We start from the raw sequence: 111,806 nt of genomic DNA on the forward strand, positions 1-111,806 counted from the left end.
GACCATCACCTCGCCGTCGGGCCGCAGCGCTTCCGCCACCTCGTCGATGGTATCGACAATGCCGTAAGCGACATTGGGATTGACGATGACATCCTCGAGATAGACTCGGTCGCCGAACACCAGGATCTGACCGATCAGGTCCTGGTCATGCGCACCGCCGTTGCCCATCATCTGTTGCGAATAGACACTCAGGACAGTGTCCATCACCCCATCGTCGTTCAGGTCGCGATAGTTAAGCCGGACATTCGCCGTATGCCCAACCACGGCAATCGTGTCCTCATGACGGTTGTAGTCTGCAATGACGTCAATGCCGAAACTGTCGATCCAATGGTCATGCAATTCGTCGTTTTCGCCGGCCACACCGGCCCAGTTGATCGTGCCGTCGCTGCGTACGTGGCGCTCGATGATTTCCAGTTTGGCATTGATCTGGGGGGAAAACAGGAAGGTATCGTTGCCCTCTCCACCGACAAGGATGTCATGCGCCACAAGTGGCTGATCTTCGTATCCGCGCAGGAACTGGCGGTAGAAATTGACCTCACCATCCGGATCGGGGCGCGTCTGGTTGCCTGTGGCAAGTTGGCCGATCCGGGTGATCCCGGCGTCCGACCGGCTGATGAGCAGGTCGTCGCCCGCACCTCCGACCAGCATGTCGGACCCACGCCCGCCGTCCAACGTATCGTTGCCGTCATCGCCTTCGAGTAGATCGTCTCCGTATCCGCCGTTGATGTGGTCGTTGCCGTTACCCCCGGAAAGCTCGTCGTCACCACCAAGGCCTTCGATGGTGTCAGCCCGCCATGTCCCGTTTACGACATCGTCACCGTCCAGCGTATCCTCGCCGAGGAAGAAAGACGGGTGGTATTCGTCCACCGGCACGATCTCCGTGCCCTCCGGCGGATTGTTGAACTCCCAGACGGAGCGGAAATAGGCGCTCGAATCCACAGTAACTCCGTCGATCCGCAACTGAAGCTGCTGGCCACCGCCGGAATCGAAGTACAGCATGTCGAGCGAGTAGAGCCCGCCCTGGAAGTCCGCCACCCGCGCCGTGCCGTCCGGAGCCCGTCCGCCCTCGAACCGCGAAAACTCGACGCCGCCCAGTTCCAGCAGGAAACCATCATCGGAGACGACTTCGATTTCATGTACACCGGGCGGAATGTAGATATACCCCGAAAGCTGAAAACCCGCGTCGTCCATCAGGGTCTGGTTGCCCGGCCCGGAGATGCTGCCAGCATCATCACCGACGAAATCCGCAATCGTCGTTTCGCTGCCGTGGCCGCGGTAATTCAGCTCGGTCGCATTGAAGAGAATCTGCGGGTCGGGTGACTGGTCGATAACTTCCTGAAGCCGGGTGATAGAATAAACTCCGGTTCCCGGCGAGTATACCGCGCCCTGTAGGCCGGAACCATGCAGCGGCACGCCACCATCCGGCGCATTCGTCGCCCGTACTGCCGTTCTCATCCCCGAAGGTGTATCAACCGCCGTTTCGTCGAAAAAAATCGAATAGTCATCCATCACATCTCTCCAGTCGCAGCCCGCAGCATCAATACGGCTTTCGCTACAATAACGAGAGGCAGCCAATGTCCCTGCCCTCAGAAATTTCACTCTGAACTACACCCGGCACAGTCCCCCCGAACCGCACATGGCCACCGTAGGGCGACTTTATGGCAGCTTTCGGTCGGAAGGCCTTATTTTTTACATGAAATTTTAAATGAGCGGGTCTCCGCCGAATTCATATTTCGACCCGATTCCCGCCACATTTCGCCTCAATTCAGATGGGGATGTGCCACCCATACTCAGCCGCTATTTGCAGCCTCGTCACGCAACTTCTGCGCGAGAAAGTGGCGCAGGTCCGAAAGCTGCTTTGACCGCAACGACACGTAGACGAACTCAAGGTTTGTCCGCTCCGTCACCATCTCGCCCGGATATGGCAGATAACTCAGTTCGCGGGACCCAAAGGACGGCGAGGCAGTGCCCACTTGCCACTCGGTCGTCAGCCGCACGTCCACCAGTTTCATCGCGGTTCCGTGGGCCACATCCGGCACTTCCAGAGGCACACCGGCCAGACGAAGATAGGACATCTTGTCCTTCGCCTGCTGGAACCCGTCGATGAACTGATCCGTCAGAACCTGGATTTCCGCCGCTTCATCAACGTCTTGCATGTGGCTGTGGTGGTCTACCCCGGGCTGGTTATGCCCGTGGTGGTGATGGTCGTGATGATGGTCATGGTCTACGGGGTGATCGTGCGGCATCACTTGCTCCCTGCCCGAGTGGTCCAGCGCTTCCCGTGGGTCGCTTCGGAATACTCGCCCATCGGCAGGCTCACCGGCTTGTCGATGTGCCGCTTGTGCGCGCCCATCTTGCCATTGGACACCAGCGCTCCCAGCACATCGACGATAACGCGGGTGCCCATCAGTGCCGTGATTTCGGATTGATCGTACGGCGGTGATACTTCTACCAACTCCATTCCGCAAATCCCCTCCGCCGCCACCTTGGAGGCCAAGGCCAACGCCTCGCGCGGCAGAAAGCCGCCCGGCTCCGGCCAGCCCGTTCCCGGCACGAAACCACAGTCGATGCTGTCTATGTCAAAAGACATATAGACCATATCCACCCCATCCCACGCCATCTCCAGCGCCATCTCGGCAGTCTTGTCGATGCCCATCTTCTCCATGTCGCCCATGGTAATGATGTTTGTCTCCCGCTCGCGGGCAACCTTCACCGCCTCGCGCGGCACCTGCCAGCCACCGATGCCGACCTGTACGAGGTTCTTGGCAGGTACGTTCGGCAGGTTCGTGGAGTGGAACCACGGCGTCGTGTGCATCCGCTCGTCCAGATCCTTTTCCTGAATGTCGGCATGCCGGTCGAAATGCACGATCCCGATTTTCTTGGAGGTGCACTCAGCGATCCCACGCACACACGGAAACCCGATGGAATGATCGCCGCCGATGATGATCGGCATCGACCCGGAACTGAACACATGCGATACCGCCCGGCTGATCTGGTCGAACGTTTTCTCGATGTTGCCAGGAATGGTAAAGATATCCCCCGCATCGCACAGGCTCATCTGTTCGCGCAGATCCACCCCGATCTCATAGTTGTAGGGCGTATAAAGCGCCGATATCTTCCGCACCCCCTGCGGCCCGAACCGCGTGCCCGGCCGGTAGGTCGTCCCCCCGTCGAACGGCGCGCCGAGCACGGTGGCATCGTAATTGCCCACTTCCGTCACATCCTCGGTATAGGGCGCCTTCAGAAAGGTGTTGATCCCCGCGTAATGCGGCAACTCCCCCCGCGCGAAGGTTGGGATGGAGCGGTCCTCGATACTGTCCGCCGCCGTCAGCCCCATACGCAGCGCCCAGGCCTTCTCCTTCTCCCACTCCTCGCCCGGAATCTCCTCTTCCTTCCGCGCCGCCTTCCAGCCCATCAGCTTGGAAAGATCCGGGTGATGCGCTCGGCGATCCTGCGCTCCCCTGTCCACCGGGTGGTGAGAGCGTGTCTTATGAAGCGGGGGTAGCATGTGTTGCCTCCTCAAGGGTCTGGAAAGGGATGCCGTCGTTCCGGGCATCGAAGTCGTAAGTGATCGTCGCGCCATAGGCTTCCGGGTCGTCCGGGTCCCAGCGCGGCTTGTCGAACACGAGCACACGGTCGCCGAGTTTGAAACCCTCCTCGAGGTCGTGCGTCACCATGAATACGGTCATTTCCGTCTCGGCCCGAAGCTCCGTCAGAAATTCGTGCATCGAAACCCGCGTTCCGGGGTCGAGCGCGCCGAAGGGTTCATCCAGCAGCAGTACCCGCGGTTTGCAGGCCAATGCCTGCCCGATCGCCAGCCGTTGCTGCATGCCGCCCGAAAGCGAACTTGGATACTGGTCCGCCACGTGGCTCAGCCCGATCCGCTCCAGCATCGCACCCGCTGCCGCCCGTGCGGCCGTCCGCTCCGCCCCGAATAGCCGCCCGAAACGCCGCGAAAGTCCCGTGGCCGCCACGATATTCTCGCGCACTGTCATGTGCGGAAACACCGAGTAGCGCTGGAACACCACGCCCCGGTCCGGCCCCGGCTCCCGCGCCGGCTCCGCGCCGTCGATCCGGACCTCGCCGCGCGTCGGCTGCTCCTGCGCCAGCAATAGCCGCAGGAAGGTCGATTTCCCGCATCCCGACGCGCCGACGATGGAGATGAACTCCCCCTTCTCCACCGAAAGGTTCACCCGCTCCAGGATCGGCCGTTTGCCGTAGCTCAGGAAAATGTTTTGCGCCGTCACGTAACTCATGCACGCCCCCCAGCCCACGGATAGGCCTTGCGCGTAATCGCGCCGAGGCACCAGTCGATCATGAAGGCCAGCAGCGTGATCCAGACGACATAGGTCAGGATCACATCCATCGCGAGATATCGCCGAACGAGGAAGATCCGATAGCCCAGCCCGTTCTCCGCCGCAATGGCTTCCGCCGCGATCAGGAACAGCCACGCCGGCCCGAGCGACAGGCGAACGGATTGCAGAAGCCGCGGCATCACCTGCGGCAGTGCCACCTGCAACGCGATGGCAAGTGAGCTTGCCCCCAGCGTCTCCGCCTTGATGATCTGTTCCTCCGGCACCTCCCGCGTGCGCTCGGCCATATCGCGGATCAGGAACGGCGTGATCCCGATGACGATCAGCGCCACCTTGGAAAGCTCGCCGAGGCCGAACACGATGAAGAGGATCGGCAAAACCGCCAGCGGCGGCACGAGGGAGATTGCTGCCACGAACCCCGCCAGCGTCGCCCGCACATAGGGCAAGAGTCCGATCAGCAGCCCCATCACCAGCCCGGTGACGGCGGCGATTGCAACCCCGATCCCGAGCCGCACGAGGCTGGCAATCGTATCCTTCCAGAACAGGATCTCGCCAGAGCGCTTGTCCGGCTCACTCACCAGCCGCACCGCCGTTGCCGCGATCTTGGAAGGCGCGGGCAAAAGCTTGTCGGACGGGTTTTCGGCGAGGCGGATTTCCGAGCCGATGGAATAGGCGAGGAAGGCGAGCAGGAAGGGCACGGCGACAAGCGCCGCGGTAAGCACCCTGCCCGGCCTGCGATTGATCCAGCGCATCAGCAGAAACCCTCGACCACAAGCGCAACGCCCGCAAGAGCCGCGCCAGCGCCGTCCCGCGGGGTGGCGCTGATCACGTCGACAGTCGGAACTTTATGCCCGCCAGATGTCTCCAACCTTGCCGCCCCGAACCGACGCCAGCAAAAGCGCCGCCCCGGTGGGGCGGGACGGCGCTGGCACGGCGGCCCCGTACCGGGGCCTTGATTCCGTGCCGGAAGCACCGCCAGCATCACTCCGAAGTCAGCCACGCACGGCACCGACAGTCCCGCCTTCACAGCGCCCCGTCCGCCGCCATCTGCATGTAGGTCACGTCATAGCGGAACTGCACGTTCGCATCGTCCCCGGTGGTGGAGCCATCCGGGTAGGCTACGCCAACGAAATCCGCCGAAGGCGCGCCTTCACCAAGGATTCCCTTGTCGAACAGGAACTCCGCCACGCTCACCATCGTCGTCTTCAGCTCGTCACTCCCCACGAAGGCGACCGCATCCGCGGGATCATAGAACATCTCGGTGGCGGCAAGCTGCGCCTCGTAGCCCGAAAGATCCGTGCCAGCGGCCTCGCCCATCGCCGTTCGCGCCGCCGCACCCTCGTCGGTATCCGAGGCCATCAGCGCCATCGTCTCGTACCACGCGCCCGCGATCGCCTTGCCGAAATCGGGATTCGCGGCCAGCGTGTCCGTGTTCACCACCAGCATGTCGATGATCTCGCCCGGAATGCCCGAACTGTCGAACAGCTTTTGCGCCCCCGGCTCCTCCATGATGGTGGAGACAAGCGGGTTCCACGTCACCACCACCTCCACGTCATCCGTGGCAAAGGCCGCCACCATGTCGGCATCCGAGGTGTTGATCACGCTCGCCAGATCCCGCTCCGCCAGCCCGACCGTATCCAGCGCCCGTGCCAGCAGGTAATGCGAAACCGAAAGCTCGACGAGGTTAACAGGCTTGCCCGCAAGGCTCGCCAGATCGCCCTCGCCCTTCATGATGATCGCATCGTTGCCGTTGGAATAATCGCCCACGATCAGCGCCGTCGTATCCACACCGCCGCCCGAGGGGATGGAAAGCGTGTCCATGTTCGTCGCAGTCACGCCGTCGAAGGCCCCGGCCGTGTACTGGTTGATGGATTCGATGTAGTCGTTGATCTGCACGATATCGACATCGATGCCGTATTTTTCGGCCCATTTGTCCATGATGCCGCTGTCTTCCATATAGCCCCACGGCATCCAGCCGGCATAGATCGACCATGCAATCCGGAACTCGGATTTTTCTTGCGCCGTAGCGATGGAACCGAGGGTCGATGCGACTGCGGCAATCAGGATGAGATGCTTTCTCATGAGTTTCCCCGTCTGTCGTCCCGCCGGGTGAAAAGACTGGAAACCGGGTGGCAGAACGGAAAGAGAGCCCGGGCATCCAACGCAGTACTCTCCCGGGATTTTGCCCCGCCGTGTACCGGGCGCATGTGGGCGCCGGCGGCATCTCTCGGACCGGTCCTTTCAAATCGAAAGCGGAACCCTAGACACCCTGCGCATTCACCCTAACGGCAAGCTCGTCAAAGGCGTCGACTGAAACGGAACATTTCATTCCAAATCCGCAGCTCTGCCCCCAAAATGGGCAGTTTTCTCGAAAACGCTGAACTTCAGAGCAACATTCTGCCGAGTCAGCACGTCAGCGCGTGCGCCAACCGGCAAGCGGAAGCCACCGGATCAATGAAATGGGCATCGATCCCGGAAAGATGCGCCTCCAGCCCCGTCATGCCCGCACACCCAAGAACAATGGCTGTAACATCATCTTCCCGACGGGCCGCTTCGGCTTCCCGCGCAATGGCCGCGCAGGCCGCCGCCGGGTCGGCCTCCAGTTCAAGCACCGGAATGTCCGAGGCGCGCACCCGACCGCAGATATCGGCAAAGCCACCGGCCCGAATGTTTTCCTCGATGATCGGGATGGAGACCGGCAGTGTTGTCACCACAGAGAAACGGTGCCCCAGCAGGCGTGCCATGTGGAACGAGGCCTCGCCGATGCCCACGACCGGAATTGGCGATTTGGCTTTCGCCTCGGCCAGCCCGGTATCATCGAAACAGCCGATGACGACAGCCATACCAAACCCATACGCTTTCCATACCAAATCCAGCATTGGTGGAATGGCCCTTTCACCGTCCTCGCGCCCCTGAATGGCAGGCGGCCCATCGACCGAGGTCCAGCCCTCGAACACCACGCCGGGCAGCACCTTGCGCGCCGTGGCCAGCATGCTGTCCGTCATCGCCTGTGTCGAATTCGGGTTGATCAGCGTGATCGCACTCACACGTCACCCTTACCCGCATCGGAGCCCATGGCCTTGCGTCTGCGGCCGCTGATTGCTGCAAGAAAAAGAAATATCCCAATGATAATAAGGGAAAAAATCGTAGTCAGCGTACCGAGTGCATAAAGAACCGGTGTGGTGACATTGGTCGTCATCCCGTAGATTTCCAGCGGCAGTGTGTTGTAGCTCCCAGATGTCAGCAGCGTGCGGGCAAATTCGTCATAGCTCAGGGTAAAGCCGAACAACGCCACGCCGATCAGCGATGGCGCGATAATCGGCAACACAACGTAACCTATTGTTTGCAAGGGAGAAGCTCCCTGATCGCGCGCCGCCTCCTCAAAGGAAGAATCGAACCTGTTGAATACCGCGAACATGATTAGCAGCCCGAACGGCAGTGTCCAGGTAAGCTGCGAGCCAAAGCCAGATGTTGACCAATGCACCTCCAGATCGGCCTGGTTGAAGATCAGTCCAACCCCCAGTGAGACAAGGATCGAAGGGATGACCAGACTGGTAATTATCAAATAAAACAACAGGCTGGACCCAGCGAAGCGCCGCCGGAACGCCAAGCCGCCCATTACTGAAATAACCACTGTCGTTAACATCACCATGAGGCCCAGGGTGATGCTGCGCGCAAAAGACCCCCAGATATCACCAACCGCCTGCTGTTCAAACAAATCCCTGAACCAATACAGCGACGTACCCCGCATGGGAAACGTCAGACCGCCACCCGGCCCCTGAAACGAAAGAATTCCGATAGTCAGTGTCGGCCCATAGAGAAAGAGTAGAAACATCGCAAACAAGATACTGAGAAAATAGAAAGATTTCGGCCTAGGCTCCATCTCAAAGCTCCTTGCGAATATCGACGAACCGCAGCAGGATCCCGATGACAATCAACACGGTCACAAGCAGAACGACCGCCGTAGCTGCTGCCGAAGGATACTGCAGCAGCGCGATGTCATTGGAAATCAATCGCCCCACGTTTGCGGACTGGCTACCGGACATGAAACGGACCGTAATGAAGTCGCCCATCACCAACGTCACTACGAAGATTGTCCCGATCATGATCCCCGGCTTCGTCAGAGGAATGATCACGTTCCATAGGATCTGGGCCCCCGACGCACCTGCGTCTCGTGCTGCCTCGATCAGGGATTTATCTATTCGCACCATGGTGTTGAAGATCGGCACAACCATGAAAAGTGTGTAGAGATGGACAAAGGCAAGGATTACCGCGAAGTCTGAAAACAGTAGCCATTCCAGAGGTTCGTCGATGACTCCCCAGGAAATCAGCGTCGAATTGGCAATACCGTTACGTCCCAGAAACGGTATCCAAGAGATCATGCGAATAATGTTCGATGTCCAGAATGGAATGGTGCAGAGCAGAAACAGCGCGATCTGCCATGTCAGACTTCTGATATGAAACGCCAGATAGTAGGCAACCGTGAAGCCGATGACTAAGGTCACAGCCCAAGTTATCAACGCGTATTTGAACGTGTTTAAGAAAACCCTGTAGGTGACTGAGGAACCAAATAGAAATTCGTAGTTTTCAAGTGAGAATGCGGGAATTATCGAGAACTCGGTCGCCTGCCAGAAGCTGACGATAACGATCATGACGATCGGCATTACCAGGAAGAATAGCAGGATCACGGCAAGCGGCGAGACCATCAGCCATCCGGCAACCGTATTTCTGGCGAAAAATTTCTGCATGTGATCTCCGATTGGGGCGCGCACCGGCGCGCCCCAAATGCTTCAGGATGCGATGAACTCGTTCCACTTGCGAACCATGTACTGATTTTCGTCCATGACCGCGTTCCAGCAGGCGACACGCCCCATGCGTTCCTCGAACGCACCACCGTCGCGGGTTTCGCCCGCTTCAGCCAGTTTGTCGCCGGTGGGGCTGGTGATGACATCAGTGGCTTCCTTGCCCTCAAACCAGTAGCCCCACTCGTTCTCGGTCATGAAATCCTTGGAGGTTTCCGGAACGGCGGAGTAGTACCCCTGACGCATCAGGTACCCGCCAACCCAGCCGGAAAGATACCAGTTGATGTATTCATAGGCGGCATCCAGTTCGAGACCGGACAGCGACTTTGACAAGCCGATACCGCCACCCCAACTGCGATACCCCTCTTCAAGAGGCTGATACACGCAGGGAATTCCCTTTGATTTCACAGCGGTAATTGCCGGCGACCACATCGACTGGATGACCACTTCACCGGAAGCCATGAGGTTGACGCTCTCGTCGAAACTCTTCCAGAAGGCCCGGAACTGGCCGTTTTGCTTGGCCTCGGTGAAAATGCCGATAGTCATATCGATCTCTTCACGCGTCATGTTGCCCTTGTCGGGATAGGTGTACTCGCCCATGGATTCCACGACCATGGCCATATCCATTATCCCGATTGACGAGATATCGAGGATCGACGCCTTGCCCTTGAACTCCGGGTTCAGAAGTTCTGACCAGTTGCTGATTGGGCGACCGATCAGATCGGGGCGAATGCCCAGCGTATCGGCGTTATAGATCGTCGGGATAAGCGTCATCCATCCGCTTTGCTCCTGTACGAACTCCTTGCCATCCGGGCCATCAACGAAACCGACGGTGTGCGGGGCGGTGCCTTGCGCAATTTCGCTTTCCGGTGTCAATTTGCCGTCACGAAAGATGCCCACGATCTTGTCGTAGTTTGCGATCCTGCTGGTATCCATGGCCTGAAGGTTGCCTGTCGGCCAAACTTTCTTGCAGATCCAATACTCGATATCGGCGATATCGAAACTGTTGGGCTGCGTCGCCGCACGTTGTGTAACACTGTCAGAATCCAGAGCAGTCATTTCCAGCGTAAAGCCGAGATCTTCCTTAACCTTGTCGGCCACGTCGTTGAGGTTAGAGACGCCGGTACCAAACTGGCGAAGCGTAATGTCCTTGATGTTCTGTGCCCAGATTGTCGGTGCGCCGATTGTCGTGGCACCAACGGCGGTCACCGCTGCGGCACCGGACTTCAGAAGGCCACGCCTAGTGATCTTGCTATTTTCCATTCCTGTTGTCTCCTTTTTGGAAGATTTATCCCGCCAATGCGTGCTGGCGTTTTTCTTGCCAATCAAATGCGACCGACTGGCCGACATCGACTGGCGCGGCAAAAAAATCGGCTTCGGGCAGAACCGCAGCGATCTCTGTGTCGCCCTGCCCCATGGCCGTGATGGCAACGTGTGTGCCCTGATATTCGATGCCCGTGATCGTTCCACTGAAACGGCCATTGCCATCGGACGCGAGTTCAATTTCGTCGGAGCGGATGGCAATCTTGCCGTTGCCCGTGGCAATTACATTATGCCCACCGAGGAAACGGGCGACGAACTCGGTGCGCGGAGCGTTGAAGACGTCTCTAGGATGGCCTGATTGCTCAATGACCGAATTGTTCATGACCACGATCTCGTCGGCGAGGGCCATAGCCTCATCCTGGCCGTGGGTTACGTGAATGAATGCGATGCCAAGTTCACGTTGCAGACGCTTCAATTCCGCCCGCATACGTATTCGAAGGAAGGGATCGAGCGCCGAAAGAGGCTCGTCCAACAGCAGCACCTTTGGACGGGTAATCAGAGCCCGCGCCAGGGCGACACGTTGCTGCTGTCCTCCGGAGAGCTGATCGGGGAAGCGGTTGGCCATGGCCTCCATTTCCACGAGTTCGAGGAGCTTCTGTGCTTCCCTGCGCCGCTCTTCCTTGGCAACTCCGGACATGCGAAGCGAAAAGGCGACATTGTCCACCACCGACAAGTGCGGAAACAATGCGTAGCTCTGAAACATCATCGCGGTGCCACGCTTGGCAGGTGGAAGGCGCGAAATATCAGTGCCGCCAAGAACGATCGCCCCGTCGGTTACAGTCTCATGGCCCGCGATCATCCGCAGCGTCGAAGACTTGCCACAGCCGGACGGCCCGAGGAGACAGGTATAGCCGGTTGACGGAAAGAGATGATTGATCGCATCGACGGCGGTAAAGTCGCCGTAGCGTTTGGTTACACTCACCAGTTCGAGGTCGGATTGTTGTCGCATCGCGTTCTCCTTGCCTCCACCACCAATGCAAACCGGCAATTTGGCAAACGATTGCGTTCGATATCGCCGCAAAAAAAGGACCCGCCGTGAAAATAGGCAGGTCCTTTCGCAGAGTGCGCAAGTTTTAAACAATCATTGTATACAATTTTTCTAGCGGGGTTGTGCCAACCATGCCCGCTTGAGTCGGGATGCACCGGACCCTATCGCTGTCCTTATGACCATAACAGGCACCCACGCCACGAAACGGAAGACCAGCGACGACGTCGTGGATGGCCTTTCCCATGCCATTCATGAACATCGAATAAGCCCCGGCACGAAGCTTGGTGAAGATGAAGTGGCCGATATATTTGGTGTAAGTAGAACGATTGTCCGATCGGCCCTTCAGCAACTGGCTCATCAGCAACTGGTGACACTGGAACGTCATCGTGGCGCTTTCGTCGCCCGCCCTGACCCGGCTGAAGCCCGCGAAGTCATGGAGGCTCGGTCACTCCTGGAGCCACGAACCGCCCGGTCGGCTGCCGACAGAATTACCGATGCCGACATCGCTTTGCTGCACGACAGGATTACGGCTGAACACTCCGCACTGGCATCCGGGAACTATGGGCAGGCGCTGCACCTTTCTGGACGATTTCATACTGATGTCGCCAGGATCGCAGATCAGAAGACAATAGCGGCCTTCATTGAAACACTTGTCGCCCGCTCGTCCCTTGTCATTGCACTGTATTGGCGGCGAAAGAGCGCCATTTGCGAAAGTCATGCACATAACGCACTGATTACAGCTCTTGAAGCGGGCGATGGTCTGCAGGCAGAGGAGATTATGCACGGCCATATTGTCGACCTCGCTCACTCACTCGATTTCTCTAGATCGCCGAAATCGACTTTTTCGCTGCGCGAAGCTATCGAGGGCCGAAGATGATCCGGGTGATGACACTTGCCGACATGGAGACAGTCCTAGGCTGGGCGCAAGACGAGGGATGGAATCCCGGCCTTGAAGACGCAGCCGCATACCTCGCTGCCGATCCCAGCGGTTTTCTTGTTAACGAGCAAGCAGGCAGGCCGGTTGCCGCTGTTTCTGTCGTAAACCATACCGACAATTTTGCCTTTCTCGGTCTTTACCTATGCCACCCAGAGTATCGGGGCCGGGGATTTGGCTATGAAACGTGGCTGGCCGGACTCGAGCACGCGGGAGACCGGACGATCGGACTTGATGGCGTCCCAGCGCAGCAGGCTAACTACAGGAAATCCGGCTTCGACATGTCGGGGAAGACATTTCGATACGAAGGCCGCATACCGCCTATCCGGTGCGATGCGATCACGCCACCCAGAGACAAAGAATCGAACTTACTGGTGCACCGGTATGAAGAAGCTTTTGGCTACTCCATGCCAACATTTCTCACCCACTGGTTCAGCGATACAAAAAACCGTCGCACTTTCATCCTACGTGATGGTTCACTTCTTCGCGGAGCAGTTACGATCAGGCGCTGCGCCGAAGGCTGCAAGGCGGGACCGTTGTTTGCAACAACGGCGGAAGAGGCCAAGCTCTTACTGGCGCACGGCGCATCCGTTTTCGGCGTTGACCAGATAACGATTGATATTCCCGACACCCAATCCCTTCCCTCGGAATTTGAGCGCATTAGTGGCTTGGCGTGCAGCTTCACGACCGCAAGAATGTATCGCGGCACTCCACCGTCGCCTGAAACGAGCTTCGCAGGTCTCGTAAGCACCGCGACACTCGAGTTGGGTTGATTATAGCCCTCCTGTGATCCTTTGCTCTTCTCTCACGGAAAAAATAATTCCCGACCAAAGAACTCGGATTGACAATCCCGACTAATTCAATCAGATTTAATCCAGCGTGTTCCAGCCACTTTTGAAAGGAAGAAGCCCGACGCCGCTTATCAGTCGCAAACTGGAGTGAACCGCGAATGCCGGAAGGACAGGGGGAGACCGAGGATGAGGGCGGCAAGCCATTGGCTAGTCACCGCGTCGATCTCTGTTCCGAAGAAATTCTGGTTCGGTGCTGCGAGATGGAATGGCTGAGCGACCAGATCGCTGCGAACCGTCGGAGGGAAGACAAATGAATATGAATGTCGATCGTAACAGTACTGCGCAGGCTCGCCCCGCGCACCGCGCCGAAGACCTGACCGAAGGATTCGGTCAGGCATCCATTACCTTGGGAGACCAAGTATACACCCTTAGGATCACTAAAGCCGGAAAGTTGATTCTGACCAAATGAACCAGATCGCTCCATCGCGCGGGAGCGTTCCAGTCGGTCACATTTCGGAACTCGACTCCATGGAGGCGGCTTCCGTTCTGTACTTCCGTCTGTGGTTCGACGGTCCGGAATCCCGAAAGAACGTCTGGAACGACTTCGCTACGGCTCTTGGGCCAGAAACCGGAAAAAGGGCGGTGTCCGCACTGGAGGAAATCTGCCGTGCCTGTGTGGATCTGTGCCGTCGTCCAATAATGCGACATCAAGTGACCTGCCAATGCATCGGCGCAGATGAGGCATGTCTGGCCAATCTTGTGGGCGCCGCGACGGACGGACAACGGGAGGATGCATTGCTCCTGTCGTTGCTGTTGTTCGAACCCGATTTTGCGCCGCTGCTCGTTGGCCACGCCGAGAGCCTGGGTACAGCGCTGCGCAAGATGAACCTTGGAAACGCTCCAAGACCAACCCACGCCAACTCCTCAAACAGATCATTACATTGAAGGAACCAGCCATGAGAACTCTCGTACTCAGCGCGATCTGCCTCTCTGCAGGGGCCGCCGCCTCGGCCCAGACAAAGACTGAGGTGCTGAACACATATGCCGATATCGCTCAGGCCGGATATGAAGACAGTCTTGAGACTGCTAAATCACTAAAGGCCGCGGTAGGCAATCTGATCACTGATCCATCGGCGGAAGCACTCCAGGCGGCAAAGGCAGCATGGCTGAAATCCCGAGTACCTTACCAGCAAACTGAAGTTTTCCGCTTCGGCAATGCCATTGTCGACGATTGGGAAGGGAAGGTGAATGCGTGGCCATTGGACGAAGGATTGATTGACTACGTCGAAGGGGAGGCATCCAGCGACGAGAACGATCTCGCTATGTTGAACGTCGTCGCGAATGATACCCTTACGATCTCGGGCAACACGGTTGACGCCTCGGAAATCACCCCCGCCCTATTGGAAGAGACCTTACAGGAAGCGGACGGTGTGGAAGCGAATGTTGCCACAGGCTACCACGCGATTGAGTTTTTGCTCTGGGGGCAGGATCTGAACGGCCATGAAAGTGGTGCAGGACAGCGCAAATGGACAGACTACGCCACTGGTGACGACTGTACAAACGACAATTGTGACCGTCGGGGACAGTACCTGCAGGCCGCGACCGATCTTCTGGTAAGTGATCTTGAGTGGATGTCGGCACAATGGATCGAAGGCGGCGCGGCCCGTACAGAACTGCTTGCCAATGAAGATGCAGGCATTGCGGCTATGCTGACTGGCATGGGTTCCCTGTCCTATGGTGAACAGGCTGGGGAGCGGATGCGTCTCGGCCTGATGCTGAACGATCCCGAGGAAGAGCACGACTGCTTTTCAGATAACACACACAACAGCCACTTCTATGACGGTATGGGTGTCCAGAACGTCTACCTCGGCCAGTATGTCCGCGCCGATGGCACGATGGTCGCCGGCGCTTCCCTCTCCGATCTTGTTTCGGCAACCGATGAGGGACTTGACGCAGAAATGAAAAGCAAGCTGGCAACCACAATGATGGCACTTGGCCGGATAAAGACGGCAGCCGAAGCGGGTTATGCCTATGATCAAATGCTTGAGCGGGGAAACACCGCAGGTGAGGCTCTTGTAATGGGGGGCGTCAACGGTTTGATCGACCAGACCGCGACAATCGAGAAAGTCGTAGGCGTTCTAGGGCTCGATACGATCGCCTTCGAAGGCTCAGACAGCCTTGACGACCCGGAGGCAGTGTTCCAGTAAAAAAGTAGTCTGGAGTTCGTTTAGGGGGCTTCCGGTCAACCGGGAGCCCTGCTTTCGTTTCCAACTCACCGAACAGACCTGATACCAGCCAAAAGCAAGGAATGGATTAGCCCTTCGTGACGACTTTCACCGATTCCAGCCTGCCGTTAGCCACGCTCATGATAATTGCGGCATCGGTGACGCATGCCGATGTACTTTTTGAACCCCACCTGCCCATAGTTCCGAGAACGGCCGACGAAATGCAGCGGGTTACTTCTGTTACCCGACCGGCGACCGATTTTAACAGAGCGCAGAAGTTCGAGGAGCGTTCGGCCGGAGCGGCGACTGTCTACACCAAGGCGGACGCGAACGCATTCTCACATCCCTCGGCCAACCTGACTTTCGAACAGGAATTGGACTTCAAGGTAGGTAATGGCCTGTTCAGGAAAATCTGGGTTTCAGCCCCATCATCTACACTTGCGTCGGACGGCCTCGGGCCGCTGTACAATGCTCGTTCGTGTCAGCGCTGCCACATCAAGGATGGTCGTGGTCATCCTCCTGAAGCTGACGACAGCAACGCAATCTCTATGTTGACGAAAGTGGCAGTCCCGATCGTTGGGGACGACGCTATGGCGGAGATCGAGGCTTACATCGCCACGGCACCTGAACCCACGTATGGATCGCAATTGCAGGATCTTTCTATCGCCGGTTTGCCTTCGGAATACCGGTTAAACGTCTCATATGAGGAGCGACCGGTCGAACTCTCAGGCGGTGAAGTGGTTTCTCTACGCGTGCCGAGCTACACCCCAACCGATCTGGCCTATGGCCCACTGGCCACGGAGGCGATGCTAAGCCCGCGCGTCACGCCGCAGATGATCGGGCTTGGCCTGTTGGAGGCCGTTCCGGCCGCCGACATCCTGGCCTGGGAAGACCCACAAGATGCAAATAATGACGGTGTGTCCGGAAGGGCAAACATCGTCTTTTCCCAAGTCTATGGTGCTCCCATGCTGGGGCGCTTCGGATGGAAGGCTGCAGCCCCAACCATACGCGAGCAATCGGCAGCAGCGTTCTCCAACGATATTGGCATTTCCACTCGATTGCATCCTTCAGGTTGGGGCGACTGTACAACCGCTCAAATTGACTGCCAGAGTGCGATCCACGGAGATGGTGACGACAGGATATTCGAAGCCGACGACCTGGCACTTGATCTGGTGAGCTTCTACAGCCGCAATCTTGGCGTGCCCGCGCGCCGGGATGTTGACACCCCTTCTGTCCTGCGCGGCAAGAAGGTTTTTCACGAAGCGCACTGCGCGACCTGCCACCGTCCTTCGTTCGTCACCCATCGCCTGGAAGGTCACTTACCCCAGAGTTTCCAACTAATCTGGCCATATACGGACATGCTGCTTCACGATATGGGCCCAGGGCTGGCTGACGGCTTCGCAGAAGCGCGGGCGATGGGTCAGGAATGGCGAACACCGCCTCTTTGGGGTATCGGTCTGACGGAAGCTGTCAGCGGTCATACTTACTTTCTTCATGACGGCCGTGCTCGAAACCTCGTAGAGGCTATACTCTGGCATGGGGGTGAAGCCCAAGACGCGCGTGACACCTTTGTCTCCTTGCCTAAGGTCGATCGTGACACACTGATCGTCTTTCTGGAGAGCCTGTAATGATGAAAAAGCTTTGCGCCGCACTCGTTCTATTCACAGCCGCTTCACCACTGTGCGCGCAGAACGTGGATATCGATGCAGCAGGGATCGTTTCTGCCCATGTGCTGCCCAGGTTCGAGGCACTGGAGAGCACGACCCTCGCGCTTGAAAATACTGCCAAAGAAAACTGCGCTGCCGGATCGCCTGAACTTAAACGAGCATATCACTCCGCATTCGACGCGTGGATTTCAGCAAGCCATCTGCGCTTCGGGCCAACCGAAGTGCAGGACAGAGCATTCGCTTTAGCATTCTGGCCCGACACCCGAGGTGCTACCCCTCGAAGCCTCCGTAACTTGATCACCGACAAAGATGCAGTTGTCGACGACGCGGGCGGATTTCGCGAAGTATCTGTCGCAGCACGAGGATTCTACGCACTCGAATTTCTGCTTTTCGAACCGGAGTTCGCCAATTCCTCGAATGCTGGCTATCGCTGTCACCTGCTCCGTGCGATTGTTGTGGACATTCATACTAATGCCGCCGCGATCCTCTCGGACTGGCAAGAGTATTCTCAGAACCTGGACGACGAGATAACACAGAAACTTTTCAAATCACTGACGAGCGGGCTTCAATTCGCGATCGATGTGCGTCTGGCACGGCCACTGGGCACGTTCGAGCGTCCAAGACCCGCGCGTGCGGATGCACATCGGTCAGGACGGTCCCTGCACCACATCGAGTTGATCACAGTGTCGCTGCGAGATCTCGCGGTGCGCCTCGCTGAAGGAGACAGTGCGCTACAGGAAAAACTCGATCGTGCCTATCAGAGGACCCTCACACTGGCAGGCCGGGTCGAAGATCCGGTTTTTGCCGACATCGGAAACCCGCAAGAGCGTCTGGCGGTGGAATCCCTGCAGCAGGCCATGCGAAGATTGAGCGAACTGGCACTGGTTGAAATCGGCCCGAAGTTGGGTGTCGTCGCCGGTTTCAATTCTATGGATGGTGACTGAAGTCATGGCGACGCGTCGGACTTTTCTCAAAGGACTTGCCGCTGCGGGGCTAACGCCCCATGCAACCTGGGCGGCTGCCGGCGGACCGGCTTTTTTGACGGCAGGGATGGAAACAGGCGGCAGCTACGTTCTCTGCGGGCTCGACATAAACGGCGAAATCATTTTCAGGCTTCCCCTGCCCGACCGCGGGCATGCCGCTGCGGCCCATCCGCGTAGGCCGGAAGCTGTAGCATTCGCCCGCCGCCCTGGCACCTTCGCAATGGTTTTGGACTGCGGCAACGGCGTTGTGAAAGCGATGCTGGAAGCTCCTTCCGGGCGCCATTTCTACGGTCACGGCGAATTCTCGAAGGATGGAGAGACCCTCTATACGACAGAAAATGGCTTCCAGACCGGTGTTGGATACATTGGCGTCTGGGACGCGCGAGACTACCGGCGTATCGGAGAATTTTCGAGCGGAGGGATCGGTCCACACGATATAAAACGCTTACCCGGGTCAGACATGCTCGTTGTCGCAAATGGCGGCATCGATACTCACCCGGACAGCGGGCGTACCAAACTAAACCTCCCGACCATGAAACCGAACCTGTCCTACGTTTCCGACGGCCAAATACGTGACCAAGTCGAACTTTTGTCTGACTGGCACAAGAATTCCATCCGTCACTTGGCCGTTGCCGAAGACGGAATGGTAGCGTTTGGCATGCAGTGGGAAGGTGAAGGTCTCTCCCCCCCGCTGATCGGATTGCACCAAATCGGATCAGAGCCTCGCTTTCTCTGTGCGGCCGACGAAATACATGAGGAGATGCAGGGATATGTAGGCAGTATTGCACTGTCGAAGAGCGGTGACGCGGTTGCCGCAACGTCACCCAGAGGCGGCGTTGTTCAGATATTCGCAACCAGAACTGGCAATTTGGTAGACAATCTCCGGGAGAAAGATGTTGGTGGTATTGCAACTCTAGAGGAATCGTTTGCCATCACAAGCGGCAACGGCATCTTCAGAAGCTCGAATGAAGACCACAAGACCAATATTTCTCAAGGAGTTGCATGGGATAATCACCTGATTTCCGTTTGAAACGCCGGGGCGTTTGTGGACAAGTCCGGCGACTTGTCATTCCAACAGTACGCTTGGACAAGCAGACTAATCCTTCTGGTTCGGCCTGCGATAACCAATCGTTTTTTCTCTACCCGCATAACGTGTTCCAAGGATTGCATTTACATCAGATTCGTTTATGAGTTTAAACGTATTTTGTAATTAGCATCTGAGTCGCAATGCCCCAGCCAAACATCGTTGAATGGCCGGTTGTAAGTACGTCAGCGTTTCGAGCAGCAGTCGAGCTGGTCGAAAATTCGCCGAAGGTACTGGCCTCCTCCCCAACCCAGAATTCTGAGTCTGCAGTTCTGCAGTCGCGGTTTCTACATGAAATTTTTACAGCTTCGAAGTTGAGTGCGGCTGGCAGCATTCTGCTTGTCAAAGATGCGAGATCCCGCAGCATCTATTATGAACCTGCGAGGATTGCACTACTTGGCGACGGCAACCTGAATGCGGGCTTGGCCATGAGTTCATTGCGCGTGCTCCCGAATTCGGTCGGCGGAACAACGGACTGTGTACAAACCGCCATTCGTTTCTCCGACAGGCGCCTGGCCGCCCTGTGGACACTTGCTCGTCGTGTTAATCTTACTGAACTCCCACGAGTTCTGAACCTGATCGTCGGCAATGAGATGGTACGACTCAATGCCGCTCGCGGCAGAGCGTCAAACGAAAATAACGAAATAGATATCCTGGGTGCAGCAGCGCTTGTGATGGAGGGCGTTGAAACGGGCGTCGATTTCCGGATCGTAAGCAAACCGGCTGAAGATATTCCAACCTCTGACAACGCATTTGACGCATTGGCATTGCTGGATTCCGGCCAAAGCATCGAAATCACGCCTGCCACTGGGAGCGTGCAGGCTATGAGTTTCGACTCAGACCTGTGGCCGTCAACGCTCCAGAGCGGTATCGGTTTTGAGCAAGTCGAAAACGCAATGTTTTTGGCGGCAGCTGTTCGTGATGCTGTCGCCGATGACGTTTTGGCTGGTGCCGTGCAGATTCAAGTTCTGAGCGCTGAGCGGAAACGAGTGCTGGAAGCCAATCGGGATGAGAACGGAGTTTGCCAAATTCAGGTTCTTGATCCGGTAGCGGTCTAACAGGTGTGTTGTAGTCTGTTGGGAAAAGCCCTCAATTGGGGGAAGAGTAGTGAAATAGTAGCGGCAGGGCATTTTCCTGCTTCGGGAAGTTACAGGTCTCGGGAAGTAGAGTAATGAGTTATGACAAGAATGGCGGAAGCCATATCCTCTCGCCTTTGAAAGAAAAAAAATCTGTCCTGCGAGATGTGCTCGAAGGTTTGGCCTTAGTTGACGACGAGCGTCTCAGCCGAAAATCGGCCGAACTGCGCGACAGGCTCGACAATTATTCTGCGAAGGTGACTCTGGTTGGGCAGGTAAAGGCGGGCAAGACGCTTCTTGCAAATACCATGATCGGAGCCCCGGGTCTCCTTCCGTCGGATGTCAATCCTTGGACTTCCGTTGTAACCACGGTCCACATGAACGAAACCTTGCGCCACGATCAGCGCGCCGTTTTCAAGTTTTTCGACAAGGAGGACTGGAAGGAGCTTCGTGAAGGTGGCGGAAGACTCGGCGAAATGGCACGGCGCACGAATTCCGGCGAGGAAATGGAAGAACTCGCCGTCCAATTGGCCACGATGGAAGAAAAGACACGCCGACGGCTGGGGGCGAATTTCGAACTTCTGCTTGGAGGCCGACACAACTTCTCCAGCTTCGATTCGAGTCTGATAGAGCGCTATGTTTGTGTGGGCGAAGAAGATGACGAAGGTGCGCCAACGCAACCAGGCCGGTTTGCTGACATGACCAAGTCTGCCGACCTCTACCTCGAAACCAGTCTCTACGAAGTGCCACTCTCAATTTGTGATACGCCAGGTGTCAACGACCCGTTCCTTGTGCGTGAACAGGTTACGCTCAACAGCTTGGGGGACACCGATATCTGCGTCGTCGTCCTGAGTGCGCACCAGGCACTGACGACCATGGACATCGCCCTGCTGCGGGTTCTCGTTTCGCTGAAGAACGAGCAGATCATCCTCTTCGTCAACCGCATAGACGAGTTGCCAGATCCGAAGAGCGCCGAAGCCGAAATCGAGAAGCATATCCGCGATACTTTGAAGCGTGCGTCGATGCTCGGGGATATCCCGATCATATTCGGCAGTGCCTTGTGGGCCGAAGCTGCTCTGAACGATTCCCTGCAGGACATACCAGAGGAAAGCGCAGCACCTCTGTTGAAAGATTTAAACGAAATTGAAGGCGATGTTCGGGATCTGGCCTTTCGGCGATCCGGATTACCCGAACTGCAGGCCGCCATTGCCGAGCGCATCGAAAACGGCTCTTTCCAGACAATGATGGATGATGTGGTGGCGCAGACGCTGAACTCGGCCCGGCAAGCGCGTATGACGTTTGCGCGCGGCATGTCAGATGGTGCAGGACAGTTGCAAGAAATCGTCGACCCGCATCTTGTCGTCGATCACGTGGACAATCTGGTCCGCAACCTTACTGCCAAGATGGCCGATGTTTTGGACGCCGAAATGCACACATTCACGACCAGTGTCGAGAAGGTCGTCAGCGGGTTCCGTATGAAGGAAACCAGAGCGCTTGCCGCTTCCTTAAACGCAAAGGATGCCGGAGCCATTTGGGCTTCGGATACGGCCCCGTTGCGGCGGGATCTGAAGGACACCTTCGTCGAGTTCAGTGAGCGCGTGCGCCGCAATTTGCACATTGAATACGCGACAGTGGCCAAGGGAGTCGAAGACGCCTATCGCCTGACAACAACCGACGACCAAGTCAGCGTTGATGCTCCCCAGGTACCTTTGGCACCTGTCCCGACTATTGTGTCACGGAAACTGGCCATGGACATGGGGGGCTCATGGTGGTCCCGCTGGCTCGGCGGTGCTCGCAAGGCAGACACAAGAGTTCGCGAATTTGCAGAAATTCTCGACCGGGAGGTCGAGCCTGTGGTCGCGGAGCTTTGCGACAATCAGGCTGAAACGTATCTCATGGCAGGCCGTGCCAAGATCGCCGAGTTCGTTGCACAACACTGCGAAACACTCGAACGCCTGTCCAAGATGGGGCACGAAAGTGCTGACAATGCATCAGAGGCAAGGGAAGCATCGGTCAAGGCGATGAAACTAGCACTGAAGAGGTTGGAAAGCGCGATTCCCAGACTCGAAACGCTTGTTGTTCGTGAGGCTCCAGACTTGCGTCTGGTCGAGAATATGTGATGGACGATATGACCCACGAGCACTTTCGAGAAGTCCCGGCGGATCATTATGCCCGGCTGAAGAGTTGGTCCGAACGCAAACCACGTTTTGCGCTTATGGGCGAATTCAGCGCCGGAAAATCCACTCTGCTCAACTTTCTCGTCGGTCGCGATGTCGTACCGACGAAGACGACTGCCACCCATATCCCGGCAGTTTGGCTCATCCACGGGCACGGCGAAGTCGGTCATGCAATTGGGTACGATGGCTCCGTCAGCGAGGTGCAGGCTCCGGACCTTCTCTCCGAAAGCCTCGCTTCCTCAGCCCTCATCCGAATGCTGATGCCTTCGGACGCGCTGAGGGCATTTGATATCATCGACACTCCCGGTATTTCCGATCCGACGATGTCCACCAACATGCTGCCTATGGTTTCGAAGTTCTGTAACTTCGTACTGTGGTGCACACACGCCACGCAGGCATGGCGGCAGTCCGAAGCCGCTGCATGGAAATCAATGCCAAAGAGAATGCGTGAGAACAGCATCCTGGTGGTAACACGAGCCGATAAGCTCAAATCCGAAAGCGAGCGGAAAAAGGTAGAAAAGCGACTGCGGCGGGAAACGGAGGGCCTGTTCCGGGAAATCGTTTTCATCGCCACGCCGAAAGCCAGTGCCGCAAAGGGGAAGCCTGGCGAAGTTTCTGCCTGGCACTCCAGTGGCGGAGAAAGTTTCGAAGCGGCATTGGCCCGGTCGGTTACTTACGTAAGCGAGAGTCGTGCAGCCCAATTGGCACGCTACCTGCCGGCCGAGCCAAAGCAAGTTTCAGCGCCCGTTTCTGCTGTTGATCCAGATAGAAAGCCGTTGACTGAAGCGCCTGCGGCACAGCTGGAGACTGACCGGCGCGCCATCTCAAGAATGTGGCAAGACGCTGAACAGGAAGCCGGCAAGATAATAACATTTGAACATCTCAATGCCCTCATTCGACTTTTTTTGGCCAAACTTGAAGCTGAGAAGGTCAGTGGATCGAGTGAGGTTTCCAAGATGTTGAAATCAGCAGAAACGGCCGAGGAATTCGGCTTCGATCTTCGCCGGACAGTTCGTCAATTGAGGGAAGAATTTGAAGAACCTTCGCAAGACCCTTGGTTCGATCTTAACCCGCTCAAACCAACATCAAGGCGCTGAGGAAGTTGGCGCCTCTGTACACGATAACGAGTCCCAAACGACATTAATGGAGAACAAGATGTCTACTGATATTTCCGCACTTTCCGATATTAAAGGTTTCATCGGCGCCTGCCTCGTCGACAGCGACACCGGCCTGATGATGGCATCCGAAGGCGGTGCCAACTTCGACCTCGAAACCGCAGGTGCGGCCAATACTGAAGTTGTCAAAGCCAAGAACTCGGCAATGAAGGCGCTGGGTCTCGACGACAAGATCGAAGATATCCTGATCACATTGGGTACGCAGTACCACTTGATCCGCCCGCTGGATTCCAACGCCGCGATCTTTCTTTACGTCGCGCTGAGCAAAAAAGAAGCCAACCTCGGCCTCGCTCGCGTACAGGTTAAGACTGTGGAAAAAACACTGTCCATCTGAGATCGCAGACAAAGGTGTGCTCCGGGAAAGGCCGGTGCACACCTAAATCCTTTCGCCGACGAGCATCCCCTTGAAAACGCCCCAAATCCCCGAAGCTGTTTCAAAAATACTGGAAGAGGCTTCCATTTCCTTGTGCATAAGCGATGCACGCGGGCAGGATATGCCACTCGTTCAGGTCAACGAACCGTTCGTTTCTTTGACCGGATATTCGTATGAAGAAGTGATCGGACACAACTGTCGTTTTCTGCAAGGACAGGTCCGACAAGAAAAAGTCGCTGTTAATGTTGGCCGCAAACTAGAACAGCATGGCGAAATTCAGACTGTCATACGCAACCAGAGAAAAAGCGGTGCGACCTTCGACAATTTTCTTTTCATATTTCCACTGCTTGGCGGAGATGACCGGCCGGTACACTTTCTCGGCTCTCAATTTGAAATACCTGATGAAAACCAGAGTTTCGCGTTCATGGAACACGTGAAGGAACTGCAAAAGGTAATCAACAATTTAAATGCTGTTCGCAAGGAGCGACGAGAACGCCTAATCGAGCAGAAATTGCTTATCCAGACTTCGGCCAGCACTCTTGTAAAAGTGAGGTTGGCGTCCTTCGTCTGAGGAATACATTCATCAGGCCCGGACGGCATCGCGGACTGCAGAATTAACCTTCAACTACCACAACTTTTGACGCAACCCTCTTCTACATTTACGCATGTTTCCATCCGGTGGTGCTCGCACGGTACCGTACGGTAAATGCACGAAGGAGGTCGGGCGGAAGGCAATGGAACCGACCAAAACTTGTACGGCCAACCAATGTATCACCCCAAAGACCGAGAAGAACTGTTCGAAATTCTTTCATCACTTCAGCATTATGCCGAGCTCATTGGCCTGCCTAGGCTAAGCGAAACCCTGAATGACGCACAGATGATTACGGCGATGGATATACTTGGTGCGGATGGCCAGGAAGGAACAGGTCCCTGTCTGAAAAGGTAGTTGTCTAATCGGCCCAGACCCAGGGGCGCTGGAACCTACCCAAGGCACTGTTGACTGCTTCGTCAGTTATAATGACATCATCCGAGCTGAGTACTGCAATCAACCCGAGTGCCTTGTCCTCCCGAACATCATCTATGCGAGCATCAACTCCGGCTTTCGCCAAGGCTTCGCCGTAAACTCGGGAAATTGCTTCCTTGCGAAGATCTGGTTTGAACACTTTGCCGACGGCTGTCTTCGGAAGTTCGGGCAGTATCTTGAGAAACTTAGGATGTGCCGCCCGCTCACCGATATGCGCCACTGCATATTCCATCAGATCCTCTTCAGTAACCGACGCACCGGAAGTCAGTTCCACATAGGCCGCCGGAACTTCACCAGAGTGGGCGTCAGGTTGTCCGATGGCACCAACGACGGCGACGGCCGGATGGGCCGCCAGCGCTTCCTCGATCAGAGCCGGGTCGATGTTGTGTCCTCCGCGAATGATCAAATCCTTGGCTCGCCCCGTTATCCAGAGGTACCCGTCATCGTCGATCCTGCCAAGATCGCCCGTTCGCAAGAACTGGTTTCCTGCATACAGCCCCTTGTTCTTGCGCTCTTCCGTATAAGTGCGCCCTAGCAACACTCCCGGATTGGACACGCAAATTTCACCAATTTCACCTTTTTCACAGTTCTTTGTTATCAGGCCATCGCCATCACACATCAAAATGCGGACGTCGGTATAAGGAAACGGTATACCAACGGACCCGACCTTCCGCTCTCCATGGGGCGGATTTATCGCAACGAGACAGGTTGCCTCGGTCATTCCGTAGCCTTCAAGAATTTTCACCCCGGTAGCATCTTCAAATTTGCGGAACAGTTCCAGTGGCAGAGGCGCGGAGCCACATAAAGCGTAACGCAGCGAAGATACATCGGCATCAACCTTGCGCTGCATCAAGGCGGCTGCGGCTGTCGGCACCATGATCATAAACGTGACCCGATACCGCTCCACCAGTTTCCAAAAATTGTCGAAAACGCCCTCGCCTCGGTATCCTGCAGGCGTCGGCATTACCATTTCGGCTCCGGAACTCAGCACACTCATCAAGACCGGGTACGCCGCAAACACGTGGAACATCGGCAAGGGGCAGAGAAGCACGTCCTCTTCCGTGAACATGTAGGAATGACCGCACCACCCATTGTAGAGGATGCCCGAGTGACGGTGCTGCGCGACCTTCGGCATGCCGGTCGTACCACCGGTATGGAAATAGGTGCAGACCCGGTCGCCGCCCGCTTCCTCAAAATTCAGTTCCGCACTTTCCTTCGCCATTTCCTTGTTCAGGTCCACAATCTTCGCACTGTGCCCGCCAACGCGCTTAGGTCGCAGTAACGGGACAAGCAGTGATGTCGGCGGGGAAAGATACTGTTTGAGGTCGACTTCGAAGATCGTCTTTACAGTCTGGGCAATCGCAACTGCCTTACTGACCTTCTCGCTGATCTCGGTCTTTGGGAATGGTGCAAGCGTTACCACTGCCTTCGCCCCGGTTTCCCGAAGGATGGCGCCGATCTGTTCAGCATCAAGCAGCGGATTGATAGGGTTCACGATACCAGCAGTTGCGCCGGCAAGCAGCACCACAGGCGCTTCCAGACAGTTCGGCAATATATACGCAACGACGTCAGTCTCGCCTATGCCGTAGCGGCGAAACATGTTTGCTGCCTGGCTCACCTGCGCCCGAAAGTCTTTCCAAAGCAGGGTGGCCTTCTTATCTGAAGCACCGGACTTAATCTGAAAACTGATGGCCGGTCTGTCCGGGAAACTGGCAGTAGTGGTCGTCAGCTGCTCGTACAGCGTCCGCGAAGTCACCACTTCTTCGTACTTCATTGATTGCTCGATTTCGAGCTTGTCATCAATGGTTCTGACGACGAGCTTATCACTAGCCAGGGTCACGATCGGCCCCTCCCATTTTTGTATTGTTTGCCGCAGGATGAAACCTGAAAGCTGAATCCGCAAGTGGCAACCATACGTCAGCAAGAGCGCCATTGTGCCAGTAGCTGTCTGGCCGAAATTCGCGGAAAAGGGCGTTCACGCAACCTGCCTCTGTAAAATAGTCAACAAAATGAAAAATTGTTGAAGTCCATTCCCTTTCCGCGCGACGCAGGTTCTGAACCGTTTTTGCCATTAAACTTTGCTCAGGCAAAAATCTTTGGTCGGTCCATGCAATTTTGCCTGCACCATATTTTATAAAACTTTCGACATCGACGGTGCGGCCGCGCATGCCCCCCGCGCATTCTCCTCTTCCCCAATGTGGCTCGGAAACATCCGCCCAAAAGCTGGCTAGCCGGCTTCAATTATGCGTGCAGGTACATTGATATATGTCTGGGGGCGCCAGCAATTTCTGTCAAAAGTTGCGAATAAAGGTGATGCCCCCGAGATTCACCGACCTGCGGGGATTGCGTAAATAAGCCTTCGATGCCACCAATGCTGCAACCAAGAGGCCAATGCATGAATGAGCTTTCCTGTTTCAAGAGTTACGACGTTCGCGGTCAACTCGGCAAAAATTTAGATGAGGACATTGCCTACAGGATAGGTCGTGCCTTTGCACTGGTGTTGGGGGCCAAGACGGTAGTGTGCGGTCGTGATGGCCGAGAGAGCAGCCCCACATTGGTGATGGCATTGGCCAACGGATTGATGGACAGCGGCGCCGATGTACTGGACATTGGACTGTGCGGCACGGAGGAAGTCTACTTTGCCACCGATCATTATGGTGCCGATGGCGGCATCATGGTGACAGCTTCCCATAACCCGATCGACTATAACGGCTTCAAGCTTGTACGAAGTGGCGCCCGCCCGCTTTCAGCCGACAATGGCATGCGCCCGATCCATGACATGGCGGCATCGCAGAAATTCGGTCCCGAGCGCCAGAAAGGCACGCGCAAGGAAGTCTTTTCGAGAGATGCTTACACCGACCGGGTGCTTTCCTTCGTGACGCCACCGCTGATCCGCAACCTCAACGTTGTTGTAAATGCTGGCAACGGCGTTGCAGGACCGACGTTTGATTATATAGCCGAACGACTCGAAGAAAACGGTGCAAACATTGAATTCACAAGGGTCAATCACGTTCCGGATGCGACTTTTCCGAATGGAATTCCCAACCCTCTCTTGCCGGAAAACCAGCCAGTCACCTCGCAGGCTGTCAAAAATGCGGGTGCGGATTTCGGCGTCGCGTGGGACGGAGACTTCGACCGCTGTTTCCTGTTCGATGAATTCGGCAACTTCATCGATGGTGAATACATCGTTGGTTTGCTTGCAGCCGCATTTCTGAAAAAGGCTCCTGGCGCGTCCATTGTGCACGACGCGCGTATAATGTGGAATACTCAAGCCATTGTGGAAGCTGCTGGCGGCCAGGCCGTCACCAGCAAGACCGGCCATCCATTGATGAAGCAAAAAATGCGTGACGTAGATGCGATCTATGGTGGCGAGATGAGTGCGCATCACTATTTCCGCGGGTTCATGTACTGTGACAGCGGCATGATTCCATGGTTGCTGGTCGCGGAGTTTCTCTCTGAGTCCGGCAAAACGCTCTCTGAACTCGTGGCAGACATGAAAGCCAACTTTCCTTCTTCAGGGGAAATTAACTTTCGGGTGTCAGACCCTGTCGAGGTGTCGCGTCAGTTCGAGGAGAAATATCTGCCCGAATGCCAGTCATTGGAACGTCTGGACGGCCTGAGCCTGGACATGGGACGATGGAGGGTAAATCTTCGAAGTTCCAATACGGAACCGCTGTTGAGGCTGAATGTGGAATCCCGTGGGGATAGATCCCTGCTCAATGCCAAGGTTTCAGAGATTCGCGCATTCCTGACACAATTTGGTACGATTTCGGATTAAACTATAGATATTTCTGTATATTTTAGGCGCTAACCTTCTCTTTTCCGCCTTATTTTCGCGCTAGTGTTTTGCGAAAGTGCCGTACTTCGAGTAGCGTGTCCCAGATCTAACATTCAACGTTAACGATTCGTGTCTTAAATGGTTCCGACAGAAATCGAGTGTGTCATGCAAAGCTCCAGAATGAAGAACGCTCTGACTTCAGAGTCAGGTGCTATAATGCCTTTCGTCGTCGTTCTATTCCTTACCATGGTCGTCATGGCTGGGATGGGCGTCGATTTCATGCGACATGAGTCTGCTCGTTCGGACCTGCAGAACGCGCTTGATCGCGGGGTCCTTGCCGCCACCTCTCGAACCCAGACACTCGCTCTGGCGGAAGAGGGGATGTCCGACGAAGAGATCGAGCAAGCCAAACGCGAACTCATCGCGAGTTACATGAAGTCGCGAACCTTCAATATCGCGGTTCCCGACGTCGACGTTTCCATTCCTGATGATCTTGATGAAGATGAAACGGCGGTCTCTGCGACGGCGGACTACGATCTCAGCACCTTCTTCCTGAAGATAGCCGGTTTCCGGAACATGACCGTTCCGGCCGCGAGTTACGCCGAGCAGCGTCGAGTCGATATCGAAGTAGCTGTCGTCCTGGATATCTCCGGATCCATGCAGGACCAGTCTTCAGTTCTGCGCGACGAAACCAATCCCGGGGCAGGTTACTTCAACAAAATGGAAGCTATGCAGGAAGCTGTTGTTTCCTTCGTTGAAGGTCTGCTTCCGGACGAGCAATCAACTCGCCAGACCCTCATCTCGGTTGTGCCCTACTCGGGGCAGACCTCTGCAAATGCCTTCATGGCTGATTTCTATAATTTGCAGCCACCCGAAAACTTCCAGAATCGCCACGGTTACTCTTGGTGCTTCGATTTCAACTCAAACACGGATTACGAGACGGTTGTCATCAGCCCGTCACCGAGCGGTGCGCCCTACCGGCAGTACCAGCACGTTGTCGAAAGCGGACGCTCGGCAGATCAACGACGTTATCCCTGTCCGGCACGAGGCGCCGATGCGGCAAACTTCGTCAATCGCAATGTGATCCTGCCGTATTCCAACGATGTAGACGAAATCACCACTATGGTGCGCAACCTGCGCAGTGAGTTGTATACGTCTACCTATACCGGCATCAAATGGGCAGCCGCGCTGCTTGATCCTTCATCTCGTCCGCTGGTCTCCGCTCTGATCAATCAGTCTGATCCGGACGTAGCCTTGTATGATGGGTTCGAAGGCTGGCCGCAGAACTATTCAGACACCGGTGTTCAAAAATATCTGATCATCTTCTCTGACGGTCGAAACACACTCCAGCGCAAAATCACAAACGCCAACCGTTACTATGTTCCGTCAGACGATTTGACCTCAGACGCAGAGCGGTTTGAAGAAGAGATGCAGCAGTATGAAGCGTGGAACTTCGGTCTCATCGACGGCAACAACAGCCGTTGGAGTTCTTCGCACCCTCCTGCTGGCCAGGCGACCACGTTCCGCCGTGTTTCGAACTATGTCAACGGAAGTATGGGGGACTCGCTATCGCGTTCAATATGTAGTGCCGCCAAGAGTGCAGCATCCGGTGGCCGTTTGACAATCTTTTCGATTGGGTATGAGCTGGACAACAGTGATGCCGGGACGACTGCGCGGGGTGTTCTTCAGGATTGTTCCACAAACCCGGCCACCGATTTCTTCGACATCCGCGGCGGTATGGATCCTTCCGAAGCGTTCGATGAAATTCAGAGCCGGATCAACCGGTTGAAACTGGCGCAGGCACAGGACTGATACCATGAATATGCGATCACTCTGGCGAAGGAAGGGAAAGGCGGAAGACGGCAACGCGACAGTCGAATTTGTCATCGTTTTTCCCGTTTTCATTGCCATTGTGCTGTCCATGTTCGAGTCCGGCTGGCTGATGACCAAGTATATGATGCTGGACCGTGGACTCGACATGGCGATGCGTGAGCTCAAGCTCGGGATTGCACCACTGAACGATCCGACGGAAGAAAATCTCCGCTCACAGATATGCGACTACGCGGCAATCCTGAACAACTGTGAAACGGAACTGCGGATCGAGTTGCGTAATCACGATGACCCTTCTCTTGACGAGAATTTTCCCCACAGTCAGCCGGACTGCTATGACAGGTCGCCAGACGTGACAATTCAACCGCAAATGCAGATCTCTGCAACAGCAGCGCAGCGGACATCGATCATTCTGGTTCGCGCGTGCATGCTGGTGGACCCGATCTTTCCCGGCCTCGGCCTTGGCGCATGGCTGCCGAAAGCGGAGTACGGTGGGCACCAGATGGTTTCTTTCGCAGTCTTCATGAACGAACCGGGCTAAGGACAAAAAATGCTTTTTCTAAAAGGCCAGTTGGAACGAGTGTTTCGCGCGGTGCGCTCAGAAGAGGGTACAGTCACGATCGAGTTCGTGATCCTGTTTCCGCTCTTGGCAGCCTGGTTTCTTGGAAGTTTCATCTATTTTGATGCCTATCGTTCAAAGACAATCACTGCAAAAGTTGCATTCACGATGAGCGATCTCATGGCGCGCCGCGGCGAAATGAATGACGCGGATCTGCGAGACTATTATGAAATTCAGAAGCGGATGATGCCGCGCCGTATGGAAAAATCATGGATGCGTGTTAGCAGTATCTGCTATCGGGAGCGTGAACTGGCCGGCGAAACCGTCGGCGAGTACAGGTTGCATTGGTCTACCACTTTCGATGATTTCTACGATGCTGATGCAGGAGAGTTGCCGAACATCAAGAAATATGAGGATGACGACGAAATTCCAGTCAATCTCATGCCAATGATGGCGGACGGTGATAGCATCATTTTCACAGAGGTTTACGGCACATGGGAGCCAATTGCGAAGCAGTTCTCCGGGTACATGGGTTTGAGTGAACTGACTTGGGCACAGCGTATTACGGAACGTCCGCGCTTTACTCGCGTTATCTCATACGAGTCCGAAGGCGCCACCAATATTTGCAATGCGGCAACTTGGGAACCTTCCTGAACCAGCTGGATCCGCAGTTCGTATTGGTTTACGCCTCTGAGGTGTCTTCCAGCTTCCAGAATATATCTCTCTGCGGATCGAAACCGGCAACCTGTCCGTTCATTGTTTCGTAAACCAATGTCTGCGTCACGGGTTGAGGCGACCGAAGCAGCGTAAGTTTTTCGTTGTTGAGCGCCAAGCCATAATACCTGGCTCCGAATTCGGATGTGAACCCTTCCAATCTATCCAGAGCACCTTCGTCCTCAAATAGTTGGGCAAGGCAGGGCATTGCGTTCCCTGCTGTAAAGCACCCAGCACAGCCGCAGGCACTTTCCTTGTCCGTTGCAAGGTGAGGCGCGCTGTCCGTGCCTAAGAAAAAGCGATCATCCCCCGACGTGGCAGCCTCGACCAAAGCCTTCTGATGGGTATCCCGTTTCAGAATTGGCAGGCAGTAATAGTGAGGCCTGATGCCACCAACCAGCATATGGTTACGGTTGATCATCAGATGATGAACGGTGATCGTCGCAGCAAGATTTTTCTGCCTTTCCCTGACAAAAGAAACGCCTTCACTGGTTGTCAGGTGTTCAAGTACGACCCTCAGATTCGGCAGTCGTGCAACAAGCGGTGACAGCACAGTTTCCAGGAAGACTTTTTCGCGGTCGAAAATATCGACGGCCTTATCCGTCACCTCACCATGGATGCACAGCGGCAATCCGATCTCGGCCAATCGTTCCAATACAGGCATGACCTTGTCGAGATCTCTTACCCCAGACTGGGAGTTGGTCGTCGCGCCAGCCGGATAAAGCTTTACAGCGGCAATCTGTCCACTCGCCGCAGCTCTCGCCACATCTTTTGGATCCGTGTCTTCAGTCAGATAGAGCGTCATGAGGGGCTCGAACCCCTGCCCTTCTCCCACGGCCCCCATGATCCGCTCCCGGTATCTTTCTGCGTCCACCGCAGTCACTACAGGTGGGACAAGGTTTGGCATGACGATCGCACGCGAAAAACTGGCCGCGGATACCGGAACCACTGCCTTCAACATTGCTCCATCACGAAGATGAAGATGCATGTCGTCGGGTTTCCGGATGATCAGTCGGTCAAGAAATGGCTTGCTCATGGCTCGGTTCTAGCGGCACCGCCTGAGGGACGAAAGCAATAACTTTCCTCTCCTTCCTGATTTCAGGCTCCGTCGATCAACGTTGGACAGCGGGAGAATGATCCTAATACGGCCGCTGTCGGCTCACCTCGTTTTCTCCAAGCCACTGCGACAAAGCCGCCATGTCCGCAACTGACATGCAAAGACCGAGCTTGCTTCGTCGCCAAACTATGTCGTCCGCAGTGATGGCGAACTCTTGGCTGCGGAGCCACTCCACCTCCCGCTCCGTCAGATCAGCTCCGAAAACCATCCCCAGGTCACCTGGACCCGAACAGCCTTCCAAGAGGCGACCTGCATCCGTGCCGTAAGCACGCACGAGACGCCTGCAATGTGCCTCGGAGATAAACTCGAACCGCTCTTGTAGACGTGAGACCTGATCGTCGAAACCGTCGACAGGAAAGTCCCCCCCCGGAAGAGCCACGCCTGCCGTCCATTCCTCACTCGGCCTGTCAAGGTGCGGCGACAGTTTAGCCAGCGCGGCCTCGGCCAGTTTCCGGTAGGTCGTTATCTTGCCGCCGAAGACGTTGAGAACGACAGGACCATTAGTATCCAGCGACAGAACATATTCCCGTGTCGCTGCCGTCGCAGACTTCGCGTTGTCATTATAAAGAGGTCGAACACCCGAGTACGACCAGACAACATCTGTGGAAGCGATGGGCTTGGTAAAATATTCGGAAGCCGACTCGCAAAGATACAGCGCTTCTTCAGGGGAACACCGCGCATCAGCCGGATCACCTTCATGATCGACGTCCGTGGTGCCAATCAACGTAAAATCGTCTTCGTATGGAATAGCGAAGACGATACGTCCGTCCTTACCTTGGAAAATGTACGCCCGATCGTGATTGAAGAGTTTACGCGTTACGATATGGCTTCCACGAACGAGCCGGACACTTTCCGTTGTTTCGAGTTCGAGTTGCTTCTCGATAATCGATCCTACCCACGGTCCGCCGGCGTTTACGAGGCATCGGCTCCGCACTGTAAAGCTCTCCCCGGTGATCCGGTCAGTCAGTGAAATTTCCCAGACTTCTCCTGCACGTTTTGCACTCATTACTTCTGTTCGCGTCATGATCTTAGCCCCCCGTTCGGCAGCGTCACGCGCGTTCAGAACCACAAGCCGGGCGTCGTTTACCCAACAGTCAGAGTACTCGAAAGCCTTTGAGAATTCGTCTTTCAGTGGCCGGCCAACGACGGCCTTTCGAAGGTTAAGGGTTTTTGTCGCGGGCAGAAACTTGCGGCCACCCAGATGGTCGTAGATGAACAGGCCGAGGCGTAGCAGCCACGCTGGCCGCAAACCACTATGGTGAGGCAGTACAAACCGAAGGGGCCAGCTGATATGCGGCATGGCTTGCAAAAGGGTCTCCCTCTCTCTGAGCGCCTCCCTTACCAAACGAAACTCGTAATATTCTAGGTATCGCAGGCCGCCATGAAAAAGTTTGGTAGAGGCCGAGGAGGTGGCTTGCGCCAGATCGTCTTTTTCCGCCAGTGCCACAATGAAGTTACGTCCAGCAGCGTCTCTGGCGATGCCGCACCCGTTGATGCCGCCTCCGATAATGAAGATGTCGACAGGTTCATCCATTCTTCAAGCACTTCCCGATTTTCGCGTATGTTCGCTTTGGTTCGCTTATGCGCGCGACCGCCTGCGTTTACCAGAACAAATTGCGATCGTGCAAATGTGTCAGTTTGCCGTCGCTCTTTCGAAAACATCCTGAGCTGCATGTAGGATAGAGTGTACACTGGGCAGCCCTGCCGCGAAGGCCGGTCCCGTCGCGATGAAACAATCGTCTCCGGTCACCCTTGCGATAGGAGACCGATGCGCCTCGGTGAACATGCCAATCAGCGCTTCCGAAAGGCTGCCGGTTTTTCGACACTCATCGACAATGAGGATCGATGCGCAGTCAGCAACGGCGTCAAGCAACTCCTGCTCCGCCAAAGGGGCCAACCACCGCAAGTCGATGACACGAGCCTCGATGCCGCGTTCCAGCAAAGTCTTTGCAGCCTTCCGAGCTAGATAAAATCCATTGCCATAGCTGACGATGGCCACATCCCTCCCCTCGCCGAATATCCCTAGTTCGCCTGGCATCAAGGTTTGATCCGGCTCCGGGTAGGGCGAAAGCCACGCTCCATCACCGTACTCGTGCAGATCCCGCGTCTGATAGAGGGCGATGGGTTCGACAAAGACAACAACTCTCTGCTGTTCGTCCGCAAGTCTGAATGAGCCTCGCAGCATCCGTGCCGCATCAGCGCCATTAGATGGACACGCAATAACGATGCCCGGGATATCCCGCAGGACCGCGAGAGAATTATCGTTATGAAAATGTCCACCGAATCCGCGCTGATAACCCAACCCGGCAATCCGAACCACCATGGGATTGGTAAACTGTCCATCCGAAAAGAATGGCAGCGTAGCAGCCTCGCCGCGAATCTGATCTTGTGCATTGTGAAGATATGCCAGAAACTGAATTTCAGGAACCGGAACATAACCCTGCTGTCCCAAACCGATGCCCAACCCAAGGATCGACTGTTCATCGAGAATGGTATCGATCACCCGCTCGCGGCCGAAACGTTTCTGCAGGCCGCGGGTAACGCCGTAAACTCCGCCTTTGCGCCCGACATCCTCCCCGGCAATGATCACGTGCCGGTAGCGGAGCATCAGATCACCCAACGCCCAATTCAGGAGCCGTGCCATCGGTTGTGGCGAAAACATTGCCTCGATATCTTTGCCAAAGGCTTGTCGCCTCTCTTCTGCATTGCTTGGCGGTGCTTGTGCCGCAGCCCTGGGCGGGGGTATGAGACTGCGCGCAACAGCGCTCGATTGTCCAAGCTTCGGACGAGCCGCGGCCTTGGGCGCCAGATCTTCGCACATTTCACCAAGCTCAAGGTAGGTTCTGATTATCCTTTCCTTGGTAACACCAGCGGTTAGTAGTCGAGACGCCGATGCGAGCAAGGGATCTTGCCCTAGATCCTCGACGATCTCCCAAGGTTCGCGATAGGCCGACTCTACGTCAGAGCCGGCATGGCCGAACAGCCTGACTGTACGCATATGCAGGATTGCCGGCTTGCGGGACCGGCGGACAAAATCTACAGCCGACTGACAGCTGTTTAGCGTCTCGACCAGATCCAGTCCATTGCAGTGGAAATAGGAAACGCCCGGCCTGCTGCTGAGCATCGCCTTTATCCACCCTTCGGGACTGCGAACGGAGATGCCAATTCCGTTATCCTCGCAGACGAACAGGATCGGCATCGGGTTGTTCTTGAAACTGGCCCACCCTGCAGTGTTAAACGCTCCCTGAGCAGTCGAATGGTTCGCCGAAGCATCGCCGAACGAGCAGAGGACGATTGCATCGCGCTCTATGTTGCCGTGCAAGGGCGCTACACGTCTCGACAGTGAAATACCGAAGGCTGTTCCCACTGCCTTTGGCAGATGGCTGGCAATTGTGGAGGTTTGGGGCGCGATATTGAGATCTGCCGCACCTAGCACCTTGTGCCGCCCCCCGGAAATCGGATCTTCCGAGGATGCTGCAAAGCTCAACAGAATCTCATAGGCCGTTTGTTCCCAATGGTCAGGTCCACGCAAGTCGGCGGCCCGCTGGATTTGAAACGCGCAATCCCGATAATGCAAAAAGGCCGGGTCGTTTCCGGTGACACAGGCCGCGACTGCTGACATGCCTTCATGCCCGGATGAGCCAATGGTATAATACCCCTGCCCGATCCTTTGCATTGCCCGCGCGGTTCTGTCGAGATGTCGAGACAGACACTGGGAGCGAAATATCTCCAGCATCGCGTTCGCGGAAACAATGGGGGTTATTGGTGGCAGTTTTGGAAAGGCTGCGCCGTCAACCTTTCGGGCAAAATCAGCATGAACTTCGTCTATTGTATCCATTTACGAAACTTCTGTCCTCATTGCTCCACGCTGTCACGAAGTTCCAGACTTCAGAAACTGATCTATGAGGTTGACCGTTTCTCTGATCGTACAGGCGATATCGATTTCTACATGAACCTCATCATCTCTGGGTGGCTCCAGTGCCTCGAATTGGCTCTCCAGCAGTGACGCTGGCATGAAGTGGTCGGATCGATCCTGCATTCGACGCTCAATAACGCGGCGCTCACCAGACAGAAATACGAATAGCACATCTTCGCCCGCCACATCCCGGATGCAGTCCCGGTATATGCGCCTCAATGCAGAGCAGGCCACAATACACGTGCCTTGGTCCCGCAAAAGGGCGGATCCGACCTTTTCGAGCCAGGGCCAGCGATCCTCGTCCGTTAATGGAGTACCCCCCGACATCTTGACGACGTTGGCCGGAGGGTGCAAATCATCCGCATCGATGAAGCGTGCACCGAGTAGCGAGGCAAGTGCTGACCCGACACTCGACTTGCCGCTTCCCGCCACCCCCATAACCACAATTTTACGCTTCATCTCAGAGGCTTACCGTCAACCCGCCATCTACGTAAAGAACGTGGCCATTAACGAAGCTGGCCTCATCTGATGCCAGATACACACATGCTCCCGCCAGTTCTTCTACCTTGCCCCAGCGTCCAGCAGGCGTGCGCTGCTTTAGCCACGCCGTGAACTCTGCATCAGCGACGAGGGCCGCATTGAGTGGCGTCTCAAAATAGCCGGGTGCAATAGCATTGCATTGCAACCCATACCGAGCCCAATCCGTCGCCATACCCTTGGTCAGATTGGCAACCGCACCCTTGGTGGCCGTGTACGGGGCTATTCCAGTCCTTGCGAGGCGAGACTGCACAGACGCAATATTGATGATCTTACCTCGCCCCCGCGGGATCATATGGTTGGCGACAGCCTGACCCACATTGAAAACCGAAGAGATATTGGTCTGCAATAGTTTCTGGAAAGCCTCCACATCGAAGTTCTCCAACGGCCCGCGATGCTGCATGCCCGCATTGTTGACGAGAATGTCCACCGGTCCGACTTCCGTTTCGAAACTGTCTACGGCGGTTCCTGCTGTTGCGTGGTCTGTTACGTCGAAGGGCAAGAGGTGGACAGTCGCACCATCGCTACGAAGGCTCTCGGCCGTAGCCTCCAGTTTGCCTATATCTCTTCCGTTCAACACAATGGTGGCGCCAGCTTTCGCCAGCCCCCGCGCCAACGCAAGGCCAATGCCCTGAGAAGAGCCCGTCACCAGCGCGTTTCGCCCATTCAGATTGAACATCACGGTCTCCCTACTATTTTTCGGTGTTCGCCACCCGTTGGCAAAGGCGTATAAGAGCCTACAGTCACTGGCAAGAGTTGGGCAGGGACGATCCCGGAACCAACTGGAGGAAATCATGAAATCATTGGTGTTGCACGCCGCGGAAGACCTGCGGATCGAGGAGCATTCGGCTGTCGAGCCAGGGGCGGCCGAAGTCCAGATACGTCTTGCCGCCGGCGGCATATGCGGTTCGGATCTGCATTATTTCAACCACGGTGGATTCGGCAGCGTCCGGCTAAGAGAGCCGATGATTTTGGGCCACGAAGTCGCAGGATATGTTTCTGCGATTGGAACAGGCGTGGCCGGCCTGGAAATCGGCCAGTTGGTCGCCGTGTCTCCCTCCCGACCTTGCGAAAATTGCCGTGAATGCCTGGCCAATCTTCCCAATCACTGCCGGAATATGCGGTTTTATGGGTCAGCAATGCCCTTTCCACACGTGCAGGGAGCCTTTCGTGAGCTATTGACCGTCGATGCCAGCCAATGTGTCGCGGCAGACGGCCTTACACCATCAGAGGCCGCAACCGCGGAGCCATTGTCTGTCTGCCTGCACGGGATTTCCCGAGCCGGTAGCCTGCTGGGCAAATCCGTGCTCATCACAGGCAGCGGTCCAATTGGCGTTCTAACCTGCCTTGCGGCACTGGCAATGGGCGCATCTGAGGTGACTGTTACGGACATTTCCGACACCGCTCTGCGCCACGCTGTGAAGGCAGGCGCAGATCGCGCAATCAACGTCGCGGGGAGTGCGGATGATTTCGAACGGCTAACCCTTGGCAATGGTTCCTTCGACATAATGTTCGAGTGCTCCGGCGCCGCATCAGCGCTTCAGAGTGCAATTCCCGCCATGCGTCCGCGGGGCGTTATCGTGCAGTTGGGACTTGGACCAGATGCACCATTACCGTTGACCAGGATTGCGGCCAAGGAGCTTGACCTTCGCGGATCCTTTCGTTTCCACGAAGAGTTCGCAACCGCGGTGCGTTTGATGCAGAAGCGGGCCATAGATGTCCGGCCACTTGTCACGCACAGCTTTCCTTTGTCCGACGCGGTGGCGGCGTTTCAAACCGCATCCGACAAATCGAAATCCATGAAAACTCAGATACTGTTCTGATCTCTCGGAGTGGTCGGGGCGGCGAGATTCGAACTCACGACCTACGGTACCCAAAACCGTCGCGCTACCAGGCTGCGCCACGCCCCGACTGGGCCACCTTCTAGCCAAGCACTTGGACGAAGGAAAGCGAAAACATCGTGCCGAGACTATGCCACCAGTCCGTCGGTAAACTGAAGCCGCGCGAGCCGGGCATACAGGCCACCGCTCGCCACAAGATCTTCGTGCCTGCCGACTGCAACAATTCGGCCTTTCTCCATCACGATGATCCTGTCCGCCTTCTTTACCGTAGCCAGCCGGTGGGCAATGATGAGCCTGGTACGGCTTCTGGACAGGGACTCAACTGCCTCCTGTACCGCTTTCTCGCTTTCCGCATCCAATGCGGATGTCGCCTCATCCAGCAACAGAACAGGTGAATCACGTAAAATGGCTCTTGCGATGGCAATGCGCTGCTTCTGACCACCAGAAAGCATCACGCCACGCTCACCGACGTAGCAGTCGTAGCCATCAGGAAGTTCGGCCAGAAAATCGTGGGCAGCTGCGGCTCTCGCCGCAGCCTCCACCTCTTCATTCGTCGCCTCCGGTCTGCCGAATCGAATATTCTCGCGGGCAGTGGTAGCGAAAATCACCGGGTCTTGCGGTACCAGTGCAAAGTAACGGCGCAATTCAGACCTCAGCATCGTTTCGATTGGAGTACCGTCAATCCTGATCTCTCCGGCATCCGGATCAAAGAAACGTAGCAACAGTTGAAAAACGGTCGTTTTGCCGGCACCGGAGGCACCGACGATTGCCACGGTTTCCCCCGGTTCTATAGAAAGAGTAACATCATCCAGCGCCGCGATACTCTTTCGCGATGGATAGCTGAACGATACGTCGTCAAAAATGATCTGCCCTCTTGCCGGAGACGGATATGGCACCGGTTGGTCAGGATCAACAATAGCATCCTCGAGGCTCAGCAGTTCAACCAGACGCTCCGTGGCACCAGAAGCGCGCTGAAGTTCACCCCAGATTTCTGACAACGCCGCCACCGCACCGGCGACCATGACGGAATAAATGACAAACTGGACGAGTTCTCCAGCGGTCATGATTTCGCTACGAACATCTCGTGCACCGATCCACAGTACGCCGACAACGCAACTGAAGACCACGAAGATGACAATTGCAGTCATCAGCGCTCGTGTATGGATTCTCCGCCGTGCGGCATCGAAGGATGCCTCGGTCAGACCGTCGAATTCCACCCGACTTGCAGCCTCATGTGAATAGGCCTGTACGGTCTGGGCCGCCAATAGCGTCTCTGATGCCTTGGCCGAACTGTCGGCAATACGTTCCTGCCCTTCTCGACTCAAAACCCGAAGTTTGCGACCGAGAGTTATGATCGGAATCAGGACAAGTGGCACAACGAGCAAGACCATGCCTGTCAGCTTGGCTGAGGTGAAAAGCATAAAAACGACGCCTCCAAACAACATCAGGGCGTTTCGCAGGGCAATGGAGATCGAGGAACCGATAACCGACAGAATCAAGGTCGTATCAGTGGTCAGCCGGGACAGAACCTCGCCGGTCATGATCCTTTCGTAGAAAGACGGGCTCATGCTGATCACCCGCGCATAAACAGCCTTGCGAATGTCAGCGACTACGCGTTCGCCAAGCCGTGTAACAAAGTAATAGCGCAGCGCCGTACCCACCCCGAGAGCCAAGGCAATCAGAATTGCCGCCGCGAAATAGGCGTCCATCTGCGCAAGGGTGCCGCTGGAAAAGCCGTCGACCACCCTTCGAACGGCAATGGGTAGTATCAGAGAAAGCATGGCGGTTAGGACGAGCGCCACCACCGCCAAGAGCACCAATTTGCGATATGGCTTAAGGAAGGGAACGAGCCCGCGTAGTGAGCCGATCGCGCGGGATTTCGGACGGTCCGCCTTGTCACTCATCCTGTCGCCTGCTCCTTGGGTCAACCCAAGTCTTTTAAGCCGGGTGGCGACGGCAAGTTCAAGCGTTTAACGGCCGAAGAGGCGAGAATGCCGCAGACAGAACAATCAGTGCAGCCGGACCGATGGACCCTTGTACGCATCTTCGCTGGAAAAGTCCTGCGACCGCAAAAGAAGATTTGCACCGACGGAAATCACCACGATGGCCAGAAACGCAATCAACATGACTTTCATTCAGAGGGATCTCCCGTATATGTCCGCAGATAGTTGACCAGATCATGCCGGTCCCTTGCGTTTACAATACGCTGCATCGGCATCTTGGTTCCCGGAATATAGTGCTCCGGACCTTTGTCGAAAAGGCCGTCAATGGTTGTCTCATCCCAAGTGATTTCCGATTTTTTCAAGGCATCCGAATAATGGTAGCCGGAGACCGAACCCGCCAGCCTGCCGAACAGGCCATTTAACGTCGGCCCGGCCTTTCGCCCGGCACTGCCGCGCAATTCGTGGCAAATGGAGCATTTGCGCATGAACTGTCGCTCACCATTGCTCATTTCCGAAGGATCGCGAAGAAAAGAGCGTTGATTGCTTGCCATGAGCGGTCGGTCCACCGCATCCAGCGGAAAATAATGCGCTACATCCGAAATGCCGCCAGCATAAATGCCATCACCACTCTCATCAAAAGCCAATGCCCAAATTGGTCCGTTTGCGGCAGCGCGAAAATCATACCTCACCGTCCAATCCTGAGTATCGATTACCATGATATACCCTTCACCGTCACCGACGGCGACCAACGCGTCGTCGTTGCTGACGGACAGTGCTAGGATCGGCCGCCTGTCTGCACTGAGGTCGGCCAGAACCTCTCCGGATTCCAGATCGATTGCCCGCGTCCCTCCATCAAGGGCGCCATAGAGTAGCCACGAACCGTTGTGCGCCATCGACAGAACATTGATGCCGAAACCGTGGCGCGCCAGAACACGCAATTCTTCTCCGGTTTTGCGGTCCCACTCCCGAATCGTCCCATCATTGGAAGCGCTAAAAAGCCGGGAACCATCAGTGGAAAATGAAACATCATTGACCTGACCCTCGTGGCTGTCGATCCACATTATCTGTTCGCCGGTCTCGGAGTTCCAGACGCCCACCACCCCATCCCAGCCAGCGGTGGCAACCAGGTTTTCTTTAACGGCCAGGCTGATGATCTTGCCTTTGTGGCCACTCAAAACATTCAACTCGGTTCCATCGGAGTTCCATATGCGCAACTGCATGTCGTCACCGACCGATGCAAATCGTCCATCACTGAGAATTTTCGCTGCATTTACCGCCGCAGAATGACCCTCCAGCCAAATCGGATTTCTGTCAGGCAGTGACCATACGCCCACGGAATTATCGAAACTCGACGTCAAGATCACGTCTTCGGTTACCGCGATGCCTTTCACCGGCCCGCCGTGACCGACTAGGTCGTTCTCTTCAGCAAAGGATTTCGCACCCGTCAGACCGCAAAGTAGACCAAGTGCGATTATCAACCGGAGCATGGCAAGTGGCTACTCCGCCGCGCTGACCGAGGCCTTCGGTACCTTTCCCTTTGCCTCCATCTCCTCCACCCAGAGGTTGTGGTGCTCCTTCGCCCACTGGAGGTCTACATTGCCAGAGCCCATCGCATCGTACGCGCCTTCCATTCCAAGGGTTCCGATGTAGATGTGCGCAATGATCACTGCCATCATCAAGAACGAAACGATGGCGTGCCAGAGTTGCGCGTATTGCATCTCCACATGGGGCTCCAGCACGGTCGGCAGCGGGTTCAGACCGACCAGGCCCGGAATGCCGAGCATGTTGATTTTCTCAAAGGTCGCGGCGAAGAGCGGCATCTGGAATGGGAACAACAGCGACAGGCCTGACACGGAAACCGAGACGCCAAGAATGATAACCGCCCAGAAAATCAACTTCTGACCCGCATTGAACTTCCAAGCAGGCGGATGGGAATTCTTGGAGAACAAACCTCCGCCTTTCATCAACCACACGACGTCGGCCCGTGCCGGAATGTTGTGAATGACCCAGAAAACGAAGACCAATATCAGCGCCAGCATGAACGCCCAGGACACGTTGTTGTGGATCCACTTTGACCCAATCGCAAGGATGGAGTTCACCTCATGTCCAAACAGAGGGATGATCGCAACTCGACCAAAGAGAGATATGAGACCTGTCAGCGCCAATAGGATGAACGATCCTGCCAGAACCCAGTGCGCCAGCCGCTCAACCGGCTTGAAACGCTCGATCCGGATGCCGGACAAGCCACCGCTGACACGGATGCGGCCCCGCAGAAGATAAAAAAGACCAAGTACGGCAATCGTGCCAAGAAGCAGATAGCCACCATAGGTTCTTAAGGGGCCAGCCCGCCAGGAAAGCCATTTCATGCCACCGTCCTGCATCAAGACGTTCGTGGCAGGTCCGTTGGCCTGCGTTGTAATATTTGCTGTGTTGAAACGCATGTCCTCCCACATCAGGCTATCGGAGGTTCCCCCAAGCGTGCCAAGGATACCCTGTGCCTGTGCAGAAGCATCGTAATCGGACGTCCGGTTCGTACGTTCGACCGCTTCACCTCGCTGTCGTGCCAGGATATCTTCGAGCGTCGTCGTGTTTGTGTGCGGTGCCTCGGGCACGTCGACACTGTCGTCGGTTTGCGCAAACGCTGGTTGGACGCCCGCTATAGCTAGCAACGCCAAGACCAGCAAAGCTCGAAGATTCCAAAACATATTGCACCCCCGGTATCATCGAAGGAGGGACGCGCATGCCAGCCCGCCCCTCCCGGAAACTCTCAGTCCACAGCGCGATAGAACGTCAACCGCCCTTCTGGTCGTAAGCCGTACCCCAGCCCCAAGCACCGGAACCGAAGCCGCGTGCCACAACCCGCTCACGGTAAATTGCGGACACATCATCGCCATCTCCCGCGAGCAGTGCCTTAGTGGAACACATTTCGGCGCAGATCGGCAACTTTCCTTCGGCAATGCGGTTCCGACCGTACTTCTGGAATTCGGACTCGGAAAAGTTCTCTTCCGGACCGCCGTTGCAGAACGTGCACTTGTCCATCTTGCCACGGCTGCCGAAGTTCCCGGCTTGTGGATATTGCGGTGCACCGAACGGGCACGCGTAGAAGCAATAGCCGCACCCAATACACAGATCCTTGGAATGGAGAACCACGCCGTCGTCGGTCTGGTAGAAGCAGTCTACAGGGCAGACCGCCATGCACGGCGCATCGGAACAGTGCATGCACGCCACAGAGATCGAACGTTCACCCGGCTTGCCGTCATTGATCGTCACCACGCGGCGACGGTTGATACCCCATGGCACCTCATGTTCGTTCTTGCAGGCGGTGACGCAGGCGTTGCACTCGATGCAGCGTTCGGCGTCGCACAGAAACTTTGCTCTTGCCATCTCTCTATCCCCTTACGCTGTGTAGATCTTGCAGAGAGTCGCCTTGGTCTCCTGCATCTGCGTTACGCTATCATACCCGTAGGTTTGGGCCGTGTTGGTACTCTCACCCAATACATACGGATCGGCACCATCTGGATACTTCGACCTCAGGTCGTCGCCCTGAAAGTGCCCACCAAAGTGGAACGGCATGAAGGCAACGCCGGAGCCCACACGATCCGTCAGCATCGCCTTTACCCTCACCTTGCCACCTTCCGGACCTTCTACCCAGACCATCTGGCCATCACGCACACCCAGGTTGTTGGCATCCCGTGGGTTCACCTCGATGAACATATCCTGCTGAAGTTCCGCCAACCAGGGGTTGGAACGGGTCTCATCGCCGCCACCTTCGTATTCCACGAGGCGACCAGACGTCAGGATGATCGGATATTCCTCAGAGAAATCGTTCTGCTGGATCGACGCATACATCGTTGGAAGACGGTAGAACTGACGATCTTCGTATGTCGGGTAGTCCGCAACAAGGTCTCGACGGTTGGTATAGAGCGGTTCGCGATGCAACGGCACGGGGTCCGGGAACGTCCACACAACGGCGCGGGCGCGTGCATTGCCAAAAGGTGCACACTCATGTGCAATAGCGACGCGCTGGATGCCGCCGGAAAGATCGGTCTTCCAGTTTATACCGCCAACGCGATCATTGTAGTCGGTCGGGAAGGCCATGCCTTCCGCTTCGCCGATCTCTTCGTCCGACTTCTGGAAATCCTCCAGTCCTGCGACCCTGCCAATGATGGCTTTCTCTCGCGCTGTAAGGTCACCGTCCCAACCAAGGTCGACCAACATCTGGTAAGTGAATTCAGGATACCCATCCTGAATTTCGGACCCTGCCGAATAAACGCCGTCCGCAAGCAGGTTGTCACCTTCGTACTCCACTCCGAAGCGGGCACGGAATGTCAGGCCACCTTGGGAGACCGGTTTAGACATGTCATAGAGGTTCGGAGTGCCGGGATGCTTCATTTCGGCCGTACCCCAGCACGGCCATGGCATACCATAATAGTCACCATCCGCCGGACCGCCAACAGCCTGTAGCGTAGTGCGATCGAACGTATGCTGGTTGGCCATGTGCAACTTCAAACGCTCCGGGCTCTGGCCCGTGTAACCGATCGTCCACATGCCGCGGTTGAATTCGCGGGTGATATCCTCGACGTTTGGCTCGTCTTCGGAATCCATCGAAATGTTGCGCAGCAACCGGTCGGCAAATCCGAATTTCTTGGCGAATTTTGCAATTATCGTATGATCGGGCAGACTCTCGAAAAGTGGATCGACCACCTTGTCACGCCATTGCAACGAACGGTTCGAAGCCGTCACTGACCCACGCGTCTCGAACTGAGTACAGGCCGGCAGTAGATAGACATTGTCTGTACGGTCGGACAAGACGGCGGACACGGTTGGATACGGGTCGACAACGACCAGCATATCCAGTTTTTCCATTGCTGCCTTCATCTCCACCATGCGCGTCTGCGAGTTGGGTGCATGGCCCCACAGGACCATGGCGCGCACGTTGTCTTCCTGACCGACAATGTTGTCCGGCTCTTCCAGCACGCCGTCTATCCAGCGCGAAACCGGGATGCCGATCTCGTTCATCATGGACTTTTCGGCATCATCCTTCGTCGGCGAAAACTGGCCCTTGAGCCAATCCAGATCTTCACCCCAGACACGAGACCAGTGCGCCCATGCGCCTTCTGAAAGACCATAGTAGCCCGGCAGGTCATGCGACAGCACACCAAGATCCGTTGCGCCCTGAACATTGTCATGCCCGCGGAAGATGTTGGTTCCACCGCCGGCGACACCCATGTTGCCCAGCGCAAGCTGGAGGACGCAATAGGCGCGGGTATTGTTGTTCCCGTTGGTGTGCTGCGTGCCTCCCATGCACCAGATCACCGTGCCGGGCCGATTGTTGGCCAGTGTTTGTGCTACCCGACGCATCTGCGAGCCGGGAACTCCCGTCACGCGCTCCGTTTCTTCGGGCGTCCACTTCGCCACCTCTTCCCTGATCTGGTCCATGCCCCAGACCCGGGTGCGAATGAATTCCTTGTCTTCCCATCCGTTGTCGAAAATGTGCCACAGAAGGCCCCAGATCAACGCCACATCGGAACCGGGCCGGAAGCGAACGTATTCGTCGGCATGGGCCGCTGTGCGCGTGAAACGAGGATCGCAAACGATCAGCGGCGCATTGTTCTCCTCCTTGGCCTTCAGGACATGCAGCAAAGACACCGGATGCGCCTCGGCGGGGTTGCCTCCGATGATGAAGATTGCCTTGGAGTTATGAATGTCATTGTAGGAGTTGGTCATGGCGCCGTAGCCCCATGTGTTCGCAACCCCGGCCACGGTGGTGGAGTGACAGATACGCGCCTGGTGGTCGACGTTGTTTGTGCCCCAGTATCCCGCGAACTTGCGGAAAAGATATGCCTGTTCGTTGTTGTGCTTGGCTGATCCCAACCAGTAAACCGAGTCCGGCCCGCTCTCCTCGCGAATGGACAACATCTTGTCGCCAATCTCGTTGATCGCCTCTTCCCAAGAGACACGCACCCATTCGCCGTTTACCAGTTTGGTAGGATATTTCAGACGACGCTCGCCATGAGCGTGCTCACGAACAGACGCGCCTTTCGCGCAGTGGGCACCGAGGTTGAACGGGCTGTCCCATCCGGGCTCCTGCCCGATCCAGACACCGTCGGAGACTTCAGCAATCACCGTGCAGCCGACTGAGCAGTGAGTACAGACGGACTTTACCGTTTCTACTGCCCGCGCAACGGTTGACTGTGCGCTTGCTTTCGTAACCGACCCGGCGCTTCCGAAAGCCGCCAGTCCGCCAACTGCAAGCCCCGAAGAACGAAGGAATGAGCGACGATCAAGAGACGTCTGCGCTGCCTTTTCCAGAAGCGATGCTGTTGACGATCTTTGAGCGACGCCATTGATTTTCTTTCTGAGCATTTCAATCTCCCGATGAGGCTTGACGCCTCTGACAATTCACTGCGCCCTCGCGGTGTTCGCGTCGGGCATGGCTAGTCCGTCCGGCTACGCTCTCAGAAACGTGCCGACTCCAGATACGCTTTGACATGTGCCGTCTTTCGAAGGCCGTCGCCGGTTGTCTCCGGTTCGGCCGCCTCTGCGCTTTCCGTTCCTGCCGCAAGGGCAGCTGTGGCTGGGGCCGCGACGGCGGCAAGCTTCAGAAAGCCTCTTCTCGCCACATCCGGTTTATCCTGGCTCATTGTCTTCTCCTCGTTATCTACCAAACGCTCGGCACTTACGCCTTCGCGCCCTGCGTCATACGAAACGCCTCTTTCTCGATATCCATGAATGCCGCACCGATCGCACCTACCGGCGCATAGAAAACCGAATTTTTCGCACTCTCCAGATCATTGAAGAAGTGCCGTGCCCACGGGCCGATGTGCACATTGAAGAATGACTTTTGTGTCTCAAGGTCGGCCACATCGCCGAACCGCCCCCGGATCAGCCCCGCCATCATCTCGCACAAGCTGGCGATATTGTCCTCCGGCTCGAACACATTGTCAGCCCGTTCGATGCCGAGACGCGCCATATCGCGCCGCAGCACCGCCAGCGGTCGCTCGTTCAGGAAACCAGTCAGATAAAAGCTGGCATAGGGCAAAAGTTCACCTCGCCCCAGACCGATAAACAGCGCATTGAACTCACGCTCCGCAGTTCTCGGCTTGAATTTCGTACTGACCCGGGCGAGCGTTCCGAAAGCCTTGCCGATCGCAGTATCGTCGCCGGCTAGTCCTTCACACCGGCTGAGAAGCCTCCCATCGGGCGGAGCAGCCAGCAGCGCACCAAGAAAATCGTAGAGGTCCGCCCGCAAGCATTCCTCTTCAGCGATTTCCGGCTCCAGGGCCCTCTCGTTCACGATCTCTCCCAGTGTGGCATTGTTGGTAGTCTTTCCCGCAACTCTACGCCTAGCTACCCGAACGTCAACTCATTTTCCGACGCCTAAGCCTTTCGCAGTGCAGCATTATTCGTCGAATGTGAACTGCATTCGACGGCGCACACCAGCGGCGGTGGCGACTTCGGGCTTAGTCTTTTCTTCTTCACAGGAGATGGCAGGTGTCAAATCCTCACCCTGATCAACGACATCCTGTCCGTCATCCTTTTCGGTATTTTCGCTTTCATCGAGTTCAGCCAGTGCCGCAGCTTTCTCAACGGCATGCTGCGTCGCACTGAACATGCCCTTGCCTACCTCGTAGAGTGTGCGCATGTCGGACTTGACCGTCGCCGCATCCGTATAGTCCTCACCATGGTCGACCAAGCCGTCGAGGTTGGCGAGCACCGGGTTTGACTTCCAAAGTTGCCGGAGCGCCCGATTTCGTATCCTGGAAGGGATGCCAGATTGCATGAAGCCCGAAAAATCGTCGCCTTTGCGCAGAGTATCAGGATCGGGCAGGCCCATGTCTTCGAGCAGCCTGCTGTCTGCTATTGTTTCGTCTTCGCCGGCAACGTCTTCCTCTCGCGTTTCGTCCAGTGCAGGTTCTGGTGTCTCGTCTTCCGGAGGATCCTTCAGTTTCCGCTCCGACCACCTGCTCAAAAATGGTTTTTCGTCTTCTTTCATGATGAGGTGCCGCCTTTCCGATGCGACGGCGCACGATAGACGTCTGCTGCCTGGCGAATTCGCGCATCTCCCTTGCCGTCCTCCACCACATCCGTTCGTATTCGGTCACGCTTTCGTTTCACGAATTCGGCTTCACTGTGATGCGCTTCCACGAAATTCTCGATCATGTGTCTCAGGGCAATCGGCATCGGAACCTTTTCTACTATGTCTTCACCGCTGTCGAGGTAGTCCTGCGCCTCGTAAGGAGATGCGGTGACCCGGTGCAAATCAAGCCCCGGTTCGCCCGTCGTTTTGCGCAAAACGACATAGACAGATGGCACTTCTGCGTTCAGAGCCACAAGGTAGGCCTCTGTGTCTGTCCGGAACAACTTCATAGGCAGAGTACCGGCGTGATACTCTACGGCCTCACCCTCGTGCCGCATGACCTTCCAGGAGGCCGTTGCCGCACCGGGCAATACCGCCACTGCCCGCCAGTTCCACTGCGCCCAGCGTGTCACGCCAGGCTCCCGACGCACAACGACACCGATAGGTATGGAGATCATCTTCTGAGCGTCCGGAGACATGGCTAACCTCACTTGCGCTTTACGATACCACAATGCATTGCCTATGGTTCAGGAAACTAACAGGCGCTGCGGCAACGTAAAGGCCGCGGGAGGAACCCATAATGTCACCACGGCTCATGCTATGCACTTGCGAAGGCTCGCAGGCAATCGACGCGGACGCCCTCGGCGAGGCAACGGGCCTGTCGACCGGACGGGTGTACACGAACCTTTGTGGGCGCGAAGCACCTGAGTTCCGAAAGGCAGCGGCAGAGCAAGATGTCGTGATCGCCTGCGGTCAGATGGCCGAAACCTTCGCCATGATTGCTGACGAATTGGGTTTGTCGGCGCCCCGAACCTTCGACTTGCGCGACAGCGCCGGCTGGTCCGACGAAACGGCTGCCGCCACCCCGAAGATGGCCGCTCTCGCCGCTGCAGCACTGATTGATATACCAGCCGCCCCTTCTTACGATCTGCACTCCGGTGGAACCTGTCTCATTCTTGGGCCCGAAAAAACCGCCGTCGCCGCTGCGGAGCGTCTGGCCGAACATTTGGCTGTTACCGTGGCAGTCACTGACGGCGCACCTGAGGTGTTGGTACCCGACCCGGGCTATGACCTCATTACTGGCAAGCTGCGGCGCGCGGAAGGCAGTTTCACCAAGTTCAATGTCACGTTTGATGCCTTCAGCACCGTCCTTCCTTCCGGACGTGGCACGCCGGCAATGACGAGTCCGCGGGACGGAGCGAAAGCCAGCTGTGACATTCTTCTGGATCTCACCGGTCGACCCTCGCTATTTCCGGCAGCGGAAAAGCGCGATGGCTACCTTCGCGCCGCTCCTACAGACCAGCCCGCGATAGAGAAAGCCGTTTTCGAAGCCGCCCAAATGGTCGGCACCTTTGAGAAGCCTCTCTACATCCGATTCGAGCCCACGCTATGTGCACATTCCCGCGCCTCCAAGCCTGCCTGTTCCCGTTGCCAGACCGTCTGCCCGACGGGCGCAATCACGTCTGCGGGCGAAACGGTAGCCATTAACTCCGACATTTGTGCCGGGTGCGGCGCCTGCGCCTCCGTTTGTCCCACCGGTGCCGCCAGTTACGAGGCACCGACGGTTTCCAACATCTTCCGGCAGATAAGCACCCTCGCCCGGGCCTTCCGCTCCGCCGGTGGAAAAGCACCGCGACTGCTGGTCCATGAAACCCTTTTCGGAGCCGAGGCTATATCGCTCGCCGCCCGCTACGGCAGGGGGCTCCCCGCCGACACGATACCGCTGGAAGTCAACTCACTGGCAATCTTCGGCCATGCTGAACAACTCGCCGCCCTTTCCGCCGGCTTCGTGTCGGTTGATCTGATGGCCGGACCGAAAACGGAAGTTGACAGTGTTGAACCCGAATTGGAGCTCGCAAACGCAATAGCAGGACGATTGCTTGTCCGCCTGATCGAGCCTCGTACACCAGATGAGCTGGAACATATGGTTCGCGATCGCCAAGGAGTGGACACAAACCCGGTCTCGCAGATTGTGCTGCCAATCGACGGACGACGTCAGACCGTGCGACTGGCCGCCAAGTCGCTCCATGGAGAATCAAGGGGGACTATCCCCCTGCCCGAAGGCGCTCCGTACGGCGCTGTGGTCGTAGACACAGAGGCCTGCACCCTGTGCCTGGCGTGCGCCAGCCTGTGTCCGACGGCGGCCTTGTCTGACGATCCCGATTATCCCCGCCTGATGTTCCAGCAGGATGCCTGCATTCAGTGCGGCCTTTGCACCAACGTCTGCCCCGAGAACGCCATTACGCTGCGCCCGGAAATGGATCTCTCCGATGACGCGCTGCGCCAGACGGTCCTGAAAGAGGAAGAACCGGCGGAATGCATTTCCTGCGGAACTCCTTTTGGCGTGCAATCGACAATAGACAGGATCATTGCTCAACTCGCTGGAAAGCACCCCATGTTCTCCGGCTCGGACAACATGCGCCTTATCCAGATGTGTGACGACTGCCGCATACGGGCACAGTATCATGCAGATGCGCAGCCTTTCGCTTCGGCACAGCGCCCCCTGCCCCGCACGACCGACGATTACAAGACAACAAAAAACTGATCTTCAGTTGGCGATTATAGCACCGCCCAAATCCTTGACTGGAATACTGGAAACATACGCCAGTATGGCGTTGTACTCCTCCTCCGTCAGGAGAATTGGTGCGATTGCCGGCGGCAATCCCTCGGGAAACGGCTCTGTGAAACCTTCTATCTGCGTAAAGGAGGGATGCGGATTCAGTGTGAAAAAGCCGGCAAACTTGCCCTCCCAGTCGGAGAAGTTTTTCATCGCACCAAAGGAAGGCGTGGAACTGATTCCGCCCATGCGGTTGCGCTCGCTTACTACGTGACACCTGCCGCAGTGTTGGTGGGCAAGACGGTCCCCGGCCATTTCATCGCCCTCGAAAACCACTTCATCCTCAGAAATTGCATCGATCTCAGGCGCGAAGAAAATTTGCGTTCCATCTGGCTGAAATGCTGTCAGCGTGTTCTGACCAACCTCCGAGCGCAGCCACTCGGCGAACACGGCCGCACTGTCGGTCTCGGCGGTGCCCAGCAAGCCCCAGGATCGACCGTCCCATTCGAACACACCACCGTTTGCCCTCTCGGCAACTGAAATGTCTCCATCACCCGCAATTGCCACCGGAATTTGGGTCTTCAATCGAAATCGCGGAAGGATGTAGTCAAATACTCCTGTTGCCACCAGCTCGTCAGGTGCCGAGATTGTCAGGCCGTGCCCGTCGCCGAAAGCAGAATGCGTCAGCCCCAACGCCAGTGTCGCTGCCGCGATCAATCGATACATCGTTCCTCCCCGTTGTTCTGGCTGGACCGGTTTGCACCAATTTGTGTGGTGCAGGCCTTGCTACCGGAGGTCTTTTGGCCAACATAAGGCGGTAGGGCACAACCGATCAAGGTGGCCGAATTACAGCAGGATACGGGTGGACCATGGAACAAGAAATCAACATGTCGCTGCGCAAGTTTTTAAAACAGGTGGGTGTGACGTCCCAACAGGCGATAGAGGAGGCGGTTCGCGCGGCTGGTGGGCTGGACGGTGAGGTTCAGGCGAAGGTCGTTCTGACAATCGAGGAACTTGGTCTTACCCACACGGTTGATGGCACAATCGGGCCGGACAAGAAATCGTGAGTATCAGCCGGGAAACCGTTCTTGCCGAGCTTCGAAAATTTGAAGATCCGTTTTCCAAAAAGGATCTGGTTTCGGCCGATCTCGTCCGGGCACTGACGATCGAGGACGGTTCTATCCGCTTCGTCATGGAAGTGGCAGAACAATCGCAGGGCGCAGCGCTCGAACCCGTTCGCGCCGCGGCCGTGGAAGCACTTGAAAAGTTGGAAGGCGTTGAAAAAGTCACGGCTTTGCTGACTGCCCATTCAGCACCAAAGCCTCCACCAGATCTGAAGATCGGCCGACATCCGACGCAGTCCGCCGGACCGGCGAAAGTTCCGGGTGTAGACAGAATTGTAGCCATCGCGTCTGGCAAAGGTGGTGTCGGCAAATCTACCGTATCGGCCAATCTGGCGGTCGCGCTGGCAGCCGAAGGTCGCCGAGTCGGATTATTGGATGCGGATGTCTACGGCCCCTCGCAGCCGCGGATGATGGGTATATCGGGCCGGCCGGCTTCGCCGGACGGCAAAACGATCCTGCCGTTGCGCAATCACGGCGTGACGATGATGTCGATTGGGCTGATGACCAAGGAGGACGAGGCGGTGGTCTGGCGCGGGCCGATGCTGATGGGCGCGCTGCAACAGATGCTGGGCCAGGTGCAGTGGGGCCAACTGGACGTGCTGCTTGTGGACCTGCCACCGGGCACCGGTGACGTACAGATGACGTTGGCGCAGAAGGCGGAAGTGACCGGGGCGATCGTCGTATCGACTCCTCAGGACATTGCTTTGCTAGACGCCCGCAAGGCGCTGAACATGTTCAAAAAAATGAACGTTCCTGTCATTGGCATGATCGAAAACATGTCAACGCACATATGTACCAACTGCGGGCACGAGGAACACATCTTTGGGCACGGCGGCGCAAAGGCGGAAGCGGAGAAGCAGGGCCTTGAACTGCTTGGAGAAATACCGCTGCATCTCGATATCCGGCTGGCAGCCGACGGCGGCGCGCCCATTGTCACATCCAAGCCGGACAGCCGTGAGGCCCAGACCTATCGGGAGATTGCCCGCCGCCTGATCGCTGACGGCAAGGCGTGAGCGAAACTCCGGTCTTCCCCCCGCTTATCACTGGCATCGCAGCCGGTGACAGCGCCTCGCCCATGGAAGCGGCTTGCGCGGCGGCTGTTGAGGATGGGGAAGCCGGACATCTTTTTTATAGATTCCAAACGGATACGCTGAGTGCTGCGATCTTGCTGGCACCGGAAGTTCCGTTGGAGGATGCCATGACGGCACTGCTGCTCGCCGGCATTGGTTTTGGTGATGCGCTCGGGGCACTGGCACCGCCGGAGGTGGGGGTACATTTTGAGTGGCCGGCAGGTTTCCGTGTGAATGGCGGACGGTGCGGGGAATTGTCGGTAGCGGCGTCGGCCACGACGTCCGATGAGGTTCCCGATTGGTTGATCGTCGGGTTGATGGTACCGCTGTGGGCGGCGGAGGATCAGGGGTATGATCCTGAAACGACAGTGCTTTTTGCCGAGGGTTGCGCCGAAGTCTCGCCGGTATCGCTGTTGGAAAGCTGGTCGCGGCACTTTCTTGTCTGGCTGGACAGGTGGCAGGAGGAGGGTGCGGGACCGATCCATCGCGAGTGGCTTTCCCGCGCGTGGAAGCGTAACGAGGATGTGACGGTTCGACTTGCCGGAAAGGACTACCGTGGCAGATTTAGTGGTCTGGACGAAAAAGGCAGTATGATCTTGCGGTCCGACTCCGATATGGTGTTGCTGCCGCTGACAGGAATGCTGGAAGAAAAATGCTGAAACTTGCCCGCACGATCCGGTTTGACGAGAGCGATGAGAACGTGTTTTCGCGGCCGGCGGAGCCGGGGGAATGGGCCATTCCGGGTGGGTTCGAATTCTCCAACTGGGGCGAAGCGGATCTTGTTGGCAAGGCGCGGCAGGCGTTTGCGAATGGCTGGCTGGGGCTGGGCAGCTTTGGCAGATCGACATTCGTGGCTGTCGCAAAAATCGAGCAAAATGAACTGGATAGCCTGAAAAATAAGTTGTCGGAGCACTTTGTGCGGGTCTATGGGGCGCCTTCGGTGGAGGTTGCGCGGGAGGTTGCGGCGGGCGAAATTGCCTTCATGACAGAGCTCGCGGAAGACCATGCGCCGAACACGCTTCTGACGGTTTCGCGCAGTTTGACTGAGGCCGGGGTGAGCGAGGCTTTCCGGGCGATCAGCCCGGCGGAAGCGGATATCGACATCGTCGCCGTTCACGGAACACTGGACTGAAAATTATTACAGTCCAATATCTTACGCCACATTGCTAACGTTGATTGTTTGCGCCGGAAGGCTTGGAGCGGGTAGCGGGAATCGAACCCGCACCTTAAGCTTGGAAGGCTCTTATGATACCATTTCACCATACCCGCGATCCGGTTTTACCTATGACAAGGCCGCAGGAGCGTCAAGCGCCGTTCAGCGGATTCGTGGCCCATCGGGCGCAGGTTTTGCGATATGGGTTTGGTATGGTTTCGGTATGGGTTTGGTATGGCTGATATCGCAGTTTCAGGGCCCGATCCGGCAGTGTGGCGGGCAGGTAATGACTGCATTACCTGTCAGGTAATGAATTTGATTACCCCCTTACAAACGCAGCGGATCGAAGCGTGACGGGCGGAGTTCCCACTCCGCGGGATGGCGCGGTTTCCGGACGTGGAAATGTGCGCGGGCCGTGACCCTGCCCGACGGCGTTGGCGCCGGACAGGGTGGAGTTCAGAAGGTGAAGGTGCCGCGGATGGCGATGTTGCGACCAGGCTCATAGAGCGGGGTGAGGCCATCGTCGCGGAACTCCTGCCCGTAGGTGGCCCGGTCGGCGTAGACCTCGTCGAAGATATTGTTGATTTCACCCCGGATGGTGAAGTTCGGCACCGCACGGGGCGTGTACTCCACGAAGGCGTTGACGACCTCATAGGCCGGCAGTGGCACCGTGGGATCGCCGAAATTGTAGGTCTCCTCCTTTTCCAGAGCGATCTGGGCATCTACACCAACCATCAGGTCCATGTCGGAGAGCTTGTGCGCGATCTCGACAGTGATGAGTTCTCCGATGGGCGTGGTCAGGTAGCGGCCGGTGTAGGAATCGGCCTGGGTGCCGTCGATTTCACTGTCGATGTTGGCATAGCCCACACGGAAGAAGCCGTTCTGCCAGTTGTAGGTCGCGCCGAGTTCAAAACCCTGCGCCTCGACGTCGGAGGTGGCATCTGGACCGCCGCCGTAGCTGGGCACGCGGGCATCGTTGATATTGGTGCGAAACACCTTGCCCCGGAAATCGAAGCGGCCGAAGGAGGCGTCGGCGGCAAGGAAGAGGTTGTCGGCGCTGACCGGCTCGATGCTGTCGCCGGGGTAGACCCACGCCGGGTTCATGATGAAGTTTTCGGCAAGCACGACACCGCCCCAGACACGGGATACACCGGCGCTAACGGTGATGGCTTCGGTGAGGTCGTACTCGCCGGAAATATTGCCGGACAGGCCCTGATTGGTGTAGGTCGTCCCGTCCGTGCCCTCGAACTCCTGAAAATCAACACGGCCGCCGAAGGACAGGCGGGCGCTTTGGGTCACGTCCAGCCTTGCCTGGGCAAAGATGCCAACGTTGCGAGCCTCTTCGCTGGCCGCCTCGTCAAAGCTTGAATCCGGCAGGTAGCGGTAATCCGTCTCGGCGGTTTCCACGTAGAAGTCGGCCCCTGCGGTAACCGAACCGTAAGCGACGGGAAAGCGGTTCTGGAAAACGCCGCTGATGCTGTCGGTCGAGCCGCGGCTTTCCTGATCCGCTTCTGGCAACAACAGATCGGTGACGCTGTAGGCGAGCGAGAATTTCGGATCCCACCAGCCGGTGGGCGCCTCGTCGGTGTAGGTAAAGACAAGGTTCTGGCGCCGGAGATCATAGGTGCGGGTGTCGGGCACCGGGCGGCCGCCGACCAGACGGCCGATGTCGGCGCGGTAAGGGCGGGCCTCATCGTCGTGGACGCTTTCGTAGGAAAGTTCGAAGCGGTGGCCGGTCTCGCCCTGGTAGGCGAATTTCGCAAGCCCACTGAGCAGGCCGGTGCCGGAGCCGATGATCTCGTCGCCATTTCCGTCCTCGCGGGTGCCGCCCTCGGCGTATTTGAGATACCCCAATGCCTCGAACGCGCCCTGCCTGCCGAAGACCGACAGGGAATTGGTGAAGATGTCACCGTTGCTCTGATATTCCCCGGAGACGATGCCGCCAAAGCTGCGCCCCGCCTCCAGCAGATCATCCACATCCTTGGTCTCAAATGCGATGGCCCCCGCCAGTGCGCCGGGTCCGGCATCGGCCGGCGCGACGCCGGGATCGACGCGCACCTGTTTCAGCAATTCGGGGTCGATCAGCGTGGTGGCGTTATGGTGGAAGATCTTGTTGTTCTGACGGGCGCCGTCGACGGTGACGGCGAGATTGTTTTCTTCGACGCCGTTAACATAGATCTTCTGCGAGACTGGCAGCGAACTGCCGACAGAAATCGTCGGTTCGTTCTTGAAGACATCCTGAAGGTCGGCCGGATCCGTCCTGTCCAGATCTTCGCTGTCGATACCGACCTCGTTGCCGCTGCCGGAGGTGAACAGGATCGTGCCGAGGGGATAGAATTCGTCCGACTGGGCAAGGGCGCCATGGGCACTGGCAATGGCCAGCGCGGACGACAGGGAAAGCAGAGTACGCATGTGAATCTCCCACCACATTTCATGACATGGGTGGCTAGGAGAACCTTTGCTGCCGCGTGCGCAGGCTGCATTTTCCCGAAGAAGGGTCAAGCGCTAACGGAAGAACCCAGACAGGAAGGCCCGGGGCGTTGCCGGATCGCGTCAGCCCGCGGTTCGCCGTAGGGCTCAGGCGACTTTCGGGCTTGGCTCACGGCCGACATAGCCGGTGTCGATGCCCTCGGCGGCGGCGATGCGGTTGATGGTTTCCGGCAGCGAGAACTCGACATCACCGAAGCCATGTTTGCGGGAACCGGCCTGCGGATGCAGTGTAACGCCGGGCAGGTCTTCGAGATTTTCTGCCTGATAGCGATCCGCCGGGTTTTCACCGGGGTAGAAGAGGTGGATGCTGGTCGAATGGCTGCGACTGGCGAGCCGGGGCCGCATGTTGCGGTCGGACTCTTCGCTGATAACGGTGTCGAGCGTGTCGAGATAGGCGCGGCCCCGGTGATCGACGGCGCGGGCGGCATGGTCGATCGCGGTGAAGATCGAGAAACCGAGGAAGCAGTTCACGCCGGCGCGGGTGCAATGCTCCAGCGCACCGAAGCCGCCACCGGAGACGGCGATGGCCATTGTGTGCTCTGCAGCGGCAGTGCGTTCGGCGATATGGCCGGAAAAGGCTTCGACACCCGGAAACTCTTCGCAGCCATGGAGGAACATGCTTTCCTTGGCACCGGAGAAACTGTCGACTGTGAAGCCACGCTCCTCAAAGAACCGGGTGAGGCGGGCTGGCCGCTGGCCCAGTATCTTGTTGGCGAAACCGGTGAAGAGGAAAGCGTGTTTCAAGGCAAACTCCAAGTGTCAGGCAGGAAAGATGAACAGTGACAGCCTGCCCCGCCCGCGTCGAAACCAGCGTGGTGAAGACAGTGGGAATTGCGCGTGAGGAGGATGAACCGCGCTATGGCGCTGCTCGCTTGATCAATGGCGTACCGGCGCAGAAGGCTGCGCCGGTGCCGAAACGGGTGATGCCGGCGGCCGGGATCAGGCGATCTCTTCAAGGAGTTTCAAGGTGTTCTCCAGCGTCATCGCCACCGGGTTGCCGCCGGTGCTGGGATCGCGCAGCGCGGCTTCGGCGAGGGTGGCAAGATCGGGGTTGGCGATACCGAGTTCGGTGAGCGATTTGGGGATGGCGAAGCTGGCGTTGAACGCATCTACGAAATCACAGAAGCCCTCATACCCGCCTTCGATGCCGAGATAGGCGGCGGCGAGGCCCATGCGATCCTCGATCGCCGCGCGGTTGAAGCGCAGGACGGCGGGCATGCAGACGGCATTCGTTGTGCCGTGGTGCGTGTGATAGTGCGCGCCGATGGGGTGGCTGAGAGCGTGGATGGCGCCGAGGCCCTTCTGGAAGGCGGTGGCGCCCATCGCCGCGGCGCTCATCATGTTGGCGCGGGCCTCGATATCCGCGCCGTCGGTGTAGGCGCGGGGGAGGTATTCCTTCACAAGGCGCATGCCTTCCAGCGCGATGCCCTGGCTCATCGGGTGGTAATGGGGGCTGGAGAACGCTTCGACGCAATGGGCGAAGGCGTCGAGCCCGGTGCCGGCGGTGATGAATTTCGGCATGCCGACCGTAAGCTCGGGGTCGCAGATCACCTGTGCGGGCAGCATTTTTGGGTGGAAGATGATCTTCTTTTCGTGAGTCTCGGAATTGGTGATGACCCCTGCCCGCCCGACCTCAGAGCCGGTTCCGGCGGTGGTGGGCACGGCGACGATGGGGTGGATGCCCGCGGGGTCGGCCCGCGTCCACCAGTCGCCGATATCCTCGAAATCCCACAAGGGGCGGGTCTGGCCGGCCATGAAGGCGAGGGTCTTGCCGAGATCGAGGCCGGAGCCGCCGCCGAAGGCCACGACGCCATCGAAGCCGCCGTTGCGGTAGGCGCGCAGGCCCTCTTCGACGTTCTTCTCGTTGGGGTTCGGATCGACCTCGGAGAAGAGGGCGCGGCCGAGGCCTGCCGTTTCGAGAATGTCGAGCGCGCGGGTGGTGATCTCCATGCTCGCGAGGCCCTTGTCGGTGACCAGCATGGGGCGCTGGATGCCGGCGGCGCGGCAGGTCTCGGCCAACTCTGCGATGCGCCCCGCGCCGAAGCGGATGGCGGTGGGATAGGACCAGTTTCCAACGAGGGTCATGGGATCAGGCTTTCTTGAGGTGGTAGGATTTGGGGCGCGTGAGCGCGGTGTAGGCGAGCACGGAGAGGCCCGCGCCGTTGCCGGTATCCTTGCAGCCCGTCCAGCACAAGGCCGGGTCGAGGTAATCGCAGCGATTGAGGAAAACGGTGCCGGTCTCCAACCGGTCGCCGATGTCTTCGGCGGCTTGCGCGTCGGCTGTCCACACGGCGGCGGTGAGGCCGAACTGGCAATCGTTCATCAGGGCGATGGCCTCGTCGTCGCCCGCTACCTTCATGATGCCGACGACGGGGCCGAAGCTTTCGTCACGCATCACGCGCATGTCGTGGGTGACATCGGTGAGGATCTGGGGCGTGAGGTAGATGCCGCCATCGTCGGCGGGCATGGGCGCGATATGGGCGGTGGCGCCATCGGCAATCGCCTCGGCGATCTGGGCGCGCACCTCCTCGGCAAAGCGGATGTTGGCCATCGGGCCGATGGTGGTGGCCTCGTCCAGCGGGTTGCCGAGGGTGTAGCCCTTCACCAGCGCCACGGCCTTTTCCACGAAGGCGTCATAAAGGCTTTCGTGGACGTAGATCCGCTCGATCCCGCAGCAGCACTGGCCGGAGTTGAACATGGCACCGTCGATCAGCGTGTCGACGGCGGCATCGAGGTTGGCATCGGCGCGGACATAGGCCGGATCCTTGCCGCCGAGTTCGGTGGAGACGGGGATGAAGCTGCCCGCCGCCGCCTGCTCGATGGCCTTGCCGCCGCCGACGGAGCCGGTGAAATTGACGAAATCGACGGCGCGGGTGGAGAGAAGATGCGCGGTGGTCTCGTGACTGAGCACGAGGTTCTGGAACACGTCCGCCGGAACACCCGCCGCGTGGAAGGCCTCGGCGAGGTGTTCGCCGACTTTCAGCGTCTGGTTGGCGTGTTTGAGGATGATGGTGTTGCCGGCGATGAGCGCGGGCGCGATGGTGTTGATCGCGGTCATGTACGGGTAGTTCCACGGCGCGATCACCATGACGGTGCCGCGCGGGATCTTCTTGATGAGGCGGCGGAAGGTTGCGCTGTCTTCCACGACGATGGGCGCGAGTTCGGCCTCGGCGATGGAGGCCATGTATTGCGCACGCTCGTTGAAACCGCCGAATTCGCCGCCGTAGCGCACTGGGCGCCCCATCTGGTGGGCAAGTTCCTGCGCCATGCGGTCGGTCTGGGTGCCGATGATTTCCACGGCTTTCAGAACGAGGTCTATGCGCTCCTGCATCGGGCGGGCGGCCCATGCGGGCTGGGCGGCCTTCGCTGCGCGGGCGGCGGCGATGGCGTCGGGCTGGCTGAGGTACGGCCGCTCGAGGTAGACGGAGCCGTCGATGGGGGAGGTGAGCGTGGCGGTGGCGGTCATCAGGTTTCCCTTGAAGATTGGCCGAGTGTGAATTGCACCGGGCCGTGAATGACGTTGAACTCCCGCATTCCATGCGGGGTTTCCGCGGGTGGCGTCAAGTGGCCGGGCTGACGGGTACGGAGTTGGAAGCCGAGACGGTGGGTCAGGAAGGTAACGGCTGCGTTGATGTCGGCGAGCGGCAGCATCGGGGTGACGCCGCGGATCATGCCCGCTCGAAGCCTCGGGCGATCTCCCAGTCCGTGACGGCGGCGTCGAAGGCCTCCTGCTCCCATTCCGCGGCGCGGGCGTAGTGTTCGACCACGGCCTCGCCGAGTGCATCCTTCATCACCCGGGATGCCCGGAAGGCGGCAGCGGCGGCATGGAGCGTGAGGGGAATGTGGTCGGCATCGCCCTGATAGCTGTCGCCCGTCGCGGGTTTACCGCAGTCGAGCTTCTCCTCGATGCCCTTCAGCCCTGCTGCCAGCATTCCGGTGATCGCGAGATAGGGGTTCATGTCGGCACCTGGCAGGCGGCATTCGATGCGCACGGCCTTCGAGCCGTCGCCACAGAGACGATAGGCGGCCGTCCGGTTGTCGACCGACCAGACCTTGCGCGTGGGGGCGAAGCTGCCGACCTGAAAACGCTTGTAGCTGTTGACGTACGGTGCCAGCAGCACGGTGTAGTCGGAGAGATAGCTCAGGAGGCCGCCGAGGAAGGCGCGGAGGGTGGGCGACATCGTGTGCTCGGCTTCGGCGTCGTGGAAGGCGGGAGCGCCGTCTTGCCAGAGCGAGAGGTGGACGTGCGAGGCGGAGCCGACGCGGTCCGGTGCCCATTTCGGCAGGAAGCTGACGGCATGGCCCTGCTGCCAGCCGATTTCCTTGGCGGCGTGCTTGGCGATGGTGTGGCTCTCGGCACAGTCGAGGGCCGGGCCGTATTTGATGTTGAGTTCCTCCTGCCCCGCCTCGGCCTCGCCCTTGGAGCCTTCGACCGGGATGCCGGAGGCGTAGAGATCGTTGCGAAGGCGGCGCATCACGCCTTCTTCCTTGGTGGTCTGAAGGATGTGGTAATCCTCATTGTAGGCGGAGATCGGTGCCAGATCCCGGAAGCCGCCCTTGCGGATCTGGTCATAGCTCTGCTCGAAAATGAAGAATTCAAGCTCGGTGGCGGCAACTACATCGAAGCCCATCGCCTGCGCCCGCTCCACCTGCGATTTCAGCATTTGCCGGGGGCTGTGGGGCACGGGGGCGTGGCCATGGTGATCAAGAATGTCGCAGAGGACGAGAGCCGTGCCCTCCAGCCATGCGGCGCGGCGCAGGGTCGTGAGGTCGGGGCGCATGGTGTAATCGCCGTAGCCCGCCTGCCAGCTGGTGGAGCGGTAGCCCTCCACCGTGTGCATTTCGAGATCGGTGGCGAGGAGATAATTGCAGCAGTGGGTTTCGGCGTGGCCGCTGTCGAGGAAATAGCGGGCATGCAGGCGCTTGCCCATCAGTCTGCCCTGCATGTCGACGATACAGGCCAGCACGGTGTCGATGGTGCCTGCCTCGAATTCCCTGGCCAGTTCGTCGAGCGTCAGTTTTCCAAGCATGGCAATTCTCCTTCAGGGCAGATGGTTCGGCCGGGCCCCTGCGGAGCCCGACCGGTGTGCAGACGCGGCTGGCCTCAGCCGTTGGTGTACGGGGGGCCGGCCTTGTTGATGGTGGAGTTGTACTCGCGGAAGATGCTTACGATCTTGGACTGAAGTTCGCCTTCCTCGGCGATCTCGTCCCAGAAGTTGACGGCGGCTTCCTCCACCTGTGCCCATTCGTCGGCGGGAACGGTGCGCAGTTCCAGCTTGTCGCCGGTGGCGCGGAGCCGTGCCTCGCCGCCCCAGTACCACTGGTTGCGGTAGGTGTGGCCGGCCTCGATGGCGGACATCACGAGATCCTTGAGGTGATCCGGCAGGTCGGCCCAGCGCTGCTGGTTGACGAAGAACGAACCGATCCAGGCGCCCGAGATGTTGTTGGTGAGGAAGTAGTCCGTCACCTCGGCCCATCCGACGGTATAATCCTCGGTGATGCCGGACCATGCCATCCCGTCAAGCTCGCCCGTCTGGACCGCGACTTCCGCGTCCTCGTAGGGGATGTTTACCGGCACGACGCCGAACTGGGCGAGGAAGCGGCCGGCGGTGGGGAAGGTGTAGAGCTTCAGACCGTCGAGATCGGCGAGCGAGTTGATTTCCTTCTTGGTGTTGAAGTTGCACGGGTCCTGACCGGCGGCGGAGAGCCACTTGACGCCGACCTTCTCGTACTCCGCGTCCCAGATCTCGGCGAGGCCATACTGGTTGAACAGCACCGGCACGTCGAGGATGTGCTTGGTGGCGAAGGGGAAGTAGCCGCCGAACTGGCGAAGCGGCGTGGGCGAAGCCATGCTGTCGTCGTCTGAATGGACGCCGTCGATGGTGCCACGCTGCATAGCCTGGAAAAGCTCCCCTGTCGGCACGATCTGGTCGGCGTAGAAAAGCTCGATTTCCAGTTCGCCGTTGGCGGCGGAGTTGATGTAGTCGATGATCGGCTTGGTCACATGCTCACCCAGCGCGGCGCCCGCGTAGGTCTGGAAGCGCCACTTGATGGTGTCCTGCGCCCTGACGATGGCCGGGCTGGCGAGGGCCGCCGGGGCGGCGAGGGCCGCGCCCCTGAGGAAACTGCGTCTGTTGGTCATGTTCACTTCTCCTTGCTGGTTGTGGTGGCGAATGGCTTCGCTCTTGTAGGGTTCAGAAATAGGGTTCGCTGCCGTGCTGGCGGGAGGACCAGAAGGCGGCCCAGCGGGCTGCCTGGTCGATGATGTGCGCCTGCCGTTCGGGGCCTTCCACGGCGGCATCGAGTTCCTTGACGCCGAGCACATGCTCCACGTTGTTGGCGGCAGCGAAGGCGTCGGCCTCCTGCCGGAGCGCGGCGCCCCATGCGGCGAAGGCGGGGGCGAGCATCGGCTCCCACGCCTGATTGAAGAGATCTTGACCGACGATATCGGCGACGTCATCGAAAAACTGACCGCGGAACGATGTGCGGTCGACGCCCTCGTACTGGCCGGCATTGGAATAGTGCGGGAAACCGTCGCAATCGGCCATAGCCTCCATCGCGGCGTAGCCTTCGAAGGCGGCGAGTGCCTCTTCCTCCGATGTGATTTCCGGCTTGAGGTGACCATCGCGGAAACGCTGTCGCGCCCACTCATCGGCCTCGGTGTCCTGGCCGACGACGGGGGCTGCTATGGTGACGAAATTGGGCAGCGATATCTGCTGGAAACGTTCGATCAGTTTCGGCGCGTTCTCGCGTTTGCGCGGTGAGAGCAGTTTCTGGAGAAAGCCGCGCTCGTCCGCCGGTGGTTTGATCGCGCCGGAGGCGATGTGGTAGCGCCGCCAGAGGTCTTCGTATTCGGCTTCGTGGCCTTCCTTGGGCCGTGCCAGAACGTTGATATCGAGTCCCATGAATTACTTTCCGTAGACGTAGTTTGGCAGCCAGAGCGCGATCTGGGGGAAGATCATCACCAGGGCCAGTGCGCCGACCATCACCAGCACGAAGGGGATGATCGAGCGATAGATGTCCCGGATCGTGATCTCCGGCGGGGCCATGGCGCGCATCAGGAACAGATTGTAGCCGAAAGGCGGGGTCATGTAGGCGATCTGGCAGGTGATGGTATAGAGAACACCGTACCAGACAAGATCAAACCCGAGTGCGCCGACGAGCGGGACATAAAGCGGGGCGACGATGACCAGCATGGCCGTGTCGTCGAGAAACGTGCCCATCAGGATGAAGCTGAGCTGCATCAGGATCAGGATGACCCAGGGCGACAGGCCGAGGCGATCGGTGAACAGATCCTCTATGGCCTTCACCGCGCCGAGGCCGTCGAACACCGCACCGAAGGCAAGTGCTGCGAGAATGATCCACATGAACATGCACGAGATGCCAAGGGTGTTGCGCACCGAGGTCTCGAACACCTCGCGCGTCATCCGGCCCTTGAAGACGGCGGCGAGGAAGGCGGCGATGGCCCCGAGGGCGGAGCTTTCGACCAGTGATGTCCAGCCGTTGACGAAGGGCACCATCATCACCGCGAAGATGACCAGTGGCAGGAGGCCGGCGCGCAGGAGGCGCAGCTTCTCCGGCCACGGCACGTCCCGCTCCTCCTTCGGCAGGGCCGGGCCGAGTTCGGGCGAGATGCGGCAGCGGACAACAATGTAGATAATGAACATCGCGGCCATCATCAGGCCGGGCAGCACGCCGGCGAGCCAGAGCTGGCCAACTGGCTGACGGGCGATCATGGCGTAGAGGACGAGGACAACGGACGGCGGAACGAGAATGCCGAGCGACGACCCGGCCTGGATGACGCCGGTGACCATCAGCTTGTCATAGCCGCGTTTCAGCAGTTCCGGCAGAGCGATGGTGGCGCCGATGGCCATGCCGGCAACGGAGAGGCCGTTCATCGCCGAGATCAGCACCATGAGGCCGATGGTGCCGATGGCCAAACCGCCGGAGAGGCCGCCCATCCAGACGTGGAACATCTTGTAGAGATCATCCGCGATCTTGGATTCCGACAGCACGTAGCCCATGAAGATGAACATCGGCAGGGTGAGCAGCGGATACCACTTCATCAATTTGATGGCAGCGGCGAAGCCGAGATCGTAACCACCCCTGTCGCCCCAGAGCAGCAGCGCGGCGACGACGGCGACGAAACCGATGGCACCGAAGACGCGCTGGCCGGTGAGCAGCATCAGCATCATCGACGAGAACATGAGGATCGCGATCATCTCGTAAGGCATCAGAACGGTTCTTCCCTGATGCGGAGCACGTCCTTGAAGAACTCCGAGAAGGCTTGCAGCAGCATCAAGAAGATGCCCATGCACATGATAAGCTTGATCGGCCAGATGTAGGGTCGCCACGCGCTGGTGCCGGTTTCCATGTGGCCCGTGACCTCACCCACTGCCGTCGGACCGCCGGTGAAGAAAGCACCGACGATGTTGGCAAAGAAGGTGAACGGCTCTCCCTGAAAATGGCCGAGGGAATAGGCCGTGGAACTGATGCCGCCCCAGAGCAGGATCACGAGATAAAAGATCAGGAAGAAGATGGTGAACGCATCGACCCATGCCTTCCGGCGCAGCGACCAATCCCCGTAGAACAGATCCATCCGGACGTTGGAGCCCATCTGCATCGCATAGGGACCGCCGAGCATGTAGTAGGCGACCATGGCGAACTGGGCCATCTCCAGCGTCCAGAGCGTCGGCACGAAGAAGGTCTTGGAAATCGAGGACCAGAGCAGGATGCCCATCATCACGAAGATGCCGTACATCATGATGCGGCCGGTGATGTGATTGAATGTATCCGTCCAGCGGATATAGGCCTTCATCGCGGCGATCATCGCTGGCTTGCCTTCTTGCAGGCCGGGTTCAACGGCAATGGCCGGAGGCGCGATTTGCGCCGTGCGGAAACCGGGAAAACATGAACGGCAACAGATGGATGCAAGTCAGACACGGGGCACAGTTGCTACCGGGGTTAAATATCTGTCAAGGCCAAAGCGGCAGGGAAGTGCGTACAGGGCCGCCAATTGCGGCGATCCGCCCGTCGGAAAGGCAGGTGCCGTCAGGGCCGCGCGATCAGGCCGTCCAGCAGGGCCGGCAGATCGTCGAAGTGATCGAGCAGGCCGGCGGCGTTCATGGCGCCGACATCGAGGCCGTCCGGCCGGAAGGTGACGAGAATGCAGGCGACATCGGCGTTGGCGGCGGTATCACGGTCTGTCTGGGAATCGCCGATCAGCACGGAATGGGCGGGTACGCCCCCTGCCCCGGCGATGGTGTCGAGCAGGTGACGGGGATCGGGCTTCTTGTAGGGCAGGCTGTCCTGGCCGGTGAGGGTGGCGAAACGGTCGCGGACGCCGAGCTTGCGCAGCAGCAGGTCGGCCAGCCCCTCGGGCTTCAGAGTACAGACCCCGAGGCCCCAGCCAGCGAGGGCGAGCCTGTCCAGCGCCGCTTCGACGCCGGGAAAGAGGCGTGTATCGCGGGCGATGTGGCGTTCGTAGTGTTCGAGCAGGCGCGGGTAGAGTTCCGCCACCGTCTCCTCCGTCCACGCCCGGCCCTGCCGTTCGAGTGCCACGCGCAGCATGGCGCGGCCGCCCTGAAAGGCCAGCGCCCTGTCCTCGGCCATGGTGAGGCACGTCTGCGGAAAGCAGGCGTTGGCGGCGGCCAACAGGTCGGCGGAGGTGTCCGCGAGGGTTCCGTCGAGATCGAAGATCGCTGCGCGCATGTGCCTGCCCTTGTGATGCCCGCCGCCCCCTTGCCATATCCTTGACACGAGTTGAAACCATTTCTGATCGAGTAGAGCTTTGCGGCCCGGCCCGGGGGCTGGTAAGAGGGCGAAAAACCGGAGGCAGGGTATGGGTACGGCGATTATCATTCTGGCGGCTGGCAAGGGCACGCGAATGCGCTCCGACCTGCCGAAGGTGCTGCACAAGCTGGCCGGGGTGCCGCTGTTGTGGCACGCGATGCGGGCGGGTGAACTGATCGCGGCGGAGCGGACGCTGGTCGTCGTCGGCCACGGCGGCGCGGAGGTTCAGGCGTCGGCAGAAGCGCAGAACGAGGATGCGATCGTCGTCGAGCAGACCGAGCAGCTGGGCACGGCGCATGCGGTGCAGCAGGCGGAGGCGGCGCTGTCCGATTTCGAGGGCGATGCCATCGTGCTCTACGGTGACACGCCATTCATCGCACCGGCGACACTGGAGGACATGCTGGCGCTGCGGCAGGCCGGGACGGACGTGGTGGTGCTGGGTTTCGAGGCCCGTGATCCGGGGCGCTACGGGCGGCTGATGGTTGAAGACGGGGCGTTGATGGAGATCGTCGAAGCCAAGGACGCAACACCTGAACAACTGGCGATAAACCTTTGCAATTCCGGGGTTGTTTGTGCAGACGGCAGCGTTCTGTTCGAACTGTTGCGCGCCGTGACCAACGACAATGCGGCAGGCGAATATTACCTGCCGGACATCGTCGCCATTGCCCGCGGCAAGGGCATGAAGGCCGGGGTGGTTATCTGCGAGGAGGAGGAGACGCTTGGCGTCAACTCCCGCGGGGATCTGGCGGCGGCGGAGGCGGTGTTTCAGAGCGCGGCCCGCAAGCTGGCGATGGAGGAAGGGGTGACGCTGTACCAGCCCGAGAGCGTCTATTTCGCCTATGACACGATCATCGGCCGCGACGTGACGGTGGGCCCTAACGTGGTATTCGGGCCGGAGGTGACGGTGGAGACGGGTGCGGAGATCAACGCCTTCTGTCATCTGGAGGGCTGCCATGTGAGCGCCGGTGCCAAGGTTGGACCGTTCGCGCGGCTGCGGCCCGGGGCGGAACTGGGGCCGGACGCGCGGGTCGGCAATTTCGTGGAGATCAAGGCGGCGACGCTGGGGGCCGGGGCGAAGGTCAACCACCTCTCCTACATCGGTGATGCCAGCGTCGGCGAGGCCGCGAACATCGGGGCCGGGACCATCACCTGCAATTACGACGGCGTGTTCAAGCATCGCACGGAGATCGGGGCGCGGGCGTTTGTTGGCTCCAACTCGGCGCTGGTGGCGCCGGTCACGGTGGGCGAGGATGCGCTGATCGGCTCTGGCGCGGTGATCACGACGGACGTGCCGGCGGGCGATCTGGCGCTGGCGCGTGCAAGGCAGGAAAACAAGACGGGCCTCGGCCTGCGGATGATGCAGCGGCTGCGGGCGCTGAAGGCGAAGAGGGCAGACTGATGTGCGGGATCGTTGGCATACTGGGTGAGCACGAGGTGGCGCCGATCATCCTCGACGCGCTGAAACGGCTGGAATACCGGGGCTATGACAGCGCCGGTATCGCGACGCTGCACGAGGGCACGCTGGGGCGGCGGCGGGCGACGGGCAAGCTGATCAACCTGTCGGACCTGCTGGTCGAGGACCCCATTCGCGGCAAGTCCGGCATCGGCCATACCCGCTGGGCCACCCATGGCGCGGCGACGGTGGTGAACGCGCATCCGCACAGGACCGCGCGGGTGGCCGTGGTGCACAATGGCATCATCGAGAATTTCCGGGCGTTGCGGCAAGGGCTGGAGGAAAAGGGCGCGGTGTTCGAGACGGAGACGGACACCGAGACGGTTGCGCATCTGACGGAGATGGGCTTGCGTGACGGCAAGACGCCGCTGGACGCGGTGAAGGAGACGCTGGCGCAACTGGAGGGTGCCTTCGCGCTGTGCTTCCTGTTCGAGGGCGAGGAAGACCTGATGATCGCGGCGCGGCGCGGATCGCCGCTGGCGATCGGTTATGGCACGGGCGAGATGTATGTCGGTTCCGACGCGCTGGCGCTGGCACCGCTGACGCACCGGATTTCCTATCTTGAAGAGGGCGATTTTGCGGTACTGTCGCGGACCAGCGTGCAGGTTTATGACGCTGACGGCGCGCCGGTGGAGCGTGAAATCCGCTATGTGCAGGCCGAAAACTCCTTTGCCGAGAAGGGCAACCACAAGCATTTCATGGCCAAGGAAATGCATGAGCAACCGTCCGTCATGGCTTATGCGCTGAACAACTACACCACACCGGACGGGCTGAAGGTGGAGATTTCGGGTGTCGATCTCGACTTCACCAGATACGACCGGGTGACCATGGTTGCCTGCGGCACCGCCTACCTGGCGGCGCATGTGGCGAAATACTGGTTCGAGCAGGTCGCGCGCCTGCCAGTGGAAATAGAGGTCGCGTCGGAGTTCCGCTATCGCGAGCCGCCGATCGCCCCGCGCACGCTGGCGGTGTTCATCAGCCAGTCGGGCGAGACGGCCGACACGCTGGCGGCGCTGCGCTACTGCCGGGACAAGGCCGAAACAATCCTGTCGATCATCAACGTGCCGACCAGCACGATTGCACGCGAGAGCGACCACGCGCTGCCGATCTTCGCCGGGGTGGAGATCGGGGTGGCCTCCACCAAGGCCTTTACCTGCCAGTTGACCGTGCTGGCGGCGGTGACGCTGCTCGCAGCACGGCAGCGAGGCGAGATCGACAGCGACCGCGAGGCGGAACTGCTGGCGCAACTGGGCACGGTGCCCGGTGCGATGGTGGATGCACTGGCGCTGGAGCCACAAATCAGCAGCATCTGCTGGGATCTTTCCAAAGCGAGTGACATCCTGTTCCTCGGCCGCGGGGCAATGTATCCGCTGGCGCTGGAAGGCGCGCTGAAGCTGAAGGAAATCAGCTATATCCATGCCGAAGGCTACGCGAGCGGCGAGTTGAAACACGGGCCTATCGCGCTGATCGACGAGACTGTGCCGGTGGTGGTGATGGCGCCGACGGATGCGTTATTCGAGAAGTCTGTTTCGAACATGCAGGAGGTGATGGCACGGGGCGGCAAGGTGCTGCTGATCTCCGACGCGGAGGGGCTTGCCTCCGCCTCCGATGGCATCTGGAAGAGCCTGCGGATGCCGAAGGTAGACCCGTTCGTGGCGCCGATCCTCTATGCCCTGCCCGCGCAGTTGCTGGCCTATCACACGGCTACGACCAAGGGCACGGATGTAGACCAGCCGCGCAACCTGGCCAAATCCGTTACCGTGGAGTGATGGCCGAGGCCGGTGGCATACTGGCGGCACTGACCGCGCGAAGCGATGCCGCCAAGGCGCAGGAAATGCGCCGCTATCACAAGACCACACGCGAGGTGCTGGGGGTGGCCAACCCGGTGATCGACGCTGCGGTGAAGGACTGGAAGGCCGGGCGGAACTGGCAGGCGGTACTGGACGAGGCGCGGGCGCTGTGGCGCAGCGAGGTTTTCGAGGCGCGGATCGCGGCGGCGAAATTGCTGACGAAGGCACGGATGCCCGAGGGCGACGCGGACGTCTGGCGGGAACTCGTCGGCTGGGTACCCGAGTTCGACGGCTGGGCGATTGCCGACCATGCCAGCAAGGCGCTGGAACGACGGATCATGTCGGAGCTTGCGCGGCTGGATGAGGTCGCGGCGTGGACGGGCGCCGATCACCTCTGGACGAAGCGGGCAGCGCTGGTCTCGACGCTGCCTCTGGCGAAACTGCCGCATCCCAAGGCGGCGGAGCAAGCGGCGCGGACGCGGGTGCTGGGCTGGGCGGCGGACTACACGACCGACCACCAGTGGTTCATCCAGAAAGCGGTGGGGTGGTGGTTGCGGACACTATCCAAGCACGATCCAGATGCCGTGCGGGCCTTCATCGACGCTCATGGCGACGCGATGAAGCCGTTCGCGGTGCGCGAAGCGCTGCGGCAACTGGCGACGGTGAAGCCGGACGGGGCGTAGCGGTACGGAGGGGAATGACGGCAAATTGCGTCCGTCTGCCTTCGTTCCGCAGAATACGGGCGATATCGCCCCTGCAACCCGCCCGGAGAGGCCGCGTGCAAGATACTCCCTCCCAGCTTCCGGACATTCCGGTCACCCTGCCTCCTATAGGCAAGATCCGCCATATCTCGCATAGATGCTGGCGACAGTTCCCTTTTCGCTTTCCCAGTGCACGCGCCAGAAAAGGGTGCAGGGAAAGCGGGCCTTCTCGAAAACGGCAAAGCGGTTTTCTCGCTCAATGGTAAAGCCTTGGTCTTGCAGGCGGGAGGTGAGTTCGGTTTCGGAAATGGGAAGAGCAAAATGGCTCGCCACACGCTGCTTGAACTCCGAATCTGCCTGGGCAAAGCCGATCGGCAACCCACGACCGATCTCTGGCGGAAAGGGAATTGGTGGAAAAAGGAACAGATAACCGGCGAGCACCCCGATTGTCAGGAACCCCATGCAGATGGCCAGCCGCTTCCTCGTCAAGTCCACTCCACATTCGATGCCCAGAGCCAACGTCGTTGTGTTGGCACGCCTCAGCAGAGCAAATCCATAGGCAATCTCAGTGATCGACCCACAGGATTTGCTGACATTGTCATAGCGAGCGCTCAGCCCCCCTGCCCCTCGCCAGCCTCTGGCGGTTCCTCCTTGCGCGCCTTCTGAGGGACCAGCGCGATGATGCTGTCACCGGCCTGCGCGCGGAACTCTTCCTTGCCACGCACGATTTCAAGACTGCCGGACTTGCGGACGATGGCCCAGACATCGGCCTCGGGGCGGTCCTCCATATAGGTCTTGAGGGTGTATTCCTCCGAAAGAGCGGTAACGCGGAACGACCAGCCATCGCGGACGGCGCTTTCGATCTCGCCGTAGGTTTTGCCCTTGCCGATTGAACGGCCGCCGAGGGTGACCGGCAAATCGCGCTCGTTCTCGCCATCGGTGTGGCGGCCGATCTGGACGACGTTGCCGCGACCGAATTCCGGCGCGAAATCGGTGCAGACGAGGGCGTTGTAGGCGTCGTTGTCGCTGGCTGCCAGCAGCAGGCCGTAGCGGTTCATATCGACCGTATGCTCCGCCGCTTCGGAGAGTATCTCCCCGTGATAGACGCGGATGTCGGACTGGCGGGCGGCACGGAGGCGGAACCAGTTGCGATCCGCGATCAGCGACGGGATTTCCGCCGCTTTCAGCGCCTCGCCAAGTTGCACGGCCCATGGCGAACTGCCGACGATGAGGACGCCGGGCTTTTCCGTCGAGGTCAGGCCCAGGAGGCGGGACAGCGGAACGATCGAAAAGCCATGGAGAATGACGGTGGCGGTGACGAGGACGAAGGCCAGCGGCGCAAGCTGGGCGCCATCGGCGATGCCGAGTTGTTCCAGCCTTGTGCCGAACAGCCCGGCAACGGCGACGGCAACGACGCCGCGCGGGCCGATCCAGGCCGTGATAACCTTTTCCTCGCGGCTGAGACCGGTGCCCGAGAGCGACAACCACACGGCAAGCGGGCGGGCCACGAAGACAATGGCGATGACAAAGAGCGCGGCCTTGTAGGTGAGGCCGGTGATCATGGCGACATCGAGATTGGCGGCGAGCAGGATGAAGACCCCGGAGACGAGGATGACGGTGACGTGTTCCTTGAAGCGGCGGATTTCGTCCAGCGATGGGAGGTGGGCGTTGGCGAGGTAGACGCCCATGATGGTGACGGCAAGCAGGCCGCTCTCATGCAGGAGGCTGTCGGTGGATGCGTAGACGGCGAGGACCATTCCGAAGAGCACCGGCACCTTCATGTACTCGGGCACCATACCGCGGCGGAAGCCCTGGGCTAGTACCCAGCCCCCGGCATAGCCGGCGACGGCGGCAACGGAGATGCCGAGAGCAAGATGCTTGGCGGCCTCGCCCAGTGTGCCCGCGCCGTAGACGGCGGTGATGACCTCGAAGGCCAGCACGGCGGCGAGGGCTCCGACGGGATCATTGACGATGGCCTCCCAGCGCAGCAGCGATGCCGGGCGCGGGGCCAGACGGGCCTGACGCAGGAGGGGGATGATGACGGTGGGGCCGGTTACAATGAGGATACCGCCAAGGACGGTGGCGCTTTCCCACGACAGGCCGCCGGCGTAACGGGCCGCAAGCGTCGAGAATGCCCAGGCGAGCGGCGCGCCGAAGATGACGAGGCGGCGGACGGCGAGCCCGGTGGTGCGGAGTTGCGAGAAGTTGAGCGTCAAGCCGCCCTCGAACAGGATGACGGCGACGGCGATGGAAACCATGGGGCGGAAGAGATCACCGAAGGCGGCCTCGGGATCGACGAGGCCGAAGACGGGGCCGGCAAGGACACCGGCGAAGAGCATCATGACGATGGCCGGGATCTGCAGCCGCCATGCGAGCCATTGCGAGCCGATGCCGAGCCCGCCGATCAGGGCAAAGAGTGGTGCAGATTCCATGGTTTCCCCCGTTCGGCTGCCGTTGCGGCCTATCTAGCGCAATTTCGCGTCGCGCACATCCGCCGGGACGCCGCGCCATTGGTCGTAGTGCCAGAAAGCCACGCGGAAGGCGTTGTAAGGCCATGCAAGGGCTTCGCGAACGATCATCTTCAGTGCGCTGCCGGGGCGGAAGATGGTGGATACATGCGCCCCCCGCACCTGCACGCCGGCCCAGCGGAGGCTGGCGGTGCTGCGGGCCATGTGAAAACCCTCGGTGACGGCGATGACGGAGACGATGCCCGCCTGACGCAGGATGGGAGCGGTGAAGATGGCGTTCTGCAGCGTGGAGGTGGAGCGGCCTTCGCGCAGGATGGCAGCAGGTGGCACGCCCTTGGCCTCGGCGATGGCGGCCATGAGATCGGCGGCAGAGGGGCCGCCGGGCCGGGCCGGACCACCGCTCATGACCATCACCGGCGCGAGTTCAGCCTTGTAGAGGGCGACCCCGGCCTCGACGCGCATCCGGGTGGCAGCATCGAGCTGATCGTCCTGCGACAGCCCGGCGCCGAGCACGAGAATCGCGTCGGCGGGCGTCAGTGCCCCGGCGATGCGGCCGAACCACAGAGACGAGAAGACGACCGCGAGAATGAGGCCCAGGGTGAGCCAGATGCAAACCTTGAGCAGGGAAATAAAGAAGGAAAACATGCTATTGCGTTCCTTCCTTCAACGACCGGCGCATGATCTTGCCTGTGGCCGTCATCGGCAGGCTGTCGACGAAGACGACTTCGCGCGGGGCGACATGGGGAGAGATGCGCTTGCGCACATGGGCGATAAGCGCGTCGGCGAGCTCGGGGGAACCGTCCTGCTTGTTGAGGACAACGAAGGCCTTGACGGCCTCCGTCCGGATCGGATCCGGCACGCCGATGACGGCTGCCATGGCAACAGCGGGATGGGCGGTGAGACAATCCTCGATTTCGGTGGGGCCGATGCGGTAGCCGGAAGAAGTGATGACATCATCCGCGCGGGCGGAGAAGAAGACATAGCCGTCGGCATCCATGCGGGCGGTATCGCCGGTGCGCATCCACTCGCCTGCGAACTTCTCCGCCGTCTTCTCGGGGGCTTTCCAGTATTCAAGAAACATGGCGGGCGCACCGCGGCGGACGGCGATTTCGCCGATCTCGCCGGGTGGCAGCGGGGTGCCGTCCTGCCCGAGAATGGCGACATCGGAGCCGGGCACAGCCTGGCCGGTGGACCCCGGCCGGGCCGGGGCGATTTCGGTGCAGTTGGCCAGCACGAGATTACATTCCGTCTGGCCGTAGAACTCGTTGATCGTAAGATCGAAGATCGCCCGGCCCCACCCGAGCAGTTCCTCGCCCAGTGCCTCGCCCCCGGACGCGACGGAGCGCAGGCGCGGGGCGCGCGGCAAGTTCGACTGGCGCATGAGCTTGAGGGCGGTCGGCGGCAGGAAAGTGTTGCGCACTTCCAGTTCGCGCATCATCCAGAAGGCGTATTCGGGATCGAATCTGGCCATGCGGTGGGCGATGAGCGGCACGCCGTAGGTGAGTGCGGGCAGCATGACGTTGGTGAGACCGCCCATCCATGCCCAATCGGCGGGCGTCCAGAGGCAATCACCGGGCTGGGGCAGGAAGTTGTGGGGCAGTTCGACGCCGGGAAGATGGCCAAGCAGCACGCGATGCGCGTGGAGCGCACCCTTGGGCGGGCCAGTGGTGCCGGAAGTGTAGGATATGAAGGCCGGGTCGTCTGGGTGGGTGTCGGCCATCTCGAGCGTGTCGGCGGCCTTGCCGAGTTCCTGCCAGAACCCAGCCGTGCCGCCCTCTCGCTGATCAATGGAGAAGATCGTTTCAAGCTCGGGGAGATCGCCCTTGATGGCGAACAGTTTCTCGAGGTTGGCACTGTCCGTCACGACAGCCTTTGCACCGGAATGGGAGAGGCGGAAGCGCAAGCCGTCTTCGCCGAATAGGGTGAAGAGCGGTACGACGATGGCGCCGATCTTGTAGGCGGCAAGGTGAGTGAGGATGGTTTCCGGTGTTTGCGGCAGCAGAACAGCAACCCGATCACCGCGTGAAATCCCGTGTTCTTTCAGCACGTTGGCAAAGCGATTTGAAGCTCTGGACAACTGGACGTAGCTGTAATCACGGATGCCGCCGTCAGGGCGCAGGTAGCGCAGGGCGCGACGTTCGGGAGCGGTTCGCGCCCAACGCTCGCAGGCGACTTCGGCGATGTTGAAGCGGGAAAACTCCGGCCAGCGGAACGTTTTGCGTAACGCGGTCCAGGAACTTCCTGGCTCCAGCAATTTCTCTGGCAACATGACACACCTCACTTGCCTGCCTCTCTATCCTGTCGCGACGGCCGGGTCTATCGCTTGAAACCGGGTGCGGCTGTGCATAGTGTCTGATCAAAGGGGAATGAGAATGTCCGACCTGCCGCAACTGATCGACCCGTTCGCGCGTGCGATCACCTATCTGCGCGTCTCCGTGACGGACCGCTGTGATTTCCGGTGTGTGTACTGCATGTCGGAAAACATGACCTTCCTGCCGAAGAACGACCTGCTGAGCCTTGAGGAACTGGACCGGCTGTGCACGCGGTTCGTGGAGCATGGCATTCGCAAGCTGCGCATCACCGGCGGCGAGCCCCTTGTGCGCAAGGGGATCATGACGTTTTTCGATGCGATGTCGCGGCATCTGGCATCCGGCGCATTGGAGGAATTGACGCTGACGACCAACGGCTCGCAGTTGCGGCGCTTCGCGCAGCCGCTGGCGGATGCCGGGGTGAAGCGGGTAAACGTGTCGCTGGATACGCTGGATGAGGCCAAGTTCAAGGCGATCACGCGCTGGGGCCGGTTCGCGCAGGTGATGGACGGGATCGACGCCGCGGTGGAAGCCGGGCTGAAGGTGAAGCTGAACGTCGTGGCACTGAAGGGCCAGAACGACGACGAGGCGATCCGCATGGTCGAATGGTGCGGGGCGCGCGGCTTCGACATCACCTTCATCGAGGTGATGCCGATGGGCGAGGACATGGGTGACGGGCTGCGGCTGGACCAATATTGGAGCCTTAAAGACGTTCGCCAACACCTTGAAACCGCTTATACTTTGACGGACATACCGCTGAACACCGGTGGGCCCGCGCGGTATTCGCGGGTGGAGGAAACCGGTGGGCGCGTGGGCTTCATCACGCCGCTTTCCCACAATTTCTGCGAAAGCTGCAACCGGGTGCGGTTGACCTGTACGGGCCAGCTATTCATGTGCCTCGGGCAGGAAGACGAAGCCGATCTGCGCAAGGTGTTGCGGGCCGGACCGGGCAACGAAGCGCTGGATGGCGCCATTCGCGCCGCCATCGCCCGCAAGCCGAAGGGCCATGATTTCGATTACTCGCGCCAGCGGGTCGGGGGCGAGATGACCCGTCACATGAGCCACACCGGCGGCTGAGGCACTGACGCGCCTGCTGGAAACCGCCGGGCGCAATGCCCGCTATGTGCTGGCAATCGGCTGCATCGTGGCGCTGTTCCTGCCAGCCCTCTCCGACTTCCTGCGTCCGGCGCTTCCCATGCTCGTCAGTTTGGTGCTGGCCCTGGGGATGGCGCGGATCGACCTTGAGAGCACCGTACGCTCCGCCCTGCGGCCGAGGCGTATGCTGTTTCTTGTGGGGGTGTCACTGGCGTTCATGCCGATGACGGCGATCTGCTACAATCTTATCGGTCATTTGCTACCGGAACCTTATCGCTTCGTGCTGGTGTATCTGGCGGCGACGCCGCCAATCGCTTCCAGCGCCGGCTTCTGCCTGCTGCTTGGGTTCAACGCGCGGTTGGCAGTGGAGGTGACGGTGAGTGCTACGCTGCTGACACCCTTGCTCGGACCGCTGACGGTGGCGTTCTTCCTGCCGGAGACGGCGGCGCTGGAGCCAATGGCGCTGGCCCTGTCGCTGGGGCGGATGATCCTCGGGGGCGTGGTGCTGGCGGTGCTGATCCGGCGATTTGTTGGGCCGGAGCGGATCTCTGCTCAAGCGCTGGTGTTCGACGGGGTCGGCGCGCTGGTGATGCTGGTGTTCGTGATCCCGCTGTTCGCGGGAGTGTCCGGCCTGCTGGTGGCGGACCCGCTGCATGGGCTGGTGATGCTGGCATTCGCGACCATCATGAACCTCGGCGTGAATTTCGCGGTGCGGGGGGCGTTCCTGCGGTTCGCGGCAGCGGAGGATGCGGGTGCGGCAGGTGTGCTGATGGGCAACCGGACAATCGCGATCTACCTCGCCGCCCTGCCCTTCGAGCCGAATTTCGCATTGTTCGTCGCGCTCTACCAGTTCCCGATGTATTTCACGCCGCTGGCGATGCAGCACTTGCGACGAGTGCCGGGGATGTGACGTTGCTGGCCATTGATGCAAGCTGCGAGACAGGATAATCGGGCTGCATGTCACTGTGGAAATACGCCAATCCAGCCGAGTTCATGCGCGTCTCTGCGCCGGTGTTGCGCGTGGCATCGGTGGCGGCCGCAGCGTGCATGGCCTGTGGGCTGATCTGGGGGTTCTTCTTCACACCGGAGGATTACCAGCAGGGGTCGACGGTCAAGATCATCTATTTGCATGTTCCCAGCGCGTTGATGGCAATCAATGCGTGGATCATGATGCTGGTGGCGTCGCTGATCTGGTTCATCCGGCGGCATCATGTATCGGCCCTTGCTGCGAAGGCCGCGGCACCGGTGGGCGCTGTGATGACGCTGGTGGCGCTGTTCACCGGGGCGGTATGGGGCCAGCCGATGTGGGGCACGTGGTGGGAGTGGGATCCGCGGCTGACGTCGTTCCTGATCCTGTTCGTGTTCTACCTCGGCTACATGGCGCTGTGGCAGGCGGTGGAGGACGTGGAAAAGGCAGCTGACCTGACGGCGATGCTCGCGATGGTTGGCAGCGTATTCGCTTTGCTCAGCCGCTACGCGGTGCTGTTCTGGAACCAGGGCCTGCACCAGGGGGCGACGCTCTCGCTCGACAAGGAGGAGAACATCGCCGATGTGTTCTACTTTCCGCTGCTGCTTTCGATTGCCGGATTCATCTTCCTTTTCATAGCCTTGGTGCTGCTGCGGACACGTACCGAGATCCGGGCGCGACGGGTAGCGGCCCTGCACGCGCGGGAAATGGCCTGATGGTGGATCTGGGCGAATATGCCGGTGCCGTGCTGCTGGCCTATGGGGTTTCGCTGGCGATGCTGGCGGCGCTGGTAGGATGGAGCGTGGTGCGGAACCGGCGGGTGAAGGCGGAACTGGCGCGGATGGAGGGGCGTGATGGCTGAGCGGAAGTTCAACTGGTTGCTGGTGCTGCCGCCGGTGATCTTCCTGAGCCTCGGGGGGCTGTTCTGGCTGGCATTTCAGCGGGATAACCCGGACGAGTTGCCCTCGACCCGTATCGGCCAGGTGGCGCCGGGGATGGCGCTGACGACGCTTGGCGACCTGCCTCTGGCGGACCGCGAGGCGCTGAATGCGCCGGGTGTAAAACTCGTGAACTTCTGGGCCTCGTGGTGCGGGCCGTGCCGGATCGAGCATCCCTACCTCGAAGAGCTGGCGGCGGAAGGTGTGGAGATCATCGGGGTGAACTACAAGGACCAGCCCGATAACGCCCTGGGATTCCTGGAAGAATTGGGAAACCCATACTCTGCTGTCGGTGCCGATGACAGTGGGCGAACGGGGATCGAGTGGGGTCTTTACGGCGTGCCGGAGACGTTTGTGGTGAATGGTGCGGGGGAAGTGGTCCTGCGGTTTCCGGGGCCGGTGAACGAGACGGCGCTGGAGAACCGCATTCGTCCGGCTATGGAAGCGGCAGAGTAGCAGCGACGGGTTAACGGCGTGTGACCGGAGGGCGGTGCGTTAACCCTCGCCGCCGTCTTCCTCCACCATGTGACGGGACAGGAGCGGCCACTGGGTGGCGAGAAAGCCGAAGGTGAGCGCCATCTGGCCGAAGGTGTCGAGCCAGACCCAGGCTTCTTCACCGAGAACGCGCCAGACGAATTCGTTGAACACGGCCATGAAGATGAAGAAGAACACCCAGTTGCGGGTGAAGATCATCCAGCCCCGTTGCGTCATCGGAATCATCTGGCCCATAAGGTACTCAAGATAAGACCTTTTCTGCACCCAGAGGCCGACACCGAGAACGAAGGCAAAGAGCGAATAGACCACCGTGGGCCGCATCTTGGTGAAGGTGTCGTCGTTCAGCCAGACGGTGAGACCGCCGAATACCACGACGACAATTGCGGTGAAAACCGCCATGCGGGGCAGTTCACGGGTGAGGGCGTAGGTGATGGCCATGGCGAGCAGCATCAGGGGGACGAAGACGGCTGTGGCAGCGACGACGGCGCCGTATTCGGTGCCTCCAACGGTTAACGGCGTGTCCTGAAAGCGCTTGTAGGCGAGCAGGTAGATACCGACGGGTCCGAGCTCCAGCACCAGTTTCAGGATCGGGTTCAACTGTTTCTTCACCATGGTTAATGCCTCGACCGCTGCTTGTTCCGAAATATGGTTTCGGTATGGGTTTGGTATGGGTTCGGTATGGCTGTCCTGCCGACCCTGCCCCGGTTAACGGAGCGGATGGTGGGTTCGCAAGGGCGTTCCACCCGTTCCTGACTGGTTGGTAAAATTTTTATCCGCCAAACTCCACGACAATGGCGCCGAGGGCGATGCAGGCCATCAGCGCGGCCCGGCCCCAGCCGACTGTTTCCTTGAGGAACAGCCAGCCAATGACTGCGGCGAAGACGGTGGAGGTTTCGCGCAGCACCGCGGCCTCGCCGACCTTGTCCAGCCGGGTGGCAAGCATGACTGCGCCGAAGGAGACATAGGCAATGAGTGCGGCGAGGAACCCACGGGCGAGAAGCGGGCGGGGATCGGGGCGCTCCTCCAGTCTTTGCCAGCGGCGCCAGGCGAGAAACGGAAAGGCGATCCCGTCAACAACGAAGAACCATGCAAGAAAGGTGAAGGGGTTCTCGACCATGCGCATGCCATAGGCATCGTAGACGGTGTAAACCGCGACGATAATGCCGGTGATGAAGGCAAGACCGAGAGCGGCGATGAGCACCTGCCTGTCGACATGGGCGGTGCGGCGGTAGTTGAGCGCGGCAAGTCCGAAGATGGCACCGGAGAGCAGGAGGACGCCGAGCCACTGGGTGCCGGTGAAATGCTCCGAGAACACCAGCCCGGCGACAACGACGGTGGCCAGAGGCCCGGTGCCGCGCACGACCGGGTAGACAACGGTGTAAGCCGCCCGCTCGTAGGCCATGGCAAGGATGTACTTGTAGGCGAAGTGGATCAGGAAGACGCCGATGAGAAAGACCCAGACATGGGCTTCGGGCAGCGGCACGACGAAGAGCGCCACCGGCAGGGCCATGGAGGCGTAGAAGACGTCGATGGCACCGCGCGTCAGCCATGGATCGAACCGCCATTTCTGGAGTGCCCCGAAGACGGAGTGGGCGACGGCGGAGACGAGGGCGAGGACCATGGCGGCGGTGTGACCGGCGGGTTGCCCCTCGATGGCATGGACCCAATCGTTGAGATCGGCAGGACTCATGGAACGCGCCGACCCATGCCGTGCTGGTCGGAGAAACCGAGGGAATGATAGAACGGCATGGCAGCCGGTTTGACGATGAGGGCAATGAAGGTCTGCGGTGGCAGGTTGCCGTCGCACCATGCATTGAGGCGGGTGACGATCTGCCGCCCAAGGCCCCGGCGCTGGTAATCGGGGTGGACGGCGATATCGACCAGCGCGGCATGGGTGCCGCCATCGCCGATGACGCGGCCCATGCCGACCAGCCGGTTGCCGTCATGAAGGAAAACGGCATGGAGAGAGCCGCCAAAGGCGACGGTGGCCGCCTGCGGTGTGCGGGGGCTGAGGCCACAGGCGACACGCAGGGCGCAATAGGCGGCGGGATCGGGCGGCGAGGCAGACCACGACAGACTGAGTGCGCTCATTGCGGGCCCCGTGTCGGCGTGTACCGGATGGCGATATCGACGGCACCGAGGGTAGTGGCAAGGGCTTCGGGACCCGGTTTGCGCATCATCGGTACGAGGTTGGCCATGCCGAAGCCCGCCGGTGCGTCGATGCGCACCATAAGTTTGCCGAAGGGTGTAGGCATGTCGGCAAGTAGGCTTTCGAGCGCCTTGCGGCTTGCGGCGGGGATGGCATCGGCGGGCACGGCAGCGAGGAAGGTTTCGGCCTGTTGCAGGGCACGGGTCAGTTCAGCCTCCGGATCCAGATCATGCCCGGCGAGGGCAGTGAGGAGCGGGAGCAGCGCAATATTCTCGAACAAACCGTGCGAAACCACTGAAACGGCAAGATTTTCCAGTTTCAGTGTCGACAAGAAAATCATCGGCTGAGTGTCTGCGTTGAGCGGACCCGACGTGATGGCAAGATCGGTAAGAGCGACGCTGTTGTCGCCGGGCAGCAATGCCTCCGCCCGTGTGACGGTGAGGCGCTGCGCGTCCGCGTCATAGGCGAGATCGAGTGAAAACGTGCTGGGGAAGTTCTCGTTGCGGAGCGTCTGGTGATAGTCGACAAGGCGGTTGCCCGAGAGTGTACCCGTGCGGATGCCGGTGGCCTGCAAATTCAGGCTGCCGGATTGCGGAACGCCTGCTTCGAGCCGGAGGCCCTGACGCTGCCACCGCACCTCGTCGGCAGTGAACCGGAGGCGTTCATCGCGCAGTTCGACGGTGACATCGCGCTGAATGCAGGTGCCGTCTTCGAACACGAGCGGGCTGCCGAAATCGACCGATTTGTTGCTGATGAAACCGGCAAGATCGAGGCGGGTTTCTTCGCATGAGCGGAAATCCGGTTCTGCCGCCGCCGGGCCGGCGAGGAGGCAGGTAGCGACCAGAAGCCGGAACAATCGGGAAACGCGGGCGTTTTCAAGGAATGCAGGAAACATATGCGGAGGGACCATGTTGAGGGAGGCGCTGTATGCCGGGGAGCCGGCGATCGGGCTGGATGTCACGGCGATCCGGCTGGTGACGGCCATGCTTCTGGGCAGTTTCATCGGATTTGAGCGGGAAAGCCACGACCGGCCAGCGGGGTTGCGCACCCACATGATGATCAGCCTCGCCTCCTGCCTGTTTGCGCTGGTGGCACTGTTGCTGGTGGATCTGCCGACGGGTGACGAGACGGCGCTGCGCTACGATCCGCTGCGGTTGATCGAGGCGGTGACCGCCGGGGTGGCCTTCCTCGCCGCCGGATCGATCCTGACGAAAGGCGATACGATCAAGGGGCTGACGACCGGGGCGAGCATGTGGCTGGCCGGGGCGATCGGGCTGGCAGTGGGCACTGGCAACGCGACGCTGGCACTGATGGCGGCGGTGTTGGGGGTTGTGATCTTGCGGCTGCTGCGACCGCTGAAGAAGGGGATCGGCGAGGAGTGAGACGCTCACGCCTCGACCCCAGCTAGGGCGTTGGCGAATTCCTGCGGATCGAAGGGGGCGAGATCGTCGATGGCCTCGCCGGTGCCTATGGCGTGAATTGGGAGGCCGAATTTGTCGGCCAGGGCCACGAGCACGCCACCCTTGGCAGTGCCGTCGAGCTTGGTCATCACGAGACCGGTGACATCAGCGACCTGCTGGAAGATGCGCACCTGTTCGAGCGCATTCTGGCCGGTGGTGGCATCGAGCACCAGCAGGGTGTTGTGCGGCGCCTCCGGGTCCTTCTTGCGAATTACGCGGACGATCTTGGCCAGCTCCTCCATGAGGTCGCCGCGGTTCTGGAGCCGACCGGCGGTATCGATCATCAGCAGGTCGGCACCATCCGCCTCGGCCTTGGTCATCGCCTCGAAGGCCAGCGAGGCGGGATCGGAACCCTGCGCCGCGGTGAGCACCGGCACCCCTGCCCGTTCGCCCCAGACCTGTAGCTGCTCCACCGCGGCGGCGCGGAACGTATCGCCCGCGGCGATGACGACAGACTTGCCGGCGGCGCGGAACTGCGAGGCGAGCTTGCCGATGGTGGTGGTCTTGCCCGAGCCATTGACGCCGACGACGAGCACCACCTGCGGGCGCTTCGGTGTGAGGGGCATGGGGCGGGCGACGGGATCGAGAATGGCTGTGATCTCGGCGGCGAGCAGGCGCTTGATCTCGTCGAGGCCAAGTTTCCGACCGAAGCGGCCCTCGGCCATATTGGCAGCGACCTTCAGCGAGGTTTCGACGCCCATGTCGGCGGTTATGAGCACTTCCTCCAGCGATTCCAGCATGGCGTCGTCAAGGGTGCGGACCTTCTGCGGGACGACGTTGCGGCCAAGCATGCGGCCGAGGACGCCGGGTTTGGGCGCTGCGGTTTCCGATGCGGCGGGCGGAGGCACAGGGGCCGGGCTGGGCATGGGCTCCGGCTCCGGCGACGGTTGCGGCGTGGGTGCGGGGTCTGGCCGTGGCGGTGTGGCGGGTGCCACTTCCTCGCCGCCGTCTTCCACCAAGGCTTCGAGGCCTTCCTCCAGCTTCGACGAGGATTTGAAAAGCTTCTCTTTGAGATTTCGGAAGAATGCCATCGCGCGCCTCTTATGTCCTGCACCCTGACCTAATACGCAACGCCTGCAGTTGGAAGGGCGGAAAGGGCGCTGGACGGGGCGAAACGCGATGGATAGAAGGGCGCAAAAGGGAAATGGTGCCGAAATGGCTGATGCTGACAGACCCCAGATATACCTGATCACCCCTGCCCGGTTCGAACTCTCGCGGTTCGAGGCGGAACTGGGCCGGGTTCTCGACGGGGTGGAGATTGCTTGTGTGCGGCTGGCGATGGAGACCAGAGAGGCAGACGAGATCGCCAGGGCGGCGGACGTGCTGCGCGAAGTCGCGCACAAGCGCGATGTTCCGCTGGTGATCGACGCCCACTGGAAGCTGGTGGAGACGCTGGGACTGGACGGAGTGCATCTGGGCGACGGCGCACGGCAGGTACGCGAAGTGCGCAAGGCGCTGGACAGTGAGGCGGTGGTCGGCGCGTTCTGTGGTTCTTCACGCCACGCGGGGATGACGGCTGGCGAGATCGGGGCGGATTACATTTCCTTCGGTCCGGTGACGGCTGACCCGATGCTGGGCGACGGCGAGGTGGCGGCGCACGAAACCTTCGCCTGGTGGAGCGAGATGATCGAACTGCCGGTGGTGGCCGAGGGAGGGCTGACACCGGAGTTGGCGCGGACCCTGGCACCGGTGGTGGATTTCTTCGCGCTGGGGGCGGAAGTCTGGGAAACGGACGACGCGCTGGCGGCGCTGAAGGGCTATGCCGAACTCTGACCACCGCCGGCAGGTTTCAGGTGGACCGGTGGCTGGCGGTGGCCTTAGGCTCCGACGCAGGCATGGCGGTGACGCGATGAGAGTTCAGGGGGGAGTCCTTAGGTGCAGAAATTTGACGTAGCGCCGGAACACGTGGTGCAGGACGAGGCCGGACTGCGGGCGCTGTTTCCGCCGACGCATGACCTGGCGGCGAAAAAATGCCTCTCGGCGCTGGACAGACATGCGCAGGACTTCATCCGCCGGTCGCCATTTCTGTGCCTCGGGACGCAGGACATGGACGGGCGGGCGGATGTCAGCCCGCGGGGCGACCCGGCGGGTTTTGTGCAGATTCTCGACGAGAGGACGCTGGCGATTCCGGATCGGCCGGGGAACAACCGTCTGGACAGCCTTGCAAATATCATCGCCAATCCGACGGTGGGACTGCTGTTCCTCGTGCCCGGATATGACGAGACGCTGCGGGTAAACGGCCAGGCCTCGCTGGTGACGGAGCCTGCACTGCTGGAGCGGATGAGCGTGCAGGAGCGGTTGCCGCGTCTGGCGATCGTCGTGCAGGTGCAGGAGGTGTTTCTGCACTGTGCCAAGGCGTTCCGACGCTCTCACCTGTGGGATCCTGAGCATTTGCAGGACCGGCGGGAGATGCCATCTCTGGCCAAGATCATTCTCGACCAGACCACCGGGGCGCCCGAGGACACCGAGGAGATGCAGCGGATCGACGAGGACCTTGAAGTGGAATACCGCAAGTCGATGTACTGACTTCCGCGGCGGTAATCGCGAGGTGGCGGCGCTACTCCGCCGTGCCGCCGACGAGATCGACGGTGATGTTTCCCGGGAGTGCCTGACGAGACGCGCCGAAAGCGGCGGCGTTCTGACGGAGGACCGGCAGGAAGGCGGCAACGTCGCGGGCCAGTGACGCATCGCGTTCGAAGGCGTATGCGACCGTGGTCTGCGTTGCGCTGGATGCGCCCACCGAGAGATGGGTGCGAAGCCCGGCGGCGCGGAAGCTCTCGGCGATCTCACGGCCAAGGCGCAGGGCGGGAATATCGAATTCTCGGGTGCGGATGGTGATGCTCTGACCGGCCATCGGCGCAGGGTCCGCGACTTCGCCGCCCTCGAGCCGGCGCCATGGCGAACTTTCGTAGGCGGCGGCGGTGGCATCGACGCTACTGACGCGCCAGAAGTAGGTACGGCCTTCCTCCGGCAGCGGAATTGCTGTGGCGGAGGCGGAGGTTGTCTCCGTTATCTCGACCGGAAGACCCTGGCGGTCAGCGGCGCGGAGTTCCACCACGTAGACACTGCCCGCGGGCTGCGGCGGCGCGGACCAGACGAGTTCTGCCCGGAGCGGGCCCTCTTCAGAGACCATGGCTTCGGCCAGCGGCAGCGGCGCGGTGAGCACCCCTTCATCGACCTCGGGCAGACCGGCAAGCTGATCGGCGGCAGCCGGCAGTTCCTCGGCCGCGGCTGCGAGCCAGAAGGCGGCGACATCGGGATTCTGCGGCACGCCGTCACCCTGGGCGTAGAGCAGGCCGAGATTGTACTGGGCACGACGGTGGCCACTGGCGGCAGCGCGGGCGTACCAGATGGCGGCGGCCTCCACCGAACGGGTGCCGCCGGTGCCCGCATCCAGCATTACACCGACGTTGAACTGGGCCTTGGGCAGCCCCTGTTCGGCGGATTCAAGATACCAGCGCATCGCCTTCACCGGGTCGCGCCCGACGCCAAGGCCGAGATCGTAGAGCAGGCCGAGACCGAAGCGGGCGCGGGCAGAGCCGGTGTTGGCCTCCGCCTCCCACAGGGTGCGGGCGGCGGCGAAATCCTGGGCGCCGAAAGCGGCGGCCCCGTCCGGCCAGTCAACTTGCGCACGCGCGTCCGCACCGAGAAATGCGCCGATCAAGCTTGCCAGCAGGGCCGTCCGAATTGTCATCGCCAGTTAATCTCCACCAGTCTATTACGCTCTTCGGCCACGCCTTCAGCGGTTTCTACCTCGGGTTCGCTGGTTCCGCGACCCAGAACCTGCAACCTTTCAACCGGTATACCGCGGGCAACGAGGGCGTCAGCAACCTTGTTGGCGCGGGCCAGCGAGAGATCGAGGTTGACCCCAGGATCGCCTGTTTTATCGGCAGCGCCTGAGACAATCATCACAAAAGGATTGCCTTCGCGAAAAAGACGGGCGGCCGCATCGAGCTTGGCCTGCTCCGGCGCTGGCACGCTTGCACTTCCAAGATCAAAGTAGATCTTGATGCCTTCGCCATCTTCCTGCGAAAACGCAGGCAAAGCCGTCGACGCCACGAGCGCAACTGCAAGTAATACAGTTTTCATTGGACGTTCAGTCATTTTTTTACTCCCCTACTTCTGATAAATACACGGGGAAGCGTTCCGACTGTCGGCGACTCGATAAAGTTTGCCGAATTAACACTTCCTTAACGAATACGATAAGCGGGAGGGATTGCCTGTCCAGCGTTTCGACCGAAAGCGGCCACATTTTTGATGGTTTTTCCCGCTATGGACGAAATGAGTAAGAAAACGCGATAAAACGCACAGGGTTGTGAAACCAATTCCTGTATTGGACGTGAATGCAACGGGGGAATGTCGCGATGCGGCCAAGGCCCCCCAGGAGATGTAGGTTTGGCTAGACGCGGCGGCAGTTCTGACAAGGTGATTCGGCCCAGCACGGCCCCTGGCAGCGGGTTGGAGGCGATAAGTTCGGCACCGTTTCCGGCCGGCAAGACCAGCGGCAAGGCACGGCCGGAACGTCGGCCGGCGCGGAAGTCTTCGCGGGCGGAAACGGTGGTGCCGGTACTGGGCGGCGTGGTCATCGTTGGTGGCCTGCTGATGTTCCTCGTCGTCGATGACCTGTTCGAGGGCGAGAGCGCCGCCCCCCAACCGGCACCGGAGGAAGCACTGGCGCGGGCCTTCGGCGACCTCGAGAGCGGCGAGGAAGAGGTCGCGGAGACCGCGGCAGTCGATGCGGAACCGGAGACGGACGAAATTTCCATACTGGCGAGCGCGCCCGAGGCCCTGCTGGCACCGGACGAAGACACGCTGTTCGCGCAGGCAGTGCTGCCCGAGGGCGAAGTTCAGCCGGAGAAATGGTGGGCGGAGGGCGACCCCGGCATGGTGCTGGCCGATACCGCGCCCGATGCGGCCGTGATCGTGACGCAGACGCGGCCAACCGCGCCAAATGTTCTGACCAGCCTCGCGCTGGCCTCCTGGGACGGTGAGGCGTGGGAAAAGGTTCTGAATGCATGGACTACCGGCCCGGGCCCGTCGATCTGGGACCGGACTGCATTGCCACAGGCGCTGCTGACGGCGGATGCGGTGTATCCTTACGAGCGGACGCCGGAGCCGGTTCAGGTGGCGGCGCTGGCCCCGGAAGAGCTGGAGGCAACACGGGCCGTGACGGTGGAGACCGAAGCGGCCGAGGTTGAAGCGGAGGTGGCGGAAAGCGACGCCGCGCCGGATGAGGCGGTGATCGCGGCGGTGGAGGCACCGGCGGTCGAAGCTGAGCAGGACGTTGCTGAAGAGGCCGTTGTGGAAGATGCTGACGACAGCATCGCGGTTGCGGCTGAAGCGGTTGCAGACACGGGTGATGCGCCGGACGCGGCAGCCGAGGCTGAACTCGCCCCTGAGACCGGAACCGAAGGCGAGGTGGCGGCCGACGATCCGGTTGCCGACCCGCCGGCAGTGGCAGAGATCGAGGTGGCGGCCGTGGTGCCGGATGCGGCGGCGGAAGACGCCGGGGATGCTGCGCCTGAGGCCAGCGAATTCATCTTCGACCCGGAAAGCCTTGTGGCTGTGCTGGGTGCGGCCGGGCTGGACTCGACGGCGATGCAGGTGATGCTGCACGCGCCGGAGGGGCCGGCACAGGATCTGGCCGAGCGCGTGGAGAAAGAACTGCGAGCGCTGGAACTGGCGACGGTGGAAATGGAGGAGCCGACGGCGTTCGGCCCGCAGGCCACCGTGGTTCGGTATTTCCATCGCGAGGATCAGGCGCTCGCGATGTGGTTGCAGGCGGGCTTGCAGCAGGATGCTTTGCTGAGTGACCTTTCGGCCTATCGACCGCAGCCTCCGCGCGGGACGGTCGAGGTTTGGCTTCAGCCCTGAGCGGTGCGCTCCGGCGCCTCTGCCATGAAAATGCGTTCCAGTTCGGCCCTGACCGCCTCGCCGCTCGCGGTGGCGAGGCTCTTGCGGTTGACATGATCGGCGATGGCGATGGGTTCATGGAAGGTGGCGCGGACTTCGCCGCGCCATGACAGCGCGAAGACCGCCTTCAGGTGCTCGCCCAACCCACGCTCCCCCCACCAGCCATAGAAGGATGCAGGCAGCCCCTGCCGGGGGTGGTAGGTGAGGGTGACGGGCTGGATGTGCGCGTGGGCCATATCCTCGTGGAAGAACACCGAGAACAGGCTGGATTTGAACGGTAGCACGCGTTGGCCGTCGGTGCTGGTGCCTTCGGGAAAGAAACACAGGCGATGCCCCATGGCCAGACGCTCTCGCAACTGGTCTTCCTGAGCCTTGGCGGCGGTGCGCCGACGCTCGATGTAGACGGGGCGGACGACCTGGCTGAAGGGACCGACGAGCGGCCAGCCGCGAACTTCGGCCTTGGAGACAAAGTAGGTTTCCGTGGCCGCGAGCATGGTGAAGATGTCGGGCCAGCCGATGTGATTGGCGACGAAGGCACCCTCCCCCCGCATCGGCGTGCCGATGCGGGTGAGGCGCAGGCCGCAAAGCCAGAGGTTCAGCCGCGCCCAGAGCCGGATTATGCGGGTTGAAGTCTTACCCGGAATTATCCGTTCCAGTTGGCGGAACAACAGGACGAAGGGTGTCAGCAGGAAGGTACCGAGCAGGAGCGCGGTGGCACGGGGAATGATGGCGGCCTGCTGGAGCGGTGTCGGCTGCGGAAAACTGGGCTGCGGCGCACCGTCCCAGCGCATCGGGGGCGGCGTTTCAACCGGCATTGCGGGTGTAGTAGTCGCGGTAGCGGCTGGTCATCCGGGTGGTGTCCATCAGCAGGCAGACGTCGATGGTGTTGAAATCATGGTCAACGAAGGCGCCCTCCCCGACGAAGCCACCAAGGCGGAGATAAGCCTTAATGAGGTTGGGGATCTGGCGCATGGCCATGCGGGCGTCAATCTCGCTCTCGGGCAGCACATCCATCGGGATTGCGTTTTCGGTCAGCGCCCGGACGCGGAGGTCGGGCGGAGCGAGGTGCTTGGTGTGCAGGAGAGACAGCGCCGGAGCGATGGCGCTGGCGTCGGTGCCGTGGAAGGAGGCGACGCCGAACATGATCTCTATCTCGCGGGACAGCACGTATTCGGCGAGGGCGTTCCAGAGCAGGTGCATGGCAACCCCGCCGCGATGCTCGGGCGCCACGCAGGAACGGCCGAGTTCCACCGAACGGCGACCGAGGGCGAGGATGGGCGAGAGGTCGAACTCCCCTGCCCCGTAGAAGCCGCGGGTTTCGCGGGCGCGGACGTCCGGCAGGAGACGGTAGGCACCGACGACCCGATCCAGCGGATCCTCGATCTGGCGGTCGCTGAGGATCAGGTGGTCGAAGATATCGTCGTAGCTGTCGCGTTCCAACCGGGCGGCGTGGTCGGCCTCGGCCGCCTTTGCGCCCATTTCCTCCACAAACACGCGATAGCGCAGCCGCTGGGCGGCGCGCAGTTCCGTCTCGGTTTCGGCCAGCCGAACGCTAAAACGGCTGCTGTCATACTCCATTCGGCAGTGTCCGGCGCAAGGGGCCCCCACATGGCCCGGTTTCGTGCGACCGTTACTTAGTGAAAAGCTGGAGGCGTGGCAACCGCGGCTGGTATCCCATAAAGCACTTGGTCGTTGCGTTAATCACACGTTAAGCTTGTTGCCACTAGGTTTTTGCACGCTCAGCCAGTGCTCCAGACCGGTTCGAGCTGAATGATGCGCGAATTGATTGTGGTTTTGCCCTGATGCTCGAAATTTACCGTAATCCTGTCACCGATGACCGACTGGACCTGACCCAAGCCCCAATCGGGTTGATCGGGATGGCGGACGAGCATTCCGGGTTCGAGAAGTGACGTCATGGATAGCGCTTTCTGTTGCCTGAAGGAGTACCCCGGATGAACAAGGAAGATCTTTCCGCGCTGGTGAGTTCACGGATCTGCCACGACCTGATAAGCCCCATCGGCGCGATCAGCAACGGTGTCGAGCTGATGCAGGACCTGACAAACAAACCTTCACCGGAACTTGGTCTGATTGGCGAGAGCGTCAATTCCGCAAGCGCCAAGCTGCGCTATTTCCGGATTGCCTTCGGGGCGACGCCGAAAGAATCGAAGCTGCAGATGAGCGAGGTGCGGCTGGCGACCGGTGCAATGTTCCAGGGCCGGACGGTGGTGGTGCTCGATACCGCCGCGACGGAACTGCCCCGGATTGTCGGCAAGCTGTTGCTGCTGACGCTGCTGTGCGTGGAGAAATCGCTGCCTCTGGGAGGCGAGATCCGGGTGGCGCTGTCGGCGATGGGGTTCAGCATTGCCGTCGAGTGCGAGCGGGTAAAGCCGATGGAAGCGTTCTGGGATATGGTCGATGGCGGGATCGTCGTCGAGGATCTGGCGGCATCGGATGTGCAGTTCATCTTGCTGGGCACGACGGTGGCACTGCAGCGGGCCAAGTTCCAGCGCAAGATCACTGATGGCGCGATCCGGATTTCGCTGGCGTTGTAAGGCAACGGCACCGGGAACAGCCCGGTGCCGCGCCGGCTCTACCAGCCGATGGCGTCCGGTAGCCACGTGGCGATGCCCGGGACGAAGAACAGCAGCACGAGCGCCAGTGCCTGGATGGCGATGAACGGCAGGACGCCGCGATAGATCATCGCCGTAGTGATCTGCGGCGGTGCCGCACCTTTCAGAAAGAACAGCGCCCAGCCAAACGGTGGTGTCAGGAAGCTGGTCTGGAGGTTGAGCGCGATGAGCGCCGCCAGCCAAACCATATCCGTGCCCTGTTCCTTGAAGAACGGCAGGAGAAGCGGCAGCGCGATGTAGCTGATCTCGATCCATTCGAGGAAGAAGCCGAGGACGAAGAGCAGCAGCATCAGGAAGATCAGCGCCCCGGTCTCGCCGCCGGGCAGAAGCGCCAGCGTATCCTTGACCAGATCCTCGCCATGGAGGCCGCGGAAGGCTACGGAAAAGACCTGTGCGCAGATCAGGATGAAGAAGATCATCGCCGAGATACGCAGGGCGCTCTGCCCCGCTTCCCAGATCATCGACAGGGTCAGACGCCCGTAGAGCGCGGCGATGGCGATGGATATGACAGCACCGACGCCAGCCGCCTCTGTGGGCGCGGCGATGCCGCCGATGATGGTGCCGAGAACGCCGCCGACGAGGGCGAGCGGCGGGGCGAGGGCCTTGACCGCCTTCCATGCCAGCGCGCGCCCGCGGATCTCTGCCCGTTCTTCAGCAGGGATCGGCGGCATCATCTCCGGTCGCAGTTTGCCGAGGATCAGGATGTAGGCGATGTAGAGCGCGGCGAGCATCAGCCCGGGCATCATCGCGGCGGCGAAGAGGGTGCCGACGCTTTCGCCCATGATGTCGGCCAGCAGGATCAGCACCAGTGACGGCGGGATGATCTGGCCGAGAGTGCCGGAGGCGCAGATGGCTCCGGCGGCGAGACCGCCATCGTAGTTGCGCTTCAGCAGAATGGGCATCGTCAGCAGTGTCAGCGTCACCACCGTGGCGCCGACGATGCCGGTGGAGGCCCCCATGAGCACGCCGACCACGATCAGCGCGATGGCCATGCCGCCATTGAGCCGGCCGGAGAGGCGGCCGACGACCTCCAGCATATCCTCAGCGACGCGGGATTTCTCCAGCATCACGCCCATGTAGACAAACAGCGGAATGGCAAGAAATTCGTATTTCGTGACCACGCCGAAGATACGGGCGGGGACGAGGTTGAACAGGAAATCGCCGAAGCCCATCCAGCCGAAGACGAAACCGGCGACGGCGATGCCGATGCCGACCGGCATGCCGATGAGCAGTGCGACCATGAAGCCGAGGATCATGTAGATGGCGATCATTTCCATCAGTTCGGTCCTTTCAGGGCGGCGGCATGGCGGACAGCATTGGCGGCGCATTGCAGCGCGAACAGGCCGAAGGCCACCGGGATCATCGCCTTGACGACATAGCGGCCCGGCAGGCCACCGGGATCGGGCGAGCCTTCGCGGATCGACCAGGCGCTGTCGACGAAGCCGGCGGAATATTTGATGAACAGGATGCCGATGGCGATGCCGCAGAGCATGGAGAAGAGGTCCAGCGCGCTCTGCAATTTCGGGGAAAGGCGATCATAGAGGAAATCGACGCGGACGTGGCCGTTTTCCAGCATCAGCACGGTGATGCCCAGAAGTGCGACCGGCGCCATGATGTGCCACTCCAGTTCCTGCATCCAGACGGGGCTGTCACCGATGGCGTACCGGCCGAAGACGTTGAAGAAGACGAGGGCCACGAGGGCGAGCAGAAGCGCCGTGGCCAGACGGGAGGCCCAGCGGGTGAGCGTATCCACCCGGTCGGCGCATTTGAGGGCGAAGTTCATTTTGACCTGTGCGTTGGGGGAGTGGCGGCACCCCGGTGGGGGCGCCGCCTGTTGCCGGATCAGGCGTCGCGCAACTGGGAATGCCAGACTTCCTCGGACGCATTGGCCCAGATGTCATGCTGTTCCTTGAAGGTGAAATAGTTCTCCATCACCTTCTTGAACTGCGGATCGGCGGCGGCGAGTTCGTCGTAGACCGGGCCCATTTCGGTTTTGAGCGCCGCGATCACGTCATCCGGCAGAACCCTGAGCTCGGTGCCTGCTTCCTCGAATTCCTTGAGCGCGATGGCGTTGTTGGCCTCCGCCCATGAATGCGAGATGGTGTTGCAGGCGGCCGCGGCGTTGGAAACGATGGCCTGAAGCTCCGGCCCCAGCCCTTCCCACGCGGCCTTGTTGATCGCGAGTTCCGTAACCGTCGTCGGTTCGTGCCAGCCGGTGGTGTAGTAATACTTGGCGGCGGTGTTGAGGCCGAGGATCTTGTCCTGTGCCGGGCCGACCCATTCGGCGGCGTCGATGACACCCCGTTCCAGCGCGGGGAAGATTTCACCGCCGGGCAGAAGTTTCACTTCCACCCCGACGCGGGCATAGGCCTTACCGGCAAGTCCGGGAATGCGCATGCGCAGACCCTTCATGTCGTCGATGGAGTTGATTTCCTTGTTGAACCAGCCGGTCATCTGGACACCGGTGGCGCCCACGGGCATGGCGACGAGGCCGAGCGGTTCATAGGTTTCGTTCCAGAGGTCGATGCCGTCGCCGGAGTAGAACCAGGCGTTCTGGCCCTGCGTCGACATGCCGAACGGCACGGCGCCGAAGAACTGGGCGGCTGGCACCTTGCCGGCACCGAAGTAGCTGACCCAGCCGTTCATCTCGACGATGCCCTGGCGGACGGCGTCGAACCCCTCAAACGCGGGCACGAGTTCGCCGGCATGGTAAACCTGGATGTCGAGTGCCCCGCCGGACATGGTGCGGACGCGATCCGCGAAGTCGGTCAGGGAGCCCGGGCCGGTGGAGTAGAACGGCTGGCCGGGCGGAAAGGCCGTGGTCATCTTCCACTGGGTTGACTGGGCGCGGGCGACGTGCGGCGTGGCCAGCGCGGCACCACCCACGCCGATGCCGGCCGCTGCGATAAACTTGCGACGATCCATGTTTTCTCTCCTGTTGGTGCGGCCACTCCCGGCCCCTTGCCCTTCGGGTCGTATACGTGGCATTCCATTTGGCGAGGCCCGGACCGCAAAATGAAGGTATTTTTTGTGCGAACTTTGGTGTTGGGTGATTTTTTGGGCAATTTTTCTGACCAATTGACCGTGTTTTGACCAACCGCTGAAAGGAACGCCATGCGGCTGAACCACCATAATCGCTATCCCTACTCGGCCATTACCACACGCCCGGATTTCGATTGGCCCGATGGCCGGCGGCTGGCGGTGTATCTGGGCATGAACCTGGAGGTATTTTCCTTCGGTGACGGGCTGGGGGCGGAATTGGCGCCGGGCGGGCCGCAACCGGACGTGCTGAATTATGGCTGGCGCGACTACGGCAACCGGGTGGGCGCGCCGCGGATGCTGGAATTGTTCGACAGGCTGGAGCTGCCATGCACGGCGCTGGTGAACGCGATGGCCTATGACGAAGCGCCGGGGCTGGTAGAGGCGTTTCGGGCGCGGGGCGACGAAATTGCCGGGCACGGGCGCACCAATGCGGAACGGCAGGGAGTGCTGCCCGAGGCCGGGGAAGCGGCGCTGATCGCCGAGGCGACGGCAGCTCTGACCGCCAGGGAGGGCGCAGCGCCGAAAGGCTGGCTGGGGCCGTGGATCAGCCAGAGCGCGCTGACCCCGGACCTGTTGCAGGAAGCGGGTTACGACTACCTGCTGGATTGGTGCCACGATGACCAGCCCGTGTGGATGAAGACGCGGAACGGACGGATATTGTCCGTGCCATATCCGCAGGAGATCAACGACATCCCGCAGATCGTCGGGCGAAAACGCGAGGGGGCGGAGTTTGCCGACATGATGATCGACGCTTTCGACGTGATGCTGGCGGAGAGCGCGCGGCGGCCACTGGTGATGGGCATTGCGCTGCATGGCTACATCATGGGCCAGCCGCATCGGCTGAAACACCTGGAGCGGGCGCTGCGGTACATGCAGACCGCGGGTGGCGACACGGTATGGTGGACGACGGCGGGGGCGATCAGCGACTGGTATCGGGAGCGTGGGCCGGATGGCGCGTGATATCGGGAGGGTTTCTACCTGCGGTTGCCTGAATGACTTGCGAGTCTGTTTCTGAGGTCACAGAAGCGCACTGTCTGAGCGGTTAGGCTCGCGGACAATCGGGGTGCAGGGTCGTGCACCGGATTTGACGGAGCCAATTCAATGCCAAACCTTACCTTTCAACAATTTACCGGACTTTCCTGCGGTGCTGCATGCCTGTTGGTCGCGGCCAAGGAACTGGGCATTGCCCAGATGCCGGACATGACGGGCAGCGGCGTGCCAAACACCGGCATGTGGATCGGGCAGCCGCTGGAGCTTTCCAACGGTTGCGAACGCGCGATTTACGCCGTGACAGCCAACGGCGTCGACACGTATTCCATGCCCGATGGCATCGCCAGAGCCGGGCAGATGCTGGGGCTGGATGTTTCCGTTTCCATGAGCGGCTGCGTGGTTCCGAAGGTGCTGGAATGGAAGTATCCCAATGTCCGCGACCAGCTGGACGAGCTGGGGGTGGAGATCCTGTCCGGCACGCCTGCGCTGGCTGAGAACGAACGGATGCTGGTGGCGGTTGGCATCGGCGGGCTCGGACTGCATTGGGTCCTGTACCGGAGCGACGGCACCTATATGGATCCCGCCTACGCGCGCAATTACACCTGCTCGCTCTGGGGTATGGGGCAACTGGGCGTTCTGCGGTATATAGATACGGGGATTTACGTCGTGGTCGGCACGCCAACGGTGTGAGGACCGGCTGTCAGCCCTTCAGCATCGAGGCGCTGAGACCCTTGCGGTAGCGGCGCATGTTGGCGACGTAGCGGGCGGCGGTTTCGCGTAAGCCGGCCTGGGCGGCTTCGTCGAGAATGCGGATCACCTTGCCGGGCGCACCCATGACGAGGGCGCCGGGCGGGATTTCCTTGCCTTCGGTGATCAGGGCGTTGGCGCCGATCAGTGCGCCGGCACCGATGCGGGCACCGTTTAGGACGGTGGCGCCCATGCCGACCAGTGCGCCATCTTCGACCGTGCAGCCGTGAAGCATGGCGCGGTGGCCGACTGTGACCTCGCGCCCGATGGTGAGCGGGTAGCCTGGATCGGTGTGGAGGACCGAGTTGTCCTGGATATTCGAGTTCTCGCCCAGCGTGATCGGTTCGTTGTCACCGCGCAGGACGGCATTGAACCAGACGGACGCGCCGGTGTGCAGATGGACGTTGCCGATGAGGCAGGCGCCGGGTGCGACCCAGCAGTCGCCATCCTCGGGCAGGTGCGGGGCAATGCCGTCGAGATCAAACAATCCGGTCATGCGAGCCCCCTTTCGAATTCGGCGTTGAGGCCCTGGACGAAGGTGTTCAGGGCGGCCTTGCTGTGTTCCCGGCGGAGGCGTTCGGCGCGGATGATGGCCTTCAGTTCGCTCTCGCAGGTGGCGAGATCCTCGTTGACGAGCACATAGTCGTAGGAATCCCAGTGGCTGATCTCGTCGCGGCTTTTCTTCATGCGAAAGCCGATCACCTCGGCCGTGTCCTGGCCGCGGGCCTTGAGCCGCGCGGCGAGGGCGGCGATGGACGGCGGGAGGATGAAGATGGACACGGACTGATTGCCGAGGGCGGAGTTCTTGATCTGCTGGCCGCCCTGCCAGTCGACATCGAAGAGGATGTCGCGGCCCTCGTTCACCGCCGCCTCGACCGGGAGGCGGGGGGAGCCGTAATGATGGCCGAACACCTCCGCGTGTTCGAGCATCTCGCCCTCGGCGGCCATGCGGGCGAATTCCTGCGGTTCCTTGAAGTAGTAGTGGACGCCCTCTTCCTCCCCCGGCCGGGGCGGACGGGTGGTGGCGGAGATGGAGAACGCGACATTGGGATCGGCCTCCAGCAGGCGGCGTGACAGGGTTGTCTTGCCCGCGCCCGAAGGAGACGAGAGGATGATCAGAAGACCGTTGCGCGTTATGTTCGCCATGCTCACTCCACGTTCGCCGATTGCTCGCGCATCTGGTCGATCACGACCTTGAGGTCAAGCCCTATGGCGGTGAGATCCGCGGCACCGGCCTTTGAGCAGAGGGTGTTGGCCTCGCGGTTGAATTCCTGCATCAGGAAATCGAGCTTCCGGCCGATGGGGACGGTCGCGGCCAGCAATTCGTGGGCGGTGGCAATATGGGCGCGCAGGCGGTCCAGTTCCTCCGTTACGTCGGACTTGACGGCGAGGAGCGCCAGTTCCTGCTGGAGCCTTGCCTCATCGGCGCGTTCGGTGGTGTGGAGCAGGGTCTGAACACGGGCGCGCAGCACGTCGCCCGCGCGGGCGGCGCGGGCCTCGGCGGTGGTGGCTGCGGCTTCAGTGAGACGCGCCATTTCCGCGACCTGGGCCGCGAGAATCGCGCGCAGCTTGTCGCCTTCGGCCGCGCGGGCGGCATCCAGGTCAGCGAGCAGTCCGGGAATGTCGGCGGCAATGGTATCGCGGCACTTGGCGAGCCGATCCGCCAGACGCCCGTGATCGACAACCATGCGGTGGCCGAGCAGGTCGCCGAGGGAAAGGGGCGCTATGTTGACGCCGGCCTGCAGGGCCGACTGTTCGAGCGAGAGGGCCGCGGCCAGCACGCTCTGCACGCCGTCGGAGTTCAGGGTGAAGCCGCCTTCGACTTCGCCACCGGAGACGCGCAGCGAGACGGAGACGGTGCCGCGGCTGAAAACGGCGGGCGCGGCCTTGCGGATGTCGGCTTCCAGCGCCTCCGCCCCCTCCGGCACGCGCACGCGGATATCGAGACCGCGGGCGTTGACGCTGCGGGCCTCCCAGACCCAATCGAGGCCCGTGGCACTGCCGGACACACTGGCATAGCCTGTCATAGATTTCATGGGCACGTGCCTCTCCCCCTCGCCGCAGCGTTTTGAAATTGCTTTGGTTTCCGCACTCTTTAGGCGGTGCGTTAAGCAATCTCTACCAAAACATGGGACAATTGTGTAAAATGCGATTAAATTCTCTTTCAACACAGAAAGGAACGCAGGGCGTTCGAGTTCGGTTTGATTGAGGAGAGTAGGCCCGTGTTGAGAACCCAGACTATGAAATCGGATATTCTTGCCAACCTGAGACAGTACTGGGAGAACTTGCGGAACGGACGCGTCGCCCCCTACAGGGCGGAACTGGACCCGCGCAAATTCGAAGATGCGCTGGAACACATGTTCATTCTCGAACAACTCAACCCGAACCAGTTGCGAGTGCGGCTCGCGGGGATGTCGCTGTGCGAGATGATGGGCATGGAAGTTCGGGGCATGCCGCCGGAGGCGTTCATGGAAGCGTCGCACCGTGCAGCATTTACGGCGCATATCAACACGGTGCTGAACTCGCCGGCGGTGATCGAGTTGGAGCTCCTGGGCCGGGGCCATGACGGGCAGGAAACCAAGGCCCGGATGTTGATGATGCCGCTGCGCAGCGATTTCGGTGAGGTCACACGGGTATTGGGTTGCGTGGTGACGGATGAGAAAATCGTCTCGTCACCGGCGAATTTCTCCATCACCGGTGTAAAGATGGCGACGATCACCGAAAGCGAGGGCGAGAGCCGTTCGATGGCCGCAGGGTTTGCTGAGGAAGCCGACCCGTACACGGCGGCTCTTCCGGAAGGGGCACGCCTGCGGACCGTCGAGACCAACGCCGAGGTGGAGCGGACGGCGCCGAAACGCGGGCATCTGCGGATCGTATCGTCCCGCGACTGACGGCGGTATTTCAGGATTGAGTTGTGCGGCGCGTCCCTGCTGGGGCGCGTTTTGCGTTGCGGCCTGCCTGCGCGGACCCTGACTAGGGCAGCGCCACTCCGATCAGGGCGAGTACAGCGCTCAGGTCCGAGTGATCGAGGCGGACATCGGCTTCTGCGGCGACAGCCGGCTTGGCCTTGTAGGCGATGCCGAGACCGGCGGCGCCGATCATCGCGAGATCGTTGGCGCCATCGCCGATGGCCACAGCCTGGAACGGGCTGATGCCGAGACGCTCGGAGATACGGCGCAACGCCTCTTCCTTGGCGGCGCGCCCGAGGATCGGCGGGGTGACGCGGCCGGTGAGATGGCCGTTGTCGACCTCAAGCGAGTTGGCCTGGTGGCTGTGGAAGCCAAGTTCAGCTGCCACCCGCTCCGAGAAAAACGTGAACCCGCCGGAAACGAGTGCGGTTTCGACCCCTGCCCCGCGCAAGCCCGCAAGCAAGGCAGCGGCGCCGGGACTGAAGGTGATGCGCTGATTGTAGCATTCCTGCAGAACAGAAACCGGCAGCCCCTTGAGCAGCGACACCCGTTCGCGAAGTGCTTCCTCGAAATCGAGTTCGCCGCGCATCGCCCGTTCGGTGATGTCGGAGACCTGTGGCTTGACGCCGGCGTAATCGGCGAGTTCGTCGATGCATTCCACCTCGATCATGGTGCTGTCCATGTCGGCGATGAAAAGCCGGGGCACGAAACCGCCGGAAAGAATGTTGAGATCGCACCCCGATGGCGCGACGAGGCCCTCGGGGGCTTCGTCCACCGGAATCACCAGTGCGGTGGGTGACAGGCGGCGCGGGCGGGCGGAGAAAGCCTCCGCCAGCCATTGCGCCTCTGCGTCTCCGACCCCTGCGGCCGAGGTAAGGACGGCCCGGGGTGGCACGCGTTACTCCGCCGCTTGCGCCCGGGTGCGGCGGCGCTGGTCCAGTTCCTCGGCGACGAGGAATGCAAGCTCCAGCGACTGGCTGGCGTTGAGGCGCGGATCGCAGGCGGTGTGGTAACGGTCGGAAAGATCGCCATCGGTCACATCGCGCACACCGCCGGTGCATTCGGTGACATCCTTGCCCGTCATCTCGAAATGCACGCCGCCGGGATAGCTGCCCTCGGCCGCATGGATCTGGAAGAACTCGCGAACTTCGCGCAGCACGCTTTCGAACGGGCGGGTCTTGTAGCCGGAGGCCGCCTTGATGGTGTTGCCGTGCATCGGGTCGCAGGACCAAACGACCTTGCGGCCTTCTTCCTGCACCGCCCGGATCAGCTTCGGCATGTGATCGCCGACCTTGCCTGCGCCAAAACGGTTGATGAGCGTCAAACGACCCGGGATGTTGTCCGGGTTCAGGGTGTCGATCAGCCTTTTCAGGTCGTCGGTGCTGATCGACGGGCCGCATTTGAGGCCGATCGGGTTCTGCACGCCGCGGCAGAAGGCGACATGCGCGCCATCAGGCTGGCGGGTGCGGTCACCGATCCAGATCATGTGGCCGGAGCCGGCGACGGGCAGGCCGGAGGTGCTGTCCACGCGGCAGAGCGCCTCTTCGTACTCCAGCAACAATGCTTCATGGCTGGTGTAGAAATCGACGCGGTGAAGGGTGTCCGCCGTCTCGCCGGTGACGCCCGCGGCCTCCATGAAGTCGAGCGACTCGGAGATGCGGTTGGCGAGCGCGTCGTAACGCTCGAACCCCGGCATGTCCTTGGCAAAGTCCAGCGTCCACGAGTGGACACGGGCGATGTCGGCGAAACCGCCCTGGCTGAAGGCGCGCAGCAGGTTCAGCGAGGCCGCGGCCTGCGTGTAGGCCTGAAGCATCCGGTTCGGATCCGGAATGCGCGATTCGGCGGAGAAGCCGATATCGTTGATGATGTCGCCCCGGTAGCTGGGCAGTTCGACGCCATCCTTCACCTCTGTCGGGGCGGAGCGGGGCTTGGCAAACTGGCCGGCCATGCGGCCGATCTTGACCACTGGCAGCTTGGCGCCGAAGGTCAGGACCACGGCCATCTGCAGCATCACCTTGTAGGTGTCGCGGATCAGGTCGGCGGAAAATTCCTCAAAACTTTCAGCGCAATCGCCGCCCTGAAGAAGGAATCCACGGCCTTCCGCGACTTCGCCGAGAGCGCGTGTAAGCTTGCGCGCCTCCCCTGCAAAAACGAGGGGCGGATAGCTGGACAGGCGTTTCTCCACGGCGGCAAGGGCTTCCGCGTCGGTATAATCGGGCATCTGGACCCGTTCCTTCGCGCGCCATTCAGTCTTCTGCCACTGAGCTGTCATCTCTTCCATCCCGTGTGAGGTTTTTGCTGTGAGGCGCTCTTATAGGGGGATCGGCGACAGATGGGAAGCAATTGAGGCCGAATGCGGCAAGAAAATTTCCGGGCCCTGGAGCCTGGATTATTATCCCTTGACCTACCCTTCCATGGCGTTCCAAACCGGGTCTGGAGCTTTGGAAGGTAGCTGGTCGTGACCGAAGTGGAACACAAGACGGAGCGGTTTGCTTTCCTGCTGCTGGAAAACTTCACGCTGCTTGCCTTTTCCAGCGCGGTCGAGCCACTGCGGCTGGCGAATTTCAATTCACATGGAACGCTGTATTCCTGGCGGGTGCTGGGCGAGAATCCGGAGCTCGTATCCAGTTCCGGCGGGGTACGGATCACGCCGGACGCCGGACTGGTGGAGTTGGACCGGGACGAGACGATCATTGTCGTCGGCGGGCGCGACGTGAAGAACTCAACGACCAAGGCGGTGCTGGCCTGGCTGCGGCGGGAGCATCGCAAGGGGATGACGGTGGGCGCCGTTTGCACCGGAAGCCACGTGCTGGCGAAGGCCGGGCTGCTGGACGGACGGCGGGCGACGATCCACTGGGACAATCGCGACAGTTTCGTCGAGGATTACCCGGAAATCGAACTGGCGCAGAATGTCTTTGTCATCGACGGCAATCGCATAACCTCCTCCGGCGGAACCGCACCGTCCGACATGATGCTGAAACTGATAGCGGACCGGCACGGCTCGCCTCTGGCCAATACGGTGGCGGATCAGATGATCCACACCTCGATCCGCACCGACCGGGACGAGCAACGGCTGTCGATCCCGACACGGATCGGCGTGCGGCATCCCAAGCTGTCGACCGTGATCCATATGATGGAAGGCAGTATCGAGGAGCCGGTTTCGCCGACGCAACTGGCTGCAGACGTGGGCATGTCTACCCGACAGTTGGAGCGGCTGTTCCGGCGCTATCTCAACCGCAGCCCCAAACGCTATTACATGGAACTGCGGTTGGGACGGGCGCGAAACCTGCTGATGCAAACGGACATGAGCGTGATCAATGTGGCGCTGGCCTGCGGCTTCGCATCGCCGTCGCATTTCTCGAAATGCTACAGGGCGCATTTCGGTACCACACCCTATCGTGAGCGGGGAACGCAGCCAGCAACCTGACCGCCGGGCCGCCGGGGCGGTGCTGGGGACTCAGTGCATTTGCATGCCGGCGGGCTCGCCCGGGCGTTCCGGCGATGTGACCGTGGTGAAGACGGCCGTGACGGCGAGGATCACGGCGACGATGCGCACCTCCAGCCGGATGGCGCGACGCAGGCGGCTTCCGGCCTGCGGCCTACCCTTCAGCAATGCGGGCGTCAGCCACAGCTTGTTGCCGGCGGCGATGGCCATAAGGGCGGCGAAGGCAAGCAGTTTCAGGGTAAAGATGCGGCCGTAGGGCGTGGCCAGTGCGGCAATGGGATCACCGGTGAAGAGGTAGAGCAGAGCGATGCCGGAGACCGCCAGCAGAGCGACAGTGACAAGAGCGATGCGGCCGAATTCCCGGGCGGCAAAACCTGCCTGTTTCGCGTCGGCGAGGGCGAGGCGGTGGAGCGGATGGAAGCCGCCGATCCAGAAGGACACAGCGAGCATGTGCAGCCAAATCAGCACGCCGAGGGCGAGGCGCGGCTCCCCCAGTGAATGCCCGCGAAAGGCAAAGGAAGCCGCGACGATGGCGGCGCCAGTGGCGGCGATGAACTGGGCAGCGCGGCCATCGGTGACCAGAAACAGGATGAGGGCGAGACCGGCAAGGCGAATCTCGAGGCTGGTGCCGAGAGGGCTGTTGATGATCAGGCCGAAGATCGTCGGTTCCGCCGCTTCGCGCAATGTGCCGCCGGTGAGAAACCAGGCGCGGAGCGGGAGGCGCAGAGCGGAAAACACCGCTGCGGCGAGTGCCGCGAGGACAGCGACGCGGCGCGTTTCCGACCGGGTTTCGTAGTTGAGTTCGGAGAGGCTCCAGACCGCGAGGGCACTGCCGGCGGCCAGCAATGTGGCCGCGTAGGCGGCGAATTTGACCGCCACGGACAGCAGGGTCATGCCATCGGAAAAGAGCGCCTCGATCGCCCTGCCCTCCCTACTGGATGCTGAAGCTGACCGTGCCCTGAAGCGGGTGGCCATCCTCGGCAAGGCCACGCCATTCGATGATGTAGCTGCCGGCGGGGATGGCGGCGGGCGTGGCCTCGAACGTGGTTGCGGGAGTGAGGGGGGAGCGCCGTTCAACCTCGTGGTCTGTGCCGTCGCTGCCGGTCAGGCGAATGGAGGTGACCGTGGTGGGCTTGTCGAAAGTCAGGGTGATGACCTCCGGCGCAGCGGAAAGCGTAGCGCCATCGGCGGGACTGCTTGCCTCCTTCTTCGAATGGGCAAAGGCGGGCACCGCGAGGCAGAAGGCGAGAGCCAGCAGGGCGGTGCGGCGTCTGAGTGGCTTGAGCAAGGCGTTTCCTCCATCCGTTGCCTGCGGACCTGCACGTTCGGGCCCATTGCGGCCATGGCTACCACGGGTGACGCGGATTGGCAGCAGGAATGTCGGTCGTTGACGCCGTGGCCGCCGATAGTGTGGAGTGGAACTGAAGATCATGACGCGGCGACGGGCCGCGCGGGGAGGAAACCATGGAAGATCCGGTTGTTATCGCGGGTGCGGCACGCACGCCCATGGGCGGCTTTCAGGGGGCGCTCTCGGGCGTGACGGCGGCCGAACTCGGCGGTGTCGCCATCCGCTCGGCCCTGGAGCGGGCGGGCGTGGCGGTTGCGGACGTGGACGAGTTGCTGATGGGCTGTGTGCTGCCAGCAGGCCAGGGGCAGGCCCCCGCGCGGCAGGCTGGGTTTGCCGCCGGACTGGGCGAGGATGTGCCGGCGACGACGCTGAACAAGATGTGCGGCTCGGGCATGAAGGCGGTGATGATCGCCCATGACCAGGTGCGGCTGTGTGCCGGGAAGGTCGTGGTCGCGGGCGGGATGGAGAGCATGACGCAAGCGCCCTATCTCTTGCCGAAGATGCGCGGCGGGGCAAGGCTGGGACACGGAGCAGTGGTCGACCACATGTTCCTCGATGGATTGGAAGATGCCTATGAAAAGGGGCGGCTTATGGGGAGTTTCGCGGAAGATTGCGCGGAGACTTACCAGTTCACACGCGAAGCGCAGGACGGGTATGCACTCGCTTCCCTTGAGGCGGCTCTTGCGGCTGATTCTGCGCCGGAGATAGCAGCGGTAACGGTTGCGGCGCGCAAGGGCGATGTAGACGTGCTTGAGGACGAACAACCGAAGACCGCACGCCCGGAGAAAATACCTATGCTGAAGCCTGCGTTTCGCGAAGGCGGGACGGTGACGGCGGCCAATTCCTCGTCTATCTCCGACGGCGCGGCGGCGCTGGTGCTGACACGTCGGAGCGTGGCAGAGGCACGGGGGCTGGCGATACGTGCCTACCTGCATGGCCATGCGAGCCATGCGCAGGCGCCGGGCCTGTTCACCACCGCGCCGGTGCCGGCGGCGCGGAAGGTGCTGGATTACGTGGGCTGGGACGCGGGCGATGTCGATTTGTGGGAAGTGAACGAGGCTTTCGCGGTGGTGCCGATGGCATTCATGGCAGAGATGGGCGTGCCGCGCGAGAAACTGAACGTTCTGGGCGGCGCCTGTGCACTGGGTCACCCGATCGGCGCCTCGGGAGCGCGGATCATCGTGACGCTGCTGAACGCGCTGGAGCAGCGCGGGCTGCGGCGCGGTGTGGCGGCGATCTGTATCGGCGGCGGCGAGGGCACGGCGGTAGCCGTGGAACTGGCATGAAAATCGCGGGCTGCGCGGCCGTCGTCTCCGGCGGGGCATCGGGGCTGGGCGCGGCAACGGCGCGGGCGCTGGCCGAGAGGGGCGCCACGGTGACGGTTCTGGACCTGAACCGCGATGCGGGTGAGGCGGTGGCCGACGAGATCGGCGGCCTGTTCGTGGCCACAGACGTGACTGACGGAACAGCGGTGAGCGCGGCGCTGGCCAAGGCGGCGGAGGCCCACGGCGTGGCCCGGATCGCCGTTTCCTGCGCAGGCATCGCGCCCGGGGCGAAGACGGTTGACCGGGAGGGCAAGCCGCACGATCCCGACGTGTTCGCGAAGGTGATGGCGGTAAACCTGATGGGCACGTTCAACCTGGCGACACAGGCGGCGGCAGGAATGGTGGCGCTGGAGCCTGAGGGCGAGGATGGGGAGCGCGGGGTGATCGTCAATACCGCCTCGATTGCCGCCTACGAGGGACAGATCGGCCAGATCGGTTATGCCGCCAGCAAGGGTGCGGTGGCGGCCATGACGCTGCCAATGGCCCGCGACCTGCACCGGCAGGGTATCCGCGTTTGTGCGATTGCGCCGGGGATGTTCGAGACGCCGATGGTGGAAGGGCTGCCGACGGAGGTGCGCGAAAGCCTCGGCGCGGCGGTGCCGTTTCCGCCACGATTGGGCAAGCCTTCCGAGTTCGCACGGTTGGTGCTGGAAATCGCGGAAAACCCGATGCTGAACGGCACGGTGATGCGGTTGGACGGGGCGATACGGCTGGCGCCCCGCTAGGGTATGCTCAGTCCGCCGGGGTCATACGGTAGGCAGCGCCGTCGCCGACGCTGAGAAACCAGATACTGCCATCGGGGGCTTCGCGGATGTCGCGAATGCGGGTGTAGCGATCCTGGAACAGGCGTTCGGCCTCCGTCACCTCGCTGCCGTCACGTACCAGCCGCGAGATCATGTTGAACTTGAGCGACCCTACGAAAATGTCTCCCTGCCACTCGGGGAAGAGGCTGCCGGAATAGACCATCATGCCGGAGGGGGCGATGGACGGATCCCAGTAATGTGCCGGCTGTTCGAGCCCGGGGGCGGAGGTGCCCTGCCCGATCTTGCCGCCGGAGTAATGGCGCCCATAGGAGATGACAGGCCAGCCGTAGTTCAGGCCGGGCTCTGGACGGTTGATCTCGTCGCCCCCCTGCGCGCCGTGCTCGACCGTCCAGAGGGTTCCGGTTTCGTCGAGGGCCGCGCCCTGCGGATTGCGGTGGCCGAGCGACCAGATGGCGTCGAGGCCGTCGCCCCCGACGAAAGGATTGTCGGCCGGGATGGAGCCGTCGCGGTTGATGCGGACAACCTTGCCGTTGAACCGGGACTTGTCCTGCGCAAGCTCGCGGGCACCACGTTCGCCGATGGTAAGGAAGAGCTTGCCATCAGGTGCCTCGACAATACGCGACCCGAAATGCTGGCCGGCACCGGAGCCGTTGTTCATCGTGAAGATGTCGCGGACGTTTTGCAGGCTGGAGCCATCAGCCGAAAGTTCAGCAGCGGCCAGCGCCGTGCCGGCACCGCCCTGCATGGGCTTGGCATAGGAGATAAAGAGTGTGCGGGTGGTTGCAAAATCACGGGCGAGAACAACATCGAGCAGACCGCCCTGCCCCAGAACCGCCACTTCCGGGACGCCGGAGACGAGGCTAGCGCTGCCTTCCATCACCCGCAGCAATCGACCGTCCCGTTCCGTTATCAGGAGACCGCCGGAGGGCAGGAAGGCGATGGCCCAAGGTTCGTCGAGGCCTGTGACCATACGGGTGACCTCGACCTCACCGCCGTCTACGGGGACCGTCTCGGCCTCGGCCTCGCTGGTCACGAACAGCGCGGTGGCAACGATTGCGGCAATCACTGCCAGTGAAATCGAGCGGAAAAGGTTCATCTCGGCATCCTCCGGGTCTATGAGATGAGACATAGGACTTTGGCGCACATGTCAAAGCCCGTTCAAGAGGTGGTGATGAGCGAGAAGATCCTGATCTGGCTGTCGCGGATCTGCGCGGCGCTGTGCCTGCTGCCGATTGGCGCGGTGGTGCTGGCGGCGGCGCTTGGCAGCGGTTCCGGCTGGGGTAGTCTCGCCGAAACGGTGCTGCCGCGGTACAGCTGGAACACGGTGCAACTGGTGCTGTTGGTAGCACTGGGAACGGGGGTGATCGGCACCGGCGCGGCATGGCTGGTAACCGTCTGCCGTTTTCCGGGCGTGAAACTGTTCGAGGTGCTGCTGGCGCTGCCGATGGCGTTTCCGGCCTATGTGCTGGCCTATGCCTATACGGACCTGCTGGATCATCCCGGTGCGGTGCAGACCTGGCTGCGCGCAGCCTTCGACCTTGGCCCGCGTGACTACTGGTTTCCTGAGATTCGGTCTCTGGGCGGAGTGGCAGCGATGCTGGTGCTGGTGCTCTATCCTTATGTCTACCTGCTGGCGCGGGCGGCCTTTCTGCAACAGAGCTTTGGCGGCTACACGGCGGCAAGGGTGCTGGGGCAGACGCCGCTGCGGGCCTTTCTGCGGGTAAGCCTGCCGATGGCGCGACCGGCGATCGCCGGGGGGCTTCTGCTGGTAGTGATGGAGACGATCGCCGATTACGGGACGGTCGCCTATTTCGGCGTGCAGACGTTCGCGACCGGCATCTATCAGGCGTGGTTCAGCCTCGGCGACCGGGCGGCCGCAGCGCAACTGGCGTTGTGCCTGCTGTCGGTCGCGCTGTTGCTGGCGGTGCTGGAACGGATCCAGCGCGGGGCGGCCAAGCGCTATCCGCCTCGGGCGAGCGGGTTGAGCCACCCGGTCCACGACCTGCGTGGCTGGCAGGGCTGGGGCGCTGCGCTGCTGTGCGCCCTGCCCGTCCTGTTCGGTTTCTTGCTGCCGGTGCTGTTGCTTGGCAACATGGCGGCGGGAGCGGAACAGGATCTGTTCTCGCGGCGCTATCTGGGGTTCATGCGCAACTCGCTGGTGCTGGCCGGCATTGCCGCCATTCTCACGGTGACCGCCGCCGTGACGATCGGTTATGTCGTGCGCTTGCGGCCCGGTCACACGGCGCGGCTGACGCAACTGGTGGCGGGGCTTGGGTACGCGGTACCCGGTGGCGTGATCGCGGTGGGTCTGATGGTGCCGTTGGCGGCCTTCGACAACGGGCTGGACGGGTGGATGCGGACGACCTTCGGGATATCCACCGGGCTGTTGCTGACCGGCTCGATTGCCGCGCTGGTTGTCGCCTACATGGTGCGCTTCATGGCGGCAGCGCTGAGCGCGTTTGACAGCGGCATCGCCACTGTCAATCCATCGGTGGACGCGGCGGCGCGGACACTGGGGCGCAGCCCGGGCGGGATGATTGTGCAGGTGCATCTTCCATTGATCCGCACCAGCCTGTGGACAGGCCTGCTGATCGTGTTCGTCGACGTGATGAAGGAATTGCCGGCAACGCTGATCATGCGCCCGTTCAACTTCGACACACTGGCGGTGCAGGCGCACCGGCTGGCGAGCGACGAGCGACTGCAGCAGGCAGCGGTGCCCTCGCTGGTGATCGCGGCCTTCGGGCTGGTGCCCGTGGTGCTGCTGTGCAGGACGATCATGCGGGCGCGCTACGGGCGGGCGGCGGTGATCACACCCTGACAAAAAATGAAAAACCCGCGCACCTTTCGGTACGCGGGCCTGCTGCTCGATTGTCCTGCGGCTTATTCGAAACCGACTTCGTTGTAGATTTCCTGCGCTCGGGCGGTGTTTTCCGCAATCGCGTCAAGGGCCGCCGTGTCGGAGCGGAAGTAGCCAAGTGCAGCGACGGACGGGCTGAGCCCCACTCCCGGCACCGCCGGATACTCGTCATTGCCGTTGGAGAAATATTTCTGGGCGCTGTCAGAGGCCAGATACTCCAGGAAGGCGATAGCGTTCTCCTTGTTCGGGGCATGTGCCGCGACGCCGCCGGTGGAGACGTTGACATGTGTGCCCGTCGTCGCCTGGTTCGGGAAAACCCAACCAATGGATTCGATCTGGTCGGAGATACCCTCGACCTCGGTGCGGATCGCACGGGCGAAATAATAGGTGTTGGAGACGGCAACATCACACTCGCCGGACACGACGGCACGAATCTGGTCCGTATCGCCGCCCTGGGGATCGCGGGCAAGATTGTCCTTGAGCCCGGCCGCCCAGGCTTTTGCCGCTTCCTCACCCTCGTTCAGGATGATCGAGGACAGCAGCGTCTGCGAATAGGCGTTGGTGGCGGAGCGCATGCAGACGCGGCCTTCCCACGCCGGATCGGCGAGGTCGTCATAGGTCTGCGGCGGGTTGTCCACACGGTCTTTGGCATAGAAGAAGATGCGTGCGCGCTGGGAGAAACCGAACCAGTTGCCATCTTCGTGCCGCAGGTAGGAGGGAATGGCACGGTTCAGGACTTCCGAGTCGATCGGCTGGTAGAGGCCCTTCTGGTCGGCACGCCACGTGCGGCTGGCATCGACCGTGAGCAGGATGTCTGCAGGCGAATTAGCTCCCTCGGCTTCCATCCGGGCGATGAGCTCGTCGGCATTGCCCTCGATGCGGTTGATGGTGATGCCGGTGGCTTCCTCGAAATCAGAGTACAGGCGCTCATCGGTATCGTAATGCCGTGAGGAATAGAGGTTCACGACTCCATCGGCCATGGCAGAGCCAGCGACGATGCTGGCGATCAGCCCGGCGAGGACCGTTCTTGAAGGATGCATGTTGATCTCCCTTTTCCGACATATTTTGTCGGGCACTACATGCATTATTCCGAGTATTTCCGTCAAGTAAGAAGGTTGTCAGGACCGTCATCGTTTTTTGATCTTGCGAGCGACGAACCATCCCGCTAAACAGCCGGCCAAGCCCCTATAGCTCAGCTGGTAGAGCAACTGATTTGTAATCAGTAGGTCCGCGGTTCGAGTCCGTGTGGGGGCACCAAAGCTCCTCCCAGTTTGGAAAATTTTATTTGGTTGAAACCAAAATCGTCCTGCCCATTGTGTGCCTGGGCGAAAGTGGGGGCTTTCGCATTTCGGACCGCTCTCAATCATCAGCAAAGGCGAGACGCATTTTTGGAAGCCCACTTGGTGCTTCTGCTCAAGATTCCGCAGGATGTGCTCTGTTACCTCATCCGACAGAAGCTAGAACGGAAGGACTGAACTAATCCTGCGTTGATCCCACCAAGCGCGTGACTTCACGGCAATGGTTGCCAGCGGGTGAGAGGTGTGTCCGCCCGAAATCGGGAGAGCAAAAAAGGACAGCGGATCGGCCCCGGCTCGCCAAGCTTCTGATTTAATGGTGCCCGGGGGCAGAATAACCTGTTGTTTTTGTTGCGTTAAGTTACGAGGCGGTGGGACTATCTTCTTTCACCATGTTTATTGGATTTTTTGGATTTATGTCCCACTTTTCCGAAGGGGATTAAGGCCGGAAATATCAAATTAAGCCGTCGTCGCATCGCCCCAGCGCCTGGACATGGCAGCGGCGATCCTTACCAATGGTCTCAGTAGAAGAGATCAATCTGGACGAGTGTGACTGACCCACGCCTCACCTGCCCGATCTGCATGCACCGTGAGGCCGGATTGATCCCCGCCCCTCGGCATGTGCCCGCGTGGGATGACCTGACCGGCCCGGAACAGATGACCATGCTGGCCGAGGTCGGCGCCGCACTTGGTCGCGGTGCGGCCGGTTTCGTTGCCGCATTCGTTCACGACCATTTCCACCTGCGGGAAGCCAGTGGCGCACGCCTGACGACCGGCGGCCGCGATCCGCTCCTGCCGTTGCTCGCCGAACGGCTGGACACGGCGCAATCAGTCGACCTTGCCATTGCCTTTGCCATGGACAGCGGCGTGACCTTGGACGAAGGCGAATCCTCAACGCTCTCGCCCGAGGCGTTTGCCGAGTTCCAGCGAGCAACGGATGCCCCCGGCACACGGATTCGCGGCCTCGCTCGCGCAGCGGAAAAGGCACAGGGACTGCTCAAAGAGGCAGACTGATCCTCGCCCCGTGCCTGCGGACGCAACGCTACCGTTCCGCATCCCGATCTTGCAAAATTAGTTCTTCAAAGCTATATAGCTTCAAAGTAGGATTCGCCCGATGCCGTGGACCGTATCCTTTGCCGAGGAATTCGAGCCGGAATTCGATGCCCTGCCACAAGAGGTGCAGGACGCGATCCTCGCCCGGGCGTTGCTGCTCGAACGGGAAGGCCCCATGCTCGGGCGACCCCATGCGGACACTCTGACCGGGTCGAAGCATACCAACA

At 60.3% G+C, this 111,806-nt stretch carries 112 protein-coding genes, 3 tRNA genes and 1 riboswitch (2 of these 116 only partly in view); of the genes, 47 read left to right on the plus strand and 68 right to left on the minus strand.

Annotated elements, in window-relative coordinates; genetic code table 11:
- The 11 genes from GO499_RS08535 to GO499_RS08585 form a co-directional block, all read right to left on the minus strand.
- Window positions 1-1,509 carry the 5' portion of a LamG-like jellyroll fold domain-containing protein gene (locus GO499_RS08535; protein WP_161861809.1) on the minus strand. 3,324 nt of this gene lie to the left of the window's left edge, so only the first 1,509 of its 4,833 coding nucleotides appear in the window; its start codon is at window positions 1,507-1,509; its stop codon lies beyond the left edge, outside the window.
- 281 nt (window positions 1,510-1,790) lie between these two features.
- The gene (locus tag GO499_RS08540; protein ID WP_161861810.1) at window positions 1,791-2,246 is read right to left on the minus strand and encodes a hypothetical protein; all 456 of its coding nucleotides are present in this window, start codon (window positions 2,244-2,246) and stop codon (window positions 1,791-1,793) included.
- Window positions 2,246-3,508 carry an agmatinase family protein gene (locus tag GO499_RS08545; RefSeq protein ID WP_161861811.1) on the minus strand — a complete coding sequence of 421 codons (1,263 nt, stop codon included), beginning with the start codon at window positions 3,506-3,508 and terminating at the stop codon, window positions 2,246-2,248. The genes GO499_RS08540 and GO499_RS08545 overlap by 1 nt, the downstream gene beginning before the upstream one ends.
- A complete protein-coding gene (locus GO499_RS08550; protein ID WP_161861812.1) occupies window positions 3,489-4,256 on the minus strand; it encodes an ATP-binding cassette domain-containing protein in 768 nt (255 codons plus the stop codon). The genes GO499_RS08545 and GO499_RS08550 overlap by 20 nt, the downstream gene beginning before the upstream one ends.
- Window positions 4,253-5,065, minus strand: a complete 813-nt coding sequence (locus tag GO499_RS08555) for an ABC transporter permease (protein ID WP_161861813.1) — start codon at window positions 5,063-5,065, stop codon at window positions 4,253-4,255. Before GO499_RS08555 ends, GO499_RS08550 begins: the two co-directional genes overlap by 4 nt.
- 271 nt (window positions 5,066-5,336) lie before the next feature.
- Window positions 5,337-6,395, minus strand: coding sequence for a putative urea ABC transporter substrate-binding protein (locus GO499_RS08560; RefSeq protein ID WP_161861814.1), 1,059 nt, complete (start codon window positions 6,393-6,395; stop codon window positions 5,337-5,339).
- 87 nt (window positions 6,396-6,482) lie between these two features.
- A riboswitch (guanidine-I (ykkC/yxkD leader) is annotated at window positions 6,483-6,588 on the minus strand.
- A 130-nt stretch (window positions 6,589-6,718) separates the two neighbouring features.
- Window positions 6,719-7,360: an aspartate/glutamate racemase family protein gene (locus GO499_RS08565; protein WP_348520804.1), complete on the minus strand. Its 642-nt coding sequence runs from the start codon at window positions 7,358-7,360 to the stop codon at window positions 6,719-6,721.
- Complete coding sequence (locus GO499_RS08570; RefSeq protein WP_161861815.1) at window positions 7,357-8,196, minus strand: ABC transporter permease; 840 nt, start codon at window positions 8,194-8,196, stop codon at window positions 7,357-7,359. The genes GO499_RS08565 and GO499_RS08570 overlap by 4 nt, the downstream gene beginning before the upstream one ends.
- 1 nt (window position 8,197) lies before the next feature.
- Window positions 8,198-9,061 carry an ABC transporter permease gene (locus GO499_RS08575; protein WP_161861816.1) on the minus strand — a complete coding sequence of 288 codons (864 nt, stop codon included), beginning with the start codon at window positions 9,059-9,061 and terminating at the stop codon, window positions 8,198-8,200.
- Between the two features lie 42 nt (window positions 9,062-9,103).
- On the minus strand, window positions 9,104-10,378 hold the full coding sequence (locus GO499_RS08580; protein WP_161861817.1) for an ABC transporter substrate-binding protein: 1,275 nt from the start codon (window positions 10,376-10,378) through the stop codon (window positions 9,104-9,106).
- A gap of 25 nt (window positions 10,379-10,403) precedes the next feature.
- On the minus strand, window positions 10,404-11,387 hold the full coding sequence (locus GO499_RS08585) for an ABC transporter ATP-binding protein (protein ID WP_161861818.1): 984 nt from the start codon (window positions 11,385-11,387) through the stop codon (window positions 10,404-10,406).
- 214 nt (window positions 11,388-11,601) lie between these two features.
- Between GO499_RS08585 and GO499_RS08590 the strand changes: the two genes are divergently transcribed.
- The 14 genes from GO499_RS08590 to GO499_RS08655 all read left to right on the plus strand — a co-directional run bounded on the left by GO499_RS08590 (window position 11,602) and on the right by GO499_RS08655 (window position 24,482).
- Window positions 11,602-12,303: a GntR family transcriptional regulator gene (locus GO499_RS08590; RefSeq protein ID WP_161861819.1), complete on the plus strand. Its 702-nt coding sequence runs from the start codon at window positions 11,602-11,604 to the stop codon at window positions 12,301-12,303.
- Complete coding sequence (locus tag GO499_RS08595; RefSeq protein WP_161861820.1) at window positions 12,300-13,133, plus strand: GNAT family N-acetyltransferase; 834 nt, start codon at window positions 12,300-12,302, stop codon at window positions 13,131-13,133. The genes GO499_RS08590 and GO499_RS08595 overlap by 4 nt, the downstream gene beginning before the upstream one ends.
- A gap of 176 nt (window positions 13,134-13,309) precedes the next feature.
- Window positions 13,310-13,465, plus strand: a complete 156-nt coding sequence (locus GO499_RS08600; RefSeq protein ID WP_161861821.1) for a hypothetical protein — start codon at window positions 13,310-13,312, stop codon at window positions 13,463-13,465.
- The gene (gene hemP / locus GO499_RS08605; protein ID WP_161861822.1) at window positions 13,462-13,620 is read left to right on the plus strand and encodes a hemin uptake protein HemP; all 159 of its coding nucleotides are present in this window, start codon (window positions 13,462-13,464) and stop codon (window positions 13,618-13,620) included. Before GO499_RS08600 ends, hemP begins: the two co-directional genes overlap by 4 nt.
- Window positions 13,617-14,096 carry a hypothetical protein gene (locus GO499_RS08610; RefSeq protein WP_161861823.1) on the plus strand — a complete coding sequence of 160 codons (480 nt, stop codon included), beginning with the start codon at window positions 13,617-13,619 and terminating at the stop codon, window positions 14,094-14,096. The genes hemP and GO499_RS08610 overlap by 4 nt, the downstream gene beginning before the upstream one ends.
- A gap of 11 nt (window positions 14,097-14,107) precedes the next feature.
- Window positions 14,108-15,358 (plus strand): imelysin family protein, encoded by a 1,251-nt coding sequence (locus GO499_RS08615; protein WP_161861824.1) that lies wholly within the window; start codon window positions 14,108-14,110, stop codon window positions 15,356-15,358.
- A 158-nt stretch (window positions 15,359-15,516) separates the two neighbouring features.
- Complete coding sequence (locus tag GO499_RS08620; protein WP_161863884.1) at window positions 15,517-17,004, plus strand: di-heme oxidoreductase family protein; 1,488 nt, start codon at window positions 15,517-15,519, stop codon at window positions 17,002-17,004.
- On the plus strand, window positions 17,004-17,987 hold the full coding sequence (locus GO499_RS08625) for an imelysin family protein (protein ID WP_161861825.1): 984 nt from the start codon (window positions 17,004-17,006) through the stop codon (window positions 17,985-17,987). Before GO499_RS08620 ends, GO499_RS08625 begins: the two co-directional genes overlap by 1 nt.
- Window positions 17,988-17,991: 4 nt before the next feature.
- On the plus strand, window positions 17,992-19,056 hold the full coding sequence (locus GO499_RS08630; RefSeq protein WP_161861826.1) for a DUF1513 domain-containing protein: 1,065 nt from the start codon (window positions 17,992-17,994) through the stop codon (window positions 19,054-19,056).
- A gap of 197 nt (window positions 19,057-19,253) precedes the next feature.
- Window positions 19,254-20,168, plus strand: a complete 915-nt coding sequence (locus GO499_RS08635; protein WP_161861827.1) for a hypothetical protein — start codon at window positions 19,254-19,256, stop codon at window positions 20,166-20,168.
- 113 nt (window positions 20,169-20,281) lie between these two features.
- Entirely contained in the window at window positions 20,282-22,306 is a 2,025-nt protein-coding gene (locus GO499_RS08640; RefSeq protein ID WP_161861828.1) for a dynamin family protein, read from the plus strand.
- Window positions 22,306-23,460 carry a dynamin family protein gene (locus GO499_RS08645; RefSeq protein ID WP_161861829.1) on the plus strand — a complete coding sequence of 385 codons (1,155 nt, stop codon included), beginning with the start codon at window positions 22,306-22,308 and terminating at the stop codon, window positions 23,458-23,460. The genes GO499_RS08640 and GO499_RS08645 overlap by 1 nt, the downstream gene beginning before the upstream one ends.
- A 46-nt stretch (window positions 23,461-23,506) precedes the next feature.
- Complete coding sequence (locus GO499_RS08650; protein WP_284154939.1) at window positions 23,507-23,872, plus strand: roadblock/LC7 domain-containing protein; 366 nt, start codon at window positions 23,507-23,509, stop codon at window positions 23,870-23,872.
- A 70-nt stretch (window positions 23,873-23,942) separates the two neighbouring features.
- Window positions 23,943-24,482, plus strand: a complete 540-nt coding sequence (locus tag GO499_RS08655) for a PAS domain-containing protein (RefSeq protein ID WP_161861830.1) — start codon at window positions 23,943-23,945, stop codon at window positions 24,480-24,482.
- A 379-nt stretch (window positions 24,483-24,861) separates the two neighbouring features.
- On the opposite strand, the gene GO499_RS08660 is transcribed toward GO499_RS08655, so the two are convergent.
- Window positions 24,862-26,709: an acyl-CoA synthetase gene (locus GO499_RS08660; protein WP_284154982.1), complete on the minus strand. Its 1,848-nt coding sequence runs from the start codon at window positions 26,707-26,709 to the stop codon at window positions 24,862-24,864.
- A 52-nt stretch (window positions 26,710-26,761) separates the two neighbouring features.
- Complete coding sequence (locus GO499_RS08665; protein ID WP_161861832.1) at window positions 26,762-27,103, minus strand: hypothetical protein; 342 nt, start codon at window positions 27,101-27,103, stop codon at window positions 26,762-26,764.
- Window positions 27,104-27,330: 227 nt separating this feature from the next.
- On the opposite strand from GO499_RS08665, the gene GO499_RS08670 reads away from it, so the two are divergent.
- The 4 genes from GO499_RS08670 (at window position 27,331) to GO499_RS08685 (ending at window position 31,756) form a co-directional block, all read left to right on the plus strand.
- A complete protein-coding gene (locus GO499_RS08670; RefSeq protein WP_161861833.1) occupies window positions 27,331-28,713 on the plus strand; it encodes a phosphohexomutase domain-containing protein in 1,383 nt (460 codons plus the stop codon).
- A 216-nt stretch (window positions 28,714-28,929) separates the two neighbouring features.
- Window positions 28,930-30,525, plus strand: a complete 1,596-nt coding sequence (locus GO499_RS08675) for a Tad domain-containing protein (protein WP_161861834.1) — start codon at window positions 28,930-28,932, stop codon at window positions 30,523-30,525.
- 4 nt (window positions 30,526-30,529) lie between these two features.
- Complete coding sequence (locus GO499_RS08680) at window positions 30,530-31,084, plus strand: TadE/TadG family type IV pilus assembly protein (protein ID WP_161861835.1); 555 nt, start codon at window positions 30,530-30,532, stop codon at window positions 31,082-31,084.
- A 9-nt stretch (window positions 31,085-31,093) separates the two neighbouring features.
- Window positions 31,094-31,756, plus strand: a complete 663-nt coding sequence (locus GO499_RS08685) for a TadE/TadG family type IV pilus assembly protein (RefSeq protein ID WP_161861836.1) — start codon at window positions 31,094-31,096, stop codon at window positions 31,754-31,756.
- A gap of 28 nt (window positions 31,757-31,784) precedes the next feature.
- On the opposite strand, the gene pyrC is transcribed toward GO499_RS08685, so the two are convergent.
- The 5 genes from pyrC to GO499_RS08710 all read right to left on the minus strand — a co-directional run bounded on the left by pyrC (window position 31,785) and on the right by GO499_RS08710 (window position 38,065).
- Window positions 31,785-32,852 carry a dihydroorotase gene (gene pyrC, locus GO499_RS08690; protein WP_161861837.1) on the minus strand — a complete coding sequence of 356 codons (1,068 nt, stop codon included), beginning with the start codon at window positions 32,850-32,852 and terminating at the stop codon, window positions 31,785-31,787.
- A gap of 103 nt (window positions 32,853-32,955) precedes the next feature.
- Complete coding sequence (gene glpD, locus GO499_RS08695; protein WP_161861838.1) at window positions 32,956-34,467, minus strand: glycerol-3-phosphate dehydrogenase; 1,512 nt, start codon at window positions 34,465-34,467, stop codon at window positions 32,956-32,958.
- Between the two features lie 99 nt (window positions 34,468-34,566).
- Window positions 34,567-36,771: a thiamine pyrophosphate-dependent enzyme gene (locus GO499_RS08700; RefSeq protein WP_161861839.1), complete on the minus strand. Its 2,205-nt coding sequence runs from the start codon at window positions 36,769-36,771 to the stop codon at window positions 34,567-34,569.
- Window positions 36,772-36,804: 33 nt separating this feature from the next.
- Window positions 36,805-37,308, minus strand: a complete 504-nt coding sequence (locus GO499_RS08705; RefSeq protein ID WP_161861840.1) for a gluconokinase — start codon at window positions 37,306-37,308, stop codon at window positions 36,805-36,807.
- 1 nt (window position 37,309) lies between these two features.
- Window positions 37,310-38,065 (minus strand): SDR family oxidoreductase, encoded by a 756-nt coding sequence (locus tag GO499_RS08710; protein ID WP_161861841.1) that lies wholly within the window; start codon window positions 38,063-38,065, stop codon window positions 37,310-37,312.
- 115 nt (window positions 38,066-38,180) lie between these two features.
- Here GO499_RS08710 and GO499_RS08715 point away from each other — a divergent pair, with 115 nt between their 5' ends.
- Window positions 38,181-39,209 (plus strand): L-idonate 5-dehydrogenase, encoded by a 1,029-nt coding sequence (locus tag GO499_RS08715; RefSeq protein ID WP_161863886.1) that lies wholly within the window; start codon window positions 38,181-38,183, stop codon window positions 39,207-39,209.
- Between the two features lie 10 nt (window positions 39,210-39,219).
- On the opposite strand, the gene GO499_RS08720 is transcribed toward GO499_RS08715, so the two are convergent.
- The 11 genes from GO499_RS08720 to GO499_RS08765 form a co-directional block, all read right to left on the minus strand.
- A tRNA-Pro gene (locus GO499_RS08720) sits at window positions 39,220-39,296 on the minus strand.
- Between the two features lie 59 nt (window positions 39,297-39,355).
- Window positions 39,356-41,131: an ABC transporter transmembrane domain-containing protein gene (locus GO499_RS08725; protein WP_161861842.1), complete on the minus strand. Its 1,776-nt coding sequence runs from the start codon at window positions 41,129-41,131 to the stop codon at window positions 39,356-39,358.
- Between the two features lie 105 nt (window positions 41,132-41,236).
- Window positions 41,237-41,362 (minus strand): hypothetical protein, encoded by a 126-nt coding sequence (locus GO499_RS19700; RefSeq protein ID WP_284154940.1) that lies wholly within the window; start codon window positions 41,360-41,362, stop codon window positions 41,237-41,239.
- Entirely contained in the window at window positions 41,359-42,657 is a 1,299-nt protein-coding gene (locus tag GO499_RS08730; RefSeq protein ID WP_161861843.1) for a c-type cytochrome, read from the minus strand. The genes GO499_RS19700 and GO499_RS08730 overlap by 4 nt, the downstream gene beginning before the upstream one ends.
- Before the next feature lie 9 nt (window positions 42,658-42,666).
- Complete coding sequence (locus GO499_RS08735) at window positions 42,667-43,875, minus strand: formate dehydrogenase subunit gamma (RefSeq protein ID WP_161861844.1); 1,209 nt, start codon at window positions 43,873-43,875, stop codon at window positions 42,667-42,669.
- Between the two features lie 85 nt (window positions 43,876-43,960).
- Window positions 43,961-44,554, minus strand: coding sequence for a formate dehydrogenase FDH3 subunit beta (gene fdh3B, locus GO499_RS08740; RefSeq protein WP_161861845.1), 594 nt, complete (start codon window positions 44,552-44,554; stop codon window positions 43,961-43,963).
- Window positions 44,555-44,566: 12 nt separating this feature from the next.
- Entirely contained in the window at window positions 44,567-47,536 is a 2,970-nt protein-coding gene (locus GO499_RS08745) for a formate dehydrogenase subunit alpha (protein WP_161861846.1), read from the minus strand.
- Between the two features lie 92 nt (window positions 47,537-47,628).
- A complete protein-coding gene (locus GO499_RS08750; protein WP_161861847.1) occupies window positions 47,629-47,814 on the minus strand; it encodes a twin-arginine translocation pathway signal protein in 186 nt (61 codons plus the stop codon).
- 35 nt (window positions 47,815-47,849) lie between these two features.
- Entirely contained in the window at window positions 47,850-48,467 is a 618-nt protein-coding gene (locus tag GO499_RS08755) for a TorD/DmsD family molecular chaperone (RefSeq protein WP_161861848.1), read from the minus strand.
- A gap of 105 nt (window positions 48,468-48,572) precedes the next feature.
- Window positions 48,573-49,166 (minus strand): DUF3306 domain-containing protein, encoded by a 594-nt coding sequence (locus tag GO499_RS08760; protein ID WP_161861849.1) that lies wholly within the window; start codon window positions 49,164-49,166, stop codon window positions 48,573-48,575.
- Window positions 49,163-49,729, minus strand: coding sequence for a DUF3305 domain-containing protein (locus tag GO499_RS08765; protein ID WP_161861850.1), 567 nt, complete (start codon window positions 49,727-49,729; stop codon window positions 49,163-49,165). Before GO499_RS08765 ends, GO499_RS08760 begins: the two co-directional genes overlap by 4 nt.
- 101 nt (window positions 49,730-49,830) lie before the next feature.
- Between GO499_RS08765 and GO499_RS08770 the strand changes: the two genes are divergently transcribed.
- On the plus strand, window positions 49,831-51,795 hold the full coding sequence (locus GO499_RS08770) for a 4Fe-4S binding protein (RefSeq protein WP_161861851.1): 1,965 nt from the start codon (window positions 49,831-49,833) through the stop codon (window positions 51,793-51,795).
- 3 nt (window positions 51,796-51,798) lie between these two features.
- On the opposite strand, the gene GO499_RS08775 is transcribed toward GO499_RS08770, so the two are convergent.
- Entirely contained in the window at window positions 51,799-52,524 is a 726-nt protein-coding gene (locus GO499_RS08775; RefSeq protein ID WP_161861852.1) for a c-type cytochrome, read from the minus strand.
- A gap of 152 nt (window positions 52,525-52,676) precedes the next feature.
- Between GO499_RS08775 and GO499_RS08780 the strand changes: the two genes are divergently transcribed.
- Genes GO499_RS08780 through GO499_RS08795 form a run of 4 tightly spaced genes read left to right on the plus strand, consistent with a single transcriptional unit; the run spans window position 52,677 to window position 55,133 of the window.
- The gene (locus GO499_RS08780) at window positions 52,677-52,874 is read left to right on the plus strand and encodes a DUF6494 family protein (RefSeq protein WP_161861853.1); all 198 of its coding nucleotides are present in this window, start codon (window positions 52,677-52,679) and stop codon (window positions 52,872-52,874) included.
- The gene (gene apbC, locus GO499_RS08785) at window positions 52,871-53,944 is read left to right on the plus strand and encodes an iron-sulfur cluster carrier protein ApbC (RefSeq protein WP_161861854.1); all 1,074 of its coding nucleotides are present in this window, start codon (window positions 52,871-52,873) and stop codon (window positions 53,942-53,944) included. Before GO499_RS08780 ends, apbC begins: the two co-directional genes overlap by 4 nt.
- On the plus strand, window positions 53,941-54,660 hold the full coding sequence (locus tag GO499_RS08790; RefSeq protein WP_161861855.1) for a biotin/lipoate--protein ligase family protein: 720 nt from the start codon (window positions 53,941-53,943) through the stop codon (window positions 54,658-54,660). The genes apbC and GO499_RS08790 overlap by 4 nt, the downstream gene beginning before the upstream one ends.
- Window positions 54,657-55,133 (plus strand): DUF6505 family protein, encoded by a 477-nt coding sequence (locus GO499_RS08795; protein WP_161863887.1) that lies wholly within the window; start codon window positions 54,657-54,659, stop codon window positions 55,131-55,133. Before GO499_RS08790 ends, GO499_RS08795 begins: the two co-directional genes overlap by 4 nt.
- A 63-nt stretch (window positions 55,134-55,196) precedes the next feature.
- Here the strand turns inward: GO499_RS08795 and GO499_RS08800 are convergent.
- The 12 genes from GO499_RS08800 to GO499_RS08855 all read right to left on the minus strand — a co-directional run bounded on the left by GO499_RS08800 (window position 55,197) and on the right by GO499_RS08855 (window position 67,355).
- Window positions 55,197-55,270, minus strand: a tRNA-Gly gene (locus tag GO499_RS08800).
- Window positions 55,271-55,610: 340 nt separating this feature from the next.
- Window positions 55,611-57,566: a TonB-dependent receptor domain-containing protein gene (locus GO499_RS08805; protein ID WP_161861856.1), complete on the minus strand. Its 1,956-nt coding sequence runs from the start codon at window positions 57,564-57,566 to the stop codon at window positions 55,611-55,613.
- A gap of 165 nt (window positions 57,567-57,731) precedes the next feature.
- Window positions 57,732-58,388, minus strand: coding sequence for a hypothetical protein (locus GO499_RS08810; RefSeq protein WP_161861857.1), 657 nt, complete (start codon window positions 58,386-58,388; stop codon window positions 57,732-57,734).
- Between the two features lie 195 nt (window positions 58,389-58,583).
- Window positions 58,584-59,729: an iron-containing alcohol dehydrogenase gene (locus GO499_RS08815; protein WP_161861858.1), complete on the minus strand. Its 1,146-nt coding sequence runs from the start codon at window positions 59,727-59,729 to the stop codon at window positions 58,584-58,586.
- A 4-nt stretch (window positions 59,730-59,733) separates the two neighbouring features.
- Entirely contained in the window at window positions 59,734-61,110 is a 1,377-nt protein-coding gene (locus tag GO499_RS08820) for an aldehyde dehydrogenase family protein (protein ID WP_161861859.1), read from the minus strand.
- Window positions 61,110-61,316 (minus strand): hypothetical protein, encoded by a 207-nt coding sequence (locus GO499_RS08825; RefSeq protein WP_161861860.1) that lies wholly within the window; start codon window positions 61,314-61,316, stop codon window positions 61,110-61,112. Before GO499_RS08825 ends, GO499_RS08820 begins: the two co-directional genes overlap by 1 nt.
- A complete protein-coding gene (locus GO499_RS08830) occupies window positions 61,313-62,674 on the minus strand; it encodes a glutamine synthetase family protein (protein WP_161861861.1) in 1,362 nt (453 codons plus the stop codon). The genes GO499_RS08825 and GO499_RS08830 overlap by 4 nt, the downstream gene beginning before the upstream one ends.
- Window positions 62,675-62,748: 74 nt before the next feature.
- On the minus strand, window positions 62,749-63,786 hold the full coding sequence (locus GO499_RS08835) for a TRAP transporter substrate-binding protein (RefSeq protein ID WP_161861862.1): 1,038 nt from the start codon (window positions 63,784-63,786) through the stop codon (window positions 62,749-62,751).
- A 52-nt stretch (window positions 63,787-63,838) separates the two neighbouring features.
- On the minus strand, window positions 63,839-64,549 hold the full coding sequence (locus tag GO499_RS08840; RefSeq protein ID WP_161861863.1) for a hypothetical protein: 711 nt from the start codon (window positions 64,547-64,549) through the stop codon (window positions 63,839-63,841).
- A 3-nt stretch (window positions 64,550-64,552) separates the two neighbouring features.
- Window positions 64,553-65,878, minus strand: coding sequence for a TRAP transporter large permease (locus tag GO499_RS08845; protein WP_161861864.1), 1,326 nt, complete (start codon window positions 65,876-65,878; stop codon window positions 64,553-64,555).
- The gene (locus GO499_RS08850) at window positions 65,878-66,474 is read right to left on the minus strand and encodes a TRAP transporter small permease subunit (RefSeq protein ID WP_161861865.1); all 597 of its coding nucleotides are present in this window, start codon (window positions 66,472-66,474) and stop codon (window positions 65,878-65,880) included. Before GO499_RS08850 ends, GO499_RS08845 begins: the two co-directional genes overlap by 1 nt.
- Window positions 66,475-66,695: 221 nt before the next feature.
- Window positions 66,696-67,355, minus strand: a complete 660-nt coding sequence (locus GO499_RS08855; protein WP_161861866.1) for an HAD hydrolase-like protein — start codon at window positions 67,353-67,355, stop codon at window positions 66,696-66,698.
- A 130-nt stretch (window positions 67,356-67,485) separates the two neighbouring features.
- On the opposite strand from GO499_RS08855, the gene glmU reads away from it, so the two are divergent.
- From glmU to GO499_RS08870, 3 genes are read left to right on the plus strand one after another with little or no spacing between them, the layout of a single operon-like run.
- Window positions 67,486-68,835 (plus strand): bifunctional UDP-N-acetylglucosamine diphosphorylase/glucosamine-1-phosphate N-acetyltransferase GlmU, encoded by a 1,350-nt coding sequence (glmU, locus tag GO499_RS08860; protein WP_161861867.1) that lies wholly within the window; start codon window positions 67,486-67,488, stop codon window positions 68,833-68,835.
- The gene (gene glmS, locus GO499_RS08865; protein ID WP_161861868.1) at window positions 68,835-70,658 is read left to right on the plus strand and encodes a glutamine--fructose-6-phosphate transaminase (isomerizing); all 1,824 of its coding nucleotides are present in this window, start codon (window positions 68,835-68,837) and stop codon (window positions 70,656-70,658) included. The genes glmU and glmS overlap by 1 nt, the downstream gene beginning before the upstream one ends.
- The gene (locus tag GO499_RS08870; protein WP_161861869.1) at window positions 70,658-71,362 is read left to right on the plus strand and encodes a DNA alkylation repair protein; all 705 of its coding nucleotides are present in this window, start codon (window positions 70,658-70,660) and stop codon (window positions 71,360-71,362) included. The genes glmS and GO499_RS08870 overlap by 1 nt, the downstream gene beginning before the upstream one ends.
- 144 nt (window positions 71,363-71,506) lie before the next feature.
- On the opposite strand, the gene GO499_RS08875 is transcribed toward GO499_RS08870, so the two are convergent.
- The 4 genes from GO499_RS08875 to GO499_RS08890 all read right to left on the minus strand — a co-directional run bounded on the left by GO499_RS08875 (window position 71,507) and on the right by GO499_RS08890 (window position 76,117).
- Entirely contained in the window at window positions 71,507-71,842 is a 336-nt protein-coding gene (locus tag GO499_RS08875) for a hypothetical protein (RefSeq protein ID WP_161861870.1), read from the minus strand.
- A 149-nt stretch (window positions 71,843-71,991) separates the two neighbouring features.
- Complete coding sequence (locus tag GO499_RS08880; RefSeq protein ID WP_161861871.1) at window positions 71,992-73,812, minus strand: cation:proton antiporter; 1,821 nt, start codon at window positions 73,810-73,812, stop codon at window positions 71,992-71,994.
- Window positions 73,813-73,845: 33 nt separating this feature from the next.
- A complete protein-coding gene (locus GO499_RS08885; RefSeq protein WP_161861872.1) occupies window positions 73,846-74,493 on the minus strand; it encodes a YdcF family protein in 648 nt (215 codons plus the stop codon).
- A gap of 1 nt (window position 74,494) precedes the next feature.
- Window positions 74,495-76,117, minus strand: a complete 1,623-nt coding sequence (locus GO499_RS08890) for an AMP-binding protein (RefSeq protein WP_284154941.1) — start codon at window positions 76,115-76,117, stop codon at window positions 74,495-74,497.
- Between the two features lie 103 nt (window positions 76,118-76,220).
- Between GO499_RS08890 and moaA the strand changes: the two genes are divergently transcribed.
- Genes moaA through GO499_RS08915 form a run of 5 tightly spaced genes read left to right on the plus strand, consistent with a single transcriptional unit; the run spans window position 76,221 to window position 79,613 of the window.
- Entirely contained in the window at window positions 76,221-77,234 is a 1,014-nt protein-coding gene (moaA, locus tag GO499_RS08895; protein ID WP_161861873.1) for a GTP 3',8-cyclase MoaA, read from the plus strand.
- Window positions 77,235-77,280: 46 nt separating this feature from the next.
- Window positions 77,281-78,162, plus strand: a complete 882-nt coding sequence (locus GO499_RS08900) for a hypothetical protein (protein WP_161861874.1) — start codon at window positions 77,281-77,283, stop codon at window positions 78,160-78,162.
- Window positions 78,163-78,209: 47 nt separating this feature from the next.
- Window positions 78,210-78,935: a heme ABC transporter permease gene (locus tag GO499_RS08905; protein WP_161861875.1), complete on the plus strand. Its 726-nt coding sequence runs from the start codon at window positions 78,210-78,212 to the stop codon at window positions 78,933-78,935.
- Window positions 78,935-79,081 carry a heme exporter protein CcmD gene (gene ccmD / locus GO499_RS08910; protein WP_348520805.1) on the plus strand — a complete coding sequence of 49 codons (147 nt, stop codon included), beginning with the start codon at window positions 78,935-78,937 and terminating at the stop codon, window positions 79,079-79,081. The genes GO499_RS08905 and ccmD overlap by 1 nt, the downstream gene beginning before the upstream one ends.
- Window positions 79,074-79,613, plus strand: coding sequence for a DsbE family thiol:disulfide interchange protein (locus GO499_RS08915; RefSeq protein ID WP_284154942.1), 540 nt, complete (start codon window positions 79,074-79,076; stop codon window positions 79,611-79,613). The genes ccmD and GO499_RS08915 overlap by 8 nt, the downstream gene beginning before the upstream one ends.
- A gap of 39 nt (window positions 79,614-79,652) precedes the next feature.
- Here GO499_RS08915 and GO499_RS08920 read toward each other — a convergent pair whose 3' ends face one another.
- The 4 genes from GO499_RS08920 to GO499_RS08935 form a co-directional block, all read right to left on the minus strand.
- Window positions 79,653-80,264 carry an inner membrane-spanning protein YciB gene (locus tag GO499_RS08920; RefSeq protein WP_161861876.1) on the minus strand — a complete coding sequence of 204 codons (612 nt, stop codon included), beginning with the start codon at window positions 80,262-80,264 and terminating at the stop codon, window positions 79,653-79,655.
- Between the two features lie 157 nt (window positions 80,265-80,421).
- Window positions 80,422-81,342, minus strand: a complete 921-nt coding sequence (locus tag GO499_RS08925; RefSeq protein WP_161861877.1) for a DMT family transporter — start codon at window positions 81,340-81,342, stop codon at window positions 80,422-80,424.
- Window positions 81,339-81,743, minus strand: coding sequence for a GNAT family N-acetyltransferase (locus tag GO499_RS08930; protein WP_161861878.1), 405 nt, complete (start codon window positions 81,741-81,743; stop codon window positions 81,339-81,341). Before GO499_RS08930 ends, GO499_RS08925 begins: the two co-directional genes overlap by 4 nt.
- Window positions 81,740-82,696 (minus strand): hypothetical protein, encoded by a 957-nt coding sequence (locus GO499_RS08935; protein WP_161861879.1) that lies wholly within the window; start codon window positions 82,694-82,696, stop codon window positions 81,740-81,742. Before GO499_RS08935 ends, GO499_RS08930 begins: the two co-directional genes overlap by 4 nt.
- A gap of 13 nt (window positions 82,697-82,709) precedes the next feature.
- Here GO499_RS08935 and GO499_RS08940 point away from each other — a divergent pair, with 13 nt between their 5' ends.
- Window positions 82,710-83,183: an MgtC/SapB family protein gene (locus GO499_RS08940; protein WP_161861880.1), complete on the plus strand. Its 474-nt coding sequence runs from the start codon at window positions 82,710-82,712 to the stop codon at window positions 83,181-83,183.
- Window positions 83,184-83,188: 5 nt separating this feature from the next.
- Here GO499_RS08940 and ftsY read toward each other — a convergent pair whose 3' ends face one another.
- Window positions 83,189-84,292, minus strand: a complete 1,104-nt coding sequence (gene ftsY / locus GO499_RS08945) for a signal recognition particle-docking protein FtsY (RefSeq protein ID WP_161861881.1) — start codon at window positions 84,290-84,292, stop codon at window positions 83,189-83,191.
- Window positions 84,293-84,416: 124 nt separating this feature from the next.
- Between ftsY and GO499_RS08950 the strand changes: the two genes are divergently transcribed.
- Window positions 84,417-85,034, plus strand: coding sequence for a thiamine phosphate synthase (locus GO499_RS08950; RefSeq protein WP_161861882.1), 618 nt, complete (start codon window positions 84,417-84,419; stop codon window positions 85,032-85,034).
- Between the two features lie 102 nt (window positions 85,035-85,136).
- Window positions 85,137-85,787, plus strand: coding sequence for a pyridoxamine 5'-phosphate oxidase family protein (locus GO499_RS08955; RefSeq protein WP_161861883.1), 651 nt, complete (start codon window positions 85,137-85,139; stop codon window positions 85,785-85,787).
- Window positions 85,788-85,818: 31 nt separating this feature from the next.
- Here the strand turns inward: GO499_RS08955 and GO499_RS08960 are convergent, their stop codons facing one another.
- Window positions 85,819-86,955: a tetratricopeptide repeat protein gene (locus tag GO499_RS08960; protein WP_161861884.1), complete on the minus strand. Its 1,137-nt coding sequence runs from the start codon at window positions 86,953-86,955 to the stop codon at window positions 85,819-85,821.
- Window positions 86,952-87,365: an OmpA family protein gene (locus GO499_RS08965; RefSeq protein ID WP_284154943.1), complete on the minus strand. Its 414-nt coding sequence runs from the start codon at window positions 87,363-87,365 to the stop codon at window positions 86,952-86,954. Before GO499_RS08965 ends, GO499_RS08960 begins: the two co-directional genes overlap by 4 nt.
- A 291-nt stretch (window positions 87,366-87,656) precedes the next feature.
- Here GO499_RS08965 and GO499_RS08970 point away from each other — a divergent pair, with 291 nt between their 5' ends.
- Window positions 87,657-89,135, plus strand: a complete 1,479-nt coding sequence (locus GO499_RS08970) for a hypothetical protein (protein WP_161861885.1) — start codon at window positions 87,657-87,659, stop codon at window positions 89,133-89,135.
- Here the strand turns inward: GO499_RS08970 and GO499_RS08975 are convergent.
- From GO499_RS08975 to GO499_RS08985, 3 genes are all read right to left on the minus strand, one after another.
- Complete coding sequence (locus tag GO499_RS08975) at window positions 89,126-89,989, minus strand: lysophospholipid acyltransferase family protein (protein ID WP_284154944.1); 864 nt, start codon at window positions 89,987-89,989, stop codon at window positions 89,126-89,128. The two genes, GO499_RS08970 and GO499_RS08975, sit on opposite strands and share 10 nt — an antisense overlap.
- Window positions 89,979-90,752, minus strand: coding sequence for an L-ornithine N(alpha)-acyltransferase (gene olsB, locus GO499_RS08980; RefSeq protein ID WP_161861887.1), 774 nt, complete (start codon window positions 90,750-90,752; stop codon window positions 89,979-89,981). Before olsB ends, GO499_RS08975 begins: the two co-directional genes overlap by 11 nt.
- Before the next feature lie 161 nt (window positions 90,753-90,913).
- Window positions 90,914-91,090 (minus strand): DUF3553 domain-containing protein, encoded by a 177-nt coding sequence (locus tag GO499_RS08985; protein WP_161861888.1) that lies wholly within the window; start codon window positions 91,088-91,090, stop codon window positions 90,914-90,916.
- 36 nt (window positions 91,091-91,126) lie between these two features.
- Between GO499_RS08985 and GO499_RS08990 the strand changes: the two genes are divergently transcribed.
- A complete protein-coding gene (locus tag GO499_RS08990; protein WP_161861889.1) occupies window positions 91,127-91,726 on the plus strand; it encodes a histidine phosphotransferase family protein in 600 nt (199 codons plus the stop codon).
- A 38-nt stretch (window positions 91,727-91,764) separates the two neighbouring features.
- Here the strand turns inward: GO499_RS08990 and GO499_RS08995 are convergent, their stop codons facing one another.
- Genes GO499_RS08995 through GO499_RS09005 form a run of 3 tightly spaced genes read right to left on the minus strand, consistent with a single transcriptional unit; the run spans window position 91,765 to window position 94,729 of the window.
- The gene (locus tag GO499_RS08995) at window positions 91,765-93,081 is read right to left on the minus strand and encodes a TRAP transporter large permease (RefSeq protein ID WP_161861890.1); all 1,317 of its coding nucleotides are present in this window, start codon (window positions 93,079-93,081) and stop codon (window positions 91,765-91,767) included.
- A complete protein-coding gene (locus tag GO499_RS09000; protein WP_161861891.1) occupies window positions 93,081-93,587 on the minus strand; it encodes a TRAP transporter small permease subunit in 507 nt (168 codons plus the stop codon). Before GO499_RS09000 ends, GO499_RS08995 begins: the two co-directional genes overlap by 1 nt.
- Before the next feature lie 59 nt (window positions 93,588-93,646).
- On the minus strand, window positions 93,647-94,729 hold the full coding sequence (locus GO499_RS09005) for a TRAP transporter substrate-binding protein (protein ID WP_161861892.1): 1,083 nt from the start codon (window positions 94,727-94,729) through the stop codon (window positions 93,647-93,649).
- Window positions 94,730-94,918: 189 nt separating this feature from the next.
- Between GO499_RS09005 and GO499_RS09010 the strand changes: the two genes are divergently transcribed.
- Together GO499_RS09010 and GO499_RS09015 are read left to right on the plus strand one after the other, a co-directional pair.
- Window positions 94,919-95,806 carry a polysaccharide deacetylase family protein gene (locus GO499_RS09010; protein WP_161861893.1) on the plus strand — a complete coding sequence of 296 codons (888 nt, stop codon included), beginning with the start codon at window positions 94,919-94,921 and terminating at the stop codon, window positions 95,804-95,806.
- A gap of 141 nt (window positions 95,807-95,947) precedes the next feature.
- Window positions 95,948-96,526 (plus strand): T3SS effector IpaJ family cysteine protease, encoded by a 579-nt coding sequence (locus GO499_RS09015; RefSeq protein ID WP_161861894.1) that lies wholly within the window; start codon window positions 95,948-95,950, stop codon window positions 96,524-96,526.
- 10 nt (window positions 96,527-96,536) lie between these two features.
- Here GO499_RS09015 and GO499_RS09020 read toward each other — a convergent pair whose 3' ends face one another.
- From GO499_RS09020 to GO499_RS09030, 3 genes are read right to left on the minus strand one after another with little or no spacing between them, the layout of a single operon-like run.
- Window positions 96,537-97,079 carry a gamma carbonic anhydrase family protein gene (locus GO499_RS09020; RefSeq protein ID WP_161861895.1) on the minus strand — a complete coding sequence of 181 codons (543 nt, stop codon included), beginning with the start codon at window positions 97,077-97,079 and terminating at the stop codon, window positions 96,537-96,539.
- Window positions 97,076-97,720 (minus strand): guanylate kinase, encoded by a 645-nt coding sequence (gmk, locus tag GO499_RS09025; RefSeq protein ID WP_284154983.1) that lies wholly within the window; start codon window positions 97,718-97,720, stop codon window positions 97,076-97,078. The genes GO499_RS09020 and gmk overlap by 4 nt, the downstream gene beginning before the upstream one ends.
- Before the next feature lie 11 nt (window positions 97,721-97,731).
- The gene (locus tag GO499_RS09030; RefSeq protein ID WP_284154945.1) at window positions 97,732-98,619 is read right to left on the minus strand and encodes a YicC/YloC family endoribonuclease; all 888 of its coding nucleotides are present in this window, start codon (window positions 98,617-98,619) and stop codon (window positions 97,732-97,734) included.
- Between the two features lie 186 nt (window positions 98,620-98,805).
- On the opposite strand from GO499_RS09030, the gene GO499_RS09035 reads away from it, so the two are divergent.
- The gene (locus GO499_RS09035; protein WP_161861897.1) at window positions 98,806-99,474 is read left to right on the plus strand and encodes a PAS domain-containing protein; all 669 of its coding nucleotides are present in this window, start codon (window positions 98,806-98,808) and stop codon (window positions 99,472-99,474) included.
- Between the two features lie 82 nt (window positions 99,475-99,556).
- Here the strand turns inward: GO499_RS09035 and serB are convergent, their stop codons facing one another.
- Window positions 99,557-100,387, minus strand: coding sequence for a phosphoserine phosphatase SerB (gene serB, locus GO499_RS09040; protein ID WP_284154946.1), 831 nt, complete (start codon window positions 100,385-100,387; stop codon window positions 99,557-99,559).
- A 3-nt stretch (window positions 100,388-100,390) separates the two neighbouring features.
- Window positions 100,391-101,764 (minus strand): class II 3-deoxy-7-phosphoheptulonate synthase, encoded by a 1,374-nt coding sequence (locus tag GO499_RS09045; RefSeq protein WP_161861898.1) that lies wholly within the window; start codon window positions 101,762-101,764, stop codon window positions 100,391-100,393.
- A 186-nt stretch (window positions 101,765-101,950) separates the two neighbouring features.
- Between GO499_RS09045 and GO499_RS09050 the strand changes: the two genes are divergently transcribed.
- Window positions 101,951-102,919, plus strand: coding sequence for a GlxA family transcriptional regulator (locus GO499_RS09050; protein ID WP_284154947.1), 969 nt, complete (start codon window positions 101,951-101,953; stop codon window positions 102,917-102,919).
- 30 nt (window positions 102,920-102,949) lie between these two features.
- Here the strand turns inward: GO499_RS09050 and GO499_RS09055 are convergent, their stop codons facing one another.
- Together GO499_RS09055 and GO499_RS09060 are read right to left on the minus strand one after the other, a co-directional pair.
- A complete protein-coding gene (locus GO499_RS09055) occupies window positions 102,950-103,831 on the minus strand; it encodes a copper resistance D family protein (RefSeq protein ID WP_284154948.1) in 882 nt (293 codons plus the stop codon).
- Window positions 103,832-103,868: 37 nt separating this feature from the next.
- The gene (locus tag GO499_RS09060) at window positions 103,869-104,225 is read right to left on the minus strand and encodes a copper resistance CopC family protein (RefSeq protein WP_284154949.1); all 357 of its coding nucleotides are present in this window, start codon (window positions 104,223-104,225) and stop codon (window positions 103,869-103,871) included.
- Between the two features lie 176 nt (window positions 104,226-104,401).
- Between GO499_RS09060 and GO499_RS09065 the strand changes: the two genes are divergently transcribed.
- Both GO499_RS09065 and GO499_RS09070 read left to right on the plus strand, forming a co-directional pair.
- The gene (locus tag GO499_RS09065) at window positions 104,402-105,571 is read left to right on the plus strand and encodes an acetyl-CoA C-acyltransferase (RefSeq protein WP_161861901.1); all 1,170 of its coding nucleotides are present in this window, start codon (window positions 104,402-104,404) and stop codon (window positions 105,569-105,571) included.
- Window positions 105,568-106,335: an SDR family NAD(P)-dependent oxidoreductase gene (locus GO499_RS09070; RefSeq protein ID WP_161861902.1), complete on the plus strand. Its 768-nt coding sequence runs from the start codon at window positions 105,568-105,570 to the stop codon at window positions 106,333-106,335. The genes GO499_RS09065 and GO499_RS09070 overlap by 4 nt, the downstream gene beginning before the upstream one ends.
- A gap of 7 nt (window positions 106,336-106,342) precedes the next feature.
- On the opposite strand, the gene GO499_RS09075 is transcribed toward GO499_RS09070, so the two are convergent.
- Window positions 106,343-107,470 carry a PQQ-dependent sugar dehydrogenase gene (locus tag GO499_RS09075; protein WP_161863895.1) on the minus strand — a complete coding sequence of 376 codons (1,128 nt, stop codon included), beginning with the start codon at window positions 107,468-107,470 and terminating at the stop codon, window positions 106,343-106,345.
- A 75-nt stretch (window positions 107,471-107,545) separates the two neighbouring features.
- On the opposite strand from GO499_RS09075, the gene GO499_RS09080 reads away from it, so the two are divergent.
- Window positions 107,546-109,192 carry an ABC transporter permease gene (locus tag GO499_RS09080; RefSeq protein ID WP_161861903.1) on the plus strand — a complete coding sequence of 549 codons (1,647 nt, stop codon included), beginning with the start codon at window positions 107,546-107,548 and terminating at the stop codon, window positions 109,190-109,192.
- 62 nt (window positions 109,193-109,254) lie between these two features.
- On the opposite strand, the gene GO499_RS09085 is transcribed toward GO499_RS09080, so the two are convergent.
- Entirely contained in the window at window positions 109,255-110,271 is a 1,017-nt protein-coding gene (locus tag GO499_RS09085; protein ID WP_161861904.1) for a Fe(3+) ABC transporter substrate-binding protein, read from the minus strand.
- Between the two features lie 141 nt (window positions 110,272-110,412).
- Here GO499_RS09085 and GO499_RS09090 point away from each other — a divergent pair.
- From GO499_RS09090 to GO499_RS09100, 3 genes are all read left to right on the plus strand, one after another.
- Window positions 110,413-110,488: transfer RNA gene (locus GO499_RS09090), tRNA-Thr, on the plus strand.
- A gap of 587 nt (window positions 110,489-111,075) precedes the next feature.
- On the plus strand, window positions 111,076-111,540 hold the full coding sequence (locus GO499_RS19705; protein ID WP_284154950.1) for a phospholipase D-like domain-containing protein: 465 nt from the start codon (window positions 111,076-111,078) through the stop codon (window positions 111,538-111,540).
- Window positions 111,541-111,640: 100 nt separating this feature from the next.
- A protein-coding gene (locus GO499_RS09100; protein WP_161861905.1) for a type II toxin-antitoxin system RelE/ParE family toxin crosses the window boundary here: on the plus strand, window positions 111,641-111,806 show its 5' portion. Its footprint extends 188 nt past the window's final position; 166 of the gene's 354 nt are visible here — the first part of the coding sequence; the start codon lies at window positions 111,641-111,643; the stop codon falls past the right edge of the window.

The sequence above is a fragment of the Algicella marina genome (assembly GCF_009931615.1).
In the GTDB taxonomy this organism is placed as follows: Bacteria; Pseudomonadota; Alphaproteobacteria; order Rhodobacterales; family Rhodobacteraceae; genus Algicella; species Algicella marina.

Excerpts from the sequence above, each read along its gene's own strand:
- GO499_RS08540 (WP_161861810.1), bottom strand. The coding sequence starts at position 2,246 with ATGCCGCACGATCACCCCGTAGACCATGACCATCATCACGACCATCAC.
- GO499_RS08545 (WP_161861811.1), bottom strand. The coding sequence starts at position 3,508 with ATGCTACCCCCGCTTCATAAGACACGCTCTCACCACCCGGTGGACAGG.
- GO499_RS08550 (WP_161861812.1), bottom strand. The coding sequence starts at position 4,256 with ATGAGTTACGTGACGGCGCAAAACATTTTCCTGAGCTACGGCAAACGG.
- GO499_RS08555 (WP_161861813.1), bottom strand. The coding sequence starts at position 5,065 with ATGCGCTGGATCAATCGCAGGCCGGGCAGGGTGCTTACCGCGGCGCTT.
- GO499_RS08560 (WP_161861814.1), bottom strand. The coding sequence starts at position 6,395 with ATGAGAAAGCATCTCATCCTGATTGCCGCAGTCGCATCGACCCTCGGT.
- GO499_RS08570 (WP_161861815.1), bottom strand. The coding sequence starts at position 8,196 with ATGGAGCCTAGGCCGAAATCTTTCTATTTTCTCAGTATCTTGTTTGCG.
- GO499_RS08575 (WP_161861816.1), bottom strand. The coding sequence starts at position 9,061 with ATGCAGAAATTTTTCGCCAGAAATACGGTTGCCGGATGGCTGATGGTC.
- GO499_RS08580 (WP_161861817.1), bottom strand. The coding sequence starts at position 10,378 with ATGGAAAATAGCAAGATCACTAGGCGTGGCCTTCTGAAGTCCGGTGCC.
- GO499_RS08585 (WP_161861818.1), bottom strand. The coding sequence starts at position 11,387 with ATGCGACAACAATCCGACCTCGAACTGGTGAGTGTAACCAAACGCTAC.
- GO499_RS08590 (WP_161861819.1), top strand. The coding sequence starts at position 11,602 with ATGACCATAACAGGCACCCACGCCACGAAACGGAAGACCAGCGACGAC.
- GO499_RS08595 (WP_161861820.1), top strand. The coding sequence starts at position 12,300 with ATGATCCGGGTGATGACACTTGCCGACATGGAGACAGTCCTAGGCTGG.
- GO499_RS08600 (WP_161861821.1), top strand. The coding sequence starts at position 13,310 with ATGCCGGAAGGACAGGGGGAGACCGAGGATGAGGGCGGCAAGCCATTG.
- hemP (WP_161861822.1), top strand. The coding sequence starts at position 13,462 with ATGAATATGAATGTCGATCGTAACAGTACTGCGCAGGCTCGCCCCGCG.
- GO499_RS08610 (WP_161861823.1), top strand. The coding sequence starts at position 13,617 with ATGAACCAGATCGCTCCATCGCGCGGGAGCGTTCCAGTCGGTCACATT.
- GO499_RS08615 (WP_161861824.1), top strand. The coding sequence starts at position 14,108 with ATGAGAACTCTCGTACTCAGCGCGATCTGCCTCTCTGCAGGGGCCGCC.
- GO499_RS08620 (WP_161863884.1), top strand. The coding sequence starts at position 15,517 with ATGATAATTGCGGCATCGGTGACGCATGCCGATGTACTTTTTGAACCC.
- GO499_RS08625 (WP_161861825.1), top strand. The coding sequence starts at position 17,004 with ATGATGAAAAAGCTTTGCGCCGCACTCGTTCTATTCACAGCCGCTTCA.
- GO499_RS08630 (WP_161861826.1), top strand. The coding sequence starts at position 17,992 with ATGGCGACGCGTCGGACTTTTCTCAAAGGACTTGCCGCTGCGGGGCTA.
- GO499_RS08635 (WP_161861827.1), top strand. The coding sequence starts at position 19,254 with ATGCCCCAGCCAAACATCGTTGAATGGCCGGTTGTAAGTACGTCAGCG.
- GO499_RS08640 (WP_161861828.1), top strand. The coding sequence starts at position 20,282 with ATGAGTTATGACAAGAATGGCGGAAGCCATATCCTCTCGCCTTTGAAA.
- GO499_RS08645 (WP_161861829.1), top strand. The coding sequence starts at position 22,306 with ATGGACGATATGACCCACGAGCACTTTCGAGAAGTCCCGGCGGATCAT.
- GO499_RS08650 (WP_284154939.1), top strand. The coding sequence starts at position 23,507 with ATGGAGAACAAGATGTCTACTGATATTTCCGCACTTTCCGATATTAAA.
- GO499_RS08660 (WP_284154982.1), bottom strand. The coding sequence starts at position 26,709 with ATGAAGTACGAAGAAGTGGTGACTTCGCGGACGCTGTACGAGCAGCTG.
- GO499_RS08665 (WP_161861832.1), bottom strand. The coding sequence starts at position 27,103 with ATGCGCGGCCGCACCGTCGATGTCGAAAGTTTTATAAAATATGGTGCA.
- GO499_RS08670 (WP_161861833.1), top strand. The coding sequence starts at position 27,331 with ATGAATGAGCTTTCCTGTTTCAAGAGTTACGACGTTCGCGGTCAACTC.
- GO499_RS08675 (WP_161861834.1), top strand. The coding sequence starts at position 28,930 with ATGCCTTTCGTCGTCGTTCTATTCCTTACCATGGTCGTCATGGCTGGG.
- GO499_RS08680 (WP_161861835.1), top strand. The coding sequence starts at position 30,530 with ATGAATATGCGATCACTCTGGCGAAGGAAGGGAAAGGCGGAAGACGGC.
- GO499_RS08685 (WP_161861836.1), top strand. The coding sequence starts at position 31,094 with ATGCTTTTTCTAAAAGGCCAGTTGGAACGAGTGTTTCGCGCGGTGCGC.
- pyrC (WP_161861837.1), bottom strand. The coding sequence starts at position 32,852 with ATGAGCAAGCCATTTCTTGACCGACTGATCATCCGGAAACCCGACGAC.
- glpD (WP_161861838.1), bottom strand. The coding sequence starts at position 34,467 with ATGGATGAACCTGTCGACATCTTCATTATCGGAGGCGGCATCAACGGG.
- GO499_RS08700 (WP_161861839.1), bottom strand. The coding sequence starts at position 36,771 with ATGGATACAATAGACGAAGTTCATGCTGATTTTGCCCGAAAGGTTGAC.
- GO499_RS08705 (WP_161861840.1), bottom strand. The coding sequence starts at position 37,308 with ATGAAGCGTAAAATTGTGGTTATGGGGGTGGCGGGAAGCGGCAAGTCG.
- GO499_RS08710 (WP_161861841.1), bottom strand. The coding sequence starts at position 38,065 with ATGTTCAATCTGAATGGGCGAAACGCGCTGGTGACGGGCTCTTCTCAG.
- GO499_RS08715 (WP_161863886.1), top strand. The coding sequence starts at position 38,181 with ATGAAATCATTGGTGTTGCACGCCGCGGAAGACCTGCGGATCGAGGAG.
- GO499_RS08725 (WP_161861842.1), bottom strand. The coding sequence starts at position 41,131 with ATGAGTGACAAGGCGGACCGTCCGAAATCCCGCGCGATCGGCTCACTA.
- GO499_RS19700 (WP_284154940.1), bottom strand. The coding sequence starts at position 41,362 with ATGAAAGTCATGTTGATTGCGTTTCTGGCCATCGTGGTGATTTCCGTC.
- GO499_RS08730 (WP_161861843.1), bottom strand. The coding sequence starts at position 42,657 with ATGCTCCGGTTGATAATCGCACTTGGTCTACTTTGCGGTCTGACGGGT.
- GO499_RS08735 (WP_161861844.1), bottom strand. The coding sequence starts at position 43,875 with ATGTTTTGGAATCTTCGAGCTTTGCTGGTCTTGGCGTTGCTAGCTATA.
- fdh3B (WP_161861845.1), bottom strand. The coding sequence starts at position 44,554 with ATGGCAAGAGCAAAGTTTCTGTGCGACGCCGAACGCTGCATCGAGTGC.
- GO499_RS08745 (WP_161861846.1), bottom strand. The coding sequence starts at position 47,536 with ATGCTCAGAAAGAAAATCAATGGCGTCGCTCAAAGATCGTCAACAGCA.
- GO499_RS08750 (WP_161861847.1), bottom strand. The coding sequence starts at position 47,814 with ATGAGCCAGGATAAACCGGATGTGGCGAGAAGAGGCTTTCTGAAGCTT.
- GO499_RS08760 (WP_161861849.1), bottom strand. The coding sequence starts at position 49,166 with ATGAAAGAAGACGAAAAACCATTTTTGAGCAGGTGGTCGGAGCGGAAA.
- GO499_RS08765 (WP_161861850.1), bottom strand. The coding sequence starts at position 49,729 with ATGTCTCCGGACGCTCAGAAGATGATCTCCATACCTATCGGTGTCGTT.
- GO499_RS08770 (WP_161861851.1), top strand. The coding sequence starts at position 49,831 with ATGTCACCACGGCTCATGCTATGCACTTGCGAAGGCTCGCAGGCAATC.
- GO499_RS08780 (WP_161861853.1), top strand. The coding sequence starts at position 52,677 with ATGGAACAAGAAATCAACATGTCGCTGCGCAAGTTTTTAAAACAGGTG.
- GO499_RS08805 (WP_161861856.1), bottom strand. The coding sequence starts at position 57,566 with ATGCGTACTCTGCTTTCCCTGTCGTCCGCGCTGGCCATTGCCAGTGCC.
- GO499_RS08815 (WP_161861858.1), bottom strand. The coding sequence starts at position 59,729 with ATGACCCTCGTTGGAAACTGGTCCTATCCCACCGCCATCCGCTTCGGC.
- GO499_RS08820 (WP_161861859.1), bottom strand. The coding sequence starts at position 61,110 with ATGACCGCCACCGCCACGCTCACCTCCCCCATCGACGGCTCCGTCTAC.
- GO499_RS08825 (WP_161861860.1), bottom strand. The coding sequence starts at position 61,316 with ATGATCCGCGGCGTCACCCCGATGCTGCCGCTCGCCGACATCAACGCA.
- GO499_RS08830 (WP_161861861.1), bottom strand. The coding sequence starts at position 62,674 with ATGCTTGGAAAACTGACGCTCGACGAACTGGCCAGGGAATTCGAGGCA.
- GO499_RS08835 (WP_161861862.1), bottom strand. The coding sequence starts at position 63,786 with ATGACCAACAGACGCAGTTTCCTCAGGGGCGCGGCCCTCGCCGCCCCG.
- GO499_RS08840 (WP_161861863.1), bottom strand. The coding sequence starts at position 64,549 with ATGGGACTCGATATCAACGTTCTGGCACGGCCCAAGGAAGGCCACGAA.
- GO499_RS08845 (WP_161861864.1), bottom strand. The coding sequence starts at position 65,878 with ATGCCTTACGAGATGATCGCGATCCTCATGTTCTCGTCGATGATGCTG.
- GO499_RS08850 (WP_161861865.1), bottom strand. The coding sequence starts at position 66,474 with ATGATCGCCGCGATGAAGGCCTATATCCGCTGGACGGATACATTCAAT.
- GO499_RS08855 (WP_161861866.1), bottom strand. The coding sequence starts at position 67,355 with ATGCGCGCAGCGATCTTCGATCTCGACGGAACCCTCGCGGACACCTCC.
- glmU (WP_161861867.1), top strand. The coding sequence starts at position 67,486 with ATGGGTACGGCGATTATCATTCTGGCGGCTGGCAAGGGCACGCGAATG.
- glmS (WP_161861868.1), top strand. The coding sequence starts at position 68,835 with ATGTGCGGGATCGTTGGCATACTGGGTGAGCACGAGGTGGCGCCGATC.
- GO499_RS08870 (WP_161861869.1), top strand. The coding sequence starts at position 70,658 with ATGGCCGAGGCCGGTGGCATACTGGCGGCACTGACCGCGCGAAGCGAT.
- GO499_RS08875 (WP_161861870.1), bottom strand. The coding sequence starts at position 71,842 with ATGGGGTTCCTGACAATCGGGGTGCTCGCCGGTTATCTGTTCCTTTTT.
- GO499_RS08880 (WP_161861871.1), bottom strand. The coding sequence starts at position 73,812 with ATGGAATCTGCACCACTCTTTGCCCTGATCGGCGGGCTCGGCATCGGC.
- GO499_RS08885 (WP_161861872.1), bottom strand. The coding sequence starts at position 74,493 with ATGTTTTCCTTCTTTATTTCCCTGCTCAAGGTTTGCATCTGGCTCACC.
- GO499_RS08890 (WP_284154941.1), bottom strand. The coding sequence starts at position 76,117 with ATGTTGCCAGAGAAATTGCTGGAGCCAGGAAGTTCCTGGACCGCGTTA.
- moaA (WP_161861873.1), top strand. The coding sequence starts at position 76,221 with ATGTCCGACCTGCCGCAACTGATCGACCCGTTCGCGCGTGCGATCACC.
- GO499_RS08905 (WP_161861875.1), top strand. The coding sequence starts at position 78,210 with ATGTCACTGTGGAAATACGCCAATCCAGCCGAGTTCATGCGCGTCTCT.
- ccmD (WP_348520805.1), top strand. The coding sequence starts at position 78,935 with ATGGTGGATCTGGGCGAATATGCCGGTGCCGTGCTGCTGGCCTATGGG.
- GO499_RS08915 (WP_284154942.1), top strand. The coding sequence starts at position 79,074 with ATGGCTGAGCGGAAGTTCAACTGGTTGCTGGTGCTGCCGCCGGTGATC.
- GO499_RS08920 (WP_161861876.1), bottom strand. The coding sequence starts at position 80,264 with ATGGTGAAGAAACAGTTGAACCCGATCCTGAAACTGGTGCTGGAGCTC.
- GO499_RS08925 (WP_161861877.1), bottom strand. The coding sequence starts at position 81,342 with ATGAGTCCTGCCGATCTCAACGATTGGGTCCATGCCATCGAGGGGCAA.
- GO499_RS08930 (WP_161861878.1), bottom strand. The coding sequence starts at position 81,743 with ATGAGCGCACTCAGTCTGTCGTGGTCTGCCTCGCCGCCCGATCCCGCC.
- GO499_RS08935 (WP_161861879.1), bottom strand. The coding sequence starts at position 82,696 with ATGTTTCCTGCATTCCTTGAAAACGCCCGCGTTTCCCGATTGTTCCGG.
- GO499_RS08940 (WP_161861880.1), top strand. The coding sequence starts at position 82,710 with ATGTTGAGGGAGGCGCTGTATGCCGGGGAGCCGGCGATCGGGCTGGAT.
- ftsY (WP_161861881.1), bottom strand. The coding sequence starts at position 84,292 with ATGGCATTCTTCCGAAATCTCAAAGAGAAGCTTTTCAAATCCTCGTCG.
- GO499_RS08950 (WP_161861882.1), top strand. The coding sequence starts at position 84,417 with ATGGCTGATGCTGACAGACCCCAGATATACCTGATCACCCCTGCCCGG.
- GO499_RS08960 (WP_161861884.1), bottom strand. The coding sequence starts at position 86,955 with ATGACAATTCGGACGGCCCTGCTGGCAAGCTTGATCGGCGCATTTCTC.
- GO499_RS08965 (WP_284154943.1), bottom strand. The coding sequence starts at position 87,365 with ATGACTGAACGTCCAATGAAAACTGTATTACTTGCAGTTGCGCTCGTG.
- GO499_RS08975 (WP_284154944.1), bottom strand. The coding sequence starts at position 89,989 with ATGCCGGTTGAAACGCCGCCCCCGATGCGCTGGGACGGTGCGCCGCAG.
- olsB (WP_161861887.1), bottom strand. The coding sequence starts at position 90,752 with ATGGAGTATGACAGCAGCCGTTTTAGCGTTCGGCTGGCCGAAACCGAG.
- GO499_RS08985 (WP_161861888.1), bottom strand. The coding sequence starts at position 91,090 with ATGACGTCACTTCTCGAACCCGGAATGCTCGTCCGCCATCCCGATCAA.
- GO499_RS08990 (WP_161861889.1), top strand. The coding sequence starts at position 91,127 with ATGAACAAGGAAGATCTTTCCGCGCTGGTGAGTTCACGGATCTGCCAC.
- GO499_RS08995 (WP_161861890.1), bottom strand. The coding sequence starts at position 93,081 with ATGGAAATGATCGCCATCTACATGATCCTCGGCTTCATGGTCGCACTG.
- GO499_RS09000 (WP_161861891.1), bottom strand. The coding sequence starts at position 93,587 with ATGAACTTCGCCCTCAAATGCGCCGACCGGGTGGATACGCTCACCCGC.
- GO499_RS09005 (WP_161861892.1), bottom strand. The coding sequence starts at position 94,729 with ATGGATCGTCGCAAGTTTATCGCAGCGGCCGGCATCGGCGTGGGTGGT.
- GO499_RS09010 (WP_161861893.1), top strand. The coding sequence starts at position 94,919 with ATGCGGCTGAACCACCATAATCGCTATCCCTACTCGGCCATTACCACA.
- GO499_RS09015 (WP_161861894.1), top strand. The coding sequence starts at position 95,948 with ATGCCAAACCTTACCTTTCAACAATTTACCGGACTTTCCTGCGGTGCT.
- GO499_RS09020 (WP_161861895.1), bottom strand. The coding sequence starts at position 97,079 with ATGACCGGATTGTTTGATCTCGACGGCATTGCCCCGCACCTGCCCGAG.
- GO499_RS09030 (WP_284154945.1), bottom strand. The coding sequence starts at position 98,619 with ATGAAATCTATGACAGGCTATGCCAGTGTGTCCGGCAGTGCCACGGGC.
- GO499_RS09045 (WP_161861898.1), bottom strand. The coding sequence starts at position 101,764 with ATGACAGCTCAGTGGCAGAAGACTGAATGGCGCGCGAAGGAACGGGTC.
- GO499_RS09055 (WP_284154948.1), bottom strand. The coding sequence starts at position 103,831 with ATGACCCTGCTGTCCGTGGCGGTCAAATTCGCCGCCTACGCGGCCACA.
- GO499_RS09065 (WP_161861901.1), top strand. The coding sequence starts at position 104,402 with ATGGAAGATCCGGTTGTTATCGCGGGTGCGGCACGCACGCCCATGGGC.
- GO499_RS09070 (WP_161861902.1), top strand. The coding sequence starts at position 105,568 with ATGAAAATCGCGGGCTGCGCGGCCGTCGTCTCCGGCGGGGCATCGGGG.
- GO499_RS09075 (WP_161863895.1), bottom strand. The coding sequence starts at position 107,470 with ATGAACCTTTTCCGCTCGATTTCACTGGCAGTGATTGCCGCAATCGTT.
- GO499_RS09080 (WP_161861903.1), top strand. The coding sequence starts at position 107,546 with ATGAGCGAGAAGATCCTGATCTGGCTGTCGCGGATCTGCGCGGCGCTG.
- GO499_RS09085 (WP_161861904.1), bottom strand. The coding sequence starts at position 110,271 with ATGCATCCTTCAAGAACGGTCCTCGCCGGGCTGATCGCCAGCATCGTC.